Raw genomic sequence first — 113,990 nt, 5'->3', positions numbered from 1 at the left:
GATGATGTGGCGCCGCGCCGAGGCGCTGTTGCCGGAGCTGGGCATCGAGTCGTACACGCAGGGCTTGATGGACATGGGCGCGACCTTGTGTACGCGCAGCAGTCCTTCGTGCGAACGCTGCCCGATGCAGCCGCGTTGCGTGGCGTTTTCCACCGACCGCACCAAGGACCTGCCGGTGCGCAAGCCGAAGAAGGCCAGCCCGGAAAAGCATGCGGTGATGCTGGCGATTATCGACGGCGGCCAGGTGCTGCTGGAACAGCGTCCGCCAAGCGGGATATGGGGCGGTTTGCTATCACTGCCGGAGCTGGACGGCCATCTGCTGGCCGAGGACGATGAGGTGGAGGCGGCCGATGACGATGCGCTGATGCTGGCGGTGGGCAAGTTCGGCGAGATGGAATCGCACGAGCGGCTGTCGACGGTGACGCATGTATTCACGCACTACAAGCTGCACATCGCGCCCTATCGCGTGACCCTGGCGCGGCGGCTGGCGATGGCCGCCGAGTCCGGCCACGTCTGGTACGACGCCGCCAAGATCGCCGACGCCCCGCTGCCGGCGCCGATCAAGAAACTGCTGCTGGAATTGGTCGGCGACAGCAAGGCCGCGCAGCAAAGGATGTTCTAAGGCCAGAGTTTAATGGCCGCCACCACCACGCCGGAAATGGAAATAAACGCCGCGATGGCCCATAGGGTCATGCGCGTTTCCAACTTAGCCAAATACAACTTCAGATCGGCAATATCTTCCTTGGTCGCGTAATTGGACTGAATGATGGAGACCTTGGCCTCAAGTTTGGCAAAATCTTCCTTAGTAGCGTAGTGTGGGCGTATGGAAGCCGTGTCCGCAGCGAGCGCGGCCACCTCTTTCTCCACCGAGGTCAAACGCCTATCCAGTTGTGTGATTTGCTCGTCCATCCACCTATCATGCGCCGAACACCGTTGATGCTCAAGAGCGCACGATTGAGCCCACTCAAAGCTCGTCGAGCGAGAACAGCCGGCGGTGTTCGCGGATGGCGTAGCGGTCGGTCATGCCGGCGATGTAGTCGGCGATCTTGCGCGCCTGTTTGCCGACGTCGCCCGATTTGTCCTGGTAGTCCGGCGGCAGGAGCACCGGCTCGGCCATGAACGAGTGGTACAGCTCGCGCACGATGCGGCTGGCTTTCACCCGCATGCGGTTGACCTTGTAGTGACGGTAGAGATTCTCGCGCAGGAAGCGCTTGAGCTCGGTGGCGTCCTTGCGCATCGGATCGGAAAAACGGATCAGCGGCGGCGCGGCGCGCACCTCGTCCAGGCTCCTGGGCGCGGCATCGGCCAGCAAGGCGCTGGAGGTGGCGATCAGGTCGTCGGCCAGCGCGGTGATCAGGCGGCGCAGGGTTTCGTAGATCGCGCGCCGGCCCGACAGGCCGGGGAAGGTCACCTGCACATCGCGCCACAGCCGCGCAAAGAACTCCACCTGCTCCAGCTGCTCGATGGTGATCAGGCCGGAACGCAGGCCGTCGTCGATGTCGTGGCTGTTGTAGGCGATCTCGTCGGCAAGGTTGGTCAGCTGCGCCTCCAGCGACGGCTGGGTGCGGTCGATGAAGCGCTGCGCCACCGGCCCCAGCAAGCGCGCATTGTTCAGCGAGCAGTGCTTGAGGATGCCCTCGCGGGTCTCGAACATCAGGTTCAGGCCGTTGTAGGCGCCGTAGTGTTCTTCCAGCTCATCGACCACGCGCAGGCTCTGCAGGTTGTGCTCGAAGCCGCCATGGTCCTGCATGCATTCGTTGAGCACGTCCTGGCCGACGTGGCCGAACGGCGTGTGGCCCAGGTCGTGCGCCAGCGAGATCGCCTCCACCAGGTCCTCGTTCAGGCGCAGGTTGCGCGCCAGCGAGCGGCCGATCTGCGCCACCTCCAGGCTGTGCGTCAGCCGGGTGCGGAACAGGTCGCCTTCGTGGTTGAGGAACACCTGGGTCTTGTATTCCAGTCGGCGGAAGGCCGAGGAATGAATGATCCGGTCGCGGTCGCGCTGGAACTGGCTGCGCGAGGCGTGCGCCGTTTCGTCGAAGCGGCGCCCCGCTCCGCCCGCCGAATGGGCCGCGTAGGGGGCGAGGAATTCGTCGGGCAGCATGGCTTAGATGCTGGCGGCCAGCGTGGCCAACAGCAGCTCCTGCGGCGCGTTGGTGATGCTCGGCGCGCCCAGCGGTTTCAACAGGATGAACTTGATGGCGCCGCCCTCGTTCTTCTTGTCGACCTCCATCAGCTCCAGCCAGCGCTCGGTGCCCAGGTCGGGCGCCTTGACCGGCAGGCCGGCCGCCACCACCAGCGCGCGCATGCGCGCCACGGTGGCCGCGTCGACCAGGCCCATGCGGTGCGACAGATCGGCCGCCATCACCATGCCGCAGCCGACGGCCTCGCCGTGCAGCCACTCGCCGTAGCCCAGGCCGTTCTCGATCGCGTGGCCGAAGGTGTGGCCGAAATTCAGGATGGCGCGCAGGCCGCCTTCGCGTTCGTCCTGGCGCACCACCTCGGACTTGATCTCGCACGAGCGGGCGATGGCGTAGGCCAGCGCACCCTTGTCGCGCGCCATCAGCTTGACGATATTGGCTTCGATCCAGTCGAAGAAGGCGGCGTCGATGATGGCGCCGTGCTTGATCACCTCGGCAAGGCCGGCCGACAGCTCGCGCGCCGGCAGGGTTTCCAGGGTCGAGGTGTCGGCGATCACCGCGCGCGGCTGGTAGAACGCGCCGATCATGTTCTTGCCCAGCGGATGGTTGATGCCGGTCTTGCCGCCCACCGAGGAATCGACCTGCGACAGCAAGGTGGTCGGCACCTGGATGAAGTCGACGCCGCGCATATAGCTGGCGGCGGCGTAGCCGGTCAGGTCGCCGATGACGCCGCCGCCCAGGGCGATCAGCGTGGTCTTGCGGTCGGCCTTGGCGGCCAGCAGCGCATCGAAGATCTGCATCAGGCTGGACCAGTTTTTATACTCTTCGCCGTCCGGCAGCACGATGGCCGTGACCTGCTTGCCGGCCTGGCGCAGGCCGGCCTCGACGCGCTCCAGGTATAGCGGCGCGATGGTGGTGTTGGTGACGATGGCGACCTTGTCGCCGTGGACGTGGCGGGCCAGCAGCATGCTGTCTTGCAGCAGCCCGGGGCCGATCGAGATGGGGTAGCTGCGCTCGCCCAGCTCGACATTTAACAGGATGGTGGATTCTTCGTTCATCGATGGTTCGGCTTGTGTGACGCAGTTGGGCGAGGCTACGCAAGCCCGGGTTTCCAGCTGGGTCAGGATGGATTGAACCATCGATTGTACGTTAGGTCGGCCGGTATCGATGACGATATCGGCAATTTCCATGTACAAAGGATCACGGGTGGCCATCAATTCTTCGAGTTTTTTGCGCGGATCGGCCGTTTGCAGCAGCGGCCGGTTCTTGTCGTGCGCCGTGCGTTGCAGGATGCTGTTGACGGTGGCGCGCAGGTAGATCACGGTGCCGCGCTGCTTCAGGTAGGCGCGGTTGTCCGGGTTCAGGATGGCGCCGCCGCCGGTGGCCAGCACCAGGTCGGGTTGGGCGGTCAGCTCGCGGATCACGTCCGCCTCCCGCCGGCGGAAGCTCTGTTCGCCTTCAATTTCAAAAATCCAGGGGATCGAGGCGCCGGTGCGGGCCTCGATCTCGTGATCGGAATCGATGAAACGCAGACCCAGTTTGCGGGCCAGGATGCGGCCGATGGTGGTTTTCCCTGCCCCCATCAGGCCGACTAAAAACACATTTTGCATTGAACCCCGGTTTTAATTTGTATTGGTACAGGACGTCACATCGATGCCATACGGGCTGTACCGGCCCGGCGGCGCCACGCCCGCCGTCGTGAAGTCGGACGCCAAATACGGCAGCCTGATATTGGTAGTATACAGCGCCTCGGTGCCCGTCACCTGGCCGCGGATGGTCAGCGCCACATTGATCCAGTTGGCGTGGTCGCGCGCATACGTCAGCGACACCACGGCCTGGCCATTGACGTCAGTGGTCGCGGTCGGTGTCACGACGACGGTACCATTTCCTGGAGTCAATATTCCATCCTGGTTCACGTCTTCGCCTGGCTGCTTGATGTTATCACTGTTGACGTCCTCGTTGAGGCAGGCGAGCGGCAGCGGGTTGTTGCCGGACAGGTCGAGCACCCAAGGGCCGGTGGTGCCGACATAGTACAGCTGCCCCTTGTAGTAGTAGCGCGGGCGCACCGAACTGGTCAGCTTGATGCCGGCGGCCGGGTTGCCGGCGGCGTCGGTCACGGTCACGGCGTAGTCGACCTGGTAGCTGGTCGTGCTCGGAATGCCGATGGTATTGCCGGTACCGGCGCTGATCGAGGCCGCCCGCTTGGCCACGGTCAGCTGGACCTGGCCGGCGTTGTTCGACGCCCCCTGCAGCTGGGCCTGCACCACCACGCCGTTCGGCTTGGTGTCGTTGGGACCGGCGATGTAGCTGACCGAGGCGGTGCCGTCGGCGCCGGTGGTGACCACCGAAGGCTGGGTCAGCGTGCCGGCGCTCGGATCGCTGACGAAGGAGAACGCGACCACGGCGTTCTTGACCAGGTTGTTTTCCGCTGTGCCGTCCAGCACGGTGGCGCGCAAGGTCGATTGCTGCACCGTGCTGCCATTGGCGTTGACGCCGATAACCGCCGGGTCGGCCTGGACACTGACGATCGCCGACGAGGTGTACGGTGCGACGAACTCCAGCAAGCCCTGGGTCGACAGGTTGCTGGCGGTGGAGGTGGCGGTCAAGGTGGCCATGCCGGGATTGACCGCGCGCACATAGGCGGTGGCGTTGCCGTTGACCAGGGTCAGCGCGCTGGTCGGCGTGGCGCAGCCGACGTCGGAATAGATGGTGCCGCGCGAGGTGTTGAGCGTGACGCCGCCCGCCTGCGGCACGCCGCCGATGTCGCTGTGGACCGCGACCTTCTGGCAGGTGTTGATGTTGGTGACCGACTGCGGCGCGCCGGCGCCGTCGACGCCGCTGACGGTGAAGTTGGTGGCGCTGACCACGATCGAGGTGTTGGCGATCTCGCCGGCCGAACGCACCACGATGGCGTCGGTGCCGGCCGTCTGCGCCACATAGCTGAGCACCAGCTGGCCGGAGGAATCGGTGATGGCCGGGCCGCCGCCCTTGACGCTGAGGCTGTTGGCGCCGCCGGCGCTGAAGGTGACGGCCTGCCCCGACAGCGCGCTGCCGGCCGAATCGACCAGCTTGACGGAGACGTCGGTGGCGGCGCCGACCTTGACGGAGCTGCTGTTGTTGATGGTCAGCTTGTTGCCGGTCACCTTGATCGGCAGCGTCCGCGTCTGGGCGCCAGTGGCGGACGCGGTGACGGTGAGGGTGCGCGAGGTCGGATCGTTCCCCCGGTCCAGCTTGGCCGTGACGCGGCCGTTGGCGTCGCTGACGTGGTTGGCATAGACCAGGTTACCTAAGGAGTCGACCTGCAGCGCCACGGAGACGCCCGGCAACACATTATTGGACGAATCCTTGACCACCACCGACACCGTCACTTCGCTGCCGGCCGCGCCGGACGAGGCCAGCTCGCCGGGGTTGGAGGTCAGCGTCAGCGTCGGCATCGCCGTCACCACCTTGACCACGATCGGCGTCGAGTTCACCGTGCCGACGCTGGCGGTGAGGGTGATCTCGCCCGCCGCCGGGCTATCCTTGATGCTGAGTTTTTCCACCACCTCGCCGCTGGCGTTGGTGACGCGGTTGGTGTTGCTGATGATGCCGGCGCTGGACTTGAAGGCCACCGTCTCGCCCGCCAGCGCGTTGTTGTTGGCGTCCTTGACGATGGCCGTCAGCGTCACCTCGGTGCCGGCCAGGCCGGACGAATCGATGGTGGCCGGGTCGGCCTTGAGGGTCACGGTGGCCACCTTGCTGACGACCGGCGGCGGCGTGCCATTGCCGTTGCCGCCGGCCGAGCCGCCGCCGCCGCCACAGGCGGCCAGCGCAGCGGCGACGCCGAGCGCCGCCAGCCAGCGGCCGCTGCGGAGTATGGGTTGGGCCAGGCCCGTGGATAGCGCGTATGTCATGTCAGATCCTAGTTAAGCGAAGTACGTGTTCTTGGACAATTGATCAGCGGGTCGAGAGCCGCTCGGCGACGATCTTGGGCGTGATAAAGACCAGCAATTCCGTCTTGTCGCTGGTGCGGCTGTTGCTGCGGAACAGATAGCCGAGCACCGGCACGTCGCCCAGCAGCGGCACCTTGTCGGTGGTGTTGCGCTCGGTCTGCTGGTAGATCCCGCCCAGCACCACGGTGCCGCCGTTCTCGACCATGACCTGGGTCTTGACGTGCTTGGTGTCGATGGCGAAGCCGGCGCGGGTTTCCTGGCCGACGCTGTCCTTGTTGACGTCGACGTCGATGACGACGTTGCCGTCCGGCGTGATCTGCGGCGTCACTTCCAGCCGCAGGTTGGCCTTGCGGAACATGATCGAGGTGGCGCCGCTGCTGGTGGCCACCTGGTAGGGCAGCTCGATGCCCTGCTCGATCAGCGCGATCGCCTTGTCGGCCGTGATCACGCGCGGGCTGGAGATGATCTTGCCGGTGCCGTCCGCCTCGATCGCGGACAGTTCCAGGTTGAGGAAGCGGTTGGCGGCCGACGAGAACAGGCTGACCGCCAGGTTGCCGGCCTGGGCGCCGTTGATGGCGCCGGCCGGCAGGTTGATGAACTGGCTGTTGCTGTAGCTGGCGTCGGTGGCCTTGATCTGGCCGGTCGTCTCGCCCACGCCGTTGATGTTGCCGCCGATGGCGACCCGGGTGTTGCTGTTGCCGAGCTGGTAGCCGGAGTCGCCGCCGCGCTGGGTGCGCAGGTCGGCAAAGCCCAGCTTGGCGCCGAGGTTGCGGGTGAAGGTGTCGCTGGCCTCGACGATGCGGGCCTCGATCAGCACCTGCTTGGAGGCGACGTCGGTCTTGGCGATCAGCTTGCGGATGTCGTCGAGCTTGGAGGCGATGTCGGTGACGAACAGCTGGTTGGTGCGCGGCTCGATGATGGCGCTGCCGCGCTTGGACAGGATGCGGTTCTTGCCGTCGCCGCCGCCCTCCAGGCCGAACACGGTCTTGAAGGCGTCGGCCTTCTGGTAGTTCAGCTGGAAGATCTCGGACTTCAGCGGCTCCAGGTCGGCGATCTGGGCGCGCTGCTCGAGCTCCAGCTTTTCCTTGGTCAGCAGCTCTTCCTTGGGGGCGATCCACAGCACCGAGCCGTTCTTGCGCATGTCCAGGCCCTTGGCCTGCAGCACCACGTCGAGCGCCTGGTCCCACGGCACTTCCTTCAGGCGCAGGGTCAGGTTGCCGCTGACGCTGTCGCTGGTGATGATGTTCAGGCCGGAGATGTCGGCGATCGCCTGCAGCGCCGCGCGCACCTCGACGTTCTGGAAGTTGAACGACAGCTTCTCGCCGCGGTAGCCCTGGGTGCCCTGGGTCAGCTTGTTCGGGTCTTCCTTGAGCGGCTTGACGTCGATCACCAGCTGTGTGTCGCTCTGGTAGACGGTCTGTTCCCACAGGCCGCGCGCCTCGATCATCATGCGCGTGTTGTCGCCCTGCGGCACGGTGGTGACCAGCGCCACCGGCGTGCCGAAGTCGCTGACGTCGAGCCGGCGGCGCAGGCTTTCCGGCACGCCGGTCTTGAGGAAATCGACCACCACGCCGTTCGGGGTCTGGCGCACATCGACCGCCACCTGGCTGTTGGGCAGGTCGACCACCACCCGGCCTTCGCCGTTGGCGCCGCGGCGGAAGTCCATGTCCCTCAGCAGTTGCCGGCCGGGCGGCACGGCAGGTGCGGCCGCAGCCACCGGCAAGCCGCGGGCGTCGACCGCCTGGGCCAGGCCGCCGGAACCGTCGATGGTCAGAATCACGGCGTTGCCGTCGATGGCGGTGGCGTAGTTCAGGCTGCGCTTCAGGTTGAACACCAGGCGCGAGCGTTCGCCGGCCTGCACCACGTTGACGCCGCGCAGGTCGCCCAGGCTCAACTCCTGCACGGTCTTGCCGGTGGCGTTGGAGGTGGCGCCGAAGTCGAGCGCGATGCGCGGCGGATTGGTGATGGCGAAGCCGATCGGCAGCTTGCCGGGGGCGTTCTTCAGCGCGATCTTGACGATCACGTTCGAGCCCTGCTGGTTGGCGCTGATCGATTCGATGGCGTTCGACGGCGGCGCCTCCGGCGCGGCCTGGGCGCGCACGACGCCGGCCACTTGCATGGCGAAGGCAAAAGCGAGCACCGGCATCCAGCTGGCGACGGCCAGGGCGCGCCGGGGCGTGATGTGAGCGGTCATTTGGTGTTCTCCTTGCTTTCCTGCAGTTCCAACTTGGACATGCGTTCGACCCAATCGCCGCCCGCATCCTGTACGATTTCCTTGACGCTGACGCTGTTGTCGCTGATGGCGGTGATCAGGCCGAAGTTCTGGCCCACGTGCTGGCCGACCACCACATGGTGCAGGTTGCGGTCGACCTGCAGCAGGCCGTACAGCAAGCCCTTCTGCTGCACGGTGCCGACCATCTTGACGGTGTCGAGCGGGAAGCTCTCCAGCAATTCCTTGCGCCGCTCGGTGTCCGGCTTGATGCCGTTGGTCCCCTTGGCCGAGGCCTTGGCCAGCTCGGCCAGCAGCTTGTTGGGATTGAAGGGGTCGATCGCATCGGCCTGGGCGTAGGCGAAGGGGATGAAGGTCTTGGGTTCGGCCAGCGGCGGCACCGCCACCTTGGCCTGGGCGTCGACCTGCTTCATCCAGGCGCGCACTTCCTGCACGTCGCTGTCGCCGCAGCCGGCCAGCAGCGCCAGCACGGGGGCCAGCAGCATCGCGGGGATCAGGGTTCTCATGATTTTTTCGCCGCCTTCTTCTTGTCGGCGGCGGCCTTGCGCTGGGCGCTGACCTCCTCGGGATCGAGATAGCGGAAGGTCTTGACCACCGCTTCCAGGGTCAGCACGCCGTCCTTGCCGGTGTTCAGGCTCATGTTGTTGAGCGTGACGATGCGCGACAGGTTGGCCATATTGCCGGCGAAGGCGCCGATGTCGTGGTAGCTGCCGGTGACGCGGATGTCGATCGGCAGTTCGGCGTAGTAGTCCTTGACCACCACCTGGGCCGGCTTGAAGGACTCGAACTGCAGGCCGCTGCCGGTGCCGGCGCGGCCGATGTCCTTGAGCAGCGCGTCCATCTCGGCCTTGCTCGGCAGCTGTTTCTGCAGGCGGTCGACGTACTGGTCGACCTGCACTTTCTGCGCCCGCAGCGCTTCCAGGTTGACCGCCTGCGACGTCTTGAACTTGTATTCGTCGCGCAGCTTGAGTTCGGCCTGGGCGCCGGCTTCCTGCTCGTCGAACTGCGAGCTCCAGTAGCCGAAGTAGCCGGCCGCCACCACCGCCGCCGTCACGCCGATGCTGCACAGCACGCGCGGCGCCAGCGGCCATTGGCCCGGATGGCGGTCGCCGAGGTTGCGGAACTGGTCGGCCAGTTGCTCGCCCATCAGGTTGATATTCAGCTTGGCCATGGTTATCCGCGCTCCTGGCTCTTGGCCGGCGACGGCGCGTCGCTGCCGCCGGGCTTGCCCTTGGCGCCGCTGGCGGCCGCATCCTTGTCGCGCGGGCGCTTGATGTTGACCGACAGGTTGAACTCCACCACTTTCTTGGCGGTCTTGCCCTGGCCCAGGCCGGTGGACTTGACTTCGACCAGTTCCGGCCGCTCCAGCCATGGCGACACGCCGGCCAGGTTGCCCAGCAATTCGGAGACCCGCTCCTGCGACTGCGCATAGCCGCCGATCGCCACTTTCTGGCCTTCCTGCTTGAAACCCTTGAGGTAGACCCCGGACGGGATCTGCTTGACCAGCTCGTCGAGCAGATAGACCGGCTGGTTGCGGTCGCCCTGCAAGTCTTCCACCGCCTGCTGGCGCGCCTTCAGCGCTTCGATTTCCTGCTTCAGCGTGGCGATCTCGGCGATCTTCTTGTCGAGGCCGGAGATGGCGGTCTTGATCACGTGGTTGCGTTCGTTCTGGATAGAGATTTCGCGGGCGTTGTAGCCGCCCACCAGCAGCACCACGCCGACGCCGACGATGGCGCCCAGCGCCAGCAGCGCGTAGAAGGCCGCCTTTTTCTGTTTGCGCTTTTCCTCGCGGTGCGGCAACAGGTTAATTTTAATCATCAGCCAAACCTCCGCATCGCCAGGCCGCAGGCGACCAGGTAGGCCGGGGCGTCGCTGCGCAGCTGCGACTCGCGCACCGAGGCGGCCAGCTGCATGCCCTTGAACGGCGAGATCACGGCGCTGTTGATCTTGGTGCGGCTGGCCACCAGTTCCAGCAGGCCGGGCAGCAGCGCGCAGCCGCCGGCCAGGAATAGCTGGTCGACCCGCGTGTAGGGCGTGGAGGTGTAGAAGAACTGGATCGCCCGCGTCACTTCCAGCGCCGCGCTTTCCAGGAAGGGCGTGAGCAACTCGGCGTTGTAATTGTCGGGCAGGTCGCCGGATTTCTTGCGCGTCTCGGCCTCGTCAAAGCTCATGCCGTAGGAGCGCACGATGTCCTGGGTCAGCGCGTTGCCGCCGAAGGGTTGCTCGCGCTCGTAGACGGTGACGCCGTCCAGCATCACGGAAATATGGGTGACCTGGGCGCCGATCTGGAACAGTGCGATCACCTGGCCGGCGCCCGCCTCGGGCAGCTGGGTGGTCACGCGGTCGAGCGCGGCGCGCGCGGCGTAGGATTCGATGTCCATCACGGTGGCCTTGAGGCCGGACGCCTCGGCGATGGCGACGCGGTCCTCGACCTTTTCGCGGCGCGAGGCGGCCAGCATCACTTCAATGTCTTCCGGCGAATTGGCGGCCGGGCCGATGACGTCGAAGTCCAGGCTGACCTCGTCGAGCGCGAACGGGATGTACTGGCTGGCTTCGGATTCGACCTGCACTTCGAGCTGGTCTTCCGACATGCCGGCCGGCAGGATGATTTTCTTGGTGATGACGGAAGCGGGCGGCATGCCCAGCGCGACCAGCTTGGTGCGGGTGCCGCTTTTCTTCCAGACCCGGCGCACGGCGTCGACCACCTGGTCCATGTTTTCGATGTTGCCGTCGACCACGGCGCCGCGCGGCAGCGGCTCGGCGGCGTAGCGCTCGAGCCGGTATTCGCCCTTGCCGCCCTGCGCCAGCTCGACCAGGCGCACGCTGGAGGTGCTGATGTCGATGCCCACCAGCGGCGGATTGCCCTGCCCCAGCAACGCCTTGATATCCATCATACGAGCCTCCCGGCGCCATGGCTGGCGCCCGTACTTCTTTGCCGCCGAATCAATATTCGAACAGTTTGCATTGTGGAACTCGTTTGAAAACCAGCGTTTAGACAGCTTATATAAGACCGTACATTAAATCCTGCCTATATAAGTGTAAAGGTATTTCTATTGTGCACAATTGCCTTGGTGTGAGGGTTTCACCACACTTTTTTGACCGGCTGTAGCCTCAAAAACAACTCAGTTGTTTTGTTACTTACGAGCAAAAATCCCTGACGGCTGGCAGCGCGCGCCGTGGCACTTGCCGCTCGCTTATAATGGCTCGCATACATAACAGAAAGATCGAACTGCATGGCTTCTTCCAATTCGGCACCTCCACCATCGAATCCGCCCGACGCCTCCAGCAAAGGCAAACCCTTGGGCAAACCCGCCTCCCGCTTCTTCCTCCTGGCCGGCCTGTCCGTGGTCGGACTGGGGCTGGTCGGGCTGCTGCTGGTGGTGTTCGGCCTGGCGATGGCCTACCCCAACCTGCCCGAACTCGACACGCTGACCGACTACCGGCCGAAAATGCCGCTGCGCATCTTCTCGGCCGATAACGTGCTGATCGGCGAGTTCGGCGAGGAGCGCCGCAACCTGGTGCGCATCAAGGACATCCCCGACGTGATGAAGAAAGCCGTGCTGGCGATCGAAGACGACCGCTTCTACGAGCACGGCGGCGTCGACTACACCGGCATCCTGCGCGCGGCGGTGCACAACGCCACCGGCGGCGCCAAGCAGGGCGCCTCCACCATCACCCAGCAGGTGGCCCGCAACTTCTTCCTGTCGAGCGAACAGACGCTCAAGCGCAAGGCCTACGAGGTGCTGCTGGCCTGGAAGATCGAGAAGAACCTCAGCAAGGACCAGATCCTCGAGGTCTACATGAACCAGATCTACCTGGGCCAGCGCGCCTATGGTTTTTCGTCGGCCGCACAAATCTATTTCGGCAAGAACCTGAAAGACATTAGCGTGGCCGAGGCGGCCATGCTGGCCGGCCTGCCGAAAGCGCCGTCGGCCTACAACCCGGTGGTCAATCCGAAGCGCGCGCGCACCCGCCAGCAGTACATCCTGCAGCGCATGCACGACCTCGGCTACATCACCGACAAGCAGTACGAGACCGCCAAGGCCGAGGAACTGAAGGTCAAGACCGACAGCAGCGAGTTCGGCGTGCACGCCGAGTACGTGGCCGAGATGGCGCGCCAGCTGGTCTACGAGCAGTTCAAGGAAGACACCTACACCCGCGGCCTGAACGTCTTCACCACCATCACCAAGGCCGACCAGGACGCCGCCTACCTGGCGCTGCGCAAGGGCGTGATGGACTACGAGAAGCGCCACGCCTATCGCGGCCCGGAAGCCTATATCGACATCCCGCAGAACAAGGAAGAGGCGGACGACGCGGTCGAGACCGAACTGGCCGACCACCCGGACAGCGACGACATCGTGGCCGCCATGGTGCTGTCCGCCACGCCGCAGCTGATCACCGCCGTCACCGCCACCGGCGAGGAAATCAAGATCACCGGCGCCGGGCTGGAGATGGGCCGCTCATGGCTGTCCGACAAGGCCGCGCCGAACAAGCGCATCCGCCGCGGCGCGGTGATCCGCGTCATGCAGGAGGGTAAGGACTGGCAAGTGACGCAGCTGCCGGAAATCGAATCGGCGTTTGTCGCGGCCGACACCCACGACGGCGCCATCAAGGCCATGGTGGGCGGCTTCGACTACAACCGCAGCAAGTTCAACCACGTGACCCAGGCCTGGCGCCAGCCGGGCTCGTCGTTCAAGCCCTTCATCTACTCGGCCTCGCTGGAGCGCGGGCTGTCGCCGGCCACCATCATCAACGACGCGCCGATCTCGTTCGACGCCGGCCAGACCGGCGGCCAGGCCTGGGAGCCGAAGAACTACGACGGCAAGTATGAAGGCCCGATGACCATGCGGCGCGGCCTGACCAAGTCCAAGAACATGATCTCGATCCGCATCCTGCACAAGATCGGCGCCAAGTACGGCCAGGAATACACCACCCGCTTCGGCTTCGACGCCGACAAGAACCCGCCCTACCTGACCTTGGCGCTGGGAGCAGGCAACGTCACGCCGCTGCAGATGGCCGGCGCCTACGCGGTGTTCGCCAACGGCGGCTACAAGGTCAGCCCCTACCTGATCTCCAAGGTGACGGACGCGGACGGCAAGATCCTGTCGCAAGCCAATCCGGACAAGGCCGGCGACGAGAAGAACCGCGTCATCGACGAGCGCAACGCCTTCCTGATGGACAGCATGCTGAAGGACGTGGTGCGCTTCGGCACGGCGACCAAGGCGCTGGTGCTCAAGCGTCCCGACCTGTCGGGCAAGACCGGCACCACCAACGATTCGATCGACGCCTGGTTCGCCGGCTACCAGCCGCATCTGGTGGGCATCGCCTGGATCGGCTACGACCAGCCGAAAAACCTGGGCAACAAGGAAACCGGCGGCGGCCTGGCGCTGCCGATCTGGATCAGCTACATGCAGAAGGCGCTGAAGAACATCCCGATCGAGGAACGGGCGGTGCCGGAAGGCGTGATGCTGGTGGGCGACGAGTACTACTACGCGGAGAATCCGCCGGGCACCGGCGTGCACAACATCGACGGCGCCTCGCACGGCACGCCGGCCGAGGAGAAAGCCAAGGACGCCGTGAAAAACGAGTTGTTCTAGAAATCGAAGCAAACCAAGGGGCCGCAAGGCCCTTTGTTTATTGACCGTCTATTTCGGGAAGATGTATGAAGTTTTTGTTTTCTTTGATTGCTTTGTGCTCTGCCTGTTCCGCCTTCGCAGCGGATCAGAGTCAGTTTGCCACGGAGGCGGTAGCGTTTCTGGATGCCGAGCTTCCGCAGATGGATCAGGCTGTTGCTAACAAGGACCGCAGTTATTTTGGTCCTGCGCATGCCCGTGTGCAGGCATTTTTCGAGAGTTGGAACAGCTTGCACAGCGACGCGTTGGAGCGTTATCCAAGCTGCGCTCATGCAATGAGCGATTTTCTCATCGTGGGCCTGTGTAAGCTGTCACGTCCGGGCACGCTTTGCGAAATCGAGACTTTCTTCCCAAAAGTAGACAAAGATATCGAACAGTGCCGCCTCTCGGCCAAGCCGGCTGGGGACGCTCCGAGTAACTAAGCTTTGAATAGAGCGGACTTCCGTTTGGGGCGGCGTCAGTCTGCAGTGAGAATTCGTGAGTTTTGCAAATTAGCAAGCTGCTACCCTGAATGCCGTCGACCGAGTTCGGCCAGAAGCCGCCGGTCGACGGAAGTTACAAAATACGCATTTTCGCGATGCTTCGACCTAGTATAGTGTCCTGTCAACAACTACCTTCTTTTTTTACTATGACGTTCCAGTTCCGGCGTGCTCAATCGCTAGCAATCTTAAAAAATACAGGCATGTGGCGGTGCAGTTATGAACCTCCATATTTGCGCGCCCTTTGGCGCATGGGCGTTAAGATTCCACCGCCTCATTTTGTGCCGTTCTCTCGAATGGTTATCTTTGCGATGGCTTGGTTCAGCGTGGCTTGGGGGGCCATCATGTGGCCGTTAGTTTGGTCGAAGCAAGGGATAACAGGCATGTCTGCCGTGGGTATTTCTTGCGGAACCGGACTATTCTTTGGTTTTTCAATGGCGATCTACTTTGCCTATGGAAGGCGTAAATACCATTTACCCCAGTGGGCATCGCTGGATGAAGGTCAACCGCCACAATGATTCATGGTGCTTTCGGCACCAACCGGCCACCAGCAGACTTTCGATTTTTTGTTACCGTTTTAAAAAATATCTTGAGCTCACTAGAAGAAATTTGGTCCTATCGTGAGGAAACGGCGTACCCCAAGTCGTTCGGCAGCCTGAGCCGGGGAATTTTTTTAAACTTGAAGCAAAAATGTTTGAACAGATTTTCAATGTTCAAGACGTAGACCCGCGTTGGTTGCATTTGGGAGTAATGGAATTCAAACCAACGCCAACCAGAAACTCTTAGCTGTATGTTACATCCGGCGCATCCAATCCATGGGAGACGGAGCCGCTGGATTGCCGCCCAGATGAGTATTCTTGGCTCGGAGTCGAATTCGTGATAGAGATACCCAGCCAGGCAGATTGGCCAATCAATACACTTCGCAGATTGCTGGCCTACCACCTTTTGGTAATCTATGGTAATTTTCGCAATTATTATTTTATATAAATCAATTAATGAATATTTCTAAATTTAAGAAAATCTCTCTGTTTGCAATACTTTTTATGTTTGCGATATTGACTGTTGGTTGCGCCACTGTGCCATTTCCCAATTACAAAGGACCTGACGGAGCAACGCTTGCGTTCACAATGATAACAAGCGGTCCTTTGGCCCCAAAACTTATATTAAAGCGTGTGGATGAGGACAGTGTCATAGAAATATTATATACAAGCGATCACGATAAGATACTTATTTCATCTTCGCGAGAAGGGAATCTTAGGAAGGTTGGTATTAGTAGACAAGTTGCAGCTGGTAAGTACTTGTTGCTTGGGGCGGGACTCGGGGGCGATGACGACATTATTCGCACTTCTAAGGAGTTTGAAAGGCCTATCCCTATCACGATCTTCGCACATGAAGTAACCTATATTGGTTCATATGGCGTGGACTTCAAGATTCTTCCCAGTGCTGCAAGAAAGACAAATGGCAATGTAACGACGGTTGCTCTTTCTGGGTTTACTCTGGATATTTCCGTGGAGGATAAAATCAGGTCTGATTTAGAGTTTTTATCAATTACAAAACCAGAATCTGGTGCGGCAGGTATAAGAAATGCAACTCCGTCAATTGATAAGAATTGACTATGGGGTTTAGAATATTAGATAAACTCACATTTCCTAATAACGATATCGACCAGCTGGAGTTTAGGTCTGATACGAACTTCCGCAACGGGGCGGTAGCGGATGTGCCATTTCTTCGCTCATCCGCCATCCTGTTACAAGGAAAACCTGAATCGGCGAACTTTATTGTTCCAGCACCACCGGGCTGCCGCCCTGGGCCGTGACCATCTCCGACAGCGAGTAGAACAGCTCGGAACCGTCGCGGGTGTTGAGCCACTTGCCGTCCTTCTGCTTGTAGTGGTAGCCGCCCGAGCGGGAGGCCACCCACAGCTCCTGCATCGCGGCCTGGCTGTTGACGATGATCTTGGAACCATTGTCGATAAACTCGATTTCCAGCACGTTGCCGCTGCGGCTGCACTCGACGTCGAGCATGTCTTCGTCGTTCAGACGGTCCAGCGCGGCGGCGATGGCGGTAAGGGTGGCCTCGGCCTGCGCCAGGAATTCTGATTCGCCCATGCTACACTCCAGTATCTATAGTCAATCCATGATTTTATCGTGAAGTCCACATTCCGTTTGTTTATCGGCTCAGTGAGCGGCATAACCGCCCTGTGCCTGACCGTCTTGTTGAGCGGCTGCGGCCAACCCGGCCCGCTGTACCTGCCCAAGGCTCCACCGGCCAAGCCTGCCAAGAGCTCTGAAGCTGCCCCGGTTCCATCCACTCCAGCACCCCAACAATAATCCTTATGTCGCAATTTTCCTATGTAAATGGCGTGCTGCACGCCGAGGGCGCGTCGCTTGCCGCCATCGCCGAGCAGTTCGGTACCCCGACCTATGTTTACTCGAAGGCGGCGCTGCTGGCCAATTTCGCCTCCTACGCCGACGCCTGCGCCGGCCGCGACGCGCTGGTCTGCTACGCCATGAAGGCCAATTCCAACCTGGCCATCCTCGACCTGCTGGCGCGCCAGGGCGCCGGTTTCGACATCGTCTCCGGCGGCGAACTGCTGCGCGTGCTGGCGGCGGGCGGCGATCCGCGCAAGGTGATCTTCTCCGGCGTCGGCAAGAGCGTCGATGAAATGCGCCTGGCGCTGTCGCACGACATCCTGTGCTTCAACGTCGAATCGATTCCGGAATTGCACCGCTTGAACGAGGTGGCCGGCGCCATGGGCAAGACCGCGCGCGTATCGCTGCGCGTCAACCCCAACGTCGACGCCAAGACCCATCCCTACATCGCCACCGGCCTGAAGGCCAACAAGTTCGGCGTGGCCTTCGACGACGCGCTCGACACCTACCGCGCGGCCGCCAAGCTGGCTCACCTGGAAGTGGCCGGCATCGACTGCCACATCGGCTCGCAATTGCTGGACGACGCGCCGCTGCTGGAGGCGCTGGACCGTTTGATCGAACTGATCGACAAGCTCGGCGACGAGGGCATCGTGCTGCACCACCTGGACATCGGCGGCGGCATCGGCATCAACTACGGCGAAGCGGGCGAAGCGGCGCCGGTGCCGGTGGGAGACTACCTGGGCCGCCTGTTCGCCCGGATCGACGCTTGGCGCGCGGCGCGCTACGCCGGCAAGCCGATCAAGGTGATCTTCGAGCCGGGCCGCTCGATCGTCGGCGATACCGGCGTGCTGCTGACTAAGGTGGAGTTCATCAAGCACGGCGAAGAGAAGAATTTCTGCGTGGTCGATGCGGCGATGAACGACATGGCGCGTCCGGCGCTGTACCAGGCGTGGATGGACATGCAGCCTGTGGTGCAGGGCAAGGCCGGCGCGTTGACGTATGACGTGGTCGGTCCGATCTGCGAATCGGGCGACTGGCTGGCGCGCGACCGCGAGCTGGCGGTGGAAGCTGGCGACCTGCTGGTGATGCACAGCGCCGGCGCCTACGGCATGACGATGGCGTCCAACTACAACACGCGCGGGCGGGCGGCGGAAATCATCGTCGACGGCCACGTCTGCCACGTGGTGCGCCAGCGCGAGAACCCGGCCGATCTGTACGCGCTGGAAGCGTTGATCAAGTAAGCCGTCCAGCCAGCGAACAAGAGCCGCCCGCTTCACCGCCGGCGGTTTTTTTCATGCGGGCTGGTTTTCGACAAAAATCTCTTTGATATTTTTGGCGTCGAAAATTCGGTCGAACCAAAGATCCAGATCATCCATTTCCGCGTACTCGATACGGCCATTCAGTCTCGCCGGTATCTTTCCAAAGCGCTTCGCAAGCAATTTCCTCAAGCGCTCGCGATGTTCATACAGAGCAGCTTCATAACGCCATGCATCGGCGAAATTTTTGATGACGGGAACACTCATCGCATGGCCCTCCTCAGCCACATTAGCTATCTTGATCTTACGCTCACGAGTAAGCCGCTGCAATCGGCGCGCGCTCCAGCGGCTCAAACCAGACCATACCGGGGTACTAACAGCGAACTCCGGCAACTGGCACCACGCAGTTGACTCATCAACAATTTCCGTCTCCGTTTCCAGTCGCACCACACGAAACGCGGCGGCGGCAAAATTGTTGATCGATGCAATCGCTGAAAGTTCAAGTCTCGTTTGATCAATCAACAGATAGCGCTGCGATGCCTGCAACAGCAGCAAGTCATCGGGCACTGAAACGACCAGGTCAATCAACGTTCGGCTCGCTGTCCATGGCTTGTCGCCGTTATAAAGCACGACTGGAAATACGGGCGGCAATCTGCCGGGGCGAGGTAGTTCGTGGCGTTTGATCAGGTCCTGATACAGCAGGCCGATATAGACCTGCATACGCAACGCCATCCAGTGATCGGAGCGGGATTGGAATTCGAGCAGCAGGTAGATGTAGATCCACTCTCCAGCGAGGCGCGCGCGCCAGACCATATCGCTGTGGCGCTGAACCCCGCCGTCGCTGACGTAGCTGCCATTGACGCGTTCAAAGCTGGTTAAATCCAACTGGCGTACCCATTCGCCCGATACGAAACCCAGCAACAGGTCGCGCACCATTTCTGGATGCGCGAACAGTTGCTTGTATGCGGTGTCGTCCTCGCTGGCCATCAACCCAGTGTAGCGAGGAGAAGCGCGCCGCTGTTGGGGCCGCTCAAAGTAAGCCCCTCAAGCCGCAGTCCGCTTAATCCTTGCAGCGGAACTGCGCGCGCAGGCGCGCCAGCTCCTCGGGTTTGAGTTTCTGCTCCGTGGCTTGATCGATGGAATTCTGCTCCTCGCGTACCAGCACGAAGTATCCATCGTCCTGCCTCATCCAGACCAGATAGCCGCAATGGGTATTCATGTTGGCGAACTGGGCGGAAAAATCGACGGCGGCATAGGTTCCCGGCGCGGCTTGCGGCGGATCTTTGTACCAGCTTATCTTGGTGATGGTGCGCCGGCGCACCTCGCCCGCCCTGGTATTGAAATCCTCCGACAGCTTGCGCCAGCCTTCGAACGGCATCTGCTTTTTCAGCATCTCCGACTGCAGCTGGTAAGCCGCCTCGTACCGGCGGCCATCCACTGCGGCAAAATAAATCATGCTCTGGCGTTCCACGGCCTGCGCCTGCTCGGCAGTAGCCTGCGCCGGCGCCGGCTTGCTTTGCAGCGCCTGGGCCATGCCGGCGTTCAGTTCCTTGAATTCCTCGATCAGCTTGTCGCAGGCAACCTTGTCGGCCTGGCATAGAGCGGTCATCGCGACATGAATACCGCCGCCCTGCTCGACGATTCCGCGCCTGACTACCGCCGGATGGGCGGGATGCCCGGCCGGCGTAAACGACCAGATGGCGTTCGCCGGGCGGTCGTCCACGATGGTCCATCCGTCCCGCGTCGACACGCGAGCGCCCTGCTTGCTCTTGAGCGCCTCCAGCGCGGCGGCAACCGTCGGGTAGCCGATTCCTCCGCCAGCCTGGGCGGAGGCCGTCACCGGCATCAAGATTAACGTAGACAGCAACAGTGCTCGCATCGGCCGACCTCTTGGAAAATCACCATCGTACCCGCTGCCCCAGGTCCTGGGAACGACAATAATCAAGCCCGGGCAGCCACGCTGGCCTTGGTGAACTTCCAATAGACGCGGGCGCCGAGCAGCACGGCAAGAATACAAGCGAAGATGATCGGCTGCGTGAAGTTGTGCTTGCCCGCCTTCATCCACCAGAAGTGCAGGATGGCCAACGGTGCGATCACGTAGATCAGCCGATGCAGCCACTGCCAGCGCTTGCCACCCAGCCGCTTGACCATCGCGTTGGTGCTGGTCGCTGCCAGCGGTATCAACAGCACGAAGGCGATGAAGCCCACCGTGATGAACGGCCGCTTCAGCACATCCTTCCACATCTCCTGCAGGTCGAAGAAATGGTCGAACCACAGGAAGGTCATGAAGTGCAAAAAGCCGTAGAAGAACATGTACAGCCCCAGCATGCGGCGCAGCTTGATCAGCCAGTTCCATTTGCTCAGCTTGCGCAGCGGCGTCACCGCCAAGGTGAAGCACAGGAAGTACAAGGTCCAGTCGCCGGTGCCGCGCGTGATGAATTCCAGCGGTTCGACCAGTTGCCCGGTCAAGGTCAGATACACCATGCGCGCCAGGGGCACCAGCGCCAGCACGAAGATGGCGGCCTTGATCAGGCCGGCCTGACGCGGGGTAGGGTTGAACGCCATACGCTTAGAAGAACTTCTTCAGGTCCATGCCCGCATACAACGGCGCGACGTCGGCGTAGCCGTTGAACATCAAGGTCTTGCGCTTGCGGGCCAGGAAGCCGTCCTCGCCGATGCGGCGCTCGGACGCCTGCGACCAGCGCGGGTGGTCCACCTCGGGATTCACATTCGAATAGAAACCGTACTCGTTCGGCGCCGACAAATTCCACGAGGTGCGCGGCTGCTCCTTGACGAAGCGGATCTTGACGATGGACTTGGCCGACTTGAAGCCGTACTTCCACGGCAGCACCATGCGCACCGGCGCGCCGTTCTGGTTGGCCAGCGTTTCGCCGTACATGCCCAAGGTCAGCAAGGCCAGCGGATGATTGGCTTCGTCGATGCGCAAGCCTTCGGTGTACGGCCATTGCAGCACGCGGCTGCCCACGCCCGGCATCTGCTTCTTGTCGGCCAGCGTGACGAACTCCACGTATTTGGCGTTGCCGGTCGGCTCGACCTTCTTGATGATCTCGGAGAACGAATAACCGATCCACGGAATCACCATCGACCAGCCCTCGACGCAGCGCAGGCGGTAGACGCGCTCTTCCAGCGGCGCCAGCTTCAGCAGCGCGTCGATATCCAGGATCATCGGCTTCTTCACTTCGCCTTCGATGCTCACCGTCCATGGACGGGTCTTGAGCGTGTTGGCGTACATCGCCGGCTCGCTCTTGTCGGTGCCGAATTCGTAGTAGTTGTTGTAGCTGGTCGCGTCCTTGTAGGGCGTCTGCTTGTCGAGCGCCGAATAGGAGGGATTGAGTTTGGCGGCCAGCTTGGGGTTGACGCCCTGCGCGAACGCTTCGCGGTTGGCCATCTCCAGCAGCGCGGCGCTGCCGATGGCGCCGGCGGCGATCTGCTTGATGAAGCTGCGGCGCGACTCGTAGACTACACGCGAGGTGATTTCTGATGAAAACGGCAACTCGATGCCGTTGGGGCTACGCTTGATCAGCATGCTGACTCCAAAGAAGGTTGAGACTTGGTCGCCCCAATAGCCTGAACCTTACACCAATCTGGGCCAGCAAAAGTTCACATCGCGTTTACAACTTGCCGTAGGAGTGCAGACCGGACAGGAACATGTTCACGCCCAGGAAGGCGAACGTGGTCACCAGCAGGCCCACCAGCGCCCACCAGGCCGCCGGACGGCCGCGCAGGCCCGTCATCAGGCGCATGTGCAGCCAGGCCGCGTAGTTGAGCCAGACGATCAGCGCCCAGGTCTCCTTCGGGTCCCACGACCAGTAGCCGCCCCACGCCTCGGCCGCCCACAGCGCGCCGAGGATGGTGGCGATGGTGAAGAAGGCGAATCCGGCCGAGATGGCCTTGTACATGACGTCGTCCAGCACCTCTTCCGACGGCAGGCGGTCGACCAGGTGGCCCGAGGTCTTCAGCAGATAGGCCGCCGCCACCATTGCCGCCAGGGCAAAGTTGCCATAACCGATGAAGTTGGCCGGCACGTGGATCTTCATCCACCAGCTTTGCAGCGCCGGCAGCAGCGGCTGGATGTCGGCGGCGTCGCGCGAGGTGGTGTACCAGAACAGGAAGCCGATCGCGGCGGTGATCACCATGGTGACGAAGGCGCCCAGCTGGCGGGTGGCGTAGCGCTGCTCGAAGTACAGGTAGAACATCGCGGTGATCAGCGAGAACAGGATGAACACTTCATACAGATTCGACACCGGGATGTGGCCGACGTCGGCGCCGATCAGGTAGGACTCGTACCAGCGCACCATCATGCCGGTCAGGCCCAGCACCACGGCGGCCCAGCACAGCTTGGAGCCGATGCTGGAGGCCATCTCGGAGCGCGCGGCCAGGCCGATCACGTAGAACAAGGTCGACAGGCAGAACATCACGCTCATCCACAGGATCGCGGACTGGCTCGACAACATCATGCGCAGCCAGAACTTCTTGGTGCCGTTATCGAGCTCACCGGCGTACATGGCGATCGCGCCCAGCGCCAGCAGGGCCACCAGCGGCATCAGCCAGCGCGCCGGCTTCCAGTGCCAACCCAGCGCGGCGAACACCGGCGCGGCGGCCAGCAGGATGCCCTTCTCGTAGACGTCCATGTATTGGCCGTAGGTGTTCAGGCCGTACAGCGAGCCGGCCAGCAGCGCCAGCGCGAACAACCAGTCGAACGCGGTCAGGCGCTTGAAGTAGCCGGGCGCCTGGCTATAGGTTAGTGTCGATTGCGTCAGTTCCATCATTTATCTCCGTGGCTGCTACAGCTTACGCCGATTGCGGCAGCTTTTCTTTCAAAGTTTCAAACTCGCGTTCGAAGTCCAGCGTTTTGCGCTGGGTGCTCATGGCCATCAGCGCCTCCGTGCCGTCGCCGTCGTCCTTGATCCAGACCCACAGGCGGCGCTCGCGGATGTAAAACATCGAGAATACACCCAGCACCAGGAATACACAGCCCAGGTAGACCACCTTCTTGCCCGGCGAACGGGTGACCTGGAACACCGAGGCCTGGATCTGGGTGAAGTCGTCCAGCTGCAGGTAGACCGGCGCGCCGTAGAAGAAGGCGTCCGACAGGGCGTTGGTGGCCAGTTGCAGGAAGCGGGCGTGCTGTTCGTCGGCGCTGGCCGGCGCCAGGCCGTCCCTGGCGCGCGCGGCCTGCCACAGGTCCCACAGGCTGCCGTTGAGGATCTTCATGAACACGTCGGCGGCCTTTTCCTGCTCGGCGCCGGGGATCTTTTCCAGGAACTGCGAGATGGCGACGAAGCCGGCCGCCTTGTCGTTGCCGGCGAAGATGGTCAGGCTCTTCTCGGCCGAGGCTTGCAATTGTCCGCGCAGCGCGTCGCCGTTGGCCGACTGCGGCGTGGCGCGCTCGGCGTAGTGTTTGGCGGCGGCGGCGCGCAGGCCGGGGTCATTGAGGGCGGCGCGCAGGCGCATCCATTCGTTGACGCTGTGGGCGTCGTCGGCCGGAATGCGCAGGAAGCTGAATGGGTCCGACGGATTGATGCGCATGCCGGCCAGGAACACCGTGGCGCCGTCCACCGTCACCGGCTGCATGTAGTTCTGGTATTCGCGCGCCTGGCCGGTCTTGTCGCGCAGCTTGTAGGTCACGCTGGGGCCGACGTTCTTCAAGTCCTTGTTGTGGGCGTTGCGGCCGGCCGAGCCGGTGTGCTTGTCGAGGCCGTTGGCGAACTGCTCTTCCAGGCTCTTGCCCTTGGTGACGGCGCGCGCGTCCTGCGCGGCGGCCAGGTTCTCGACGTTGAACGGACGGAAGCCGGACCACTCGACGGTGTAGGTGTCGCCCATGGCGGTGCTGCTGCCCACTTCGCCGGCGATGTCGAACCTGGTGGTGGCCGCGCCGACCATCGGGAAACCGGTCAGCTTGAGCTTGCTGCCGCCGTCGTCAAAGCTGGACTGGTAGATCGCCAGGCCCTTGTACAGCAAGGGTTTGTTGACTTCGATGACGGCCTTGACCACTTCGCCGCTGGCGTGGTCGCGCACTTCCACCGCGCTGGCGAACAGCTTGGGCATGCCGGTGGTGTAGAAGTCGATGGTGAATTTTTTCAGGCTGATGGTGAACGGCAGGTCCTGGATCAGCACGCCGTCGGGACGGGTGATGATGGCGCTCTCGCTGGACTGGCCTTCCGGGATCATGGTGTTGCCGCGGAAGGTGGGATTGCCCAGGCCGAGGCGGCTCTGCGCCGGCACCGCCGAGATCAGGCCGCTGCCGTTGAACGGCACCTTGCCGAGGAACCATTCCTGCAGGCGGATCGGCACGTCTGAATCGAGCAGGCCGCCGATGCAGATGATGACGATGGCCGAGTGCGCGAAGATGTAGCCGAACTTGTTGGCCGCGCCCTGCTTGGCCGCCACCAGGGTGCCGTTGTCCTTGTCGACCAGCTTGACCTTGTAGCCGGCGTCGGCCAGGCGGGCGGCGGTCTGCTGCGTCAGCGCGGCGCGCGCCAGCGGCGAGCGCCATTGCATCTTGTGGTGGAAATTGCGCAGCGAATTCTCGCGCACGTGCTCGCGCCAGCTGCGCATGTCCTTGAGCATCTTGGGGGTGTTGCGGAGGATGCACAGCGAGGTCGACGTCACCAGCGCGGTCATCAACAGCAGGAACCACCAGGCCGAGTACACGCCGTACAGGCCCAGCTTGCCGAACACCTCGAACCAGAACGGCCCGAACTGGTTGATGTAGTTGTTGGTCGCCTCGCCCTGTTTCATCACGGTACCGACGATGGCGGCGATGGCGATCATCGCCAGCAGCGCGATGGCGAAGCGCATGGAGGAAATCAGTTCGACGAATTCACCGACGATGGGACGACGGGTCTTCAGTTCGATGCCGGTGGTGCTGGGGCTGCTGCTCATGCTGGAACTATCTCAAAAAAAGTATGCTGCCGGCAGCATATCAACAAAAAGGGCAGCCCGCTTACGCTGCCGCCCTCTATGCACTATCAACTACGCCGCAACCCAGGGCTGCGGCCAGCTGCTTATTTCAAGCCGGCGACGTAATCGGCCACGGCTTTCATTTCCTCGTCCGACATGCGCTTGGCGATGGTGGTCATCTGCGCGCTGTTCTTGCGGCCGCCGGCCTTGAACAGGCCCAGCTGGGCTACCGTGTAATCCTGGTGCTGGCCGCCGATGCGCGGATATTGCACCGGGATGCCGGCGCCGGCCGCGCCGTGGCAACTGGCGCAGGCTGGGACGTTCTTCTCGGCGATGCCGCCGCGATAAATCTTCTTGCCCAGTTCAACCGTGTCCTTGTTCTTCGCTGCGCCCGGCTTTTGCGCCTGGGTGGCCAGCCAGGCCGAGATGTTGTGCTTTTCCTCGTCCGTCAGCATCTTCGCGTAGGTCGTCATGATCGGTTGATTCCGGTCATCGCCCGAAAAGTTCACCAGCTGCTTGTACAGATAGCCTTCGTGCTGGCCGGCCAGTTTCGGATTGACGCTGATGGTGGAGTTGCCGCCGGCGCCGTGGCAGGAGACGCATGCCGGCAGGCCGCGCGCGTTGTCGCCGCTGTCGAACAGGGTGCCGCCTTTGGCCGCGTCGACTTTGGGCGCCGCCGCTTCGGCGTGGGCCGGTTTTTTTTCTTCTGCGGCGGTTGCGGTGCCCGCAATTGCCAGCAGGCCGACCAACAAGGAAGTTACAAACGGTGAAAACGCACGATTCATTCAAGCACCCTCAAAAAAGTTTGTCGAAAGTATGCCGCAGGCTAGGCACGAGATGCTATGGCAACACTTCGTAACCACTCATTGTACAATAGCTTTCCAGCATATTTGCTCCCTTTTGTTGCATTTCCCCCATCCCATGTCCAAACTCTGGCAAGCCCGCTTCTTTACGACCGTTAACCAATTGCGCGATCTGCCCGACACTCACGTGCCGGAAATCGCCTTTGCAGGTCGCTCCAACGCCGGCAAATCGACCGCCATCAACATCCTGTGCAACCAGAAAGGCCTGGCGTTCGCGTCCAAGACCCCTGGCCGTACCCAGCACATCAACTACTTCTCGATCGGCGGCGCGCACATTGCGCAGCACCGCAAAGACCCGACCATCGTCGAGGAAATCGAGTGCCTGCTGGTCGACTTGCCGGGCTACGGCTACGCGGAAGTGTCCGGCTCGGCCAAGCTGCACTGGCAACGCCTGCTAGGCGACTACGTCCAGCGCCGCGAACAGCTGGCCGCGCTGATCCTGATCATGGACTCGCGCCGCCCGTTCACCGACCTCGACATCCAGATGCTGGAATGGTTCGCCCCGACCGGCAAGCCGATCCATTGCATCCTGACCAAGGTTGACAAATTGAACCGCAACGAATCCGTCAACGTGCTGCGCCAGGCGAAAGCCAAGCTGGCCAGCTATGTCGACGAAGACGGCGAAGGTTTCCCGTTCACCGTACAACTGTTCTCCGCGCTCAAGCGGGTCGGCATCGAAGAAGCCAACGACAAGATCCTGGAACTGGCCGGCGTCACCGACGACGAAGCGGCCGCCCAGGTGCCATTGATCGAGATGGAAGACGACGCCGAGCCCGACGAGCAATAACCCCACTGTTTAGGAAAGTTTTAGCGATGCACAATCCACACGTTTCCGCCCAATTCCCCGCCATCCGCATGCGCCGCATGCGCCGCGACCCGTTTTCGCGCGCATTGATGCGTGAAAACAACGTCACGGCCTCGGACTTGATCTATCCGGTGTTTATCCTGGAAGGCACGCAGCAGCGCGAGCCGGTGTTGTCGATGCCGGGCGTGGAACGGGTGTCGGTGGATCTGCTGCTGAAAGTGGCGCAGGAATGCGTGGAACTGGGCATTCCGGTGCTGGCGCTGTTCCCGGTGATCGACGCCGCCAGGAAGACGCCGGACGGCATCGAAGCGACCAATCCGGACGGCCTGGTGCCGCGCGCGGTGCGCGCGCTGAAGCAGGCTTTCCCGCAGCTGGGCATTTTGACCGACGTCGCGCTGGACCCGTACACCAGCCACGGCCAGGACGGCCTGATCGACGACAACGGCTATGTGATCAACGACGTCACCACCGACATGCTGGTGCGCCAGGCCCTGTGCCAGGCCGACGCCGGGGTCGACGTGGTGGCGCCGTCGGACATGATGGACGGGCGCATCGGCGCGGTGCGCGCGGCGCTGGAAGCGCACGGCCACATCCACACCCGCATCATGGCGTACTCGGCCAAGTATGCGTCGGCCTTCTACGGCCCGTTCCGCGACGCGGTCGGCTCGGCCAAGAACCTGGGCAAGAGCGACAAGAACACCTACCAGATGGACCCGGCCAACAGCGACGAAGCCCTGCGGGAAGTGGGACTGGACCTGGCCGAAGGCGCCGACATGGTGATGGTCAAGCCGGGCATGCCCTACCTGGACATCGTGCGCCGCGTCAAGGACGAGTTCAAAGTGCCGACCTTTGCCTACCAGGTCAGCGGCGAGTACGCGATGATCAAGGCCGCCGCGCAAAACGGCTGGCTCGACCACGACAAAGTGATGATGGAGTCGATGCTGGCGTTCAAGCGCGCCGGCGCCGACGCCGTGCTGACCTACTTCGCGCTGGACGTCGCCCGCCTGCTCAAGGCTCAAAAATAACAAAACAACACCGGGGTCAAGTCTGACATTCGGACACGAGCTCTGCCGTAAGCAAGGTTACGGCAGAGCTCGTGTCCGAATGTCAGACTTGACCCCGGGTTGGTTTTAATCCAGCGTGACTTCCTTGCGGTTGTCGCGCGAGACGCGGTCGATCATCTTGTTGTAGGGATCGACGCCGACCTCGAACGGCTGCTCCTTGACCGTCACCGTCACCACCGGATCGCTGCCCTGCAGCACGCGCTTGTCGCTGAACAGCACGCGCTCGTCGCGTTCCTTGGCGCCCTTGGCGCGGGCGAACACGGCGATCTCCACCGGCTCGTCATAGACGCGCGGCGTCTCCTTGCCCTTGCCGTCCGCTTCCATCTTGGCCAGGTGCAGCGTCATCGTCACATCCCACTGCCCGTCTGCTCGCTTGTGCGCCTTGGCTTCGGTCACGCGGTTGTCGTAGAAGACGATCTTCTCGAACAGGTCGGTGATCAGCGCCTGCTTGTCCGGCGGCGCTTCGGCGCGGATGTAGGCCAGCAGCTCGCGGCTGGTGGTGTACGGCGCCTGCTGGTAAGCCTTGTCGGTCAGGAAGCGCTTGAGCGCGCGGTTCAGCGCCGCCTCGCCGATCTCGTCGCGCAGGCGGTAGAACACCAGGCTGCCCTTGCGGTAGTGGATGTACTGCTGGTTCTCCACGCGCATCAACGGCCGCTCTTCCACCAGTTCACCGCCGCGTTCGCGCAGGTACTGGTCCAGCTCGAAGCGCAGGAAGCGGCGCAGCTTGTCGCGGCCGTATTCCTTCTCCATCACCATCAGCGCCGAGTACTGCGCCAGCGATTCGATCAGCATGGTCGAACCCTGCATGTTGGCGCTGACCACCTGGTGGCCCCACCACTGGTGCGCCATCTCGTGCGCGGTGACGTAGTAGACGTAGTCGATGTCATCCTTGTCGCGCAGGTCGGCGATGAAGCCGATCGACTCCGAATACGGAATGGTGTTGGCGAACGATTGCGCGAAGCCCTGGTAGTTGGGGAACTCCAGCACCCTCACCTGCTTGTGCTGATACGGGGTGTAGTTGGCTTCGAAGTAGTCGAGCGATTTCTGCGCCGAGCTGATCATGCGGTCGACGTTGTAGGCGTGCTTGCTGTCGTAGTAGATCTCGATCGGCAAGCCGTGCCACTCGCCCTTGCGCACGTCCCAGCGGGCCGACAGGTAGGCGAAGAACGGCACCATCGGCCGGTCCATTTTGTAGTGGAAGTAGCGGCGGCCGTTCTGCTCCCAGCGCTTCTGCAGGTAGCCGGGGGCGATCGCGATCTGGTCGGCGCTGGTCGAGACGGTGGTCTCGAAGTTGATCCAATCCGCCTCGTTGCTGAAGATGGCGTTGGCGCGCGCCTTCTCGTCCTCCAGCTTGGCCATGCGCACCGGCTCGCCCAGGCCGCGCTTGCGGCGTTCGTTGCGGTCGGTCAGCTCGGCCTGCTGGTTGTAGCCGAAATGCGGGAAGAAGGCGAAGTTGTTGAAGAAGGTGCCGTTCAGGTTGACGCTGTCGGCCGCGCCGCCGTTGGTGAAGCCCTGGTTGTGCACGTCGACGGTGAACGACAGGTCCAGCCGCGCGGCCGGCGCCAAGGGCTGCGCCAGTTTGATGATGCTGAAGCCGGCGACCTTGTCGTCCAGCACCACTTCGTGCGGCGGCAGGTTGTCGAAGCGGGTGTCGAGGTCCGGATTGCGCTGGATGCGCAGGACGGCCAGCGGCGCGCCGGTCTTGTTTTCCATCAGGTAGCGGCCGCGGATCGCCACCCGGCGTTCGGCCGGGTAGATGTCGACATCGGCGCGCACGTCGGTGATGCGCGGCTGCGGCAAGTCCTTGTACTGGCGATACAGCTTTTCGTAGCGGGCCTGCTTGTCCATCGCCACGTCGGACGCTTCGTACTTGTTGAGCACGTTGGTGTTGTAGAAGATCCAGGCGCCGCTGCCGACGAAACCGGCCACCAGCATCGCCAGCGCGAAGCCGGAGCGACCCTTCAGGCGGCCGCCGGCCACGCGCACGCGCTCGCGCCACGGACGCGCCAGCCCGCGCACCCAGAACGCCTGCGCCAGCACCATCAAGGCCAGGCTGAACAGGCCCCAGTAGAGGCCGAACCACGACCAGCCCTTGAGGAAGTGGCCGTAGCCATTCATGTCCGAATAGCGCAGGCCCGGCATGGCGCCGAAGTTGTACAGATTGTGGTCGAAGTGCATGATGCTCAGCACGATCTGCGACACCATCAGCACGATCACCAGCAGGTAGCCGAGGAACTTGTTATTGGTCAGCACTTGCAGCGCCAAGGCCATCAGTCCCATCAGCACGAAGAAGGCCGATTCCAACAGCATGCCTTTGACATACAGGCCCGCTTCGATCGTCGTGCCGCCCTTGACCAGCTGGAAGCACGCGGCCGCCAGCACGCCGGCCAGCAGGAAGCCGAAGATCACGCCGACCAGCGCGATCGACTTGGCCAGCAGCGGCGCCCAGTCCGGCACCGGCATGGCGTCGCTGACGTCGGCGATCTTGACCTGGCGTTCCTTGAAGATCAGCTCGCCGGCGTAGAAAGTCAGCACGATGATCAGCATGAAGTTGAAGCTGCCGGCCAGGGTGCGCAGCATCAGCCCGGTGACCGGATAGACGGTGGTGCCGAAGTTGGCGCCGGCCTGGGTGGCGCCGCCAACGAAGTTCAGCACGCCGAACAGCAGCATCACCAGGAAGGGCACGCTCTTGAACACGCCCATGGCGTCGAAGCGCAGGATGTGCCAGCACTGTATCCAGCCGGTCGCCGCGCCGAAGCGCGCCACCGTGCGCGGCAGCGCCAGGCCGGACGGGGCCGGTGCCGCGCCGGCGGCGTCCGCCCTGGCCTTGCCGAACCAGCGGCGGCCGGTGCCGGCGCGCTGCGGTTTGAACAGCACCAGCGTGGCGCCGAAGAACAGCAGCGCCACCGCCAGCCACAGCGCGCGGTTGGCTAGCAGGAAGCCGCTCAACGGCGGCAGGCCGGCGTTCGATTCGGCGGTCGAGAAGTAGCGCACCGCGCGGCTGAAGGCGCGCACGCCGAACGGGTCGAGCAGCACGGCGGTCCATTCGTTGTTGATGTCGCGGGTGAACACGCCGGCCACGATCCACAACACGAAGAAGCCCAGCACGCCGACGTAGACCAGCATCATCGAGCGCGTGGTCGACGCCAGCAGCATCAACAAGGCGCCGATGAAGACCAGGTTGGGGATGACGAAGAAGCCGAAGGCCCACAGATAGGCGAACAGCGGCTGCGGGCCGACGCGGGCGGAGTCGACCCACGGCATCAACGGCCCCAGCAGTATGCCGGCGGCGATCAGCACGAAGATCGCCAGGCAGGCGACCAGGCCGGCGATGAAGCGCCCGGCCAGGTATTGGTACTTGCGCATCGGCGTGGCGAACAGCATGTCGGAGATGCCGACCTCGCTGTCGCGCAGCACGGTGCCGGCGATGAAAATGGTGACGATGAAGGTCGACACCACGGTGAACGAGCCCATCAGCTGAGCCACGACCACCGGCGCGTTGCGGTGCACATTGCCGATGGCGCCGCCGACCTGGATGGCGTCGCTGGTGGCGGCGCCGAAGGCCATCAGGCCCAGGATCATGCCGGTCACCCACAGCAGCGGCTGGCGCAACTGGTAGCGCAGATCGAATTTAAAGAATTCCATTAACATGGCGCGCCCCTCAGACCACGGCGGCCGCGCTGGCGGCGGCATTGCGCACGTGCAGGAAGTAGACGTCTTCCAAGTCCGCCTCCACCGCCACGAAGCCGTCGTCCGGCTGGCTGTCGGCAAACACATTGATCTGCGGCTTGCCGCCGACCAGGCGGGTGTGCAGCACGTTCATGCGCCGCTGGTATTCCGGCAAGGCCTCGGCGCTGACGCTGCGGCGCCAGACCTTGTTCTTCAAGGTGTCGATGGCGGCCTGCGGCTCGCCCTGCAGCAGCACCTCGCCCTTGACGATCATCGCCATGCGCGGGCACAGGTCGGTGACGTCGTCGACGATGTGGGTCGACAGGATCACCACCACCTGCTCGCCGATCTTGGCCAGCAGGTTGAGGAAGCGGTTGCGCTCATCGGGATCGAGGCCGGCGGTGGGCTCGTCGACGATCACCAGCTTCGGCGCGCCCAGCAGCGCCTGGGCGATGCCGAAGCGCTGGCGCATGCCGCCCGAATAAGTGCCCAGGCCGCGCTTGCGCGCTTCCCACAGATTGGTCTGCTGCAGCAGCGCCTCGACCGCTTCCTTGCGCTCGCCGCGCGCGGTCAGGCCCTTGAGCACGGCAAAGTGGTTGAGCAGCACTTCGGCCGTGACCTTGGGATAGACGCCGAAGTCCTGCGGCAGGTAGCCGAGCTGGCGGCGCAGCGCCTCCGGCTGGGCCAGCACGTCGAGGCCGTCGAAATGGATGCTGCCGCTATCGGGGTCTTGCAGCGTGGCGATGGTGCGCATCAGCGACGACTTGCCGGCGCCGTTGGGGCCCAGCAAGCCGAACATGCCGTTCGGGATGTCGAGGGTGACGTCGTTGATGGCCTTGACGCCGTTGGCGTAAGTCTTGTTCAGCTGTTTGATCGATAGCATGGAACACAATCTCCTGATAGGAAACGGACGCAGTCCGCGGCAACGCTACCTTAAGATAAAGTTGCCAAGCTATCAGGATTTTTGCGACCAACGGCTGATTTGGGGGATCGAACCGTAGTTTTTTGGCAAATCAGCGCCCGGGGCCGCGCGAGTACTCGGGGAACATTTCCTTCAGCAAGAAGGCGATCAACTCCTTTTCGTCTTCCTTGCGCGCGCTCATCGTCACCACCTTGCCCAGGCGGCGCGAATCCCATTCGAAGTCGCCCGGTTTTTCCTTGCGGATGATCTTGACCATTTCCTTGGCGACCGCCGTCTCGATATCCTGCTCGGCGCCCTGCTCGACGTGGATCTGCTGCAGCCAGCGGCGCTTGAAGTTGGTGTTCCAGCCGCGGAACTTCACGTCGGCGCTGTGGTAGCTCTTGTCGACCTGGAAGATGCCGCCGGTGTCGTCCTTGTCGGCGCCGCTGGTGCGGCCCTGGGCGCCGGCGATATTGCCCTTGGCGATGCGCAGCGAGCGTTCGGCGTCGCTCTCGGCCGGGGCGCTTGGCGCCGGTTGCGGGTTGTTGGCCTCGCGCGCGGCGCGGCGCTTGGCGATCATCTCGGACATGTCCTGCTCGGGCGGCGGCGTCATCGTCGCCTGCACCGGCGGCACATAGGTTTCCAGCTTGGGACGGATGGCGGCCGGCGCATCCTTGGTGGCGACCTGCTTGCGCGGCGGCGGCGGCTTGGTGGCCTTGGACACTTCAGGTTTCTTCTGCTGCGGCTTGTTCTGCGGCTTGTCCGGCAACGGCGCGATGTAGACCATCACCCCACCCTTGGGCGGCGCGGAATGGGTGTTCTTGGGCGTGGGCGAGAGGAAGTAGTACAGCACGCCCAGCAAGTGCAAGGCGATGGAAATGCCGACGCCGATGCGGTTGGACTTCGACTTACGATCCCATGCGGCGAACCGCTCCCCAGCCTCAGGCAAACGCTGGCCGCAAGTTTCGCAATATTCGGAATTTGCAGAGAGTAAATGGGAATCGTGATGCAAAATAGCAAACCTTGGTTGGAACGAAGTCGACAAAATGCGGCCATAGTGCCAGAGTCCCACCGTTTTGGGAACCGCTGTGCAAGGCCATGATAACGCGCCGGACAGCGGCGCGTGCGCTCCAGGGGATTTAACAGGAAGAGCTTACAAGTTCCGCGTCTTGACGGGTGTTACCGTATGTATCAACCAGCTTCACAAAGTGACGCGCGGCAACACTGCCGAGGTCGCCGGGGCGTCCGCGCGGCGGGCGTCGGGCTGGGGGATGGCGTCCATCAGGGCCACCATGGCGTGCACGCTGCGGTCGGCGTCCAGCACCTGGCGCGAGCGCATTTGCGGCCGTGGCAGGGCGTGCGTGTAGTAGTGCGCCCCCTCGACCAGGTAGCCCAGCGCCCAGATGTTGCGGGACGGCTGGCCGCAGTCGTCGCGCGGCCGGCCGGCGGCGTCGATGTCGATGCCACCGGGGTGGAAACTACCGTTGAAATACGGCCGCGCCAGGCCCCGCCTGAGCACATTACGGATAAGTAAGGAATCGTCGATCGTTGGAAAAAACCCATCCAGCCGGGCGATCAGCAGCACATCGACCGGGTGTTTGACCACCCCGCCGCCGAATTGGGTGCTCAGCACATAGCAGGCATTGCGCTCGTCGAGCTCGATGCTGCTGTGGGGACCGGACAGGATCTCGATGACGCCTGCGTCCAGCAGCGCCAGCAGTTCCTGGTTGCGCCGCAGCGGCGGCCCGAAGGCGCTGCGGTTGATGGCCGGGTGGTAGCGCTCCAGGAACTGGCGGTGCGAGGCCGGCGTCAGCCCGCCATGTTCGATCGCCGCCTGCAAGGTGGCGCGCACGTCGCGCAGCACGTCGGTGGCGGCCTTGGTCGCACTGTCAATATTGCCCAGTTTTGCTTCAGCCAGGTCCTCGCGCAGCCAGTCGTGGAAGAATGCGCGGAACTCGTCCAGCGTGGCGAACTGGCGCGCGCCCAGCGGGAACAGCAGCTGGTCGATCAGCGCGTCGTCGTCCGCCGTCGGCACGAAGCTGGCGGGATCGAGGACCGCCTTGGCCAGCGTGCTGTGGTAGACCCAGGCCATTTCGCGCTTGAGCAGCGGCAGCAGTTCGCGCTCGAAATCGAGCTGGCGGCTGCCGCGCGAGGCCAGCGCCAGGCGGCGCAGCGCGGCCACCGCGTCCGGCGTGAAATAGTGCGGCTGGTGGCGACCGTCCAGCCCCTTCTGGTTGACGCCGCGCGCGGCGGCCGGCAGGCAGTTGCGCGAGCACAGGGTCAGCTGCGGCTCGCCGCCGGAGCGCTGGTAGCGCAAGCCGTGCTCGCCGCGCACAAAAGCGCCGCCCCGCCCCACCGTCAGCTCGGCGATGATGTCGTGCGCGCTCAGCCCCAGGCCCTGGATGGCGACGCGGGCGCCGGCGCCGATGCCGTTGAGCTGCGCCAGCGGATAGGCGTGGCGCACGAAGGCCAGCCGGCTGTTGTGGCGCGCGTGCTCGCGCGCGAAGGCGGCCAGCTTTTCGTCGAGCTCGCTGGGCTGGTTGCGGCCGTGGCCGGTGGTCAGGAAGACGAAGTCGCTGGGCACCAGGAAGCCCGTGTCGAGCTCGACGGTGCAAGCGCCGTCTGGCTGGCGCCACAGGTCGCGCGCGCGCAGGCGGTGGTGGGTCAGGCGCACGCTGGACGGCAGCGCGGCGGCGATCTGGCCGTAGGCCCAGGCCAGGTATTCGCCCAGCAGGCTGCGCGGCAGGTAGTCAGCTTCGGTGATGTCGGCGCCGCCGTGTTCGCCCAGCTGGTAGTAGCGCTCGCCCACGCGGCGGTAACCGGCCTGGCGCGCCCACGCCGTCAGCGAGGGCGTGGCGCACACCGGCGGATACTGCACCGCGCCGGGGGCGGGAAACAGCGTGACCTGGCTGGCGATGGTGTTGATCAGCAGGTGCTGCGGCTGGCGCGTGCCGTGCACGCCAGGGCCGCAGTCGCCCGGCTCGATCAGGTTGATGTCCAGCGGCAGCTGGCGGCCGGCGGCGATGGCGGCGATGCGCTCAAACGCGCTGAGTCCGCGCGGGCCCATGCCGATGATGGTGACACTGTAGCGTTTCATCTGCAACCGTCCTTTATCGTGGTCAACTTGCCCATGATAAAGAAACGGTCTTTAAAGCAACTTGCTACCGCTCAATGCTTGACCGTGTTCACGGCCTTCAGTGGCACGGCGTGCACACCTCCGACGGCCGGGACGTCGCCGGCGACCAGCTCGGCGTCGCTCATCGGGCCCGTGCCGCTGTACTTGTCGAGGAACAGGTAGATGACCGGCGTGATGTACAGCGTGATCACTTGCGAGAAGATCAGGCCGCCCACCACCGCCAGGCCGAGCGGCTGGCGCAGCTCGGCGCCGGCGCCCAGGCCCAGCGCGATCGGCAAGGCGCCCATCAGCGCCGCCATGGTGGTCATCATGATCGGGCGGAAGCGCAGCACGCAGGCTTCGCGGATCGCCTCGGCCGGCGTGCGGCCTTCGTTGCGCTGCACGTGCAGCGCGAAGTCGATCATCATGATGGCGTTCTTCTTGACGATGCCGATCAACATCAGGATGCCGATGATGGCGATCATCGTCAGGTCCAGGTTGAACAGGCGCAAGGTCAGCAAGGCGCCGACCGCGGCCGACGGCAGGCCGGCCAGGATGGTCAGCGGGTGGATGTAGCTCTCGTACAGCACGCCCAGCAGCACGTAGATCACACCCAGCGCGGCGATGATCAGGATCAGCTGGCTGCTTTGCGAACTCTGGAACACCGCCGCGTCGCCACCGTAGTTGGTGATGATCGATGGCGGCAAATGCATGTCCATGCCCATCTGGTCGATCTTGGCGGTGGCCTTGCCCAGCGGGACGTCCGGCGCCAGGTTGAACGACAAGGTGATCGCCTGCAGCTGGCCCTGGTGGTTGACGGCGGTCGGGCCGATGGTGCGCTGGACCGTGGCAAAGCTGGACAGCTGCACCAGGTTGCCGCTCTTGTTGCGCACCGAGATGCGGGTCAGCGCGTCGTCGAACTGGCGGTCGGCGGTGGCCGCCTCCAGGATCACGTAGTAGCTGGCGGCGGGCGAGTAGATGGTCGACACCTGGCGCTCGCCGAAGGCCAGGTAGAGCGCGGTGCGGACGTCGCCGATGGCCACGCCGAGGTTGTTGGCCTTGTCGCGGTCGATCTTGAGCGATGCCTGCAGGCCCTTGTTCTGCGAATCGCTGGTGACGTCGCGGAACTCGGGATCGGCGCGCAGCTGGTCGAGGTATTTCTGCGCCCAGTCGTTGAGCGCCCCGGGGCTGACCGATTGCAGCGTGTACTGGTAGCGGCTCTTGGACTGGCGTCCGCCCAGCTGCAGGTTCTGCACCGGGCTCAGGTAGACCGAAATGCCGGCCACCGTCCTGGTGGCCTTGCGCAGGCTGTCCAGCACTTGCGGCATCTTCTGGCGCTGGTCGCGCGGCTTAAGCACCAGGAACATGCGGCCGCTGTTGCCGCCGCCGACAAACGAGGTCACGTCCTGCACATTGGGATCGGCCTTGATGACGGCCGCCACGCGTTCCTGCAAGTCCATCAGCGAGGCCGACGAGATGTCTTCCGACGCCTCGGTATTGACGCGGATCTGGCCCAGGTCTTCCTCGGGGAAAAAGCCTTTCGGGATGGTGATGTAGAGCACCGCCGTCAATGCGAAGGTGCCGATCGCCGCCGCCAGCACGAGGTAGCGGTGGTGCAGCGCGACGTCCAGCGTGCGCACATAGCCGTTGCGCAGCGCGGTGAAGCCGGCCTCGAACCAGCGGCCGATGAAGCCGCCCTTGTCGTGCTCGGGATCGATGGCGTCGGCCGGCAGCAGGCGGCTGGCCAGCATCGGCACCAGCATCAGCGACACCGCCGCCGACACCAGCACCGACAGCGCCACCACCACGGCGAATTCATGGAACATCAGGCCAATCACGCCCGGCATGAAGAAGATCGGAATGAACACGGCCACCAGCGAGACCGAGATCGAGATGATGGTGAAGCCCATTTCCTTGGCGCCCACCAGCGAGGCTTGCAGCGGCTTCTTGCCCAGCTCGATGTGGCGCACGATGTTCTCCAGCACCACGATGGCGTCGTCGACCACCAGGCCGACCGCCAGGGTGATGCCGAGCAGGGAGACGTTGTCCAGACTGTAGCCGAAGGCGTACAGCAAGGCCAGCGCACCGAGCAGCGAGATCGGCATCGTGATCGCCGGGATGAAGGTGGCGGCCGCGCGGCGCAGGAACAGGAAGATCACCAACACCACCAGGAAGATGGTCAGCAGCAGCGTCAGGTTGACGTCGTGGATGGCTTCGCGGATCGACACCGAGCGGTCGTTGACCAGGTTGATGTTGATCGACGCCGGCAGCTGGTTCTTGAAGCGCGGCAGCAGGCGGCGCACGCCGTCGACCACTTGCACGGTGTTGGCGTCCGGCTGGCGCTGCACCAGCAGCACGATGGAGCGCTCGCCGTTGTAGCTGCCGGCGGTCTTGACCGACTGGAAGCTGTCCTCGACGGTCGCCACGTCCTTCAGGCGCACCGGCTGGCCGTTGCGCTGGGCCACGATCAGCTCGGCGAATTCGGAAGCCTTCATCAGCTGGGCGTTGCCCTGGATGGTCAAGGTCTGGCTCGGGCCATCGAGGATGCCCAGCGGCGTGTTGGCGTTGGCCGACTTGATCGCCTGCTGCAATTCATCCAGGGTCAGGTTGCGGGCGTTCATCAGCTCGGACTTGGCGCGCACCCGCACGGCGAAACGCTTCTGGCCGTTGACGCTGACCTGGGCCACGCCCGGCAGGGTCGACAGGCTGGGCGCGATCAGGTTTTCGGCGTAGTCGTTCAGTTCGGCCAGCGTCAGCGACGGCGAGTTCATGGTCATGAACAGCACCGGCGCGTCGGCCGGGTTGACCTTGCGGTAGGACGGCAGGTCGGTCATCTCGATCGGCAACTGGCGCTGGGCGCGCAGCAGCGCCGCCTGCACATCGACCGCCGCTTCGTTGACGTTGACGCTGGGGTCGAACTCCAGGGTTAGCGAGGAATTGCCCAGCGTGTTGGTGGAGGTGATCAGCGCCAGGCCGGCGATGGTGGAGAACTGTTTCTCCAGCGGCAGCGCGACGGACGAGGCCATCGTATCCGGCGCGGCGCCCGGCAGGTCGGCCGAGACATTGATGACCGGGGTGTTGTAGCTCGGCAGCGCCGCGACCGGGATGTAGAAGTACGACAGCACGCCGGCCAGTATCAAGGTCAGCGACAGCAGCACCACCATCACCGGCCGGCGGATGCATAACTCGGAAAGGTTCATGCTCAGCCTTTCTGCTTGCTCGTGTCCGCAGGCTTGTCGGCCCCGGCGATACGCACTTTGCCGCCCGGCCGCAGGTTCTGCTTGCCGTCGACGATGACTTTCTCGGCGCCGCTCAGACCGGACACGGCGGCGCTGTCGCCGAAGGAATACACCCGCTTGATGTTCACCACCTTGGCGGACTGGTCGGCGTCGACCGCATAGACGAAGGTGCCGCGGGTGTTGCTGATGATGGCGTTTTGCGGGATCACCATGGCGTCCTTCAACACCTGCGAGACGAGCTTGGTGTTGACGTACTGGCCCGGCCACAGGTTCGTGTCCTTGTTGTCGAACTGGGCCTTCACGCGGATCACGCCGGCGATCGGATCGACGCTGTTGTCGATGAAGCTCAGGGCGCCGCTGATTTCCTTGTCGGAGTTGCCCAGCACGACCTTGACCGCCACCGCGCCCTCGTGCTGCGCCTGCAGCAGGCCGGCCAGCGCCGACTCCGGCAAGGTGAAGGAGACGTTGATCGGATCGAGCTGGGTGATGGTGGTCAGCGAGGTGGCCAGTTGCACCAGGCTGCCCGGATAGACGTTGATGGCGCCGACGCGGCCGTTCATCGGCGCGCGGATCGCGGTGTAGCTGGCGTCGACCCCGACCGAGCGGGCGGCGGCCACATCGGACTGCAACAGCGCGCGCGCGGAATCGACCTGGCTCTTGAGCGTGTCGACCGCGCCCTGGGCGATGAAACCCTTGGCCAGCAGCTCCGTCGAGCGCTTGTACTGGCGCTCGTAGTCGGCCAGCGCGGCCTGGTCGCGCGCGACCTGGGCCTGGGCCTTGTCGACGTTGGCGCGCTCGCTGCGGTCGTCCAGCGTGAACATCAGCTCGCCCGATTTGACGAACTGGCCTTCCTTGATATGCACCTTGGCGATGGTGCTGGTGGTTTGCGGATGCAGGTCCACCGTGCTGATCGGTGTGACGGTGCCGTTCGCTTGCAGCACCACCGGCACATCCTGGCGCACCGGCGCGATGACGCTGACGGTGGTCGGGCCTTGTGTGCCCGCGCCGTTGGCGGTTTTCGGCTGTTCGGCCGTTGTATGCGTCATGCTCCAGACGCCGCCGCCTGCCACCACGATGGCGCCGACCAGATATGCTAAGGATGATTTTTTCATTATTTTTTGAACCAGGTTTACTGTCGAAAAACATTGCCGCCCTGCATCAGGCGGAATATTGTCGCACAGTATTTGCCGGGAAAACCGCGCCGTGGCCATCGCCGCGCGCATTTTTCCGGGCTGGAGTTGGTGGGCGCGGGGTTTAGGCGCCGGCGTAGTATTCGGGCACGATCAAGGTGACTTCCAGGCCGCCGTCCGCATGGTTGGACAGCATGACGTTGGCGCCGTGCTGTTCGGCGATGTTGCGGGCGATGGTCAGCCCCAGACCGGTGCCGCCCGATTCGCGCGAGCGCGAGGTTTCAATCCGGTAGAACGGTTCGAACACGCGCGCCATCTGGTCCTGGTCGATGCCGGGACCGCCGTCGCGGATGCGGATGCGGGCCGCGCCCACCATGCGCTCGACGGTGACGTTGGCGTAGTGGCCATACTTGACGGCGTTGTCGATCAGGTTGACCAGGCAGCGGCGTATCGCCAGCGGCCGGCCCATCAGCGCCATCGCCGCGCGGCCGCGCAGTTCGACCTGCTGGCCGCCGTCGGTGGCGTCGCTGCACACGCTGTCGAGCAGCGAGTCGAGGTCGAGCGCCTGCATGGTTTCGGTGGTGTCCATGCTGCGCGCCAGGTCCAGTCCCTCCTTGACCATTTGCTGCATCGCCGACAGGTCGTCGACCAGGCGCTGCTGCAATTCCGGGTCGCCGACTTTTTCCAGCCGCAGGCGCAAACGGGTCAGTGGGGTTTGCAGGTCGTGGGTGATGGCGGCCAGCATCTGCGTGCGCTGCATGATGTGCTGGCGGATGCGCGCCTGCATGGCGTTGAAGGCGGCGCTGGCCTGGCGGATTTCGGCCGCGCCGCTCAACACCAGCGGCGCGTGGTTGATGTCGTTGCCCAGGTCCTTGGCGGCCTGCGCCAGCTGCTTGAGCGGACGCACCGTCATGCGCGTGACCAGGTAGGCCAGCGCGGCGATGCTGAACAGGAAGGGCAGTATCGCCAGCAGCTCGCTGTGGCCGGACGGCGGCGGCGCGCGCGGCGGCAGCACGGACAACTTGAGCACCTGGCCGTCGTGCAGCTGCACGTTCATGGTTTCGCAGGTGCCGCGCCATTGGCTCGGCGCGAAGATATTACTGCTCTTGCGCGGCAGGTCGCATACGGCCGGATGTTCGTCCAGCGGACCCAGCTTGTAGCCCGCGCCCAGGCGCTGCTGCAAGCTGGTGGAAAACTCGGTCGGCGGCAGCGCGGTGGCCAGCGGCAGGTCGGTCGCCTCCAGCCGGACGGTGCCGCGGTGGGCCATGCGCAGGTAGGTGGGGCGCGAGGCCTCGGGCAGCACGTCGGCCGTGGTGATCAATTGTTCGGCCCGCTCCAGCGCGTGGAAGTCGCGGTAGCGCTCCAGCGCGCGCGTGCGTTCGCCCACCGCCAGCCACTGGGTCAGCGCCGCCGAGGCGACGATGCCGAGCAGCAGGATCAGGAACACGCGCCCGGTCATGGAGCCGAAAAAGGCTTTCACGCTTGCGGCTCCACGGTCACGGTGCCGGCCAGCACGTAGCCACCGTTGCGCACGGTCTTGATGATTTGCGGCAGGCGCGCGTCCTCGCCCAGCTTCTGACGCAGGCGGCTGATCTGGATGTCGATCGAACGGTCGAAGGGGTCGGCGTCGCGGCCCTGGGTCAGGTTGAGCAGCTGGTCGCGGTTGAGCACGCGGTTCGGATGTTCGAGGAAGACCTTGAGCAGGCGGAACTCGGCGCCCGACAGCATGATGACGATGCCGTCCGGGTTGAGCAGGTGGCGCGCGGTCAGGTCCAGCGTCCAGCCGGAAAAGCGCAGCTGTTGCGCCTTCTCGGCGCCGCTGCCGACCGGCATCGCGTTACTACGGCGCAGCACGCTGCGGATGCGCGCCAGCAGCTCGCGCGGCTCGAACGGTTTCGGCAGGTAATCGTCGGCGCCCATTTCCAGGCCGAGAATGCGGTCCAGCGGTTCGTTGCGGGCGGTCAGCATGATGACCGGCAGCGTGGAGTGGGCGCGCAGCTTGCGGCACAGGGTCAGGCCGTCGTCGCCGGGCAGGTTGAGGTCGAGCACCACCAGGTCCGGGCGGCCTTCGTCGAGCAGCTTCCACATGGCGGTGCCGTCGGCGGCGCACAGGGCGCGGTAGCCATTCGATTCGAGGTAGTCGGCCAGCAGGGTGCGGATGTCGCGATCGTCGTCTACGATCAAGATTGTTGATGTGGGTTCCATGTGCTAATTATCCCCAGTTAGACGGCGCGTGACCAATCACCAATTGTATCGTCTTGTATATCCCCCTAGGGGCGAAACATCTGGATACAAAATCCGGGCCCTGGGAAACTTGGCGGCAACCTTGCGCTGCCACTATGCATCAAGCGCGGCGCCGAATGCATCGCGATACCTAACTTTCAATGATAGAGGAACGACCATGAACGTCTTACGCAAAAGCATATTGATCGGTTTTACCGTGCTGGGCATGGCGGCGGCGCAGGCGCAGGATACTGCCCCGCCGGCAGGCCGCCACGGCGCCGCTGTCAACAAGGAACAGATGCAGGCCAAGATGGCGGAGATGTTCGCCAAGCGCCAGGCCAGGATGCACGAACTGCTGAAGCTGACGACGCAGCAGGAGTCGGCGTGGGCCACTTACCAGGCGGCCATCGCGCCGGCCGCGACGGGCGGCACGCTGCCGGACCGCGCGGCAATCGCCAAGATGTCGGCGCCGGACCGCATGGCCAAGATGCTCGACCTCAGCAAGCAGCACCAGGCCAGGATGGAAGCGCACCTGGCGGCGCTGACGACGTTCTACGGCCAGTTGACGGCCGAGCAGAAAGCTATCTTCGACGACCACAGCATGGGTGGCGCGCATGGCGGCCATGCCGGTCCGCGCGGCGGCTGGCACGGCCACCGCGACTGAGCTAGTTCAGCCGCGCCAGCGATGCGGTGAACTTGGCCGCATCCTGGAAGCCGATGACGCGGGTGCCATCGATTTCCTTGCCTTGCTTGTCGAACAGGATGATGCCCGGCGGGCCGAACAGGCCGAAGCGCTTCAACATGGCTTTGTCGTCGGCGTCGTTGGCGGTCACGTCCACTTGCAGCAGCACGCTGCTGGCCAGCCGGGCGCGCACTTGCGGATCGACGAAGGTCAGTTTTTCCATCTCCTTGCAGGACACGCACCAGTCGGCGTAGAAGTCCAGCATGGCGGTCTTGCCGCCAGTCTGCATCAGCACTGCGTCGAGCTGCTGTACGGTCTTGATGCGCTGGAAGGCCAGTGGCGCCTCATGCTTGCCGCCGCTCAGATGCGCCAGCGGCGCCAGCGGATCGCGGCCGCCGCTGATCACGCCCACCAGCTGCATCAGGCCCAGCACGGCGACGATGACGCCGACCGACTTGGCGAACCACTTGCCCCGGTTCATCAGCAGGTACATGCCGTAGCCGATGAGCAGCGCGGCCCAGCCCATCATCTGCACCGCGGCCGGCAGCACCGGCGACACCAGCCACCAGCCCATCGCCAGCATCAGCAGGCCGAAGAAACGTTTGACCGCGTCCATCCACATGCCCGCGCGCGGCAGCAAGGCGCCGGCCGAGACGCCGACCAGCATCAGCGGCACGCTCATGCCGACCGCCATCGCGAACAAGGCGCTGCCGCCGACGACGATGTCGCGGCTCTGGCTGATGTAGACCAGCGCGGCGGCCAGCGGCGCGGCCACGCAAGGACCGACGATCAGCGCCGAGATCGCACCCATCACGAACACGCCGGCCAGCTTGCCGGACGATTGGCGGTTCGACACCGTGCTCAGTTTCGATTGCAGCGCGGCCGGAACCTGCAGCTCGTAGAAGCCGAACATCGACAGCGACAGCGCCGCCATCAGCAGGCCGAATGCACCCAGCACCCACGGGTTTTGCAGCGCGGCGGCCAGCCCCTCGCCCGCCAGGCCGGCGGCGACGCCCAGTGCGGTGTAGACAATGGCCATGCCGAGCGAATACGTGACCGACAACAGCAGGCCACGGCCACGGCTGCTGTTGGCGCCCTCGCCGACGATGATCGACGACAGAATAGGCACCATCGGCAGCACGCACGGCGTGAACGACAGGCCCAGCCCCAGCAGGGCGAACAGCGGCAGGATGACCAGCAGCTTGCCCGACTTGAGCGCAGCTTCCAGATGGCCGGCATCGCCGACCGGCGCGGCGGCCACCGGCGGGTTCAGCGGCGGCAGGATAGTCGCGGTCGGCATCGGGATGGCGCGGATGGTGACGCCCGGCGTCAGCGCCGCAGGCTTGCCTTCGCCAACGGTGGCGCTGGCGCTGGCGGCAGGCGCGCTGGCAGCCGGCAGCACGGTCAGTGGCGCCGCCGTGACGTTGATTGACGTTGCAGGGATGGTGGCGGCGGGCTTGGCGCCGGCGGGCGCGGCGGGCAGCGGCACCGAGCCGCTGGCGACCAGCGAGGCCTTGTAATCCTGCGGCGCATAGCACAGGCCCTTGTCCGAGCAGCCCTGCCCCACGACCATCAGCGTGAACGGGCCGTCGGCCTCCACCGGCAAAGTCATGGTGACGGTCTTGCGGTAGGTCTCGACGTTTTTCTGGAAAGTCTCGTCGAAGTGGACGGTGCCGGCCGGGATGGACAGCGCGCCCAGCTTGGCGCCGTTGGCGCTGAACTTGTAACGTTCGCGGTACATGTAATAGCCGTCGGCTATCTGGAAGCTGACCGACACGGTGTGGCCGTCGACCATGCGGGCCGAGAACTTGAACGCCACGTCGGGTTCCAGGAAGCCGTCGTCGGCCAGCGCGGGACGCGCCATCAGCAGGGCGGTCAGCGACAGCAGCAACATGAACAGGCGGGCAAGACGAAGCATGTGTTTTCTTTCGGCGAAATGAGCACGAGCATAGTACACCTAGGCTACTTTTTGCGCCTGAGGCCAGCCTTAAAGCCTGCTAAACTCGGCTTTTCCCCGTGATGGAGCAACCGATGACGACACTACGCCCCCTGCTGTTTTCCGTCCTGGCCCTGGCCGCAGGGGCCGCATGCGCCCAGACGCCCGCCAAGGCGCTGGCCACGGTGTCGCCGCAGGATTTGCTGGCCCACATCAAGACACTGGCGTCGGACGATTTCGAGGGCCGCGCGCCGGGTACGCCGGGCGAGGCCAAGACGGTGGCCTACCTGGAGCAGCAGTTCAAGAAACTGGGCCTGAAACCGGGCAACCCCTATGGCGGCTGGACCCAGGCGGTGCCGATGCGCGGCTTGCAACCGACGCCCAGCTTCAGCTACACGATAGGCGGCCAGACGGTGGCGCTGAACTTCCCCGAAGACTATGTGGCCCATTCGACCAGCCAGCCCAGCAGCGTCAACGTCAGCAATTCCGAAATCGTGTTTGTCGGCTACGGCGTGCAGGCGCCCGAGTACGGCTGGGACGACTACAAGGGTGTCGACGTGCGCGGCAAGACTATCCTGATGTTGATCAACGATCCGGCCGTGCCCGATCCGAAAGACCCGTCCCGGCTGGACCTGACCATGTTCAAGGGCAGCGCCATGACCTACTACGGCCGCTGGACCTACAAATACGAGATCGCCGCCAGGCTGGGCGCGGCGGCGGCCATCATCATCCACGAGACCAAGCCGGCGGCCTATCCGTGGGACGTGGTGCGCAGCGGCGGCAACGGCGAGCAGTTCAGCCTGCTGCACGACGGCGCCGATCCCGACGCGCCGCCAGTGCCGGGCTGGCTCCAGCTGGACAAGGCCAAGCAGATGATGGCGGCGGCAGGCTACGATTTCGACACGCTCAAGCAGCAGGCGCTGAGCAGGGATTTCCGCCCCGTCAGTCTGAAGGGCACGGCCGACTTCAAGGTGGAGAACACGGCGCGCACGGTGGACTCGAACAATGTGCTGGGCCTGATCGAGGGCAGCGATCCCAAGCTCAAGCATGAGTATGTGATCTACAGCGCGCACTGGGACCACCTGGGCATCGACCCGCGCCTGCCGGGCACGCGCACGCAGCAGATCTACCACGGCGCGCTGGACAACGCTTCCGGCACCGCCGCGCTGCTGGCGCTGGCCAAGGCCTACAAGGCGCTGCCGAAGCCGCCCAAGCGCTCGATCCTGTTCCTGGCGACCACGGCCGAGGAACGCGGCCTGCTGGGCGCGAAATACTATGCGGCCCATCCGCTGTATCCGCTCAAGCGGACGGTGGCCAACATCAATATCGATGGCATCAACGCCTGGGGCAAGACGGCGCAGATCGAGAACGTGACCTCGGGCCATTCCAGCATCGACGAGCTGCTGACCAAGTACGCGCTGCTGCAGGGGCGGCAGATGGAGAAGGACTCGCGGCCGGAGTTGGGCAGCTTCTACCGCGCCGACCAGCTGGAGTTCGCGCGGGTGGGCGTGCCGGTGCTGTACACCAAGGCCCGCAGCCGCTTCCTGGACCAGCCGGACAGCTATGCGCACGACGTGGTCGACCGCTACGTCGCGCATGACTACCATCAGGTGACGGACGATGTCCGCGGCGACTGGGACTTGCGCGGCGGCGTGCAGGACATCCAGCTGCTGTTCCAGGTAGGGTTGGACATCGCCCAGGGGACGACGCCTACATGGAACGCCGGTTCGGAATTCAAGGCGGCCGGTGAGCGGCGCCTCAAATAAAAAAAGCCAGGCAGAGCCTGGCTTTCTTCATAACACGGTGACAACGGCGAAGATTACTCTTCTGCGGTTGGCGCTGCGTCGATGTCGGTGACTTCTGGACGGTCCATCAGCTCAACGTAAGCCATAGGAGCGTTGTCGCCAACACGGAAACCCATTTTCAGGATGCGCAGGTAGCCGCCGTTGCGGTTTGCGTAGCGTGGGCCCAGTTCTGCGAACAGCTTCAGAACCATTTCACGATCGCGCAGACGGGAGAATGCCAGACGCTTGTTAGCCAGGGTGTCGGTCTTGCCCATGGTCAGGATAGGCTCAACTACGCGGCGCAGCTCTTTAGCTTTTGGCAGCGTGGTTTTGATGGCTTCATGACGCAGCAGGGAAACGGTCATGTTGCGCAGCATTGCCAGACGGTGGGACGAGGTACGATTCAGTTTACGGAGGCCGTGACGGTGACGCATGGTACTTCCTTTCAGGTGTTTAAATCCGAGTTCTTCGATCGCTCACGTTAGCCGTGAGCGCGGACCGGTTCTAGGGATAACACCCGGCACAACATGTGCCGGGCGGGTACGACAAATCAGTTGGCAACAGGGCAGAACATCGCTGCGCGATGTCCAGCACTGTCACCCAATCTGTTATTTTTCCAAGCCAGCAGGCGGCCAGTTTTCCAGCTTCATGCCCAAGGTCAGGCCGCGCGATGCCAGCACTTCCTTGATTTCGTTCAGGGACTTGCGGCCCAGGTTCGGCGTCTTCAGCAGTTCGTTTTCCGAACGCTGGATCAGGTCGCCGATGTAGTAGATGTTTTCGGCTTTCAGGCAGTTGGCCGAACGCACGGTCAGTTCCAGGTCGTCCACTGGACGCAGCAGGATAGGATCGACCAGCGGTGCGCGCGAAGGAGCTTCAGCAGCGGCTTCGGTGCCTTCCAGGGCGGCGAACACGTTCAGTTGATCGACCAGCACGCGGGCCGATTGACGGATCGCTTCTTCCGGCGAGATGACGCCGTTGGTTTCGATGTTGATGATCAGCTTGTCCAGGTCGGTACGCTGTTCCACGCGAGCGGACTCGACGAAGTAGGAAACGCGGCGCACTGGCGAGAACGACGCATCCAGAATGATGCGGCCGATGGTCTTGTTGGTGTCTTCGGACAGGCGGCGAACGTTACCTGGCACATAGCCACGGCCTTTTTCGACTTTGATCTGCATGTCCAGTTTGCCGCCGGCGGTCAGGTGAGCGATCACGTGGTCCGGATTGATCAGTTCCACGTCGTGTGGCAGATCGATGTCCGAAGCCAGGATGGCGCCTTCGCCTTCCTTTTTCAGGGTCAGGGTGACGGAGTCACGGTTGTGGACTTTAAAGACCACGCCCTTCAGGTTCAGCAGCAGGTCAACAACGTCTTCCTGCACGCCGTCGAGCGACGAGTATTCGTGTACAACGCCCGCGATCGTCACTTCGGTCGGCGCGTAGCCCACCATCGACGACAGCAGTACGCGACGCAGCGCATTACCCAATGTATGGCCATAGCCGCGTTCGAACGGCTCCATCACTACTTTAGCGTGGCCGGCGCCGAGCGCCTCTACATCGATAATACGTGGCTTCAACAGACTGTTTTGCATGTGGTGTCCTCTTCAATACCCTCGGCGCGTTAGGCCGATAAGGCTGATGGCATCAGTGAAAACGCCCGCTGGTCACAGCGGGCGGGTTTTTTTACAACTAGACTACGGATTAACGCGAGTACAGTTCGACGATCAGCGATTCGTTGACGTCGTTGGCGATCTCATTGCGCTCTGGCAGGGACTTGAAGGTGCCTTCCATTTTCTTGGCATCGACCGACACCCAAGCTGGCATGCCAACTTGTTCAGCCAGCGACAGCGCTTCAACGATACGCACTTGCTTCTTCGATTTTTCACGAACAGCGATGACGTCGCCGACTTTAACCACGTACGAAGCGATGTTAACCACTTGGCCGTTCACGGTGAACGCCTTGTGCGATACCAGCTGACGCGCTTCAGCGCGGGTCGAGCCGAAGCCCATGCGGTATGCAACGTTGTCCAGGCGGGTTTCCAGCAGCTTCAGCAGGGTTTCGCCGGTGTTGCCTTTACGACGGTCGGCTTCTGCGAAGTAGCGACGGAACTGACGTTCCAGAACGCCGTACATACGCTTGACTTTTTGCTTTTCGCGCAGTTGGTTGCCGTAGTCCGAGGTGCGGGCACCCGATTTCACGCCGTGCTGGCCTGGTTTGACGTCCAGTTTGCACTTGCTGTCCAGCGAGCGACGTGCGCTCTTCAGGAACAGGTCAGTACCTTCACGACGGGAGAGTTTTGCTTTAGGTCCGATATAACGTGCCACGATGCTTCCTTTTTTTAAATAATAACGCCCCAGCCATCCTGCGATGGTTAGGCGCTAGTCTGATCCTCAGGGTGGGCCAGACGGTGGCTCAAAATGCGAATAACCCGCCGAACGTTGTTCGACAGGCGACAACAGCCGGGCAGTATAACCGTTTCCGGTCTCCTGCTCCAGCGATTTCTGCAAGTCGGAAGGAGGCGAAGCGAGCTTCGCCGCCGACCGGACTATTAGATACGACGACGTTTTGGAGGACGGCAGCCGTTGTGCGGTACTGGGGTAACGTCCTGGATCTCGGTGATCTTGATGCCCAGGTTGTTCAGTGCGCGCACTGCGGATTCACGACCAGGACCAGGGCCCTTGATACGCACTTCCAGGTTCTTCACGCCGCATTCCACTGCGACTTTACCAGCTGCTTCGGCCGCAACCTGCGCTGCGAACGGGGTCGATTTACGCGAACCCTTGAAGCCAGCACCACCGGAGGTCGCCCACGACAGAGCATTGCCCTGACGGTCGGTGATGGTAATGATGGTGTTGTTGAAGGAAGCGTGAACGTGCGCGATACCTTCGGCAACGTTCTTCTTGACCTTCTTGCGGACGCGCGCTGCTGCTGCGCTGCTTTGTTGCTTAGCCATGTGATTTCCCTAGATTATTTCTTGAGCGATTGAGCGGCTTTGCGCGGGCCCTTGCGGGTACGTGCATTGGTGCGGGTGCGCTGGCCGCGGACCGGCAGGCCCTTACGGTGACGCATACCGCGGTAGCAACCCAGATCCATCAAACGCTTGATGTTCATGGACAGCTCACGACGCAGGTCGCCTTCGACGATGAATTTTGCTACTTCATCGCGCAGCTTTTCCAGTTCGCTGTCGTCCAGATCCTTGACCTTTTTAGTGGTCGCGATACCCGTTGCGGCGCAGATGAACTTTGCGCGTGGACGGCCTACACCGTAGATGGCCGTCAGGCCGATTACGGTGTGCTGATGATTGGGGATATTAACCCCTGCAATACGTGCCATTCGTTATTCCTCGATAAATAACGGTTATTAACCTTGACGCTGCTTGTGACGTGGTTCGACGCAGATTACGCGAACAACGCCCTTGCGCTTGATGATCTTGCAGTTGCGGCAGATCCGCTTGACTGAGGCGTTAACTTTCATTTTGCTCTCTCTTCTTGGTTCGATTTACAGTTACTTGGTCCGGAACACGATACGTGCACGGCTCAGGTCGTAAGGTGTCAGCTCTACCGTCACCTTGTCGCCAGGAAGAATGCGGATATAGTTCATCCGCATTTTACCCGAAATATGCCCGAGCACCACGTGTCCGTTTTCCAGCTTTACTCGAAATGTTGCATTCGGGAGATTCTCAAGAATCTCGCCCTGCATCTGTATGACGTCGTCTTTTGCCATTCGGTATGTTTACCGCGCTTATCGCGTCGGAATTCCGCCCTTGAAATTTGCTTTGCGCAGCAGCGATTCATATTGCTGCGACATCACGTAGTTTTGTACCTGGGCCATGAAATCCATGGTCACAACTACAATAATCAACAGAGAGGTACCGCCAAAATAGAATGGTACCTTCCACTCGGCTTGCATGAATTGCGGCAACAAACAGACCAACGTAATGTAGACGGCGCCGGCCAGTGTCAAACGTGTCAGGATCTTGTCGATGTAACGGGCTGTCTGCTCACCGGGACGTATCCCTGGCACGAAGGCCCCGCTCTTCTTCAAGTTGTCCGCTGTTTCCCTGCTGTTGAAGACCAGCGCTGTATAGAAGAAACAGAAAAACACGATCGCAATGGCGTACAACAGTTCGTAGATGGGCTCGCCTGGCCCCATCGAAGCTGCCAAATCTTTCAGGAACCGGACGACCGGGCTGGCCGTATCGGCACCCGTCGTGAACCAGCCCACGATCGTTGCCGGGAACAAGATAATCGACGAAGCGAAGATCGGTGGGATCACGCCGGCCATATTCAACTTCAATGGCAGGTGCGACGTCTGTCCACCGTAAATCTTGTTGCCCACCTGGCGTTTCGCGTAGTTCACCAGAATCTTGCGTTGGCCACGTTCGACAAATACCACGAAGAACGTCACCGCCACAACCAGGATCATGATGATGATCGCGGAGAACGCGCCGATCGCACCGTTGCTCACCGACGAGGCCAGGCCTCCCAGTGCGCCCGGCAGACCGGCTGCGATACCCGCGAAGATGATGATCGAGATACCATTACCGAGACCGCGCTCGGTAATTTGCTCGCCCAACCACATCACGAACATGGTTCCGGTCAACAGCGTAACGACCGTAACGAAACGGAATGCATAGCCTGGATCCAGCACCAGACCAGCTTGCGACTCCAGTGCGACTGCAATGCCCAACGCTTGGAACGTCGCCAGCACCACCGTGAAATACCGGGTGTACTGGGTGATCTTGCGACGGCCTGCTTCGCCTTCTTTTTTGAGCGCCTCCATCTGCGGGGACACGATCGACACCAGTTGCATGATGATCGAGGCCGAGATGTAAGGCGTGATACCCAGCGCAAAGACTGTGAAGCGCGCGAGAGCGCCACCACTGAACATGTTCAACATGCCCAGGATGCCACCCTCTTGCGACTTGAACAGCGCGGCCAATTGTACCGGATCGATCCCGGGAACCGGGATGTGAGCGCCGATACGATAAACCACCAATGCGCCAAGCAAGAACCAGAGCCGGTTCCAAGGGAAACCAGCCGCTGCACTTTTAGCAAGTTGTGGATTAGTCGCCAATTTTCGCTCCGATCAAGCTGTTAGCGGTCAACTCAGGCTACCGAGCCGCCGGCTGCTTCGATGGCGGCTTTCGCGCCAGCGGTCACTTTCAGGCCTTTGAGGTTCACCGCTTTGGTGATCTCGCCGGACAGAATGACGCGCACGTCGCGTGCCAGCACGCCCAGTACGCCAGCTTGCTTCAGGACCAGGATGTCGATGTCGCCAACGGCCAGGTTGTTCAGGTCGGACAGACGCACTTCAGCTTTGAAGGTGGCGTTGAGCGACTTGAAACCGCGCTTAGGCAGACGGCGTTGCAGAGGCATCTGACCGCCTTCGAAACCGACTTTGTGGAAGCCGCCCGAACGCGATTTTTGACCCTTGTGACCACGGCCCGAGGTTTTACCCAGACCGGAGCCGATACCGCGGCCGACGCGACGCTTGTAGTGCTTAGCGCCATCGGCTGGTTGTATGGTATTCAGTTCCATGATTTCTCCGTGTGTAAGCCCGAGGGCTTACGCAACTACTTTAACGAGGTACGAGACTTTGTTGATCATGCCGCGCACGGATGGGGTGTCCTGCAACTCGGCAACCGAGTTAACACGACGCAGACCCAGACCGCGAACGGTGGCACGGTGGTCTTCACGCGTGCCGATCAAGCCCTTGACCAATTGTACTTTGACGGTTTTAGTTGTCATAATGTCCACCTTAGCCCAGGATCTCTTCTACCGACTTGCCGCGTTTCGCAGCAATCTCAGCAGGAGTACTCATTTTTGCCAGACCATCCAGCGTGGCGCGCACCAGGTTGTAAGGGTTGCTCGAGCCGGTGGATTTCGCCACGACGTCGGTCACGCCCATTACTTCGAAGATTGCGCGCATTGCGCCGCCAGCGATGACGCCGGTACCTGGTTTAGCAGGCGACATCATTACTTTCGACGCGCCGTGACGACCGGTAACGGTGTGCTGCAGGGTGCCGTTCTTCAGGTTGACCTTGATCAGGTTGCGACGGGCTTCTTCCATTGCCTTCTGCACACCAACCGGGACTTCCTTCGACTTGCCCTTGCCCATGCCGATGCGGCCATCGCCGTCACCAACCACGGTCAGCGCGGCGAAACCCATGATACGACCACCCTTGACCACTTTGGTCACGCGGTTGATCGCGATCATTTTTTCGCGCATGCCGTCATCCGGCTTGTCGCTTGCCATTTTTGCTTGCATTTTTGCCATGATCGTTCCTTAGAACTTCAGACCGGCTTCGCGCGCGGCTTCTGCCAGCGCCTTCACACGGCCGTGGTAACGGAAACCGGAGCGGTCAAACGCGACTTCGGTAATCCCTGCTTTCAGTGCTTTCTCTGCGACGCGCTTGCCGACGATCGCGGCAGCAGCAGCGTTGCCGCCCTTGCCCGATTTGCCAGCCAGTTCGTTGCGCACTTCGACTTCTGCCGTGGACGCCGATACCAATACTTTGGCATCCGGCGAGATCAGGTTCGCGTAGATATGCAGGTTAGTGCGGTGTACCGACAGGCGGTTCACTTTCTGTTGCGCGATCTTGATCCGGGTTTGGCGTCCGCGGCGCAGACGTGATTCTTTCTTGTCCATCGTCAGCCCCTAGTTACTTCTTCTTGGTTTCTTTAATCTTAACCACTTCGTCCGAATAACGGACGCCCTTGCCCTTATAAGGCTCAGGGGAGCGGTAAGCGCGAACTTCAGCAGCCACTTGGCCCACTTGCTGACGGTCGATCCCTTTGATGATGATCTCCGTCGGCGTTGCGGTTGCGCAGGTGACGCCTACTGGCATCGAGTGAACGACAGGGTGCGAGAAGCCCAGCGACAGATTCAGCTTGTCGCCTTGCGCTTGCGCCTTGTAACCCACACCAACCAGGTTCAGCTTTTTCTCGAAACCCTTGGTCACGCCAGTGACCATGTTGTTGACCAGTGCGCGCAGCGTACCGGACATGGCATTGGCTTCGCGGCTGTCATTAGCGGCGGCAAAGCTCAGGGTTCCTGCATTGTTTTCCACCGTTACCTGGCCGTTCAGGGCCTGGGTCAAGACGCCCAGCGGGCCCTTGACGGTGATCGCTGCTGCGGAGATGGCGACTTCAGCGCCAGCTGGCACAGCGATTGGCATTTTAGCTACACGAGACATGTCTAACTCCTTATGCGACGTAGCAAATAACTTCGCCGCCGACACCGGTAGCGCGTGCTTTGCGGTCAGTCATGACGCCTTGCGGAGTCGACACGATCGCCACACCCAAGCCATTCATCACAGTAGGGATCTCGTCTTTGCCCTTGTAGACGCGCAGGCCCGGACGGGACACGCGCTCAAGGCGCTCAATGACGGGACGGCCAACATAATACTTCAAACCGATTTTCAGTTCCGCTTTGCCACCAGCTTCGGCTACGGCGAAATCTTCAATGTAACCCTCGTCCTTGAGGACGTTGGCAATCGCAATTTTAACTTTCGACGATGGCATGGCCACGGTCGTCTTTTGCACGCCTTGGGCGTTACGAATGCGGGTCAGCATATCGGCGATAGGATCGCTCATACTCATTGCATATTCTCCTATTACCAGCTTGCTTTAGTCATACCCGGGATCTCACCACGCATGGCGAATTCACGGAGCTTGATACGGCCCAGACCGAATTTACGGAAGGTGCCGCGTGGACGACCGGTGACGGCGCAGCGGTTACGCTGGCGGGTCGGAGCCGAGTTACGTGGCAGCGCTTGCAGTTTCAGGCGCGCTTCGTAACGTTCTTCTTCCGACTTCGACTGGTCATCAATGATGGCCTTCAGCGAAGCGCGCTTGGCAGCAAACTTGTTTGCCAGGTCGACGCGTTTCTGCTCACGGTTAATCAGTGCGAGTTTTGCCATGATCTTCTTAGTTCCTGAACGGGAATTTAAAGGCGGCGAGCAGAGCTTTCGCTTCGTCGTCGGTCTTGGCGGTGGTGGTGATCGAAATATTCATACCACGCAGCGCATCGATCTTGTCGTACTCGATTTCCGGGAAGATGATCTGCTCTTTGACACCGATGTTGTAGTTACCACGACCATCGAACGAGCGGCCATTGACACCACGGAAATCGCGCACGCGCGGCAGAGCCACGGTGATGAAGCGATCCAGGAACTCGTACATGCGAGCGCCGCGCAGGGTGACCATGGTACCGATCGGGTAGCCTTCACGGATTTTGAAACCCGCGATAGCTTTGCGCGACTTGGTGGTCACTGGCTTCTGGCCAGCAATCTTAGTCAGGTCGCCGACAGCGTGTTCGAGGACTTTCTTGTCCGCGATAGCCTCACCAACACCCATGTTCAGGGTGATCTTGGTCAGACGTGGAACTTCCATCACCGACTTGTAACCGAATTTCGCGGTCAGGTCGGCGACGACTTTTTCTTTATAGAATTCTTGGAGACGTGCCATGATTTCTTAAGCCTTCACTACTTCGCCGGACGATTTGAAGACGCGGACTTTTTTGCCATCCACCTCTTTGAAACCGACACGGTCTGCCTTGCCAGTCGCTGCATTGAACAATGCAACGTTGGACACGTGAATCGGCATAGTCTTATCGACGATACCACCTTGTACGCCAGTCATTGGGTTAGGCTTGGTCGCTTTTTTAGCGACGTTGACGCCTTCAACCACGACATGCTCAGCATCGATACGCTGCTGAACGACGCCACGTTTGCCCTTGTCTTTCCCGGTCAGAACGATGACTTCGTCGTTTTTACGAATCTTATCCATTACGACTCCTTACAGGACTTCCGGTGCCAGGGACACGATCTTCATGAACTTTTCAGTACGCAGCTCGCGCGTCACTGGTCCAAAAATACGGGTACCGATCGGTTCCAGCTTGGCGTTGAGCAGAACGGCAGCGTTGCCGTCGAACTTCACCAGGGAACCGTCTTGGCGGCGAACACCTTTAGCGGTGCGCACTACCACGGCGTTATAAATTTCACCTTTTTTGACACGGCCACGTGGCGCAGCAACCTTAACGGTTACCTTGATCACGTCGCCAATGCCAGCATAACGGCGCTTGGAGCCGCCCAATACCTTGATGCACATTACTTCCTTGGCACCGGTATTGTCAGCCACTTCGAGCCGGCTTTCAGTTTGAATCATAGTATTCTCTTTCCCAACTTAAGCCGAAGAATCCACACAATGCGGACCTGCGGTCAGTCTTGGTCCCGCCAGAGCGCTCATGAAGAGCCCACTGTTTGGGTGCTTGACCTTCGTCTTGCTACTGACCGCACGGTTCAGCGTCTGTGGCCAGACACTTTGCGGCGTTACATGAACGAAGCCCGCAAGTATTACATACAACTCGCGGGCTTGCAAGAACTAATTGAAAATCGCCCCCGGACCGAAGACCGGAGGCGACGACTTCAATTAAACGATTTGCGCGGCTTGCACCACGCGCGTCACGGTCCATGCCTTCGTTTTGGAGATCGGACGACCTTCCACGATTTCCACCGTGTCACCGGCTTTCACCTGGTTGGTCTCGTCGTGCGCGTGATACTTGTTCGAGCGCACGATGATCTTGCCGTACAAAGGATGCTTGACGTGACGTTCGATCAGAACGGTGACGGTTTTGTCCATCTTGTCGGACACCACTTTACCGATCAGGGTGCGCTTGAGCGACTTTACTGGTTCGGTCATTTGGCTTCCTTCGTGTTCATTACCGTTTTTACACGTGCGATATCGCGACGTACCTTCTTGAGCTGCGAAGTGTTGCTCAGCTGCTGCGTAGCGGTTTGCATACGCAGGCCGAACTGGGCCTTCAACAGGTCATTCAGCTCTTTTTGCAGAGCTGCCTGGTCTTTGCCGCGGAGTTCAGATGCTTTCATATTTCACTCCTGTTATTGGCCGACTTGACGGACCACGAAAGTGGTCGCCAGTGGCAGTTTGGCAGCGGCCAGGCGGAATGCTTCGCGCGCCAGTACTTCATCTACGCCGTCCATTTCGTACAGGACTTTGCCCGGACGGATTTCAGCGACGTAGTATTCCGGATTACCCTTACCGTTACCCATACGGACTTCGGCAGGCTTGTTCGAAATTGGCTTGTCCGGGAAGATACGAATCCAGATACGGCCACCACGTTTGATGTGACGGGTCATGGCGCGACGTGCGGCTTCGATCTGGCGTGCCGTGATACGACCACGGGCAACGGCTTTCAGACCGAACTCACCGAACGACACCGAAGTGCCGGTGCCATGCGAAATGCCGGTGTTACGGCCTTTCTGCTCTTTACGATACTTCCTGCGTGCTGGTTGCAGCATGATTATTCTCCTGCTTTCTCGGCCGGCTTGGCGGCAGTGCGAACACGAGCGCCTGGAGCCGCTGGCTTGGCGCCGGCGCCTGCTGGACGCGGACGGCCAGCTGGTTTGCCGTCGTCACGACGTGGGCCACGTGGCTTCTTCTCGTCCGGCGGGGTATCGATGACTGGTGCATCGCCGTTCGGCGCGCGGTCACCCTTGTATACCCACACCTTGACACCGATGATGCCGTAGGTGGTCGAAGCTTCGCTGGTACCGTAGTCGATATCGGCGCGCAGGGTGTGCAGTGGCACACGGCCTTCGCGATACCACTCTTTACGAGCGATTTCGATACCGTTCAGACGGCCCGACGACATGATCTTGATGCCCAGGGCACCCAGACGCATGGCGTTTTGCATGGCGCGCTTCATGGCGCGGCGGAACATGATGCGCTTTTCCAGCTGCTGGGCGATCGAATCGGCGATCAGTTGCGAGTCGATTTCTGGCTTGCGGATTTCTTCGATATTGACGTGCACTGGCACGCCCATGATCTTGGTCAGCGCGGCCTTCAGCACTTCGATGTCTTCGCCTTTTTTACCAATGACCACGCCCGGACGCGAGCTGTAGATCGTGAAGCGCGCGTTCTTGGCTGGACGCTCGATGACGATGCGGCCGACCGAAGCGTTCTTCAGCTTGGTTTTCAGGTAGGCGCGTGCCTTCAGATCTTCGTTCAGCATCGAAGCGAAGTTGCTGTTGCCCGCGTACCAACGCGATGCCCAGTTACGGGTAACCGACAGGCGGAAGCCGGTTGGGTGAATTTTTTGACCCATTTTTAGCTCCTTAGTTGCCGACGGTCACGTAAATGTGACACGATTGTTTCGAGATGCGATCGCCCCGGCCCTTAGCGCGTGCAGTGAAGCGCTTCAGGATCGGGCCCTTTTCGACGTAAATGACTTTTACGAACAGTTCGTCGATGTCGGCGCCATCATTGTGCTCGGCGTTCGCGATGGCGGACTCCAGCACTTTCTTGATGATGGTCGCGCCCTTTTTTGGGCTGAATTGCAGAATGTTGAGTGCAGCGTCAACTTTCTTGCCGCGGATCTGGTCAGCCACGAGGCGACCTTTCTGATCCGACAAGCGCACACCCTTGAGGATAGCTTTGGTTTCCATTATTTCTTCGCCTTCTTGTCAGCGGCATGGCCCTTGAACGTGCGGGTCAGCGCGAATTCACCGAGCTTGTGACCAACCATGTTCTCGGAAACGTACACTGGCACGTGCAGCTTGCCATTGTGGACGGCGATCGTCAGGCCGATGAAGTCAGGCATGATGGTCGAACGACGGGACCAGGTTTTGATTGGCTTTTTGTCTTTGGCAGCTTGCGCGGCTTCGACTTTTTTCACCAGGTGGGCGTCACAGAACGGCCCTTTTTTCAATGAACGAGTCATGTGCTACCCCTTATTTCTTGCCGCGGCGCGAGACGATCATGGAAGAAGTACGCTTGTTGCTGCGGGTCTTCTTACCCTTAGTCTGTTGGCCCCAAGGCGACACTGGATGACGACCAGCTGCAGTTTTACCTTCACCACCACCGTGCGGGTGATCGACCGGGTTCATGACCACACCGCGAACGGTAGGACGAACACCGCGCCAGCGCATCGCGCCGGCTTTACCGATTTTACGCAGGCTGTGTTCGGCATTGCCGACTTCACCCACGGTTGCACGGCACTCGATGTGCACGCGACGTACTTCACCCGAGCGCAGGCGAACCTGGGCGTAGGTGCCGTCACGGGCCATCAGGACCACGCCGGCGCCGGCGGAACGGGCCATTTGGGCACCCTTACCTGGCAGCATTTCGACGCAGTGCATGACGGTACCGACCGGAATGTTGCGGATCGGCAGGCAGTTGCCCGACTTGATCGGCGCTTCCGAACCATTCATCACTGCATCGCCAACGGACATGCCCTTGGTTGCGATGATGTACTGGCGTTCGCCGTCGGCGTAGCACAGCAGGGCGATATTCGCGGTGCGGTTTGGATCGTATTCGATCCGTTCCACTTTCGCTGGAATGCCATCCTTCTGACGCTTGAAGTCGATCAGGCGATAGTGCTGCTTGTGACCACCGCCGATGTGGCGGGTGGTGATGTGGCCGTTGTTGTTACGACCAGCAGTTTTCGATTTTTTCTCAACCAGGGCTGCGAACGGACGACCTTTGTACAGGTCCGGGTTCACAACTTTCACCATGCCGCGACGGCCTGGGGAGGTTGGCTTCATCTTAACGAGTGCCATTATTTAGCCTCCTCGGAGAAATTGATTTCCTGGCCAGGTTTCAGGCACACGAAAGCACGCTTGGTATGGTTGCGGCGGCCGGTGTGAGCACCGGAACGCTTCTGCTTACCTTCGCGGTTGACGGTCTGCACCGATTCCACTTCCACTTTGAACAGCAGTTCAACAGCGGCTTTGATTTCTGGCTTGGTCGCGTCGGTGGTTACACGGAACACGATCTGTTCGTTCTTTTCCGCGACCATGGTGGCCTTCTCGGAAATGACCGGAGCCAGCAGCACCTTCATCAGGCGCTCTTCGCTAAATTTCAATGCGCTCATGCCAGCATCTCCTCAATCTTGGCCAGTGCAGCTTTCGTGACCAGGATCTTCTTGTAGAACACCAGGGACATTGGATCTGCGTGACGTGGTTCAACAACCAGTACGTTAGGCAGGTTACGCGATGCCAGTTCCAGGTTTTCGTTGGCGACGTCGGTGATGATCAGAACCGAGTCAAAGCCCATGCCGGTCAGCTTTTGCGACAGCAGCTTGGTCTTTGGCGCTTCGATCGTCAGGTCTTCGATGATCGTCAGGCGATCTTCGCGGGCCAGCTGGGACAGGATCGAGCAGATACCTGCGCGATACATCTTCTTGTTCACTTTGTGGGTGAAGTTCTCGTCAGGCGAGTTCGGGAAGATGCGACCACCGCCGCGCCACAGTGGCGACGACGACATACCAGCACGAGCACGGCCGGTACCTTTTTGGCGCCATGGCTTCTTGGTCGTGTGGTGGACTTCTTCACGGTCTTTTTGTTTACGGTTGCCGCTGCGAGCATTGGCTTGGTAAGCAACGACGACTTGGTGGATCAGGGCTTCGTTGTAGTCACGGCCGAAAATGGTGTCGGCGGCAGCTACGTTAGAGGCGGCTTGACCTTGAGCGTTCAAGAGCTTGAGTTCCATCGTTTAAGCTCCCTTCTTTGCTTTAACTTTGACAGCAGGCGATACAACAACCTGGCCATTTTTCGCGCCTGGGATCGCGCCTTTGACCAGCAGCAGCTGACGGTCGGCATCGATACGGGCGATTTCGAGGTTCTGCACAGTGCGGGTGACGTCACCGAGGTGACCGGTCATGCGCTTACCAGGGAACACGCGGCCTGGATCTTGCGCCATACCGATGGAACCTGGAACATTGTGCGAACGGGAGTTACCGTGGGTAGCACGGCCCGAAGCAAAGTGGTGACGCTTGATGGTACCGGCGTAGCCTTTACCGATCGTGACACCTTGAACGTCGATCTTCTGACCGACTTCGAACAGGGAAGCGGCAACAACATCGCCAGCTTTCAGTTCGGCAGCTTTGGCTGCGTCAACGCGGAACTCTTTCAACAGAGTACCAGCTTCGACACCGGCTTTAGCGTGGTGACCAGCAACAGCCTTCGTTACGCGGGAAGCGCGACGTTGACCGAATGCGACCTGAACCGCGGTATAACCGTCGGTTTCAGGAGTTTTGATTTGCGCAACACGGTTGTTCGATACGTCCAACACGGTGACTGGGATCGAATCCCCGTCATCGGTGAAGATGCGCATCATACCAACCTTGCGACCGAGAAGGCCAAGGCTCATTTTTTCTCCAATTCCCACCTACGATTGGGCGGGGATATGTTGAACTACTAAAATTAGTACGGACCAATAAAAAGACGTATCCATACCGAAGCCGGCTAGTGTAGCGCGAAAAGACCCTTGACGCAACAACTTAATACGGGGTATGTCGGGTTTCCGCGGCGTTGTCCGCGCACTCCCACGATGCACCCGCAGAACAAGGCGCCATGCCGATCGCGGCTGAGTCGGCCAAGACGAAGATGCGCGTAAATATTGTCATTACGCAAGGCACATATGGACGTTTCGGACGAAGCTTCACAGCAACTCCAGCCCGTTTGAACGGACGTCATCATGCACGGACTCAAGCCTGAATTTTCACCTCCGTTAATCGCCAGCCTAGGATTTCTCCTTCTCGCCCTAATCATCGGACGAGACCACTCATGTCATGGCGGACTGGAACTCTATGTTATCGCCGGCTTGATAGGCTTGGCATTCTTGCTGAGCGCGCCTTTCTTCAAATCACGACAGCGCGCCTTCGTTGCTCAATTCGGGTTGAGCATTGCATACGCGGCAATCGGTGCGTTCGCCTGGGCCGGATCTTTCCTTATCGGCAACATGAATTTCATGTGCAGGCTTTTTTGATTTGGCCGGCGCGCGCTTCAGCGTTCGGGCACGTGGATGCGGGCCTTGATGTGCTTCAGATGGGCGACGATGGTGAAAGTCATCACCACCAGCAGCGACCATGAGCTCCACTTGCTGACATGCACCGCCGACCAGGCGCCCAGCTGGTTCGGATAGCGCCACACGCCCCAGAAGGTGCTGATGTTCTCGGCCAGATGAAAAACCCGATCAGCACGAAGGCCAGCAGCATCGGCATGCGGCGGTCGCAGTCCAGCGGCCGGAACACCACCGTGGTGCGCGCATACAGGCCGAGCGCGCAGGCCGCCAGATACCAGCGATAGTCGCCGATGTAATGGTGGGTGAAGAAGTTCACGTAGATCAGCACGGCGATCAGCACCGCCATCCAGTACGGCGGATGATGTCGGATGCGCAAGTCGAACAGGCGCCAGGCCTGGATGATGTAGCTACCCACCGCCGCGTACATAAAGCCCGAGAACAGCGGCACGCCCCACAGCTTGGTATAGGCGAAGTCGGGATAGCTCCACGACTGGATCGCCCCGGACACCTTGAACACTTCCAGCGCGAAGCCGACCACATGGAACAGGCTGACCGCCTTCAGCTCGTCCCACGTCTCCAGTCCCGCCCACACCATGCCCAACTGGATCGCCAACGCGACGAGCAGCAGCACATCGTAGCGCGGCAGGCCCAGCACGCCGGCGTGCGGCACCAGCAGCACGGCGCCGAAGAACAGCGCGACGAACAGGCAGGCCCTCGCCTCCTTCAGGCCGAAGTACAGGAATTCGGCCGCGAAGCGCGCCCAGCCGCGCAGACCGGGGCGGACGGAGTAGTCGAGCAGGTGGTGGTCCAGCGCAGCAAGCATGGTCGTTCCGGTTGAGTATTAGGCAAGCGACTCTAGCGCCACGGCGCGGCGCTGTCCAGCCGCGACAGGCGAAAAAAACCGGGCAACGAGTGCCCGGTTTTTCAGACTGCCCGTTCCAAGCGATTAGAACGTGTAGCTAGCGCTCGCTGCGAAGGTGCGGAACTGCGGCGTGGTGAACGTAGCACGGTAGTTCACTTGTGCGTCCTTGTTCAACAGGTTGTTGATGTACAAGGCCAGTTTCACGTTCTTGATGCCGGAGTATGCCAGGTTGTAGTCCACCGTGGTGAGGCTGCGCACGCGTTCGCATGCAGGCATGTTGGCGGCGCTGACACCGCTGGTGGCGCAGTAGTTCAGGCTGTCGTCGCTGTTCAGACCGTAGCCACCGGAGTAGTTGACGGTCGTGCCGTGGTCGAACGCGCCAACTTTCAACGAAGCACGCAGCTTGGTGTTCAGGCGCGCCTTGGCGTCGTAGTTACCCGCCGAGTTGATGCCGTAGGCGTTGTCAGCCACCGCGAAGACCTGGTAGTTCAGCGCGTAGTTACCTTCCAGTTTCAGACGCAGATCGCCCACGTTCGGGATCTTGACGCGGCCAGCGATGTCGAAGTCGACGCCCGATGCCTTGGTCTTGCCGCTGTTGACGTATGGGTTGTAGATCAGACCCAGCTGGCCGATGCCCTGGAAGTTGACGGTGTTGCTTGGCGCGTATTTCTTGACCAGGGTCAGGAACTCGTTGTCAGTCGCGGTGCTGTCCACACGCACCAACTGGCCGGCCGGCAGCGTCGCCTCGCCTTTCAGCACGTCGCCAATGTCACGGGTGCCGATTTCGTTCTTGCGCTCGATATTGTAGTAGTCGAGTGCCAGGGTCCAGTTCTTGACCGGCTCAAACACCAGGCCCAGCGTATACGAACGCGAGGTTTCCGGCTTCAGGTCGGGATTCGACTTGGTAAAGCTCGGCACCGAACCCTTGCATTCGTTGCTCAGGAAGGTGTTGGCCTGAGCCTTGTCGGTGGTGGTTGCGTTCGCCCCATTCTGGACCAGCTTGTTCAACTCAGTGGCGATCGGGCAGCGACGCAGGTCATTGATCGGGCTGCTGACCGCACTGCGGCCCAGGCCGTTACCGGCTTCGACGATGTTCGGCGCGCGGAAACCGCCCGATGCCGTACCGCGCAGCAGCAGCGTTTCGGTGGCGTTGAATTTCAGGCCGACCTTAGGCGAAACGTGCGCTTCGGTGCCGCTGGTTTTGTCGGCGCGCAGGGCTGCGCTCAGCTCCAGCTTCTTGACGACTGGAACGGTCGCTTCGGTGAAGACCGCGTAGTGGCTGACGGTGTCTTTGACTTGCAGGCCGAAGATGCCAACCAGGTCGCCGCGCAGGACGTTGTCCGAGCTCGACATTTCATACGATTCGCGACGCAGGTCGGTACCCACGGCAACGCTCAGCGGACCTGCCGGCAGCTGGGCAACCGCGCCGGACACGGTAGCGTCGAAGAACGCAATCTTCGATTTACCTTTAGTGGTACGGACCGGGAACATCGATTCCAGCAGGGCTGTATCGTTTTTCTGGCCGAACTTGTAGGTGTTGTTGACGATAGCGTCGTTGTAGCCCTTCATGCTGGTCGCGCGGGTAGCCTTGCTGGCCGACGAGGTCATGTAGCCGGCCGCCGATTTCCAGTCATAGTCGCCGACGGTGCCGCTCAGGTCCAGCATGGCGCGGCTCTGGTCGGACTCGGTGCGGTTGAAGTTGAAGCCGTTGCCGGTGTCCAGCAGACGCGCGCGCAGTTCAATGGCCTGCGACGTGCTATTGCCGTTGTTGCCAACTGGCAGTTTCGGATAGAAGAACGGGCCGATCATCTTGCCGTCGATCGCGTTGTACCAGATGTTAGGCGAGGTGGTCGAGAAGGTGGCCAGTGGTGGGACGATGTATTCGTTGGTCGCACCAGCGGTGGTGAATTCAAAATTGGCATCGATGTTGGCGCCGATCTTGAAGTGGGTGTTGCTCATCGCCGCATAACGCTTGTTGTTGGTCGTCAGGCCGGTGTATGGCAGCAGGTCAAATTTGCACAGCTTGTCGGCCGGGTCGATCTGGTCGGCAGGGCAGCCAGGCAACGCTACGATCTTGGCGCTGTTGTAGAAGTAGTTTCCGGTCGGCGAATAGGTGTTCTTGGCATCCCAGGTCGAGTGGCCAGGGGTCTTGCGGTACCAGTCAGGGTACTTGCCGCGCATGTCGCCGATGCTGTAGCCATCGCGCTTGTAGCCTTCGAAGGTGATGTAGGTGTTGAAGCCTTGCTTGTCGATATCGCCGTAGCCGTAGATCGCCGAGACGCTGCGGTTGCGGTTGTCCTGGAAGCCGTCGGCGGTCTCGTAGTTGACCGTGACCTTGCCGCCCTCGTAGTCCTTGCGCAGGATGATGTTGATCACGCCGGCGATCGCGTCGGAACCGTAGATGGCCGAAGCGCCATCCTTCAGGATCTCGATGCGCTCGACCGCGTCGGTCGGGATCGCGTCCAGGTTGGTGAAGTTTTCCTGGGCGCCGTCAGCCAGGCCGTAAGGTGCGATGCGGCGGCCGTTGACCAGGATCAGGGTGGAAACCTTGCCCAGGTTGCGCATTTCGATGCCGGACGCGCCGGTGGCGAAGCTGCCCGAGCTGGCCGTTGCCGAGCTGACGTTGGTGGAGGTGGCGCTCGACGAACGCAGCAGATCCAGAATGGTGTGCTTGCCGGTGCGCTCGATGTCGTCGCGGGTCAGGACCTGGACCGATGCGGCGGCTTCGTTGTCGGTGCGCTTGATGCTGGAACCGGTAATTTCGACGCGTTGCAGTTTAGGTTCGGTGTCAGCGGCTTGCTGAGCGTAGGCGTGCTGCGAGAAAGCGACGGTCAATGCGATAGCGATCGCACTTTTTTTAAAAAGTGGTTTTTTCAAGAACTGCTCCCAGATGTGATGTATTTAATCTGCGCGTTCGCTATCGTCCATCGGGGTACGATGAACCTAGCTTTTCACGTCTATCGCAAATTTTGCACACACATGGTGCAGGTGACAAGGAATACAGAACGCTACATTACAATTTGGTTAGTTTATTAGTGTGTTTGTTGTTTTCTGGAACAATTGCTTGCAAAAACAGTGGCGCAAACGACAATGGGGCCGGGCGCGCTCGCGTTCGCGAACAGGCCCGGCCCCATCATCAGCTGGCGGCGGAAAAAACTGCTCCGCCGGCCGGCTTGAAAGCGATTATTGCAGTTTGATTTCGACGTCAACACCAGCTGGCAGGTCCAGCTTCATCAGTGCGTCAACGGTCTTGTCGGTTGGGTCGACGATGTCCATCAGGCGCTGGTGGGTGCGGATCTCGAACTGGTCGCGCGAGGTCTTGTTGACGTGTGGCGAACGCAGAACGTCGAAACGCTGGATGCGGGTTGGCAGTGGGACTGGGCCCTTGACAACGGCGCCGGTGCGCTTAGCGGTGTCAACGATTTCCAGTGCGGACTGGTCGATCAGCTTGTAGTCGAAAGCTTTCAGGCGGATACGGATTTTCTGGTTTGGTGCGGACATGATATTTCCTCAAAAGAGCGAACTGACAACTATGTAGCGTCAGCAATGTTTAAAAGAACGAGTATTACTGTAACAGGGTCGACATGGTATCACACCATGCCGACCCTGTTTCATCTCAGCGCTTAAAAATTAAGCGATGATTTTAGCAACAACGCCGGCGCCGACGGTACGGCCGCCTTCGCGGATAGCGAAGCGCAGACCTTCTTCCATCGCGATCGGGTTGATCAGCTTGACGGTGATCGACACGTTATCGCCTGGCATAACCATTTCTTTGTCCGCTGGCAGTTCGATCGAACCGGTCACGTCGGTGGTACGGAAGTAGAACTGTGGACGATAGTTGTTGAAGAACGGCGTATGACGGCCGCCTTCGTCTTTCGACAGAACATAGATCTCGCCGGTGAAGTGGTTGTGCGGCTTGATCGAGCCTGGCTTGGCCAGAACCTGACCACGCTGTACGTCTTCACGCTTGGTGCCGCGCAGCAGCAGACCGACGTTGTCGCCAGCCATACCCTGGTCCAGCAGCTTGCGGAACATTTCCACGCCGGTGCAGATGGTCTTGACGGTGTCGGTGATACCAACGATTTCGATCTCTTCGCCGACCTTGATGATACCGCGCTCGATACGACCGGTCACAACGGTACCGCGACCCGAGATCGAGAACACGTCTTCCACTGGCATCAGGAAGGCGCCGTCCACTGCGCGCTCTGGCGTAGGGATGTAGCTGTCCAGTGCGTCGGCCAGAGCCATGATGGCTACTTCGCCCAGAGGACCGGTGTCGCCGTCCAGCGCTTTACGTGCCGAACCTTTGATGATAGGCAGGTCATCGCCTGGGAATTCGTACTTCGACAACAACTCGCGAACTTCCATTTCAACCAGTTCCAGCAGCTCTTCGTCGTCGACCAGATCGCACTTGTTCAGGAACACGACGATGTATGGAACGCCAACTTGACGGGCCAGCAGGATGTGCTCGCGGGTCTGTGGCATTGGGCCGTCGGCTGCGGAGCAAACCAGGATCGCGCCGTCCATCTGCGCAGCACCGGTAATCATGTTTTTGATGTAATCGGCGTGGCCTGGGCAGTCAACGTGAGCGTAGTGACGGGTAGCGGTTTCGTACTCGACGTGCGCGGTGTTGATGGTGATGCCGCGTGCTTTTTCTTCTGGTGCTGCATCGATCTGGTCGTAGGCTTTAGCTTCGCCGCCGAATTTCTTCGACAGAACGGTAGCGATTGCTGCGGTCAGGGTGGTCTTGCCGTGGTCGACGTGGCCGATGGTGCCGACGTTGACGTGCGGCTTGGTCCGTTCGAATTTCTCTTTTGCCATTTTATTCTTCCTTAGAACAATGTTTTAAATATGCGCCCGGAGGATCTCCCCGGGCGCAAAACAATACAAATTACTTAGCTTTAGCGGTAACGATCGCGTCGATAACGTGCTTAGGCGCTTCCGAGTAGTGCTTGAATTCCATCGTGTAGGTAGCGCGACCTTGCGTTGCGGAACGCAGCGTGGTCGAGTAACCGAACATTTCCGACAGAGGCACTTCAGCTTTGATGATCTTGCCACCGCCGCCTGGGATCTCGTCCATGCCCTGCACCATACCGCGGCGGGACGACAGATCGCCCATCACGGTACCGGCGTAGTCTTCCGGCGTTTCCACTTCCACAGCCATCATTGGCTCCAGAATGACTGGCGACGCTTTGCGGCAGCCTTCTTTGAACGCCATCGAAGCGGCCATCTGGAACGCGTTTTCGTTCGAGTCCACATCGTGGTACGAACCGAAGAACAGCGTGACCTTGACGTCGACCACTGGGTAGCCAGCCAGAACACCGGTGTTCAGGGTGCCGCGCACGCCTTTTTCCACCGCAGGGATGTATTCGCGAGGAACGGTACCGCCCTTGATCGCGTCAACGAATTCGAAGCCCTTGCCTGGTTCTTGCGGTTCGATCTTCAGAACCACGTGACCGTATTGACCACGACCACCCGATTGCTTGACGAACTTGCCTTCGGACTCTTCGCAGACCTTGCGGATCGTTTCGCGGTAGGCAACCTGTGGCTTGCCGACGGTCGCTTCCACGCCGAATTCGCGCTTCATACGGTCGACGATAATTTCCAGGTGCAGCTCGCCCATACCACCGATGATGGTCTGGCCCGACTCTTCGTCGGTCTTGACGCGGAACGAAGGATCTTCCTGAGCCAGACGGTTCAGTGCCAGACCCATTTTTTCCTGGTCAGCCTTGGTCTTTGGTTCCACAGCCTGTTGAATCACCGGCTCAGGGAAGACCATGCGCTCCAGCACGATGATCGCGGTCGGATCGCACAGGGTTTCGCCGGTGGTCACGTCTTTCAGACCAACCGCGGCGGCGATGTCGCCGGCGCGCACTTCTTTGATCTCTTCGCGCTGGTTGGCGTGCATCTGCAGAATACGACCCAGACGCTCTTTACGGCCTTTGACCGAGTTGTACACGGTGTCGCCCGAATTGATGGCGCCCGAGTACACGCGGAAGAAGGCCAGCTGGCCGACGAACGGGTCGGTCATGATCTTGAATGCCAGCGCCGAGAACTTCTCTTCGTCCGAAGCTTTGCGGGTGGTTGGCTGTTCGTCCTCGTCGGTACCGCCGACGTCGTCGATGTCCAGTGGCGACGGCAGGTATTCGATGACCGCGTCCAGCATGGCCTGTACGCCCTTGTTCTTGAAGGCGGTACCGCACATCATAGGAACGATCTCGGAAGCGATGGTGCGTTCGCGCAGCGCTTTCTTGATCTCGGCTTCCGACAGGTCGCCTTCTTCCAGGTACTTGTTCATCAGTTCTTCGGACGCTTCAGCAGCGACTTCCACCATCTTCTCGCGCCACTCGGCGGCCGACTCGGCCAGCTCTGCAGGGATCTCGACGTAGTCGAACTTCATGCCCTGGGACGCTTCGTCCCACAGGATGGCTTTCATCTTGACCAGATCGATCACGCCCTTGAAGTTTTCTTCAGCGCCGATAGGGATCTGGATCAGGACCGGGTTCGCCTTCAGGCGAGCGCGCATCTGCTCGTAGACCTTGAAGAAGTTGGCGCCGGTACGGTCCATCTTGTTGACGAAGGCCAGACGTGGCACTTTGTACTTGTTAGCCTGACGCCATACGGTTTCCGACTGTGGCTGAACACCGCCCACTGCGCAGTAAACCATGCAAGCACCATCCAGCACGCGCATCGAACGTTCAACTTCAATGGTGAAGTCAACGTGGCCTGGCGTGTCGATGATGTTGATGTGGTGCTCAGGGAAGTTGTTAGCCATACCCTTCCAGAAGCAGGTCGTCGCTGCCGAGGTAATGGTAATGCCGCGCTCTTGTTCCTGTTCCATCCAGTCCATGGTGGCGGCGCCATCGTGAACTTCACCGATCTTGTGGTTCACGCCCGTGTAGAACAGGACGCGTTCGGTGGTGGTGGTCTTACCTGCATCGATGTGAGCGGAGATACCGATATTGCGGTAGCGCTCGATGGGGGTCTTGCGGGCCATAATTATTCCTAAATCTTTGAATGGACAAAACCGAGCGCCATTTTTGCTGACAAAAATGAGCCCGGCCTCGAACAACAGATAACAGCCAGACCACGCAGGGTCCGGCCGATTTGATTAGAAGCGGAAGTGCGAGAACGCCTTGTTCGCTTCAGCCATGCGGTGAACTTCGTCACGCTTCTTCATTGCACCGCCGCGGCCTTCAGCCGCTTCCATCAGCTCACCGCCGAGGCGTTGTGGCATGGATTTTTCGCTGCGCTTGTTCGCAGCTTCACGCAGCCAGCGCATGGACAGAGCCATACGACGCACTGGGCGCACTTCAACCGGCACCTGGTAGTTTGCACCACCGACGCGACGGGATTTCACTTCAACCAGTGGCTTGGCGTTGTTGATCGCGGTAGCGAACACTTCCAACGGATCTTTGCCCGACTTGGCTGCGATGTGCTCGAAGGCACCGTAGATGATGTTTTCTGCGACCGATTTTTTACCGGACAGCATCAGAACGTTCACGAACTTGGCGACATCCGTGTTGCCGAATTTTGGATCCGGCAGAATCTCGCGCTTGGGTACTTCACGACGACGTGGCATATCAATTCCTTTCAATCTTCAGTTGAGGTGCGCAGATATGGGATTCGCACTCTCGCGGAGGGCCATCATAGCCGACCACTTACTCGACCACTACGGTCGATTACATTCACTTAGTTAGCTGCCACTGAGCGAAAACTTTTAAAGCAGATTACTTCTTGGCTTGCTTGGCACGCTTGGTACCGTATTTCGAGCGAGCTTGCTTACGGTCTTTAACGCCCTGGGTATCCAGTGCACCGCGAACCATGTGGTAACGCACACCTGGCAAATCCTTTACACGACCGCCGCGCAGCAGGACAACGCTGTGCTCTTGCAGGTTGTGGCCTTCACCGCCGATGTACGAAATAACTTCGAAACCGTTGGTCAGGCGAACTTTGGCTACTTTACGCAGCGCCGAGTTAGGCTTTTTAGGAGTGGTGGTGTACACACGGGTGCAAACACCGCGCTTTTGCGGGCTGTTTTCCAGCGCCGGCGATTTGCTTTTCACGGTCAGAGCGACGCGTGGATTGCGAATCAGTTGATTGATGGTTGGCATCGTTATAAACCCAACAAAATTACAACATTAATAACCCGGACGACTGTCCGGCGACTAAAACCTCGTCTCGATCTACAGGAACAACGGAGGCGCGAATAGCCACTCGCAAGGAGCGGCCTGAAACAGCGTATACGATGTGCAGAATAAATTGAGAACTCGCGAGTATAGACGTGGTTGGAATACCAGTCAATCTATTTCGCGGCGGAATGCGGCCTCGGCGGGTACGCAAACACTAGCTGAAAGGTCAGGAAACACTTGATAATAGCAGACAATCTCCAACCTTCCCTGTCTATGCGATCTTTGTTGCGCCCCGCTCCCCTGTTCGTGCTGTCTAGCTACCTGCTGCTGTCGCTGGTGCCCTGCGTGCCCATCCTGCTGGGGCGGCAAGTGCCGGAGCTGACGCACATCCTGCTGGTCGAGCTGCTGGCCTGGGTCGCGGTGTGGAGCGTGCTGCAGCGCCCGGCCTGGTTCCACTGGCTGCTGCTGCCGGCCTTCCTGGCGCTGCCGACCGAGCTGTACCTGTTCATCTACTATGGCCAGGGCATCTCCACCCACCACCTGGGCATCATCGCCGAGACCAGCCCCAGGGAGGCGCTGGAATTCCTCGGCCGCAAAGTGTGGCTGATGGGCGCGGTGATGCTGGCGGCGATCGCCTGGTGGATCGCGGTGCAGCTGGCCGCCCGCCGCAGCCCGATGCTGGCCTGGCGCGGCAAGTCGCGTTGGAGCGCGCTGCTTTTATTAGCGGCGCTGTCCGCGCTGTGGGTCTACGGCTGGGAATTCGGCGTCCGCGCCAAGCCGGCGCAGAAGGCCTCGGCCCCTGCATCGGCGGCGGCCAGCATCAAGCCGGCCAGCGCCAGGCCGGCCGGGTCGGCGCTGGGTTCGGCCATCGGCTCGGCGCTCGGTTCCGCGCACAGCCATGTCGGCATCACCGCCTCGGCCGATGCCAGCGACGCCGCCTCCGAGGAGGAAGAGGAGGAAGACGCCGAAGAGGACAGCTCGCCCGAGCACGCCGCCATCGCCGGCGCCGGCCGCAGCGGCTGGCAACTGGCGCAGCTGCCGTGGTGGATGCGCTCGCCGCTGGGCTTCGACAACTTCGCCTCGTCGTGGCCGTTCGGCCTGACCGCGCGCGGCGTCGACTTCGTCAAGGAGCGCGAATACCTGGCCGACCTGGGCCGGCGCAGCAGCAGCTTCAGCTTCAAGGCGCACCAGCCGGAGAAGAACGACACGCCGGAAATCGTCATCATGGTGATCGGCGAATCGTCGCGCTACGACCGCTGGGGCATCAACGGCTACCAACGCGACACCACCCCACTGCTCAAGCAGGAAGCCAACCTGGTCACGCTGCCGGACGTCATCACGGCGGTATCGGCGACGCGGCTGTCGGTGCCGGTGATCATCTCGCGCAAGCCGGCGATGCAGAGCCTGAAGGACGGCTTCTCGGAAAAATCCTTCCTGACCGCATATAAGGAAGCGGGCTTCAAGACTTGGTGGCTGTCCAACCAGATCTCGTTCGGCCAGTTCGACACGCCGGTGTCGGTGTTCGCCAAGGAGGCGAACGTGATCCAGTTCATGAACCTGGGCGGCTTCACCAACAACTCCAACTTCGACCAGATCCTGCTGGAGCCCTTGCAGCACGCCATCGCCGACCCGGCGCCGAAAAAGCTGATCGTGCTGCACACGCTGGGCAACCACTGGAATTACAGCCAGCGCTATCCGAAGGAATTCGACAAATGGCAGCCGTCGCTGTTCGGCGTCGACAAGCCGGTCTACACCGACACCAAGATCAAGCCGCAGCTCAACAACAGCTACGACAATTCCATCTTGTACACCGACTGGTTCCTGTCGCAGGTGATCCACCAGCTGAAGGACACGCAGCAGCTGGGCTCGATGGTCTACGTGGCCGACCACGGCCAGACGCTGTACGACAATAGCTGCAACCTGGCCTTCCATGGCCACAACACGCAGTTTGAATTCCACGTACCGGCGCTGGTGTGGTACTCGGACGAATACAAGGCGCGCTATCCGGAAAAGGTGAAGCAGCTGGTCCGCCACCGCAAGGCGCGGCTGGCGACGGAAAACATCTTCCACACGCTGCTGGACCTGGGCGATATCGAGTACGACGACGAGCGGCTGGAGTGGAGCTTCGTCAACAAACAGTTCAAGCAGCACAAGCGCTACGTCGACAGCTACGGCTGGAGCAACTATGACAACGCCAGCTTCAAGGGCGACTGCCGCGAAGTGATCGACAAGGGCAAGCCGCTGAAACAGGAGAAGTAATGGGCATCTGCATCGCCGCCGCGCAATCGCCGTCCATCGCCGGCGACATCGACGCCAACCTCGCCATCCATTTGCGTTTCATCGAGGCGGCCCATGCCGAGGGAGTGGAGCTGCTGCTGTTTCCCGAACTGTCGCTGTGCGGCTATGAGCTGCCGCTGCTGCGCGACTGCCTGCTGACGCCGGACGATGCGCGCCTGGCGCCGTTGCGCGACGCCGCAGTGGCGACCGGCATGCGCATCATCGCCGGCGCCCCGCTCGGCGACGGCGCCCTGCCCCACATCGCCGCGATCACCTTCCTGCCCGACGGCACGACCACCGTCTACCGAAAGCAGTACCTGCATCCGGGCGAAGAGCTGTACGCGCGACCGGGGCCGATGGGCGCGCACTGCCAAGAGATGAACGGGCAGCGTTACGCCCAGGCGATCTGCGCCGACGCCACGCAATACCGGCACGCTGCGGATGCGGCGGCGGACGGAGCTTCGATCTATCTGGCGGGAGTGCTGATTTCCGAAACGGGCTACGCAAACGACGCAGCCAAACTGCAGCGCTACGCCAGCGACTTCGGCATGGGCGTGCTGATGGCGAATCACGCCGCGCCGTCGGGCGGTTATGCGGCGGTGGGCCGCAGCGCCTGGTGGAAGCCGGGCGGCGTGCTAGCGGCAGAGGTGGCCGGGCCAGGCAGCGCCCTGCTGGTCGTCGATGGGCAGGGCGGCGCATACGTTGTTAAGCCAACTGGGACAGGATGCCCTTAACGCGAACCCTCATAAACCGACGTCTCGCCAAAATGTGAAGCCTGTACTTCCCCCCCCACCAATGCGGCCCGCGCCAGCGCCGGCGTAATTTCCGCCGACTTCGCGCGCATGAACAGCAGCGCGCCTACGGATGTTCCGACAGTTTAATCCAGACCACGTACAGACCTATCGGCATTTCCCCATGCGGCGACCAGGAACATCAGCGCAGAAATCATTCTCACGGGTTTCAGTCTCATCTGTTTTCTGTCCTTAGCGATCTTCGTACATACCTGCTCCATCCCCGCCACTCGCACCGAAATTCCGGTGCCGAGCAAAGAGATACCGGCGTTACATACGGTAGCGACAGCATCAAGACTTGCTCCTGCAAATGCTCTCCCAGCGACCAACAGTTCGCTCACCGAACCGCACGGGCAACTTGAGTTGTCAGTATCAACAAGACCGTACCGATATATTTCTCTCGCTGCGTCACGGCCCCTGCTCTAACACGATTTGCAGAGAGGCGCTCTCACCGTCTTCGCGAGACAGATTGACTACAGGATTTCCATTCTGATTTAAGAACTTGTCGCGGGAATACCGCCATTCCAAATGATCACTTCCGCTTTTTTTGGGACGGCCCAGATTCTTCACCACTAATGCCTGAATAGCCGGAAAACGGTCTGCCGGGAAGTCCACGACTATCGACATCATGTAGTTCGGAAGCGGCTCGCCGAGCCCTTCCCGCGAGTCCATGCTGATTCCAGTAATACCGGATTCCGGCGAACACGTATATTCCCAAAGTATCATCGGCTTTTGGGCTTTATCACGGACCCTGGTGCAATATGGCGCGATTATCGCGTGGAACTGGGCGCTCTTGAGACGGAAGGTCTTATAGTCCGCCAATGCACCGATCACCACACCCAGCGGCGCTTGCTGCGCCACTGCCGGCGCGGCCGCAGGCGACTCCTGACGCGCGCAAGCAACCTGCACTGCCCCCACGGCCAACACCAAAAGCGCACCGGCGCGCAGCGATTTGACAAAGTTTAAATTCATTATTACTCCAATACTGCCTGGTCGATGCTTTCCGTCGGGTTGATCAGATCATCCCGGCGTTGAAATGGCTGCCGCGTCTTTTGCGTCAGGGCTTTACCTTTTTCTTTGGGGTTCTCCGTCGTACCATATAGTTCCAGATGCAACATGGATATGTCCAGGTTATTCAGCTTTCCAACGGTACCCAGTTTTTGTCCGCGCTTCACCTCGTCGAGCGCCTTCACCTCAATGCCTTTGTGGGCAACCTCGCCATAGCGAGCGATAAACGTGCCGTGATTTACTTCAATGACCCAGGTACCTTCATAAAACGCATAGACTTGCAGAACCACCCCATCCGCCATCGCACGTACCGGGGTACCCACTGGCGCGTAAAGGTCAATACCGGCGTGCTTGCGTGTTCCGCCGCTGCGGTTCGAACCAAAGCGCCGCGCGCCATCATGGTAAGACTCCGCGGGCCGCTCCTCAAGAGGGAAAAGTAACCCGGGAATCGTCTTTTGCATCTTGGTCGCTGGTGGTGGTGGCGGCGGCGGTGGAGGTGCTTTCTTTGCGACCGCTTTCGGATGCCCTTTTACGCTACGGGTTTTTTCAGCCTCGACCGAAGCTGCCGCTGCAGCCGGCTTTTGGGCCGCCGGCGGCGCCGCAGGCGATGGGGCGGCAGCGGCTGACGCGACGGCAGGCGACGACGGCGATGGCGATGGCGACGGGATGGCAGCAGGTAACGGCGACGCCGCAGCGGCAGGCGTCGAATCCGCCGATGGCGTGGCCTCCGCTGCTGCGACCTTTGCTTGCTCAACCGATGTCTGCGGCGCAGTCTCCGCAGCAGGCTGTGGCGCCTCCTCGGACTCAGCCGCCGTGACCGGAATTGGCGGCTCCGCCGACGACGTTTCTGACGAGGCGGCGAATGGTTCCACTGCCACGGCTGGCAGCGCCTGCAGCCTGTCCCATATCGCCGAATTTTTATCGAGTAGATCGGGTTCGATCGGCTTGATGCTGGTGAACTCCGGGCGATCCTTCGGTCGCTCCACCTTAGGTGCCGGTTTCGGCGGAGCGGGCGCGGGAGGCGCTTTTTTTTCAGCAGGAGGGCCTTTATGCTGATCCGTCGAGGTGGTGGTCTTTGCCTTCGGGCTCAAGAATGCCAAACTGGCGTCCACATCTCTCATCACGCCGGCCTTCAACAACTTGTAACCGCCCGACAGCTTCGCAACGAATATCCGATACTGGTCACCTGCACTGAACCCATGCACGGGTGGCAGCACGCCATTGCCGTCGGTCTTGGCGGATGCATGAGGTTTGCCGTTCTTCTCCACTAGGACATCGAGCCCCGAAATTGGCGCGCCCGTTTTCTTTTCAGCGAACGCCACGGTCAGTTTATTGCAGCACCCCAGATCATAGTCGGCCAGCAGCTCGACATAATGAGACACGCTGGTCTTCAAGCCATCCGTCGCGTCAATCGCACCGTTTGACCGCAGGAACTGCGCAACCCCTGGATGCTTGTCGTTGCCGAACCCTTTCAAATGCGCGCCCGCGATGATGCCCGACTCGGTGATCTTGATGCCTTTGATCGTCTTGCCGATATAGGCATCGAGCTTCATTTTCTTCATCCGTTTGCACAGCAGCTCCACCCACTCCTTCGCCGCCACATCCTGAGCCTGTTCGCTGCCGAGGAAATCACTGCGCTGCTTGATGCCATGCTTGCCGGTCCACTTGCCGTCCCAATCGTTCTCCTTGGTGCCGTCCGCGGTGTAATAACCCAGGTCCACCAGCGCGCTCTCGCCAAATTGATATTTGCCGATATAACCAGCGTAGTTGATCACCTGGGTGTTTTTTCCCGCTTCACGCTGAAACAACGCTTTAAGGAATGCGTCGATATCTCCCTTGCTCATATTAGACCGTCTTTAAGGTGCATTTTTGGGATGGTCCAGCAGCGTCTTTTCTGCCGGCGAGGGATCGCCCAGATACTCGTCCTTGCCGTCGAGGTGCAAGCGGGCCAACATGGTTTTCGAGACCGGCGCATACAACAACGCCAGATTGGTCTCATCGCAGGCGTGCGCCTGGCAGGCTTCGTAATAGACATATTGACGGCCGCTGTGCTTGTCCTGCACGACTGCCGGCTCAGGTTGTGGGCCGCTCAGCAAGCGCTTCTTCAAAGGGACCGCAAGTTTCGTAGATTTCGCCAGCGCCGACTTGGCCAGCAGGGAATCAAACGCAAGATCAAATTCTTTTTGATAGTGATTCTTCCCATCCACCAGACTTTTCTTGTTCATCAACAGGCTAAATAATTGCGTATTGTATGAAGCGATCACCGCTTGATCCGCAGCCGTATCACCATTGCCGGATTCTGCCGCGGTACACGCGGTCAATGCCGACAGGGCAAGGCTGGCGCTCAATACCGCGGCCAGCACAAACTTGTTCTTAGTCATATTCGGAATCCTCTAAAATTTCCCATTCACCATCGCCGACCAGCACCGTCACCTGTTCCGACGCCGGGGTGAACAGGCGTGCCGTACGGCCGTACTGATCCAAATTACCTTTCAGCAGCGTGCCGTCCTGTCGCTGAATGACATATGCGGCGCCTGCAGCAGCCGCCGCGTCCTCAAATAATCCCGCCGCATCAACCCGGGTGCTGAAGACCTTTTCGCCAGGGGCCAGGGTAACCGGCGCGAGACTAGGCAGATGCGGCAACTCTGGAGCGCCCTTGGCCGGCCCCGTCAACTCCTTCATCGACGCCTTGAACGTCATCGTCCCCGGCCCGTGGATCATGATGTTGCCGCCCTCCAGCTTGAGGAACGCCCCCTGCGCCGTCAGCATCACATGCTCCTTGGCCGCCACGGTCACGCTCTTGCCCACGCTGGCCACGGTGATCAGCTTGTCGGCGGTAACCTTGGTAACGTCCGACTGGCTCTGCACGCTGACCTTGCCGCTGGCCGCGTGCAATTTAATGCCGGTTTCCTGGTTCGGCTTGTCGGCGCTGCTGGCTTTGCCGTAGGTGAACAGGCTGATGCCGTCCTTCACCAAATGCATGCTGCTGCCCTGCGCCGCGAAGTTCACGTCCTGCCCGGCGCTGAGGCTCGACGTCGCGCCCGCGCGCACGATCGCGCTGGCCGGCGTGGTGGCCGCGATACCGCCCGGACCGGACAATTGCAGATGCGGCTCGCTGTACGCCGTCACCTGCCCGGCGCCGCCCGCCTCGCCGCCGCCGCCGGCCTGCATACCGGCCACGACCTTGGCCGCAGCGGCCATGGCCGCGATCGCCGGCAGCCGCTCCGCTGCGGGCTCGTCGCCGCCCTTGCCGTCCTTCAGCCTGGCGTTATGCTTCTGCGCCGTTTCGGCCAGGCTTTGCTGCAACTGCCGGGCGGCGTCGATCTGCGCCCGCGCTTCGCTGCTGTCCAACTGCTGGCCGTTGCCGCCGTTGCGGGCGTCGGTCGACAGCAGCATGCCCTGACCGGCGCGCAACGCGGCGCTGTGTTCTGTCTTCAGTTCGGCGCCGAAGCCCGCCGTCTGCAAGCGCTGGTTGTCAGTCTGATGGCGCAGATGGCCGAGATTCAATTCATCGGTGCCCAGATACGCCGCCGCATGCCGCTGCAAGGCCACGCGCGACTCGCCCGGCGTATCGTCGAACACCATCTGGCTGTAGGCGCCGCTGCCGCCCTGGCTGCTGGCCATGGCCTGCGACTTGATGCCCGACAGCACCGCCGGATGCGCGTGCGCGCCGCCGTCGCCGGGGAACCAGGCCGGCGCATTGCCGGTCGCCGCGCCGGCGCCCTGGCTGACCTGGTTGTGCTGGGCGTCGCCCTGCCCCCTGCCGTTGTAGACGCTGCCGATCACCACCGGCCGGTCGATATTGCCGTCGATGAAGTCGACCAGCACTTCGCTGCCGATGCGCGGCACCGCCACCGCGCCCCAGTTGGCGCCGGCCACCGACGCCAGCGACGTGGCGATCCGCACCCAGGTGCCGGCCTGGTCGTCGCCGGGCGCGCCGCTGTGGCCGTCCGGCGCCGGATGATTCAGGCGGCTGTGGCTCTGGCCGCCGCGCTGCCAGTGGAACTGCACCTTGATGCGGTGGTCGCGGTCGGTGTGGATGACCGCGCCGGCCGGCCCCACCACCACGGCGGTCTGCTGGCCGCGCACGGTCGGCTTGGGATGCAGCACGCGGCCATGGCCGTCGACGTCGCTGCTGCGGTAAGGCACGCTGCTGCGGATGGCGTCGACGCGGTTGCGGTACAGCGGGCGCTCGCCCTTGTCCTGGCCCACCGCGTGCAGGCTGCCGGATTGCTCCCTGGCGATGGTCTGCGCCAGCGCGTTCAGCCCCAGCAGGCCGCTGACCTGGTGCTTGATGTCCGTGCTCAGGTTGTTGTGCGCCAGATGCAGCACGCGCAGGGCGACAAAGGTGCGCTCGCTGTCGCCGGCCGCCAGGTCGAGCTGGGCCTGGCCGGTCAGCGTGAAGGTCGTGCCGGGCGCCAGCGTGCGCACCGTGCCCGCGCCCACATGGGTTTCGCGCGTCACTTCCAGCGCCTGCAACTGCTGGTCGGCGATGCGCTGGCCGTGCTCGCGCGACTGGTAGGCGTAGGCGCCCGGCGTGTCGCGGCTGCTGTGCGACTGCGCGCCGATCACCGCGCCGGCCGCGGCGACCGGCCGCGTGTCGTTGCTGCGGTAGTCCCAGCTGGACAGTTCCAGCGTGTCCGGCGTCCAGCGCGCCTCGGTGCGCCAGCGGTCCATGCTGTCCTCGCGCATCACGGCGCCGGGCTGGCTGAAGCGCACCACCGGCTGCGCATTCGGCTGGAAGCTGCCGTTGTGGTCGGCGATCACCATGACGTGGCTGCCGAAGGTGTCGCTGTCGGGCGCGCCGCTGTGTTCGAAGTAGTAGAACAGACCCTCCTCGCGCATCAGCCGTTCAGCGAAGTCGAGGTTGGATTCCTGGTACTGGCAGGTCAGCGAGCGCACCGGATAGGCGCCCGGGTCCTGCACGTCGAAGCGCCAGTCCGGCACCAGCTTGCCCACGCTCTCCCAGCTTTGAAACAGCGCCGACAGGATGTCGAGCACGTTCTTGTCCTGGAACACGCGGCTGTCGCGGCCATGGCGCAGGAAGCTGTACCACGGGCCGAGAGTGAGCGCATAGCGCGCCAGGCCGCCATCGGCGCCCAGCAGGGCGACGTCGGTGACGTGGCCGTGGAAATAGCGCGGCCCGCCGCCGAGCGCGGTATCGAGTTCCAGCAGCGCCGGCTGGCCCAGCAACGATTTCAGCGGAATGTCGGCATTGCTCGACAGCGCCGTCACATGCAGCGCATAGCACTGGCTGACGCCTTCTTCGCCGCGCAGGCATTCGACGACGAGGGCGTCCGCCCCCAGCGGCGTTGTCAGGCGCAGCAGGCGGGTTTCTTGAGTGAAACTGGTCAGGAGATCTAGCATTGGGGGCGGGGTTATTTATTTGCTATGCTTTGGCCCCGCATTACACCTCAGAAGTTCATTTCGAGCAAGAGTGATTCAATTGAATCGGGGGTCTCCCGCTGGGGCATCCGCTATGCAAGGCTGCGCAGCGCGCCTTCCAGCTGCGGATAGCGGAACGCATAGCCGCTCTCGAGCAGCCGCGCGGGAGCGACCCGCTGGCCTTCCAGCAGCAAGTCCGCCTGCTCGCCCAGCATCAGCCGCATCGGCCAGCCCGGCGTGGGGAAGCCGAAGGGACGCCGCAGCACGCCCGCCGCCACACGGCTGAACTGTGCCTGCGTCAGGCTTTCCGGCGCCGTGAAGTTGTAGACGCCCGCCTCGCCCGAACGGCACAGGTGCGCAATACCGCCGATGACGTCGGCCATATGGATCCACGACAGCCATTGCGCGCCGCCGCCCAACGGCCCGCCCAAGCCCAACTTGATGGGCAACAACATCATGGGCAGCGCGCCTTGCGTGCCCAGCACCAGTCCGAAGCGCGTGCACGCCACGCGCACCCCGTGGGCCGCCGCGCCTTGCGCCGCCTGCTCCCATTCGCGGCACAGGTCGGACATGAACATCGCCTGCGGACCGTCGTTCTCGGTCAGCACGGCATCGTCGCCCCGGCGCTGTATGCCGTAGTAGCCGATCGCCGAAGCCGACACCAGCATGGCCGGCTTGTACTCGGCCGTGGCGATCCACGCCACCAATTTGTTGGTCAGCTCGACGCGACTGGCGCGCAGCGCCGCCTGCCGCGCCGCCGTCCAGCGCCAGCCCAAGATGCGCGCGCCCGCCAGATTGATCACGACATCGATGCGGCGCGACGTTGGCAATTGCGTCATGCTGTCCACGCAATCGACGCGGCCGTCGAACAGCCACGCGGCCTGGCGCACCTGCCGCGTCAGCACCGTCACGCGCTGCCCGTCGCGCAGCAGCGCGCGCACCAGACGCTGGCCGATAAAGCCAGTGGCGCCGGTCACCAGGAAGCTGCGCCCCGGCGGGCCGAAACGCAACTCGGTGGCGGCGCCGTCGCGCAGCGCCAGCTTGCCGATCTCCCTGGAGGCCAACGCATCCCGCACGCCGGACAGGCCGACGCCGACGCCGCACAGCGCCAGGAATACGCTCAGCGCGCCTTGCGGTTGCCAGGCCAGCGCGGTCGGCATGGCCAGCCACTGCGGCGTGTTCAGCGCCAGCAGCGCAATGAAGGCGCCGCCGTTCATCGCCAGCACGGTGTGGGTCACGCGCTCGGTCGCCGGCAGCAGACGGGTACGGTCCTCGACCACGAAGTCCCACAGCGTCAGCACGATCTCAACCGAGAACACCACCAGCAGCACCCAGGCCCACGCGCCGTGGAACGCCCAGCCGGCCAGGCCGATGAACAAGGCGCTGTAGATCATCGCCCGCAGCGCGTGGATCGCCAGTTCGCGCCGCGCGCTGGCGCGGCCGGGCAGCGCTTCGGTCAGCTCGTGGTGGTACAGCGTGTCGAACGCCCCCAGGCAGCCCTGGAAGGCCATCAACTGCAAGGCCAGAAAATGGGTATTCATGACGTTGCCTTTCTATGTTTGGATGCCAGGTCGAGCTTGCACAGCCACAGCAGCGGCGGCAGCATGACCGCCAGCGCCAGCGTATCGATCCACAGGTTGATCCAGCAATGCGCGCGCGCCGAGATCAGCATGTCCTGCGGCGCCCACACCAACAGGCCGAGGATCAGCACTGCCCAGGCGAAGCCATTGCGTTGCTGGTCGCCGATGACGGCCAGGCCGGCCATCCAGATCGCCGCCGCCTGCACCGTCGGGCCGAACAGCGAGAGCCACCACACGTGCAGCGCCTGGCCAGCGGCGGGCGCATCCGTGCCGAAGAAGAAGGCCTCGATGCCGCGACGATAGCCCTCCGTGATGGCAGCCCCCGCGCACAACGGCAACAGCACGCCGACCACCAGGTGCGCCGCCACCGTCAAGTAAATCCACCGCACCAGCCAGGGTCTCGCCGCCATGATTTTGTCCGTTATTTCTGTAAAAACAGAAATATAAAGTGAAATGTTTAGCGCAAGGGATGCTTATGTCAGTCCCCGCCCAGCAGGCGCGCCACCTTGCCGCCCATCTTCAGGAAGCGCTGCATGGTGGCGGGCGGCAGGTGTTTGTAGTCGCCGTAGGTGGTGGTCAGCATTTCCAGGAAATCCAGCACCTGGTCCATCTTGACCTTGGTGGCCGCCTCCAGCGCCGGATCATTCTCGGCCTCCAGCGCGCATTCGCGCAACACCGTCAGCGTGGGGTCGATCTCGCGCTTCTTGCGTTCCTCGACGATGACGCGGAAGATTTCCCACACATCCTGCAGGGCGACGAAGTGGTCGCGGCGATCGCCGGCGATATGGCTGATGCGCACCAGCCCCCAGCCCTGCAATTCCTTCAGGCTGTTGCTGACGTTGGAACGCGCCACGCCCAGCGTGTCGGCGATTTCCTCGGCCGGCAGCGGCCGGTTGACGAGGAACAGCAGCGCATGGATCTGCGCCACCGTGCGGTTGACACCCCAGCGCGTGCCCATCTCCCCCCAGTGCAGGATGTATTTTTGGATGGTCGGTGCGAGGGTCATGGCATTTCTCTCATTTCTGTCGTTACAGAAATAATAGGCCAAATTTTTTAAGAAATCAACTCCGCGACCGGGTGAGCGGGACCCGGCCGCGGATGCCAGCCTGTTTAGGCGATGGCTGCGTGTACCGCTTCGTGCGTTTGCACGCCGACCAGTTGAACCGGCACGGCGTCGGTGACTTTTTGCATCAGGTGCTGCAGATCGGCGCCGACGGCGGCATCGCCGATCTGCATGATCACGTCGGAGGTCGGCGTGTGCTCGACCAGGGCGCCGTACAATTTCACGCCCCAGGTCGACAGTTCGGCCATGCTGGCATGGCGGTCAAACATGTTCATGAAGGCATGGTCGACGCTGGACGCCACACCGTCGTTCCAGCTCTGCGTAAAGGCCGCGTGGTACTCGACCGAGTTTTCCATGGCATGAGCGATCTGGGTAATGGTGGCGCCGTTGTTGGCCGCGTTGCTCCAGTATTGCAGGCCGCCTGCGTCTGCAGGACGATTAAAGAATTCAATGTACAGTTTTTCGATTTCGAAAGTCGTCGACGACATTTGTATGGTCCCCAAAAAGAATGGTTAAGTTCACAGGCATTGCATACATCGGCATGTTCCTATTTGCCAATTTTTACATATATGCAATTCAAATATACTAACCTTATTTATTTGTTAACTCAACAGAAAGTCATCACAGAACGCCGGCGGCGGCTTGTTGCCGCTGCGGACTTTGCGCTTGCGCACTCAGCCAGTCGAACACGCGGCCAGCCTTCAGCGAGATGGCTTGGTCGAAACCGCGCGCCGCCAGCAAGGCAATACCGTTCGTATCGGCCAGCACGCCCGGCGCCACCCGCAGTCCATCACCGACGCGGCTGACGCACCACGGCGTCAAGCGCTCCTGCAGCAGCGGCGCCAGCACCAGGTTGTGCGAGGAGACGATCACCGTGCCCTGCTGCGACAGCGTGTGCAACACCGCCGCCGCCGCCGAGATCGATTCCAGGTGGTTGGTGCCGCGGAAAATCTCGTCGATGATGAACACCGCCGGCGCCCGCTCGGCCAGCGCCAGCAGCTCGCGCGCCCGGCGCAGCTCGGCGATGTAGAGGCTCTCGCCGCCGTCCAGCGCATCCTCGCTCTGCATGCTGGAATACACCGGCAGCAGCGGCGTGACCGCCCGCTCCGCATAGCAGAAGCCAAACGCGCGGGCGATGATCAGGTTCAGCCCCACCGTGCGCAGCAGGGTGCTCTTGCCGATGCCGTTCTGCCCGGAGATGAAGGCGCCCTGCCCCGCCAGCGCGAACGACAGCGGCTCGGCCTGCGCCAGCAGCGGATGCACCACCTGCTCCAGCGTGACGGCGCCGCCCTGCTCGGCCCAGCAATAGCGCGGCGCCAGCGCCAGGTCGGCCTCCAGCGCCGCCACCCGCTGGAAGCTGCCGCGCAGGAATTCAAGGTCGCCGCGCACCGCTTCGCGGCTGTCGAAGTAGTGGCGCACATTCATCTGCCACAGCCAGTCGCGGTACTCGCGCACGCCGGGCAGGTTGCCGGCCGCCGACTGGGCGATCTTGCGATTGAGCTTGCCCGCCTGCGCCGCGTCCGCGCGCAGGCCCGCCGTCAGCGGATCGTCCAGCGCGGCCAGCAGGCTGTGGGCGCGCAGCATTTGCTGCAGCGTGGCCAGGCTGCGGCCCCATTCCTCGACCGCTTCGTGATGGCGCATCTGCACCGCCATCAGCGCCAGCCACAGCAGCACCACCACGCCCCACAAGGCCACCACGCCGGTGACCAGCGCCAGCGCCACCGACAGCAGCAAGCCCAGCGGCAGCCACGGCAGCAGCGCCAGCCAGCGCGGCGCCGGCGGCAAGACGGCGCCGAACAGGGTGTCGCTAATCTCGCGGTCGGCGCGGCGCAAGCCCGAGCAGGCGGCGTGCAGCCGTTGCCGCAGTCCGGCGTCCTGCGCCAGTGTCCGCACGCGGACGGCGGACGCGGCCACCGTGCCACCGTCCGCGTGCAGGCGCCGGTGCAGCTCCTGCTGGCCGAAGATGCTGGTCTGGCGCGCCAGCTGCGCGCTGTACTGCGGCAGCAGCAGGTCGTCCCAGGTTTGCGCGTCCAGCGCGCTGGCGTCGGCGTGGGCGGTGCGCTGGTACCGCGCGACGTCGCTGGCGACGAAGGGGTAGTCGGCTATCGGCGTTTCGGCGGGCAGCAGCAAGCGGGTCAAACGGTCAAGCAAGCTCATACGGTACTCGGGTGGGGGCGACAGCGCTGCACATGGTCACGCTTGCCGTTTTATCAAGCGCGGCCGGACAGGGCGGACGACCGGACAAGGGCGCGGACAACGGACAGCGGCAGCCAACATCAATCAAATCAAACACTTAAGTGCTGGCACGGTTTCTGCATAACGTTGTACATCTACACACACTTACACGATCATGATACGCGACACCTCCAATCAAGACGCCGTCATCGCCGCCCCCAAGGGCCAGGCCGCCAAGCGCCGCCTGGTCATCGCCGCCGGCGCCATCGTCCTGCTGGCGGGGGCCTACTCGCTGCTGCACTCCTGGCGCGGCAGCGACCATTCGGTCAACCTGTCGCGCCTGCGCATCGCCGAAGTGGGCCGCGGCACGCTGATCCGCGACGCCGCCGTCAACGGCCGCATCGTCGCCGCCATCAGCCCGACGCTGTACTCGGCCTCGCCGGCCACGGTGACACTGAAGGCGGCCGCCGGCGACACCGTCAAGCGCGGCGACGTGCTGGCGGTGCTGGAATCGCCCGACCTGACCGACGCCCTCAAGCGCGAGCAATCGAGCTTCCTGCAGCTGGAGGCCGAGGTCGAGCGCCAGAAGATCCTGGCTCGCAAGCAGAAGCTGCTGGCCCGGCGCGACGCCGACACCGCCGAGATCGACCGCCTGTCGGCGCTGCGCACGCTGGAGCGCTACAACGCCGTCTCCAACGAAGGCATCATCGCCAAGATCGAATACCAGAAGGCCAAGGACGCGCTGAACTCGGCCGAGATCCGCGCCAGGCACGCCGGCCAGGCGGCCGAGCTGGAAAGCGACAACGTGGCGCTGGAACTGAAGACCAAGATCAACGAGCTGGACCGTCAACGGCTGTCGCTGGCCAACGCCCAGCGCCGGGTCGACGAGCTGACCGTGCGGGCGCCGGTGGACGGCTTCATCGGCACCTTGTCGGTGGCCAACCGCAGCGTGGTGCCGGCCAATGCGCCTTTGATGACGCTGGTCGACCTGTCGCGCCTGGAAGTCGAGCTGGAGGTGCCGGAGACCTATGTGTCCGACATCGGCCTGGGCATGAACGCCGACGTCAACTACGGCACCGGTAACGCCAACGCCCGGCTGTCGGCGCTGTCGCCGGAAGTGGTCAAGAACCAGGTGCTGGCGCGGGTGCGCTTCACCGCGGCCCAGCCGGCCGGCCTGCGCCAGAACCAGCGCGTCACCGCCCGCCTGCTGATCGATGAAAAACCCAACACGCTGATGCTGCAGCGCGGCCCGTTCGTGGAGTCCGAAGGCGGCCGCTTCGCTTATGTGGTGCGCGACGGCATCGCCATCCGCACCCCGATCAAGATGGGCGCCACCAGCGTCTCCGCGGTGGAGATCCTCGGCGGTTTGAAACAGGGCGACAAGGTCGTCATCTCCGGCACCGAAACGTTCGAGAACGCCGCGCGCGTCTCGATCAACCAATAACTTTTTTTTCCAAGAGGCCCTCCATGCTGCGCATGCAAAACCTGAGCAAAGTCTACCGTACCCACATGATCGAAACCCACGCGCTGCGCGGCTTCGAGATCAACGTCAAGCAGGGTGAGTTCGTCACCGTGACCGGCCCTTCCGGCTCCGGCAAGACCAGCTTCCTCAACATCGCCGGCCTGCTCGAAGAGTTCACCGACGGCGAGTACATCCTCGACGGCGTCAACGTCAAGGGCATGGACGACAACGCCCGCTCGCGCCTGCGCAACGAAAAGCTGGGCTTCATCTTCCAGGGCTTCAACCTGATCCCCGACCTGTCACTGTTCGACAACGTCGACGTGCCGCTGCGCTACCGCGGCTTCAACGCCGCCGAGCGCAAGGAGCGCATCGAGGACGCGCTGTCCAAGGTCGGGCTGGCTTCGCGCATGAAGCACTTCCCGGCCGAACTGTCGGGCGGCCAGCAGCAGCGCGTGGCGATCGCGCGCGCGCTGGCCGGCTCGCCCAAGCTGCTGCTGGCCGACGAGCCGACCGGCAACCTGGACACCCAGATGGCGCGCGGCGTAATGGAGCTGCTGGAGGAAATCAACGCCCAGGGCACCACCATCCTGATGGTGACCCACGACCCGGAACTGGCGGTGCGCTCGCAGCGCAACGTCCACATCATCGACGGCCAGGTGTCGGACCTGGTGCGCAAGGCGCCGACCTTGTTCGACGCGAATTCCCATGTCGCATAAGGAGCGCCACATGTTCCAATACTATTTCCTGCTGGGGCTGCGCAGCCTGCGCCGCAACCCGGCCCTGACCGCGCTGATGGTGCTGACGCTGGCCGTCGGCGTGGCCGCCAGCGTGGCCACCCTGACCATCCTGCACGTGATGTCGGGCGACCCGATCCCGTCCAAGAGCGAGCGCCTGTTCGTGCCGCTGGTCGACAACGGCCCGGTCAAGGGCTACAAGCCCGGCGACGAGCCCAACGACAACCAGCTGAGCTACCGCGACACGCTCAACCTCCTCAACAGCAAAGCGGCCGAGCGCGCCACCGCGATCTTCGGCACCGGCCTGGCGGTCGAGCCGGCGCGCAAGGACATCGGCGTGTTCACCGCGCGCGGCTTGGCCGTGGCCGGCGACTACTTCAATATGTTCGACGCCCCCTTCCTGCACGGCCAGCCATGGAGCCCGGCCGACGACAAGGGCGGCGCCAACGTCGTGGTGCTGGGCCGCAAGCTGTCGGAAAAGCTGTACGGCGACACCGACCCGGTCGGCCAGCGCCTGACCATGGCCGGCCAGCAGTACCAGATCGTCGGCGTGCTCGACAACTGGAAGGTGGTGCCGCGCTTCCACCGCATCATCGGCAGCAGCGACGGCGCCTTCAGCGACGAGGATGACATGTTCGTGCCCTTCGCCACGGCGATCCGCAATGAGATGCCGCGCAACGGCAGCACCAGCTGCTCCGACGACATCGCCCCCGGCTACCAGGCTTTCCTCGATTCCGAGTGCACCTGGATCCAGTTCTGGTTCGAGACCCGCAGCGCCGGCGAGCGCGCCAACCTGCAGAGCTACCTCGACAGCTACGCCGCCGAACAGCGCAAGCTGGGCCGCCTGCCGCGCAACGCCCCCAACAAGCTGTACGACGTGCGCGAATGGCTGGACTTCATGAAGGTGGTCGGCAACGACAGCAAGCTGTCGGCCTGGCTGGCGTTCGGCTTCCTGGTGCTGTGCCTGGTGAACACGATAGGCCTGCTGCTGGCCAAGTTCTCGGTGCGCGCCGCCGAAGTGGGCATCCGCCGCGCTCTGGGCGCCTCGCGCCGCGAAATCTTCCACCAGTTCCTGATCGAGACCACCGTGGTCGGCCTGGTCGGCGGCGCGCTCGGCCTGCTGCTGGCCTTCGGCGCGCTGGCGCTGATCGCCATGCAGTCGAAGGCGCTGACGGTGGTGGCCCATATGGACTGGATCATGCTGCTGACCACGTTCGCGATGGCGGTGCTGTCGGCCGTGCTGGCCGGCCTGCTGCCGACCTGGCGCGCCTGCCAGGTCACGCCCGCCCTGCAACTCAAATCCCAATAAGGAGCTGTCATGGAAATCCGCCCCATCCTGTCGGCACTGCTGCGCAACAAGACCGGCCCCATCCTGGTGGCCGTGCAGGTCGCCCTGAGCCTGGCCATCCTGGCCAACGCCCTGCATATCGTGCAAGTGCGCCAGGCGGTGTCGGCGCGCGCCAGCGGCGTCGCCAACGAAGCCGACGTCTTCAACCTGCAGGTGCGCCGCCTGCAGAACGCCGGCCACCAGCCGGAGCTGGCGGCCCAGCAGCGCGAAACGGCGACGCTGCGCGCCGTGCCGGGCGTGGCGTCGGTGGCCATCACCACCCAGATGCCGCTGTCGCGCTCGGGCAACTACACCGGCGTGGCGTCCGACCGCCGGCAGGTCAAGTCGACCGCCACCACCAGCACCTACGTCACCCCCGATTCGCTGGTGAAGACCTGGGGCCTGCAACTGGTCGAGGGGCGCGACTTCCTGCCCAACGAGATCCTGGAGATCGACGAGAACACCAGCGACGACTACCCCAAGGTCGCCATCATCACCCGCCAGCAGGGCGAAAAACTGTGGCCGGGCGCGGCCGGCGTGGTCGGCAAGACCTTTTATTTCGGCACCGGCGAAAAGGCCAGGGAGGCGCGCGTGGTGGGCGTGATCGAGCGGCTGCAAACGCCGAACGCCCAGATCGGCGAGCGCGGCGAATTCTCCACCATCGTGCCGACCCGCCTGACCGGCGACAACGCCACCAGCTACACGCTGCGCGCCGAGCCGGGCCAGATGGACCGCGTGATCAAGGAGGCCGAGGCGGCGCTGCGCGCCTCGTCGCCGACGCCGGTGATCGTCCGGGCCAAGACCATGGCCGAATTCCGCACCGACCGCTACCGCGCCGACAACGCGCTGGCCTGGATGCTGGTGACGGTGAGCGTGTTGCTGCTCTTGATCACCGCCAGCGGCATCGTCGGCATGGCCAGCCTGTGGGTCACGCAGCGCCGCAAGCAGATCGGCGTGCGGCGCGCGCTGGGGGCGCGCCGGGTCGACATCCTGCGCTACTTCGTCACCGAGAACGTGATGATCACCAGCGTCGGCGTGGCGGCCGGCGTGCTGCTGGCGCTGGGCCTGAACCAGCTGCTGGTGAGCCAGCTGGAAATGGCGCGCCTGCCGGCCGCCTACCTGATCGCCGGCGCCGCCGTGTTCTGGGCGCTGGGCGTGGCCGCCGTGTACGGTCCGGCCTGGCGCGCGGCGTCGATCTCGCCGGCCACCGCCACCCGCAGCGCCTAGTGGCGGCCGACCCCATGTTTGCTGCACCGGGCATGCCGCGACAATGTTATGCTTACGGCATGCCTACCGTATTGATCATCGACGACAACGCCGCCGTCGCCATCGCGCTTGAAGTGCTGTTCTCGCTGCACGACATCGACGCGCTGCGCGCCGCCTCCCCCGAAGCCGGCCTGGCGCTGCTGGAGCGCCACAGCGTCGACCTGGTGCTGCAGGACATGAACTTCTCCGCCGACACCACCTCGGGCCAGGAAGGCACGGCGCTGTTCCGCGCCATCCGCGAGCGCCACCCCGAGCTGCCGGTGATCCTGCTGACCGCCTGGACCCATCTGGACGCGGCGGTCGACCTGGTCAAGGCCGGCGCCGCCGACTACCTGGCCAAGCCGTGGGACGACAACCGCCTGATCGCCACGGTGCACAATCTGATCGAACTGGGCCAGGCCAAGCGGGCCCTGCAGCAACGCCTGCAGACCGAGCTGCGCCAGCGGCGCGAGCTCGAACGCGGCTACGACCTGCGCGGCATGGTGTGGCAAGACCCGGCCACCGAGCGCGTGGTGCACCTGGCCTGCCAGGTGGCGCGCGCCGACGTCCCGGTGCTGATCAGCGGCCCGAACGGCACCGGCAAGGAACGCATCGCCGAGATCATACAGGCCAACTCCGCCGTGCGCGACGGCCCCTTCGTGGTGCTCAATTGCGGCGCGCTGCCGGCCGAGCTGATCGAGGCCGAACTGTTCGGCGCCGACGCCGGCGCCTACACCGGCGCCTCCAAGGCGCGCGAAGGCAAGTTCGAGGCGGCCGACGGCGGCACCCTGTTCCTCGACGAGATCGGCAACCTGCCGCTGGCCGGGCAGATGAAGCTGCTGCGGGTGCTCGAGACCGGCCGCTTCGAGCGGCTCGGCTCGAACCGCGAGCGCCAGGTCAAGGTGCGCGTGGTCAGCGCCACCAACGCCGACCTGCAGGCCATGATACGGGCCGGCAGCTTCCGCGAAGACTTGTTCTACCGCCTCAACGTGATCGAGCTGCGGCTGCCGCCGCTGGCCGGCCGGCCGGCCGACATCCTGCCGCTGGCCCAGCACTTCCTCGGCGCCGGCAAGCAGCTGCACCCGTCGGCGCAGCAGGCGCTGCTGGCCCATCCGTGGCCGGGCAATGTGCGCGAACTGAAAAACGTCATGGCGCGCGCCGGCCTGCTGGCCGCCGGCGACGTCATCAAGGCGGCCGACCTCGGCCTGCCGGCCAGCGCCAGCGCCGTCGCCGACGACGGCGCGCGCGAGCCGGACCGCGACAGCATCGGCCTGGCGCTGAGCCGCGCCGGCGGCGTGGTGGCCCAGGCCGCCGCCGAGCTGGGCCTGTCGCGCCAGGCGCTGTACCGCCGCATGGAACGGCTGGGCATCGCCCGTCCCTGATGGACGACGCCGGCCGCCGGGGCACACGCCAGAAAGGCTCGCGCCTTTCGCTGCTGACGCGCTGGACCGCGATGGTCGGCACCCTGCTGACGCTCGGCATCCTGATCGCGTTGACGCTGACCCATTTCTTCCCCGACCATCCCGGCCTGGTGCTGGCGGTGTGCCTGCTGTGCGTGCTGCCGATCTCCATCATCACCATCCGCGCCCAGCTGGAGTACATGCTGTCGCTGTTCCGCGCGCTGACCGGCACCGTCACCAGCTACCAGGATGGCGACTTCTCGTTCAGCCTGCACTGGCCGCAGAACGACGAGCTGAGCGACCTGGTGGCGGCCCACAACGCGCTGGGCGACGTGCTGCGCCAGCAGCGGCTGGACCTGGTGCAGCGCGAGCTGCTGCTCGACACCATGGTGCAGAACACGCCGGTGGCGATGCTGCTGGTGAGCGAGGCCGGCCCCATCGTCTACGCCAACCTGGCGGCGCGCCAGCTGCTCAACCAGGGACGCAAGCTGGAGGGCCACCGGCTCGACGACATCCTGGCGCACGCCTCGGCGGCGCTGCTGGAGGCGCTGGCGCGCGGCGGCGACGGCCTGTTCACCAGCAAGGAGGCGGGAACCAAAGGGGACCAGGAAACCCTCGACGAGGAAGAGGTCTACCACCTGGCGCGCCGCAGCTTCAACCTCAACGGCCGCAAGCACGAACTGCTGCTGCTGCGCCAGCTGACCATGGAGCTGCGCCGGCAGGAAGTGCAGACCTGGAAAAAGGTGATCCGCGTCATCAGCCACGAGCTGAACAACTCGCTTGCGCCGCTGACCTCGCTGGCCCATTCCGGCGCCGAGCTGGTGCGGCGCGGCCAGACCGAGCGCCTGCCGCAAATCCTCGCCACCATCGAGGAGCGCACCCGCCACCTGGAAAGTTTCATCCTCGGCTACGCGCGCTTCGCCAAGCTGCCGACGCCGCGCCTGGAGCTGCAGGCGTGGCCGGCCTTCCTGGCCCAGCTGGCGGCCCAGGTCGAGTTCAGCGTCGCCGGCGCGCCGCCCGACGAGCCCTGCGCCTTCGATCCCTCGCAGCTGGAGCAAGCGCTGCTGAACCTGCTCAAGAACGCCCACGAATCGGGCTCGCCGGCCGGCGAGGTCAGCCTGGAGGTGCGGCGCCTGCACGGCGCGGTGCGGATTGACGTGCACGATCGCGGCCCCGGCATGAGCGACACCGTGCTGACCAACGCGCTGGTGCCGTTCTACTCGACCAAGCGCAGCGGCACCGGCCTGGGCCTGGCGCTGGCGCGTGAAATCGCCGAAGCCCACGGCGGCCGCATCACCCTGGCCAACCGCGACGGCGGCGGCCTGACCGTGACCCTGATCCTGCCAGTGTCGGCTGCAAACAACTAAATCGTCATTACAAAATTGAAATTAAGTTGATGATTTGCACAACGGAAATTGAATAATAGAAATTCCTTATTGTCCAGCCCGTGTATTAGTTGCGCCCTATCGGCCGTTCTTCCGCGATAAAAAAATAGCCAATTGACACCGAAAATCCCAAGGCGTACTTTGCTCAGGTAGTACCGGGGTTTCGTGTTTTGTCTTACATTTCGCGGGGATAATATGAAATTAAAATCACTACTGGCGGCAGGTTTGATGGCTGCGGCGGCAGGTGGCGCGTGGGCGAACGACTATACGTCGCCGGTCCTGGCCATGACAGGAGGTCCGATCGACTGGACCATTTCCTTCGGCACGTCGCACACCGACGGCCTGGCCTTCACCGATACCTATACTTTCTCGTATTCCGGCTTGCCGGGCACGGCGCAGGGCTTCTTTGCCAATGTGGCGTCCACCGCCGGCGACCTGAACTTCAATTGGGCCGACATCAACGGCGCGCCGCTGCCGGTGATGAACATCGGCGCATTTTCCGGCAGCCTGTACTTCGCCACGCCGGTGGTCGGCCTGCTGACGCTGACCATCAAGGGCACCGATCACGGTGTGGGCAGCTACGCCGGCACGCTGGACGTCACTTCGCCGGTACCGGAGCCCGCCACCTATGGCATGCTGCTGGGCGGCCTGGCGCTGATGGGCGCGCTCGCGCGACGCCGCAAATCCTGAGCATCTCCCCCAAAAGACGCCGCGGCGTCTTTTTTTACGCCACAGCGGCTGGTAGACTGCCGCCATGTCCAAGATTCCCGCCTCCCCCTCCCGCTACGACGCGCCCGGCCACCCGCCGGCCACCACCACCGAATTCGAGGGCGTGCGCAGCCTGCACCTGGGCACCTCCTGGGTGCAGGGTGCGATGCGCCTGTCCAAACCGGACAATATCGAACTCGAATACGTGCAGATGATGATGATGTGGCTGCTGTTCAACGACCAGCCGCGCCACATCGTGCAGCTGGGCCTGGGCAGCGCCGCGCTGACCAAGTTCTGCTACCGCCGCCTGCCGAACGCGCGCGTGACCGCGGTCGAACTCAACCCGAACGTGATCGCCATCTGCAACGCGCTGTTCGGCCTGCCGTCCAACGACGAGCGCCTCAAGGTGCTGGAAATGAACGCCATGGATTTCGTGCTCGACCCGGCCAACCATGGCAGCGTCGACATCCTGCAGGTGGACCTGTACGACGAGGAGGCGCGCGGCCCGGTGCTGGACACGCCCGAGTTCTACCAGGCCTGCTTCGACTGCCTGCGCGACGGCGGCATGATGACCACCAATGTGTTCGGCGACTTCGCCAACTACGACAAGAACCTGCACGCGATGGAACAGGTGTTCGACGCCGTGGTCTGGCTGCCGGAGGTACACGACGCCAACATCGTGGTGATCGCCTTCAAGCAGTCGCCGGTGCTGGACTTCAGCGTGCTGTACGAGCGCGCCGGCGCCATCAAGAAGAGCCTGAACCTGCCGGCCAAGTCTTGGGTCAACGGTTTGAAGGGCTGGATGCTGGATCAGCAATAAACAGTTTACTGATGCGTCCGCACCACAGTTTTGCACCATTTTGCGGCAGCCCGTCGGCCAGATTACGCCAAGTCATCGTATAAGGCACGAAATATTATCAAATGTGCATATTCTGCAACAATTTGGTGCGTGCCGCGTTGCCGCCCGGTGAGCGGCCACGATAGTATTTTTCTCGACCGTGCTATCCGCGCGCGCGTCCACAACAACGAGAGAGATACATGACAAGAGCACCGCACTTCAAACGCACGCTGGTCGCCAGCGCGATCCTGCTGTTGGCCGCCGGCCAGGGCAGCGCACAAACCGCCACCGCCGCCGCGGACACAGCGCCGGCCCAGGAACAAACCGTGGTGGTGCTGGGCTCGCGCTCGGTGGCCAAGACCGCGCTGGACACCTCGTCCCCGGTCGGCCTGATCAGCCTGAAGGACATGCAGACCGCCGGCCCGCTGGAACTGGGCAAGCTGCTGCAGACGCTGGACCCGTCGTTCAACTTCTCCAGCACCTTCATCAGCGACGGCACCGATTCGATCCGTCCGGCCACCCTGCGTTCGCTGGGGCCTGACCAGGTCCTGGTGCTGGTCAACGGCAAGCGCCGCCACCAGCAGGCGCTGGTGAACGTGCAGCAGACCATCGGTCGCGGCTCGGCCGGCACCGACATCAACGCCATCCCGCTGGGCGCCATCCACCACATCGAGGTGCTGCGCGACGGCGCCGCCGCCCAGTACGGCTCCGACGCGATCGCCGGCGTGATCAACATCGTGCTCAAGTCGCAGGTCAACGAGACCCAGTTGAGCGGCAGCTACGGCACCACCTCCGAAGGCGACGGCGACCTCTACTCGGGCACCGCCAACACCGGCTTCGCGCTGGGCCAGGACGGCGGCTTCCTCAACCTGACCGCCGAGGCGCGCAAGCGCGGCGAGACCAACCGCGCCGGCCCCGATTCGCTGCGCGTCAACCCGCCGCGCGTGACCCAGCACATCGGCGACAGCAACACCAAGGACGGCTACCTGTGGTGGAACGCCGCGCTGCCGATCGACAAGGCCAGCGAGTTCTACGCCTTCGGCGGCGTCTCCAAGCGCAAGAGCGATTCCTACGGCTTCTTCCGCTCGGCCGGCGACGACCGCACCATTCCGGCCATCGCCCCGAACGGCTACCTGCCGGCCATCAAGACCGACATCAAGGACGCCTCGTTCGCCTTCGGCTACCGGCGCGACCTGGCCAACGACTGGAAGGCCGACGTCAGCATCAACTACGGCGCCAGCGAGCTCGGCTTCCATGAGTCGGACAGCGTCAACGTCAGCTACTGGTACGAGAAAAAGGCCAACGGCGCCATCTACGGCGAATCGCCGCGCGACGCCAACACCGGCACCCTGAAGTTCAACCAGCTGACCTTCAACGCCGACGTCAAGGGCCCGGTCAAGCTCGGCGGCAACAATGTGTTCCTGGCCACCGGCTTCGAATACCGCGCCGACAACTACCAGATCGTCGCCGGCGACCCGGTCTCCTACCAGTACGGCCGCAGCAACAACCCGGCCATCGCCATCACCACGCCGAGCGGCGCCACCGCCGCCTCCGGCATCCAGGGCTTCCCCGGCTACACGCCGGCCACCGCCGTCGATTCGGGCCGCCACAACATCGCCCTGTTCCTCGACGCCGAAACCAAGCCGGTCGACAACCTGACCCTGGCCGGCGCGGTGCGCTACGAAAAATACTCGGACTTCGGCAGCACCGTCACCGGCAAGCTGAGCGCCCGTTTCGACCCGACCAAGGAAGTCGGCTTCCGCGGCAGCCTGTCGACCGGCTTCCGCGCACCGAGCGTGCAGCAGGAGTTCTACAGCTCCGTGTCGACCAACCTGAACAACGGCGTGCTGACCGAAACCCTGACCGCGCGCCAGGGCAGCGCCGTCACCCAGGCCTTCGGCATCGCGCCGCTGAAAGAGGAAACCTCGACCAGCGGCAGCGTCGGCATGGTGCTGCGTCCGGCGAAGAATATGTCGCTGACCGCCGACCTGTACCAGATCAAGATCAAGGACCGCATCGTGTTCTCGAGCGAGATCGCACCGGAAGCCGGCGGCGGCCCGATCGCCAACATCCTCAAGCCTTTGGGCGTGGGCCAGGCGCAGTTCTTCACCAACGCGGTCGACACCCGCACGCGCGGCCTGGACATCGTGGCCGAGCATACCTCGAAGTTCGCGGCCTCGACGCTGGTGCTGTCGGGCCAGCTGGGCTTCAACAAGACCGAGGTCACCAAGCGTCATTCGACGTCGTCGGTGCTGACCGGCGAGCAGCTGTTCGACAAGTCGCAAGTGACCCTGATCGAACACGGCCAGCCGCGCAAGCACCACGTGGTGGCGGCCGACTACACGGCCGGCCAGTGGAACCTGAACACCCGCGCCAACTACTACGGCGAAGTGGAAGCGGAAAACTTCAGCCCGCTGCAGAAGTGGGATGCCAAGTGGCTGGTCGACGCCTCGGTACGCTATGCCTACACCAAGCGCACCTTCTTCAGCGTCGGCGTGAACAACCTGTTCAACCAGCTGCCGTCGGAGTGGACCAACGGCGGCGCGTTCCCGAAACTGGGCTTCACCCGCTGCTGGGAAACCTGCCCGATCGGCGTCAACGGCCGCTCGATGTACATCCGCGCCGACACCGCGTTTTAATCTCGTCTTGAACGGTTGGCGGCGAACGCCGCCAGGTGCAGTATGGCCGCCAACTGTTTGACCAGTCCCTCCATCTGTTCGGCCGGCACTTGTGCGTAGCCGAGCATCAGTCCCCTCCAGCCCGACGTCCCCTGCGTGTCCTTGCCGCTCAGCGCCTCGGCCACGATGCCGTGCTCCAGCGCCTGCGCGCTGATCGCGTGGTCGTCCAGCTCCGCTTGCGTGAAGCGCAGCGCCAGGTGCATGCCGGCCGAGCCGCCGTACACCGTCGCCACCGATCCCAGATGTGTTTCCAGCGCCGCCACCAGCGCATCGCGCCGCTGCCGGTACAGCCGCCGCATGCGCCGCAGGTGCAGCGCGAACTGGCCGCTGCGCAGGAACTCGGCCAGCGCCAGCTGCTCGGCCACGCGCCCGCGCGCGGACGACTGCGCGCGCATCTGCGCGAAGGACTCGGCCAACCACGGCGGCACCACCACGAAGCCGATCCGCAGCGACGGGAACATGGTCTTGCTGAAGGTGCCCAGGTAGACCACCGGCGCGTCCGGCGCCAGGCCCTGCATGGCCGACAGCGGCGCGCCGTCGTGGCGGAACTCGCTGTCGTAGTCGTCCTCGATGATCAAGGCGCCGGCGTCGCGCGCGGCGGCGATCAGCGCCAGCCGGCGGCGCAGACTGAGCACGCTGCCCACCGGATACTGGTGCGATGGCGTGGTGTACACCAGGCGCGGCGGCCGCAACAGCCAGTCGTCGTCGGTGGGCGCGATGCCGTCGTCGTCGATGTCGATGCCGGCCACGTTCAGGCTGGCCGCGCGCGCCGCCGCCAGCGCGCCGCCGTAGCCGGGGTTCTCGATCCAGATGGTGTCGCCAACGTCGGCCAGCGCGCGCACGCACAGATCCAGGCTGCTTTGGGTGCCGTCGGTGATGAACACCTGCGCCGCCTCGCACACCACGCCGCGCGCGGCGCGCAGGTGGTCGGCGATGGCTTCGCGCAGCTGCGGTTCGCCGGCCGGGTCGCCGTAGTTCAGCTGCGCCACCGTCATGGCGCGCCAGGCGCGTTCCAGCATGCGGCGCCACAGCGTCAGCGGAAAATGGTCGAGCGCCGGCACGCCGGGCACGAAGGCGCCCATCATGTCGGCCGGTCCCTGCGGCGGGCGCAAGGCGCGCGCCCGCTGCGACAGCCCGGCCTGCGGCACGGCGGCCGCCTGCAGCGCGGCCGGCTTGCGGTCCGGCGCCACGGCCGCCACCACGGTGCCGCGCCGGTCGGTGGTGACGAAGCCTTCGCTGGCCAGCTGCTCGTAGGCGTACAGCACGGTGTTGCGGGCCAGGCCCAATTCCTCGGCCAGCGCGCGCGAGGCGGCCAGCCGCGTACCCGCCGCCAGCGTGCCGTTGCGGATGGCGGCGCGCAGGCATTCATGCAGCAAACGCTGGCGCGGCCAGCCGCGATGGCGGTTGTGCGCGGCGTAGCCGTCGATCAGCAAGGCAAAATCCATTCGTGGCTCCATTGAAATGAATGTTTCTGGACCTGTTGCAGGAGCCAGCCAGCCATTATATTGCGGCTTCAACCTTTTGGGATGGAGATCATGACCGAACCAGCAACCCACGCCGCACCGAGCGAACGCACCCGCGTGCGCCGCATTCCGACCAACGCGCACTACGACACGGCCACGCTGCACGCCATCATCGACGACGCCTACCTGTGCCACATCGCCTTCGCCGACGACAAAGGATCGCACTGCATTCCCACCGCCTGCTGGCGCGAAGGGGATCACCTGTACATCCACGGCTCCAACGGCAGCCGCATGCTCAAGCGTTTGACGGAGAGCGAGATCTGCGTGACCATCACGCACCTCGACGGGCTGGTGATGGCGCGTTCGGCGTTCAACCATTCGATGAACTACCGCTCGGCGATGATCTACGGACGCTTCGAAGTGGTGGCGGACGAAGGCGAACGGCGCCGCACGATGGAAGCGTTCATGGAGAAGCTGGTGCCGGGCCGCCAGGCCGACATCCGTCCGGGCTCGGACAAGGAATACGCGGCCACCACCATCATGCGCATCGCGCTGGACGAGGCGGCCTGCAAGGTGCGCGCCGGCGGTCCGGAGGACGACGAGGACGACATGAGCTGGCCGGTGTGGGCGGGCGTGCTGCCGTTCGCGCGCATGCAGATGAAGCCGATCACCGATCCGGTCTGCACCCATGCCGCGCCGGCCTACGTGATCGGCTGGCAGAAGTGGTAAGCGCCTGATGTTTCATACGCTCCGGTTTGACTTTCAATTTACAGCATTGTTATACTAAATTGCATTTTTTATACTTTCGTAAAATTGACAAAGGAGCGCACTTGAAAAACCGGAAATGTTTGCCGACCGCGGCGGCCGCACTCATCGCCTTGTCCCTCGCTGGTCCGGCGTTCGGCCAGGCCAAGGCCGGCGACATCGTCGGACTCAAGCTGGGCATGTCTCCGGATGAGGTGCGCGCTGCGCTGAAGGCGCATGACGCCACGATGAAGATCGTCGACCTGGCGAGCTGGAACGCGCGGCCCGGCGTCCCCGCCTCGCTGGCTAAAATCCGTGGTTGCAGTTCGGCGATACCGAACGGCCCATGCAAAGACGAAATCGTCGTCACCTTCGGCCATCTGTCGAAGAAGGCGCTGTTCCTTACGCGTGTGCTGAAACTGGGCAATGGCGTGCTGCAGCAGGCCGCCGTCGACAGCCTCGTCGAAAAATATGGCCAGCCGACTTTCCGCAGCAGCCCGGCCAGCCTGCTCTGGACCTATACGCCAACCGGCGCGCCTATCACCACTACGGACTGTGCTGTCAGCGCGCAATCTCCGATCGAAAGTATCACGCCGCAACCACAGTGCGGCGCCTCCACCTCGGCCAACATCATCCCCGGTCCCGGCGCGCTCGCCGCGGAAATCCATGTGGCGACCTATGAAGGCAAGCGTCTGGTTGATGAGCGGGCCTTGCTGGTTGCTGCGGTGAAAGCCCATCAGGAAGAGGCCGAGCGCGCGGCCAAGGGCAACAAGGTCAAGTTATAGAGAGCGGTACAGCGGTAACAAAATCTGTTTGACATTCACGTGGCGTGATACTTCAGTCTTGGTGCTTTACCAGGAAAGGAAGACCATCATGCGTATGTTCCAACAGATAGCCATGGCCGCCGTCGGCGCGCTCACCCTGTCCATCGTCGCGCCGGCCGGCAGCGCCGGCGCCTCTCCCTTGCGCGAGCAGGACGACACCGTCACCGTCGCCGGCGTGGAGATCGCCTGCCGCCTCACCTTCCCCGCCGGCACACCGCAGGGCGCGGTGCTGCTGCTGCCAGGCTCGCTCTTCAGCGACGTCGACGGCAACTACCCGACCATGAACCTCAAGCCGCATCTGTATGCGGACCTGGCGGCGCAGTTGGGCGAGCGCGGATACGCCGTGCTGCGGATGGCAAAGATCGGTCCGGGCACCGGCTCGCGCACGCTGGACCCGCAGGCCGCCGCCCGCCATGCGCAATTCGCGACGCGGGCCGACGTCGCCGCGGCCGGCCTGGCATTGCTGCGCAAGTCCGCGCCGGCGCATCCGCTCATCGTGGCCGGCCACAGCGAGGGCGCGTTGGTGGCGTCCATGCTGGCCAGCGGGGCCGATGCGCAGGCCATCGACGGCGTGGTGATGCTGTCCGGTCCCGCCACGCGCATCTTCAGACTGATGCGCGACCAGCTGGTGGCGATGTCGCCCAGCGGCACCGGCGCCGACATGACGACGTACGACCAGACCATCGCGGCCATCCGCGCCGGCGAGCCGCTGCCGGCCGCCGCCGGCGCGAATCCGCAAACGGCGATGCTGGCAGCCATGCCGGCCTTCAGCGTGGATTATCTGCGCAGCACCGACCGCGTCGATCCCGTGGCCGAACTGGCGCGCGTGCGCCAGCCGGTGCTGATCATCCAGGGTGGAGAGGATGCGTCGGTGCCGCCGGCGCACGCCGATAGCCTCTACCAGGGACGCGGCAAGCTGCCGACCGAACTGGCCCGCTTCCCCGGCCTGACCCACTTTTACAAGGTCGCGCCGCCCGGCATTTCGCCGATGCAGTCGATGGCGCTCGACACCGTCAGCGAGCCGGCGGTCGCGGAGCGCATCGCATCGTGGGCGCGCCGATTTTCAATGTAGTTTACCTACACAAAAATACAACATGGAAGCGCTTCCGCAGGGTGTTTATGGCTAAACCGGCACATTGTTGATGTCACGGCACCAATATTCGTTTGACTTGGCTTCTAGTTTTAATACAAGATCGTTTCCAAGCGGCCTCAGAACGCCGTTCAGAAACGACCTTTACAAATACCAGGAGACCTCCAAATGAAGTTGAACACGCATCCGTCCGGCGTCCGCGCCGCCCTCCCGCTCACCCCGGTGGCCGCCGCTTGCGCGGTCCTGATCTCGGCACTGGCCGCGCCGCTGCACGCGGAAACCAACGGCGCACCGCAGGCGTCCGAAGCGCCGATGTCGACCGTGGTGGTGTCAGGCATCCGGCGCGGCATCGAGGACGCGATTTCGGTCAAGCGCGACTCGACCTCCATCGTCGAATCGATCTCCGCCGAAGACATCGGCAAACTGCCCGACGTCAGCATCGCCGAATCGATCGCCCGCCTGCCGGGCCTGGCGGCGCAGCGCGTGGCCGGCCGCGCCCAGGTCATCAGCATCCGCGGCCTGTCGCCGGACTTCGCCACCACCCTGCTCAACGGCCGTGAACAGGTCAGCACCGGCGACAACCGCAGCGTGGAGTTCGACCAGTACCCGTCCGAACTGCTGAGCGGCGTGACCGTCTACAAGACCCCGGACGCCGGCCTGGTCGGCCAGGGCCTGTCGGGCACCATCGACATGCAGACCGTGCGTCCGCTGGCCTTCCCGGGCCGCACCATGTCGGTCAACCTGCGCGGCGAGAACAACTCGATGGGCAAGATCGCCAACGCCAAGGACACCGGCCACCGCTTCAGCGCCAGCTACATCGACCAGTTCGCCAACCGCACGGTCGGCGTCGCGCTCGGCATCGCCAACATGGAATCGCCCATCCTCGACAACGAGACCGGCACCTACGAGCCTTTCGACCAGAGCAAGGTCTCCGGCGTCCCGGCCGGCACCTACGTCACCGCCGGCGTCAAGTCGCTGGCCAAGAGCGGCACCCTCAAGCGCACCGGCCTAATCGGCGTGCTGGAATACCGCCCGAACAAGATGTGGACCAGCACGCTGGACATCTTCGCCTCCGAATTCAAGCAGGTCGACACCAACAACCAGTTCGAGGTCAACCTGGGCGGCTACAACGGCAGCAACAACCCGGTCGGCTTCAACTACAACAGCACCAACATCGTCAACGGCACGCTGCTGGGCGGCACCGCCACCGGCGCCTACCCGCTGGTGCGCGGCCAGTACAACAACCGCAAGGATGAAATCCGCACCGCCGGCTGGGCCAACAAGTTCAACTTCGGCGGCTGGTCGCTGCTGGCCGACGCCAACTACTCGGAAGCCAAGCGCGACGAGACCTACCTCGAAAACAACCTGCAGCTGCAAAGCGCCACCGGCGGCGCCTTCAACGACCCGCTGATGACGGTGGGCTGGGCGACAGGCCAGTTCGCCACCATCGCGGGCAAGCTCAGCTACAGCGACCCGACCAAGCTCTACACCGGCAACTCGATCTACGGCTACGGCAGCACCTACTCGCCGCACCTGAAGGACACGCTGAAGAGCTTCAAGCTGGCCGCCACGCTGCCGGCGCCGGAGATGCTGGACAAATACCTGTCCGGCTTCGACATCGGCATGAACTACAGCGACCGCACCAAGACCAAGCGCCAGCCGTCCGGCCAGCTGTTCGCCAAGGGCAATCCGACCATCTCCAGCGACCTGCTGTACGCGCCGGTCGACCTGGGCTTCGCCGGCTCCGGCATCGTCCCTTCGTGGAACGTGCCGGGCGTGATCGCCAAGTACTTCAACCCGATCGACTACAGCCTGGCCAACAACGCCGGCACCATCAGCCGCGCCTGGGACGTGACCGAAAAGATCAGCACCGGCTACGCCCGCGCCAACATCGACAGCGACTGGGGCGGCGTGACCGTGCGCGGCAACTTCGGCGCGCAACTGGTGCACACCGACCAGTCCTCGCTGTCGCTGTACGCCGACAACGGCGGCGCGGCCCATCCTATCGCCGACGGCAAGACCTACAACGACGTCCTGCCGAGCATGAACCTGGCCTTCGGCCTGCCAAACGAGCAGACGCTGCGCCTGTCGGTGGCCAAGCAGATCGCCCGCGCCCGCGTCGACCAGCTCAACGCCGGCTTCAACTTCACCGTCGATGCGGGCACCCGCCTGCCGAGCGGCAGCGGCGGCAACGCGCGCCTCGATCCATGGCGCGCCAAGGCCTTCGACATCTCGTGGGAAAAGTACTTCGCCAAGAAGGGCTACGTGGCGCTGGCGGGCTTCTACAAAAAACTCGACACCTACATCTACACCTTCTCGGAAACCCGCGACTTCTCGCAGTACACGCCGGGCACCAACGCCATCAGCAACATGGGCCAGTACACCACGTCCTACAACGGCGGCGGCGGCATGTTGAAAGGCGCCGAAGTGTCGGTGTCGATCCCGCTGGAACTGCTGACGCCCGCGCTGAACGGCTTCGGCGTGCTGGCCAGCAGCTCGTACACCGAGAGCGGCATCGACATCAAGCAGGTCAACGCCACCATCGGCAAGATCCAGTTGCCCGGCCTGTCGCGCAACGTCACCAACCTGACGATGTACTACGAAAAGAACGGCTTCTCGACCCGCGTGAGCACGCGTCGCCGTTCGGACTATGTGGGTGAGATCGGCAACTTCGCCGGCGACCGCCAGCTGCGTTACGTGGTGGGCGACAGCCCGGTCGATTTCCAGATCGGCTACACCTTCAACGACGGCGCCTACAAGGGCCTGGGCGTGCTGCTGCAGGTGAACAACCTGACCAACGAGGCGTATGAAACCTACGCCAACAGCAAGGACCGTCAGCTGGAGTATGCGAAGTATGGCCGCACGGTTCTGTTTGGTGTGAACTACAAGTTCTGACGTCAGGTCCAAGGATGCCGGCCGAAATACCAGGCCGGTTTTGATCCTGCAACCACGGTTGCAGGATCTTTTTTACCGGCGTTGCGCCGACTCGCGATACCACAAGCCCAGCATGCACAGGGCGAACAACAGCGCAAAAGGCACAGCCGGCAGTGGACGCTCCACTGCCGCGCCGTTGCCCTTGCCATCCGCACCCGCAGCCCGCGCCGCATACAGCGCCGTCGCGTCGCGCCGCAAGGCCCGCTGCCAGCCTGGCCAATCCTTCACGTCATACACATACTCGAACGCCGGCGCATCCATGCCCGCCGCGGTGAACTTCGCCCAGCCGGCGCGCTTCGGCCACCAGGCGCCGCAGCGCGCGTCGGCCTTGTCGGCGCGTGCCTGCAATGGGAGCGCGGGTCCGCCGTCGGCCGGTTGAACGCTCGCCACGGCGCCGCCTTCGACGCACACTTCGCTGCGCAAGCCAGGGACGGGCATAGTGTCCGGCAGCCGCCAGCTGGTTTTCTGCACGCTGGCCAGCGCGATCTTGTCCATCGCGCCCTGCCACCACAAGGCCAGCGCTTGCGGCGCGCTGATCGCGTAGCGGTGCCAGTCCGATACGCCTATCCACACCACGCGGCCTTGTTGCATATCGCGCTGCCAGAGCCACGGCAGCTTCTTGCCGTCGCGCGCCACGACGGACCACGGTGCGGCCACGTTGTCGTCGGGGTTCAAGCCGGCAGGCGGCATTGCCAGCGCTGCGCCGGCGACCGTGAACTGGCGCGTGTCCTCCTTCTCCGTGGTCGGCGATTGCGGATGCAGGCGCAGGCCGAACTCGCGCTGCCACATGGAGGCGTCGGCCGCGTTCGCGCCCAGCACCACCAGCGGCACGCCTTGCCGCGTCTGCGCCAGCAGCGCGCTGCGCGCCGAGGGATTCATGTGCTCCACATACGCCGCATCGACAAACACCGCGTTCGGCGCCGTCAGCGGGGCGCGGGCGGTTTCGCTGCGCGCCACCGCCTTGCCCAGCGCGACGTTCCAGTCGAGTATCGCGCTGCCGTCGGCCAGCAGCTGATTCAGCGCGCGGGCGTCGAACGACGGCGCATCGAAGCGACCCTGTATCTGCAAGGGCAGCGCATCGCTCACCTGCAACGGCACCGGGCCTTGCGCGATCACTTTTCCGGCGGCGTCCAGCAGGCGCGCCTGTAATACCATCGCCTCCGCCACCGGCGGCAGCCATTGCACGCTCAGCTGCGGCGTGGCGGCGCTGGAGAGATTCGAATCCGCCAGTACCTGCTTGTTCTCGGCCAGCAGCTGCAAGCGCCAACCCGCCTGCGCCTGCGCGCGCCGCACCGTCAGGGTGAAGATGCGGCCCAGCGACATCGAACGCGGGAAGTCCAGCCATAGCATGTCGGCGGCGGCGGGCTTCCACTGCACGCGGCGCGCGGGCAGGTCGCTCCACTCGGCTGCGCGCAGGCCGTCGCCGCTCAAGCTGATGGCCTGTGCACGCGGTATCGCCAGCAACGATGCTTCGCTGATGTCGCCGTTTGCGCCAGTCGCTACCGCCACAATATTCTCGCCGGCTTGCGGCAAACGTATATCGGCCAGCGAGACCGCCAGCGCTGTCGACGCCACAACGATCAGCGACGCGCTGATCCAATTACGCTTGCGGCCATACAGCATGGCGCTGACTGCGCCGACGCCCAGCACCGCCGCCGGCACGGCAATTGCGGCGAGTTCCATGTTGATCATTTCGGCTGCTCCTTGCCGTTCCAGGCCTGACGGAACGGCGTATCCGTCGAAGGCCGCGCCTGCAGCAGCACCGGTGCATCCACAAGCGTGCCGCGCAGCCATGCGCGCAGCTCGCCGCGACAGGGGACGCAGCCATCCTGCACATCCTGCACCGCGCGTTGGGCGCTCAGTTTCTGTTCCTGGTCGGTGATGCGGGCGGCGATGGTGTCGCGCGCGGCCTTGCTCCACAGGGCCGGCAACGCGCCGTCCTGCGACAGGGCTTGCACCAGTTCGCGCACTTCGGCCGGCACGGTGTCGCCGGCGGAGCCCTGCGCGCGCTTGTAACTCAACACGCCGACGATGTCACCGCTCATGCGTTTTTCTTCCTTCAGCGCAGGCGGCACAAAGGCGGTGCGGTGCAGGTAGATGCGCTCCGCCGCCTGCAATTCCTTGATCGCATCCAGCGCCTTGTACTCGGGCGGCAGCGCGGGCTTGGGCGAGATGGCGCGCAGCGATTTTTCCGCGTCCCACATGGCCGACAATGCGCGCTTCAATACCGCCTTGGTCTTGGGGTCGAAGATGGTGGCGTTGTCTTCCTGGTCGTGCGCGTGGCCGAACTCCTTCAGCACCGACATGTCGTTGCCGAAGCCTGGCTTGCTGCCGTGGCGGTCTTCGCCTTCGCCTTCGTGCTGGTGCTCGTCGCCGAACAGGCTCGATTCCTCGCCGAGGAACTGGCCGTAGCGCAGCCGCAGCTTGGCCTGGTCGGAGGCGATGGATTCGCTGCGCTCGCGCAGCGTGGCCGCCGGCATGTTGGGGTGGGCCTGCATGTCGGCCACCAGCTGTTCAGTGTCGATGATGATCTGGCGCTGGCTGCGCAGGTTTTCAGGCTTGGCGATCGACGGCAGCGCAGTCGAGTCCAGGCTCTCCGCTTCCGGCGCCGGCAGGCGCAGCGTGTAGGTCGGCGACTGGGTGGTGTGCGGATTGTCCGGCGAGTTGTCAGTGGCGCGGACGAAGAAGTATAACTCGTCGCCCGCTTCCATGCCCAGCTCCGCCAAGGTCCACTGCTTCTTCCAGTTGCGCACTTTAGGGTCGGATGATTGCGGCAGCGGCACTTCGCGGTCGCTGAAGCGGATGTTTTCGCCGCTGCCGCGCGCCAACGTCATGTGCAGGCTGGCGCGGACGATGGCGTAGTCATCGCGGGCCGCGACGGAGATCTGCACGGTCTTCGCATCCTTGGCGAGGATGTGTATCAATTCCGTGGGTTCGATGATGGTCACTTGCGGCGCCTGGTCCGGCGTGACGCGGATGTTGTAGCGCGTGCCGTTCTTGCCGCGGGCGCGCCAGAACAGCGATTCCTCCACGCGCTTCATCGCGCAGGCTTCGGTGACGGGCAGGCTGAGTCCATCGCCCAGTTCCACAGCAGGCTGCGGGCCGCTGGGGTTGCGCACGCACCAGCGCACTTCGGAAAATTGCGGCACCAGGATGTCGCGGGCGGCGGTCTCGAATGGCTGGACGCCGGTGTAGGCTGGCGGCGTGACGCGCAGGTAAATCTCGCCATCGACGATGGGCTTGACCGGCTGGCTGGCGGCGATGGTTGCGACGGCGGCGGTCTGCTTGCCGTGGTAGCCCCAGGCGGCGCCCGCCGCCGCAAGGCTGAGCAGGACCGGCACGATGCTGATGCGCACGCGGCTGCGGGCGATGCCGCGGTAGACGCTCTCGCCCAGCACAGAGGCCAGGCGGGCTTGCAGGCGTTGCTGCTGGAGTTTGGCGATGGGCGTGGTGGCGTCGGCCGCCAGCAGCGTGCTGCTGTCTTCCAGCGCGGGGATGGCGGCGTTCAGCCACGAGGTCCATTCGCGCTTGATGCGCAGGCGCCAGCGGTAGATATCAACGGCCAGCCAGATGGCCCACGGCAGTATCGCCGCGATCACCAGCGGACGGGCTGCGTGCAGCAGGACCAGCGCGACGGCCAGCGGCGCCAAAGCGGCCAGCCATTGCGGCACGCGGCGGCGCAGGACGGCGGCCCACAGGTGGCGGCGCAGGGTGTCAGTTTCGCCGTGCATGGGTCAGTATCCGTTCGAGTAGAAACAGTGCCAGCAGGGCGAGCGCGAGCCAGGCGGCGGACTTGGCGTCGGTGATGGCGGGGAGCGCGCTGCGCGCCGCGGACAGCGCTTGCGATGGCATCGGGTAGGCCGGCGCGGGGGCTGGGCTGAGCTGCTGCCAGGCTTCATGGAGGGCGCGCGCGGTGTCGGCGTCGCGCGGCGGCATGGCGTCGGAGGTCCACAGGCGGCCGCGCGGGCTGTCGGCGTACTTCAGCACGATGCCATTGATGCTCAGCGTTGAGGCGTTTGCCAGTTCGGGGAAACCGGTCGGTGCGGCGATCCACCAATGCGGAGCGTGCCAACTGGCCGGCGGCGCGGCGGCGGATTCCCAGACGATCAATTCGGTATTTGCGTTTGGTTCGGCGGCGAGCGTGTAGCGGTTGGCGCCATCGCCGGCGCGATTGAAGGCGGCGAACAGCGAGCGCCAGGCGGCGCCCAGCTCCTGCGCGCCGGCCAGCACGATGTGATGCTCGACCGGCGTCGGCGCTGCGGCGACGGCCGGCGGCTTGGTGCGCAGCTCCACCTGGTGACTGAATTGCGGCACGCGGGCCGGCATCGCCAGTTGGTCGGCGCGGGCAACGATCAGCAGACGCGCGCTCGGACGCCAGTCGCGTTCATGTTGGCGCAGCCATTGCAGACCGTTAGTCGGCAGCTCGATGCGCTGCGCCGCGCCCATGCCGGCGGCGGCGATTTGCTGCTCCGTCCACGCCTTGTCGGCGCCGGCGTCCAGCAGCACGGTGTCGCCGCGCCACGGGAAGATAGACGCGGCCAGCCAGGCGATCAGCGCCACCAACATCAGGCAGCGCACCAGCAACAGCAGGCGGTCGCGCCACTGCCAGACGCGCAGCTGCTCCGGCGCGGCCGACGGCAGGAAGCGCGCCGTCGCCAGCGGCTCGGCCTTCAGGCGCTGGCGTTTCTGGCGATGCCACCACACCGGCAGCAACAGCACCGGCAGCGCAAGCCACCACAAGGGATAAGAACTCAGCATCGACAACCCATCTTCATTTTGCGCGCGCTCCGGCCAGCTGCAACCAGCTGCGCAGCACGCCGCTCAGAGGCTGCTCGATACGCGCCTCGTAGTGGACGATATTGTTTTGACGGCAGCTGGTCGCCACCGCATCGAAATGCGCGCGGCTCTGCTGCCTGTAGCTTTCGCGGTCGGCGTTGCTCATGCGGTGCAAGCCATCGCTTTGCTCCGGATCGCGATAGGCCGCGCCGGCCTTGAAGCTGGCGTCCACTTCCGCCTGCGTGCGCAGGGTCAGCAGGCGCACGTCGTGCCGCAGGCTGCGCAGGCGCAGCAAGGCCTCGCTCAATGGCGACGGCCAGTCGAGGAAATCGCTGGCGGCGAAAATCAAACTCGGCGAACGGGCGAAATACAGATTGGCCTTCAGCACCTCGGCGCTGGGCAGGCGGCCTTCCGGCTTGGCCTTGGCCAGCTGCGCCAGCACGCGCTGCAACTGGCGCGGCCCGCGCGAGGCCTGCGTGAATTCGACCTTGCCACCGCCGCACACCACCAGTCCGAACGCGTCGCCCTGACGCTGCGCGATGGCCGCCACGCAGGCCAGCACGGTGCGCGCGAACCACAGCTTGTCGACGCCGTTGATCTCGCGGCTGGGCTCCGCCATCGAGGCGCTGGCGTCCAGCCATAGCCAGGTGGCGACGTGGCTGTCGCGCTCCGCCTCGCGGACGAAGTAGCGGTCCGCGCGCGCCAGCAACTTCCAGTCGACGCGGCGCCACTCGTCGCCCGGCGCGTAGGCCCGGTACTCGGAGAACTCGACGCCGGCGCCGCGTTCGCGGCCCGCGTGCAGGCCGTGGCCCAGCCCCGCCAGCACGTGGCGGATCACCAGCTCCAGGTCCTTGGTCTGCGCCATCATCGCAGTCATGGCGGCGGCGGGCGTGGAAGTGCCCGGCGCGGACGGTTTAAAGGTCGATTGCATCGCGACTTAATCTGGGCGGATATGCTCGCGCAGCGCCAGCAGGATGTCGGCGATCGCCACGCCGTCGGCCTCCGCCTCGAAGTTGCGGATCACGCGATGCGCCAGCACCGGCAGCAGCATCTCGCCGATGTCCTCGCGGGTCACTGCCAGGCGGTTGTGCATCAGCGCGCGCGCCTTGGAGGCCAGCACCAGCGCCTGTCCAGCGCGCGGACCGGCGCCCCAGCCCACATGCTTCTTCACCGCCGGCACCGTCGTCAACGCCGGACGGGTGGCGCGCACCAGCCGCGTCGCATACGCCAGCAGGTGGTCGCCGATTTCGATGTCACGCACCAGCTGCTGCAGGCGCAGCAAGGTCGCCACGTCCATCACCGGGTCGGCGTCTTTCAGGCCGGCGTGGGTGGTGGCGGAGACCATCGCGATTTCCTCTTCCTCGGTCGGATACACGACGTCGATGCGCAACAGGAAACGGTCCAGCTGCGCTTCCGGCAGTGGATAGGTGCCGGCCTGCTCGATCGGGTTCTGCGTCGCCAGCACAAAGAACGGCTTGGGCAGCATGTGCGTCTGGCCGGCGAAGGTGACACTGCGTTCCTGCATCGCCTCCAGCAGCGCCGATTGCGTCTTCGGCGGCGCGCGGTTGATCTCGTCGGCCAGCAGCACCTGCGTGAACACCGGGCCTCGCTGGAAGCGGAACTCGCGCTTGCGGGTCGCATGGTCTTCTTCCAGGATCTCGGTGCCGACGATATCGGACGGCATCAGGTCGGGCGTGAACTGCACGCGGTGGAAGTCCATGTCGGTCGCCTGCGACAGCGATTTCACCAGCAGCGTCTTGCCCAGTCCCGGCACGCCTTCCACCAATGCGTGGCCGCCGGCCAGCAGGCAGATGATCAGCGAATCGATCACGTTTTCCTGGCCGATGATCACGCGGGACATGCTCGCCTTCAGCGCCGCCACCTTGGCGCTCAGCGCGCCGATTTCATTTTCGCTCCAGGCGATTGCACTATCCAAGATCAAGCTCCCAACGCATATTGAATGATATTGACCGCGAAGCGGGTGTTGTCGACCACCAGCCAGCGCTTGTTGCGGAAGTCGTAGTCCCACTCGCAGCCGTAGTCCTTGTTGCTGTACAAAAGCCGCACGCGGCCGCCGACTTCCACCGCCTTCAGGTAGTCGTGCACCAGATCGTCGCCCCAGCCGTTGAGCTCCACGCTGGTGTTGGGCGGGCCGTCGAAATGGAAGAAGCTCGAATACACCGGATGCGTGTTCGGGATCTTGTGCAGCGCCTTGGGCCCGAAGATACGGGCGATTTCGGCTTCGAACGATTTGGAGAACAGGCCGTCGATATCGTGGTTGCAGTCGTCCACGAACAGGAAGCCGCCGCCCTTGATGTAGCGCTCCAGGTTCTTGCGCTCGGCCGGCGTGAACTGCACCAGCTTGTGGCCGGCGAAATAGCAGAACGGCGCCTCCAGCATCTTCGGATCGGACAGCGCGACGATGCGTTCAACGGGATCAACCCGCAAGGTCGTGTATTCGACCAGCGAGTTGAGCACGTTGCTCGGCATGCGGATATCGACATCCCAGTCGCCCGACTCGTAAGTCAGGCGGGTGAAGTAAAAATCGTAGTTGGCCACAACCCGACCTTTATACCGCGTCCGACAAGGAGGTGAAGTTAAAGTCGCGCACCTTCATCGGAGGGATCAGCATCTGGAACCGCACCTCGTCGCCGCCGATCACCACCGGCTTGCCTAGTTCATCGATATTGTTCAGCATCGACACCGGGCTTTCGTTGAAGCGGAAGTTCTTGATCGGATGCTTGATCTTGCCGTTCTCGATGTAGAAGGTGCCGTCGCGCGTCAAGCCGGTCAGCAGCAGCGACTGCGGATCGACCATGCGGATGTACCAGGTGCGCGTGACCAGCACGCCCTTCTTGGTCGACGCGATCAGCTCCTCGGTCGACTTGCCGCCGCCCGCCATGATCATGTTGCCGTGACGGCCCGCGGCGCGCTGGCCCTGCTTCTCGGCCCAGTAGCGGGTGTAGTCCAGCGAGGCCACCTTGCCGCCCTTGATCACGTCCGTGCGCTCGCGCGCCAGCATCGACGCGTCGTCCCAGCCCAGCACCGGCACATCCTTGTTCCACGGATCGGCCCAGACGTTGACCTGCTCGTCGAACAGTTTCTCGCCCAGGCGGTTGCCGCCGCCCTTCTTCGACAGGAAGCTGCGCCCCTCGTCGGCGCGGCGCGCGTCGAAGGCGCCGAACATGCGGCCGATGATTTCCGACGTCGCCGCCGGTTCCAGGATCACCGTGTAGCGGCCCGGCTCCAGCGCCTTGGCCTCCACCGATTTCAACGCTTTTTCAATCGCGATCTCGGACGCTTCACGGGCGTCGAACTTCTTCGCATCGGTGGCCGAGCGCGTGGCCCAGCCGGAACCGCGGCCGTCTTCGGTACGGGTGGTGATGGTGAAGCCCAGGTTGCTCAGGGTCTGGTAGCCGAACACGCCGTTCGAGTTGGCCACCGTTTCAAAGCCGGTGGTGTCGCTGAAGAAGCCCGCCGCGATCAAGCCCTGCTTGCGGCAGGCGTTGATGCTGACGGCAGCCACTTCGGCGCGGTACTCGGGATCGATGGCGGCGGTGGCTTCGTTGTAGGTCGCGGAAGATTTGTACTCCTGCTTCTTGATCGCCGGCTGGAACTCGGGATTCTCCGGCGCCAGGCGCGCCACGTCTTCAGCGCGGCGCACGGCGCGTTCCAGCGCCTTGTCGTCGAACTCATTGATCGACGCCGTGCCCTGGCGCTTGCCGAAGGCGACGCTGACGGTCAGCTGGGTATTCTCCGTCAGGCCGGCGGTCGACACGGCGTTGCGCGCGTAACGGATATTGCCGTTGCGGCTACCGCTGATCTGCACGCGGCACTCGTCGGCCTTGGACAGCGACATCACCTTGTCGCTAATGCGTTTTGCTTCTTCCTGATTCAGCATCTTCATTGATTATCCTATCTTGCGAGCGGTGTTGATGACGTTGATGCCGTTGAAGCGCGTGGTCGACGACCCGTGCGATACGGCGCTGACCTGCGAAGGCTGCCCCTTGCCGTCGAAGAAGGAGCCGCCCATGCGCCAGTCGCGTTCATCGCACAGGGCCGAGCAGGCGTTCCAGAACTCCTGGGTGTTGGACTGGTAGGCCACGTCTTCCAGCTGGTTGGCGATCTTGCCGTTCTTGATCTCGAAGTACAGCTGGCCGCCGAACTGGAAGTTGTAGCGCTGCTGGTCGATCGAGTACGAGCCCCGGCCCAGGATGTAGATGCCCTTCTTGACATCCTTGACCATGTCGTCCGGCGTCAGCGGCTTCTTGCCCGCCTCCAGCGAGACGTTGGGCATGCGCTGGAACTGCACGCTGCTCCAGCTGTCCGCATACGAGCAGCCGTGCGATTCCTTCTCGCCGATGATGGCCGCCTGGTCGCGCGTGGCCTGGTAGTTGACCAGGATGCCGTTGCGGATCAGGTCCCAGCGCTTGGAGGCGACGCCTTCATCGTCGTAACCCACGCAGCCCAGCGAGCCTGGCGTGGTCTTGTCGGCGACGATGTTGACCAGGTCCGAACCGTATTTGAAGTTCTTGCTCTTCCACTTGTCCAGCGTGGCGAAGCTGGTGCCGGCGTAGTTGGCCTCGTAGCCCAGCACGCGATCGAGCTCGGTGGCGTGGCCGACCGACTCGTGGATGGTCAGGAACAGGTGTTCCGGCGACAGCACCAGGTCGTACTTGCCCGGTTCGACGGTTTTCGCGGTCAGCTTCTCGCGGGCCTGGCGGCCGGCGGCGCGCGCATCTTCCACCAGATCGTAGGCGCCCTTGTACAGCGTGGTCACGCCGCCGGCGGCCTTGATCTTGTTGGCTTCCTTCGCATCGAAGAATTCATAGCCCATGCTGGCCGGCGAGGACAAGCCGTCGCGCGTGCGGAAGCGGTTGGTGGCCTTGTCGACGGCGGTGGCGGTCAGCGGCGACCACAGACGGTGGATGTCCTGGTCGATGTAGGAGCCGTCGGTGGAGGCGAAGTACTTCTGCTGGTTCACCTGGAACAGGTTGGACGACATGAAGCTGGCGCCCGCGTCCAGGCCGGCCTTGTTGGCGGCGATCAGCATCTCGGCCTTTTCCTTGATCGCCACGGTGCGCCAGTCCTTCTTGAACGGCGTGGCCCACGCCACTTCGCCCACGCCCTTGACGGGGGCCAGCACCATAGGCTCGGTTTGCAGCTTGGCGTTGGCGCGCGCGATGGCGACCGCCTGGCGCGCTGCGGCGGCCACCGAGTCCGGCGTCATGACGTTGGTCGAGCAGAAGCCGTAGGCGCCGTTGGCGATCACGCGCACGCCGACGCCGGAGGATTCGGTGTTGACGATGTTTTCCACGTTCAGGTCGCGCGTGGTGAGGAACTGGTTCAGGTAGCGGCCAATGCGCACGTCGCAGTAGCTGGCGCCGGCCTTGGTGGCGGCGTTCATCGCGGCGTCGGCCAGCGATTTCTTGAACTGCACGGCCATGGGGTTGAGCAGCTCTTCGGCCGCGATGGCGTTGCCGAAGACCGGTATCAGCAGGCTGCCACCGGCGGCCGCGCCAACTTTTAGAAATGAACGTCGTTCCACTGTTTGCTCCTCTTGGATGCTTGAAGTCTTGCACCCCGCACGGCACCCATCCAGGGGTCTGACCCCGCGGGGTCAGACCCCGGCTTGCGGGGTGCGGGGGTTTACACCGCGTCCGACAACGAGGTGAAGTTGAAGTCGCGCACCCGCATCGCAGGGATCAGCAACTGGAACTGCGACTCGTCACCCGCCAGGATCTCCGGCCGGCCCAGTTCCTCGATGTTGTTCAACATCGCCACCGGGCTTTCGTTGAAGCGGAAGTTCTTGATCGGATGCTTGATCTTGCCGTTCTCGATGTAGAAGGTGCCGTCGCGCGTCAAGCCGGTCAGCAGCACCGACTGCGGATCGACCATGCGGATGTACCAG

Annotated in this window: 107 protein-coding genes and 1 pseudogene (2 of these 108 running past the window's edge); 27 read left to right on the top strand and 81 right to left on the bottom strand. The window is 63.1% G+C overall.

Features of this window, described 5'->3' with window-relative positions; genetic code table 11:
- Window positions 1–622: the 3' portion of an A/G-specific adenine glycosylase gene (gene mutY, locus KVP70_RS18625; protein WP_217943660.1), read on the top strand. The gene continues 509 nt to the left of window position 1, outside the view; 622 of the gene's 1,131 nt are visible here — the last part of the coding sequence; the start codon falls outside the window, past its left edge; the stop codon is at window positions 620–622.
- Here mutY and KVP70_RS18620 read toward each other — a convergent pair.
- The 10 genes from KVP70_RS18620 to KVP70_RS18575 all read right to left on the bottom strand — a co-directional run bounded on the left by KVP70_RS18620 (window position 619) and on the right by KVP70_RS18575 (window position 11,607).
- Window positions 619–909 carry a hypothetical protein gene (locus KVP70_RS18620; RefSeq protein ID WP_217943659.1) on the bottom strand — a complete coding sequence of 97 codons (291 nt, stop codon included), beginning with the start codon at window positions 907–909 and terminating at the stop codon, window positions 619–621. The genes mutY and KVP70_RS18620 overlap by 4 nt on opposite strands.
- 55 nt (window positions 910–964) lie before the next feature.
- On the bottom strand, window positions 965–2,101 hold the full coding sequence (locus tag KVP70_RS18615) for a deoxyguanosinetriphosphate triphosphohydrolase (protein ID WP_217943658.1): 1,137 nt from the start codon (window positions 2,099–2,101) through the stop codon (window positions 965–967).
- Window positions 2,102–2,104: 3 nt separating this feature from the next.
- Window positions 2,105–3,748, bottom strand: a complete 1,644-nt coding sequence (aroKB, locus tag KVP70_RS18610; protein WP_217943657.1) for a bifunctional shikimate kinase/3-dehydroquinate synthase AroKB — start codon at window positions 3,746–3,748, stop codon at window positions 2,105–2,107.
- Between the two features lie 12 nt (window positions 3,749–3,760).
- Entirely contained in the window at window positions 3,761–6,031 is a 2,271-nt protein-coding gene (locus tag KVP70_RS18605) for an Ig-like domain-containing protein (protein ID WP_217943656.1), read from the bottom strand.
- Between the two features lie 43 nt (window positions 6,032–6,074).
- Entirely contained in the window at window positions 6,075–8,264 is a 2,190-nt protein-coding gene (locus KVP70_RS18600; RefSeq protein ID WP_217943655.1) for a type IV pilus secretin PilQ, read from the bottom strand.
- Window positions 8,261–8,806, bottom strand: coding sequence for a pilus assembly protein PilP (locus KVP70_RS18595; RefSeq protein WP_217943654.1), 546 nt, complete (start codon window positions 8,804–8,806; stop codon window positions 8,261–8,263). Before KVP70_RS18595 ends, KVP70_RS18600 begins: the two co-directional genes overlap by 4 nt.
- Window positions 8,803–9,471: a type IV pilus inner membrane component PilO gene (locus tag KVP70_RS18590; RefSeq protein ID WP_217943653.1), complete on the bottom strand. Its 669-nt coding sequence runs from the start codon at window positions 9,469–9,471 to the stop codon at window positions 8,803–8,805. Before KVP70_RS18590 ends, KVP70_RS18595 begins: the two co-directional genes overlap by 4 nt.
- 2 nt (window positions 9,472–9,473) lie before the next feature.
- Window positions 9,474–10,118 (bottom strand): PilN domain-containing protein, encoded by a 645-nt coding sequence (locus tag KVP70_RS18585; protein ID WP_217943652.1) that lies wholly within the window; start codon window positions 10,116–10,118, stop codon window positions 9,474–9,476.
- Window positions 10,118–11,194, bottom strand: a complete 1,077-nt coding sequence (locus KVP70_RS18580; RefSeq protein WP_217943651.1) for a pilus assembly protein PilM — start codon at window positions 11,192–11,194, stop codon at window positions 10,118–10,120. Before KVP70_RS18580 ends, KVP70_RS18585 begins: the two co-directional genes overlap by 1 nt.
- Window positions 11,195–11,382: 188 nt before the next feature.
- The gene (locus KVP70_RS18575; RefSeq protein ID WP_217943708.1) at window positions 11,383–11,607 is read right to left on the bottom strand and encodes a hypothetical protein; all 225 of its coding nucleotides are present in this window, start codon (window positions 11,605–11,607) and stop codon (window positions 11,383–11,385) included.
- On the opposite strand from KVP70_RS18575, the gene KVP70_RS18570 reads away from it, so the two are divergent.
- The 4 genes from KVP70_RS18570 to KVP70_RS18555 all read left to right on the top strand — a co-directional run bounded on the left by KVP70_RS18570 (window position 11,534) and on the right by KVP70_RS18555 (window position 16,025).
- Entirely contained in the window at window positions 11,534–13,897 is a 2,364-nt protein-coding gene (locus KVP70_RS18570) for a penicillin-binding protein 1A (RefSeq protein ID WP_217943650.1), read from the top strand. The genes KVP70_RS18575 and KVP70_RS18570 overlap by 74 nt on opposite strands.
- A gap of 65 nt (window positions 13,898–13,962) precedes the next feature.
- The gene (locus KVP70_RS18565) at window positions 13,963–14,355 is read left to right on the top strand and encodes a hypothetical protein (protein WP_217943649.1); all 393 of its coding nucleotides are present in this window, start codon (window positions 13,963–13,965) and stop codon (window positions 14,353–14,355) included.
- Window positions 14,356–14,444: 89 nt separating this feature from the next.
- Window positions 14,445–14,930, top strand: a complete 486-nt coding sequence (locus KVP70_RS35410) for a DUF6404 family protein (RefSeq protein WP_369698893.1) — start codon at window positions 14,445–14,447, stop codon at window positions 14,928–14,930.
- Between the two features lie 477 nt (window positions 14,931–15,407).
- Complete coding sequence (locus KVP70_RS18555; protein WP_217943648.1) at window positions 15,408–16,025, top strand: hypothetical protein; 618 nt, start codon at window positions 15,408–15,410, stop codon at window positions 16,023–16,025.
- 162 nt (window positions 16,026–16,187) lie between these two features.
- Here the strand turns inward: KVP70_RS18555 and cyaY are convergent, their stop codons facing one another.
- Window positions 16,188–16,520, bottom strand: a complete 333-nt coding sequence (gene cyaY / locus KVP70_RS18550; protein ID WP_217943647.1) for an iron donor protein CyaY — start codon at window positions 16,518–16,520, stop codon at window positions 16,188–16,190.
- Window positions 16,521–16,559: 39 nt separating this feature from the next.
- On the opposite strand from cyaY, the gene lptM reads away from it, so the two are divergent.
- Both lptM and lysA read left to right on the top strand, forming a co-directional pair.
- Window positions 16,560–16,742 carry an LPS translocon maturation chaperone LptM gene (lptM, locus tag KVP70_RS34360; RefSeq protein ID WP_332844087.1) on the top strand — a complete coding sequence of 61 codons (183 nt, stop codon included), beginning with the start codon at window positions 16,560–16,562 and terminating at the stop codon, window positions 16,740–16,742.
- A gap of 5 nt (window positions 16,743–16,747) precedes the next feature.
- Window positions 16,748–18,025: a diaminopimelate decarboxylase gene (gene lysA, locus KVP70_RS18545; RefSeq protein WP_217943646.1), complete on the top strand. Its 1,278-nt coding sequence runs from the start codon at window positions 16,748–16,750 to the stop codon at window positions 18,023–18,025.
- 51 nt (window positions 18,026–18,076) lie between these two features.
- Here lysA and KVP70_RS18540 read toward each other — a convergent pair whose 3' ends face one another.
- The 7 genes from KVP70_RS18540 to KVP70_RS18510 form a co-directional block, all read right to left on the bottom strand.
- Window positions 18,077–19,027, bottom strand: a complete 951-nt coding sequence (locus tag KVP70_RS18540) for an Rpn family recombination-promoting nuclease/putative transposase (RefSeq protein ID WP_217943645.1) — start codon at window positions 19,025–19,027, stop codon at window positions 18,077–18,079.
- Between the two features lie 73 nt (window positions 19,028–19,100).
- Window positions 19,101–19,919 (bottom strand): DUF4019 domain-containing protein, encoded by an 819-nt coding sequence (locus tag KVP70_RS18535; protein ID WP_217943644.1) that lies wholly within the window; start codon window positions 19,917–19,919, stop codon window positions 19,101–19,103.
- Window positions 19,920–19,981: 62 nt separating this feature from the next.
- A complete protein-coding gene (gene msrQ / locus KVP70_RS18530; RefSeq protein ID WP_217943643.1) occupies window positions 19,982–20,605 on the bottom strand; it encodes a protein-methionine-sulfoxide reductase heme-binding subunit MsrQ in 624 nt (207 codons plus the stop codon).
- A gap of 4 nt (window positions 20,606–20,609) precedes the next feature.
- A complete protein-coding gene (msrP, locus tag KVP70_RS18525) occupies window positions 20,610–21,587 on the bottom strand; it encodes a protein-methionine-sulfoxide reductase catalytic subunit MsrP (protein ID WP_217943642.1) in 978 nt (325 codons plus the stop codon).
- Between the two features lie 85 nt (window positions 21,588–21,672).
- The gene (gene ccsB / locus KVP70_RS18520) at window positions 21,673–22,827 is read right to left on the bottom strand and encodes a c-type cytochrome biogenesis protein CcsB (protein ID WP_217943702.1); all 1,155 of its coding nucleotides are present in this window, start codon (window positions 22,825–22,827) and stop codon (window positions 21,673–21,675) included.
- Between the two features lie 25 nt (window positions 22,828–22,852).
- The gene (locus KVP70_RS18515; protein ID WP_217943641.1) at window positions 22,853–24,946 is read right to left on the bottom strand and encodes a cytochrome c biogenesis protein ResB; all 2,094 of its coding nucleotides are present in this window, start codon (window positions 24,944–24,946) and stop codon (window positions 22,853–22,855) included.
- A gap of 122 nt (window positions 24,947–25,068) precedes the next feature.
- Window positions 25,069–25,749: a c-type cytochrome gene (locus KVP70_RS18510; protein WP_217943640.1), complete on the bottom strand. Its 681-nt coding sequence runs from the start codon at window positions 25,747–25,749 to the stop codon at window positions 25,069–25,071.
- 136 nt (window positions 25,750–25,885) lie between these two features.
- Between KVP70_RS18510 and yihA the strand changes: the two genes are divergently transcribed.
- Both yihA and hemB read left to right on the top strand, forming a co-directional pair.
- The gene (yihA, locus tag KVP70_RS18505; RefSeq protein WP_217943639.1) at window positions 25,886–26,614 is read left to right on the top strand and encodes a ribosome biogenesis GTP-binding protein YihA/YsxC; all 729 of its coding nucleotides are present in this window, start codon (window positions 25,886–25,888) and stop codon (window positions 26,612–26,614) included.
- A 26-nt stretch (window positions 26,615–26,640) separates the two neighbouring features.
- The gene (gene hemB, locus KVP70_RS18500; protein ID WP_217943638.1) at window positions 26,641–27,657 is read left to right on the top strand and encodes a porphobilinogen synthase; all 1,017 of its coding nucleotides are present in this window, start codon (window positions 26,641–26,643) and stop codon (window positions 27,655–27,657) included.
- 105 nt (window positions 27,658–27,762) lie between these two features.
- Here the strand turns inward: hemB and KVP70_RS18495 are convergent, their stop codons facing one another.
- The 8 genes from KVP70_RS18495 to KVP70_RS18460 form a co-directional block, all read right to left on the bottom strand.
- The gene (locus KVP70_RS18495) at window positions 27,763–31,347 is read right to left on the bottom strand and encodes a M1 family aminopeptidase (RefSeq protein ID WP_217943637.1); all 3,585 of its coding nucleotides are present in this window, start codon (window positions 31,345–31,347) and stop codon (window positions 27,763–27,765) included.
- A gap of 10 nt (window positions 31,348–31,357) precedes the next feature.
- Complete coding sequence (locus KVP70_RS18490) at window positions 31,358–32,248, bottom strand: ABC transporter ATP-binding protein (RefSeq protein WP_217943636.1); 891 nt, start codon at window positions 32,246–32,248, stop codon at window positions 31,358–31,360.
- A gap of 130 nt (window positions 32,249–32,378) precedes the next feature.
- Window positions 32,379–33,215, bottom strand: coding sequence for a hypothetical protein (locus tag KVP70_RS18485; protein ID WP_229224910.1), 837 nt, complete (start codon window positions 33,213–33,215; stop codon window positions 32,379–32,381).
- 252 nt (window positions 33,216–33,467) lie between these two features.
- Complete coding sequence (locus tag KVP70_RS18480; RefSeq protein ID WP_217943634.1) at window positions 33,468–35,363, bottom strand: FAD/NAD(P)-binding protein; 1,896 nt, start codon at window positions 35,361–35,363, stop codon at window positions 33,468–33,470.
- A gap of 71 nt (window positions 35,364–35,434) precedes the next feature.
- Window positions 35,435–38,581 (bottom strand): efflux RND transporter permease subunit, encoded by a 3,147-nt coding sequence (locus KVP70_RS18475; protein WP_217943633.1) that lies wholly within the window; start codon window positions 38,579–38,581, stop codon window positions 35,435–35,437.
- 2 nt (window positions 38,582–38,583) lie between these two features.
- The gene (locus KVP70_RS18470) at window positions 38,584–39,732 is read right to left on the bottom strand and encodes an efflux RND transporter periplasmic adaptor subunit (RefSeq protein WP_217943632.1); all 1,149 of its coding nucleotides are present in this window, start codon (window positions 39,730–39,732) and stop codon (window positions 38,584–38,586) included.
- Window positions 39,733–39,874: 142 nt separating this feature from the next.
- Window positions 39,875–41,230, bottom strand: a complete 1,356-nt coding sequence (locus KVP70_RS18465) for an ATP-binding protein (RefSeq protein WP_217943631.1) — start codon at window positions 41,228–41,230, stop codon at window positions 39,875–39,877.
- Window positions 41,227–41,955 carry a response regulator gene (locus KVP70_RS18460; protein ID WP_116992802.1) on the bottom strand — a complete coding sequence of 243 codons (729 nt, stop codon included), beginning with the start codon at window positions 41,953–41,955 and terminating at the stop codon, window positions 41,227–41,229. The genes KVP70_RS18465 and KVP70_RS18460 overlap by 4 nt, the downstream gene beginning before the upstream one ends.
- 196 nt (window positions 41,956–42,151) lie before the next feature.
- On the opposite strand from KVP70_RS18460, the gene KVP70_RS18455 reads away from it, so the two are divergent.
- A complete protein-coding gene (locus KVP70_RS18455; RefSeq protein WP_217943630.1) occupies window positions 42,152–42,637 on the top strand; it encodes a Spy/CpxP family protein refolding chaperone in 486 nt (161 codons plus the stop codon).
- 1 nt (window position 42,638) lies between these two features.
- Here KVP70_RS18455 and dsbD read toward each other — a convergent pair whose 3' ends face one another.
- A complete protein-coding gene (gene dsbD / locus KVP70_RS18450) occupies window positions 42,639–44,573 on the bottom strand; it encodes a protein-disulfide reductase DsbD (protein ID WP_217943629.1) in 1,935 nt (644 codons plus the stop codon).
- A gap of 113 nt (window positions 44,574–44,686) precedes the next feature.
- Between dsbD and KVP70_RS18445 the strand changes: the two genes are divergently transcribed.
- Complete coding sequence (locus KVP70_RS18445) at window positions 44,687–46,357, top strand: M28 family peptidase (RefSeq protein WP_217943628.1); 1,671 nt, start codon at window positions 44,687–44,689, stop codon at window positions 46,355–46,357.
- A 53-nt stretch (window positions 46,358–46,410) separates the two neighbouring features.
- On the opposite strand, the gene rplQ is transcribed toward KVP70_RS18445, so the two are convergent.
- From rplQ to rplC, 28 genes are all read right to left on the bottom strand, one after another.
- Window positions 46,411–46,809, bottom strand: coding sequence for a 50S ribosomal protein L17 (rplQ, locus tag KVP70_RS18440; RefSeq protein WP_217943627.1), 399 nt, complete (start codon window positions 46,807–46,809; stop codon window positions 46,411–46,413).
- A 174-nt stretch (window positions 46,810–46,983) separates the two neighbouring features.
- A complete protein-coding gene (locus KVP70_RS18435) occupies window positions 46,984–47,961 on the bottom strand; it encodes a DNA-directed RNA polymerase subunit alpha (RefSeq protein WP_008444343.1) in 978 nt (325 codons plus the stop codon).
- Between the two features lie 109 nt (window positions 47,962–48,070).
- On the bottom strand, window positions 48,071–48,694 hold the full coding sequence (gene rpsD, locus KVP70_RS18430; RefSeq protein ID WP_008444341.1) for a 30S ribosomal protein S4: 624 nt from the start codon (window positions 48,692–48,694) through the stop codon (window positions 48,071–48,073).
- Window positions 48,695–48,918: 224 nt separating this feature from the next.
- Window positions 48,919–49,323 (bottom strand): 30S ribosomal protein S11, encoded by a 405-nt coding sequence (gene rpsK, locus KVP70_RS18425; protein ID WP_008444339.1) that lies wholly within the window; start codon window positions 49,321–49,323, stop codon window positions 48,919–48,921.
- 14 nt (window positions 49,324–49,337) lie between these two features.
- A complete protein-coding gene (gene rpsM / locus KVP70_RS18420; RefSeq protein ID WP_020704383.1) occupies window positions 49,338–49,703 on the bottom strand; it encodes a 30S ribosomal protein S13 in 366 nt (121 codons plus the stop codon).
- Between the two features lie 27 nt (window positions 49,704–49,730).
- Entirely contained in the window at window positions 49,731–49,844 is a 114-nt protein-coding gene (rpmJ, locus tag KVP70_RS18415) for a 50S ribosomal protein L36 (RefSeq protein WP_005663407.1), read from the bottom strand.
- 30 nt (window positions 49,845–49,874) lie between these two features.
- Window positions 49,875–50,093 carry a translation initiation factor IF-1 gene (gene infA / locus KVP70_RS18410; protein ID WP_005663428.1) on the bottom strand — a complete coding sequence of 73 codons (219 nt, stop codon included), beginning with the start codon at window positions 50,091–50,093 and terminating at the stop codon, window positions 49,875–49,877.
- Window positions 50,094–50,111: 18 nt separating this feature from the next.
- Entirely contained in the window at window positions 50,112–51,446 is a 1,335-nt protein-coding gene (gene secY, locus KVP70_RS18405; RefSeq protein ID WP_217943626.1) for a preprotein translocase subunit SecY, read from the bottom strand.
- A gap of 32 nt (window positions 51,447–51,478) precedes the next feature.
- Complete coding sequence (gene rplO, locus KVP70_RS18400) at window positions 51,479–51,910, bottom strand: 50S ribosomal protein L15 (RefSeq protein WP_116992806.1); 432 nt, start codon at window positions 51,908–51,910, stop codon at window positions 51,479–51,481.
- A gap of 27 nt (window positions 51,911–51,937) precedes the next feature.
- Window positions 51,938–52,120 carry a 50S ribosomal protein L30 gene (gene rpmD, locus KVP70_RS18395; RefSeq protein ID WP_036623375.1) on the bottom strand — a complete coding sequence of 61 codons (183 nt, stop codon included), beginning with the start codon at window positions 52,118–52,120 and terminating at the stop codon, window positions 51,938–51,940.
- A gap of 10 nt (window positions 52,121–52,130) precedes the next feature.
- Window positions 52,131–52,649 (bottom strand): 30S ribosomal protein S5, encoded by a 519-nt coding sequence (rpsE, locus tag KVP70_RS18390; RefSeq protein ID WP_026334874.1) that lies wholly within the window; start codon window positions 52,647–52,649, stop codon window positions 52,131–52,133.
- Window positions 52,650–52,658: 9 nt separating this feature from the next.
- Window positions 52,659–53,021 carry a 50S ribosomal protein L18 gene (gene rplR / locus KVP70_RS18385; RefSeq protein WP_090325886.1) on the bottom strand — a complete coding sequence of 121 codons (363 nt, stop codon included), beginning with the start codon at window positions 53,019–53,021 and terminating at the stop codon, window positions 52,659–52,661.
- Window positions 53,022–53,034: 13 nt separating this feature from the next.
- Window positions 53,035–53,568 (bottom strand): 50S ribosomal protein L6, encoded by a 534-nt coding sequence (gene rplF, locus KVP70_RS18380; protein ID WP_217943625.1) that lies wholly within the window; start codon window positions 53,566–53,568, stop codon window positions 53,035–53,037.
- A gap of 10 nt (window positions 53,569–53,578) precedes the next feature.
- Window positions 53,579–53,974: a 30S ribosomal protein S8 gene (gene rpsH / locus KVP70_RS18375; RefSeq protein ID WP_008444325.1), complete on the bottom strand. Its 396-nt coding sequence runs from the start codon at window positions 53,972–53,974 to the stop codon at window positions 53,579–53,581.
- Window positions 53,975–53,988: 14 nt separating this feature from the next.
- Window positions 53,989–54,294, bottom strand: a complete 306-nt coding sequence (gene rpsN, locus KVP70_RS18370; protein WP_008444324.1) for a 30S ribosomal protein S14 — start codon at window positions 54,292–54,294, stop codon at window positions 53,989–53,991.
- 7 nt (window positions 54,295–54,301) lie between these two features.
- Window positions 54,302–54,841 (bottom strand): 50S ribosomal protein L5, encoded by a 540-nt coding sequence (rplE, locus tag KVP70_RS18365; RefSeq protein ID WP_008444321.1) that lies wholly within the window; start codon window positions 54,839–54,841, stop codon window positions 54,302–54,304.
- 6 nt (window positions 54,842–54,847) lie between these two features.
- Window positions 54,848–55,162, bottom strand: a complete 315-nt coding sequence (gene rplX, locus KVP70_RS18360; RefSeq protein ID WP_008444319.1) for a 50S ribosomal protein L24 — start codon at window positions 55,160–55,162, stop codon at window positions 54,848–54,850.
- Between the two features lie 9 nt (window positions 55,163–55,171).
- Window positions 55,172–55,540 (bottom strand): 50S ribosomal protein L14, encoded by a 369-nt coding sequence (rplN, locus tag KVP70_RS18355; RefSeq protein WP_008444317.1) that lies wholly within the window; start codon window positions 55,538–55,540, stop codon window positions 55,172–55,174.
- A gap of 264 nt (window positions 55,541–55,804) precedes the next feature.
- Window positions 55,805–56,074 (bottom strand): 30S ribosomal protein S17, encoded by a 270-nt coding sequence (gene rpsQ, locus KVP70_RS18350; protein ID WP_008444314.1) that lies wholly within the window; start codon window positions 56,072–56,074, stop codon window positions 55,805–55,807.
- Window positions 56,071–56,262 carry a 50S ribosomal protein L29 gene (rpmC, locus tag KVP70_RS18345; protein WP_020704377.1) on the bottom strand — a complete coding sequence of 64 codons (192 nt, stop codon included), beginning with the start codon at window positions 56,260–56,262 and terminating at the stop codon, window positions 56,071–56,073. Before rpmC ends, rpsQ begins: the two co-directional genes overlap by 4 nt.
- 12 nt (window positions 56,263–56,274) lie before the next feature.
- Window positions 56,275–56,694 (bottom strand): 50S ribosomal protein L16, encoded by a 420-nt coding sequence (rplP, locus tag KVP70_RS18340; RefSeq protein WP_020704376.1) that lies wholly within the window; start codon window positions 56,692–56,694, stop codon window positions 56,275–56,277.
- Between the two features lie 2 nt (window positions 56,695–56,696).
- Complete coding sequence (rpsC, locus tag KVP70_RS18335; protein ID WP_217943624.1) at window positions 56,697–57,500, bottom strand: 30S ribosomal protein S3; 804 nt, start codon at window positions 57,498–57,500, stop codon at window positions 56,697–56,699.
- A gap of 10 nt (window positions 57,501–57,510) precedes the next feature.
- Window positions 57,511–57,843 carry a 50S ribosomal protein L22 gene (rplV, locus tag KVP70_RS18330; protein WP_173595008.1) on the bottom strand — a complete coding sequence of 111 codons (333 nt, stop codon included), beginning with the start codon at window positions 57,841–57,843 and terminating at the stop codon, window positions 57,511–57,513.
- A complete protein-coding gene (rpsS, locus tag KVP70_RS18325) occupies window positions 57,840–58,115 on the bottom strand; it encodes a 30S ribosomal protein S19 (protein ID WP_008444295.1) in 276 nt (91 codons plus the stop codon). The genes rplV and rpsS overlap by 4 nt, the downstream gene beginning before the upstream one ends.
- A 10-nt stretch (window positions 58,116–58,125) precedes the next feature.
- Window positions 58,126–58,953, bottom strand: coding sequence for a 50S ribosomal protein L2 (gene rplB, locus KVP70_RS18320; RefSeq protein WP_020704372.1), 828 nt, complete (start codon window positions 58,951–58,953; stop codon window positions 58,126–58,128).
- A complete protein-coding gene (gene rplW, locus KVP70_RS18315) occupies window positions 58,953–59,267 on the bottom strand; it encodes a 50S ribosomal protein L23 (RefSeq protein WP_008444291.1) in 315 nt (104 codons plus the stop codon). Before rplW ends, rplB begins: the two co-directional genes overlap by 1 nt.
- Window positions 59,264–59,884, bottom strand: coding sequence for a 50S ribosomal protein L4 (gene rplD / locus KVP70_RS18310; RefSeq protein ID WP_026334873.1), 621 nt, complete (start codon window positions 59,882–59,884; stop codon window positions 59,264–59,266). Before rplD ends, rplW begins: the two co-directional genes overlap by 4 nt.
- A 3-nt stretch (window positions 59,885–59,887) precedes the next feature.
- Window positions 59,888–60,544 carry a 50S ribosomal protein L3 gene (gene rplC, locus KVP70_RS18305; protein WP_020704370.1) on the bottom strand — a complete coding sequence of 219 codons (657 nt, stop codon included), beginning with the start codon at window positions 60,542–60,544 and terminating at the stop codon, window positions 59,888–59,890.
- Between the two features lie 327 nt (window positions 60,545–60,871).
- On the opposite strand from rplC, the gene KVP70_RS18300 reads away from it, so the two are divergent.
- Window positions 60,872–61,162 (top strand): hypothetical protein, encoded by a 291-nt coding sequence (locus KVP70_RS18300; protein WP_217943623.1) that lies wholly within the window; start codon window positions 60,872–60,874, stop codon window positions 61,160–61,162.
- 17 nt (window positions 61,163–61,179) lie between these two features.
- On the opposite strand, the pseudogene KVP70_RS18295 reads toward KVP70_RS18300, so the two are convergent.
- The 7 genes and pseudogenes from KVP70_RS18295 to rpsL all read right to left on the bottom strand — a co-directional run bounded on the left by KVP70_RS18295 (window position 61,180) and on the right by rpsL (window position 70,174).
- Window positions 61,180–62,021, bottom strand: a pseudogene (locus KVP70_RS18295) (DUF817 domain-containing protein).
- Window positions 62,022–62,144: 123 nt separating this feature from the next.
- Window positions 62,145–64,937 (bottom strand): TonB-dependent receptor plug domain-containing protein, encoded by a 2,793-nt coding sequence (locus KVP70_RS18290; protein WP_217943622.1) that lies wholly within the window; start codon window positions 64,935–64,937, stop codon window positions 62,145–62,147.
- Window positions 64,938–65,243: 306 nt separating this feature from the next.
- The gene (gene rpsJ / locus KVP70_RS18285; RefSeq protein WP_005663509.1) at window positions 65,244–65,561 is read right to left on the bottom strand and encodes a 30S ribosomal protein S10; all 318 of its coding nucleotides are present in this window, start codon (window positions 65,559–65,561) and stop codon (window positions 65,244–65,246) included.
- Between the two features lie 129 nt (window positions 65,562–65,690).
- Entirely contained in the window at window positions 65,691–66,881 is a 1,191-nt protein-coding gene (gene tuf / locus KVP70_RS18280; RefSeq protein ID WP_020704295.1) for an elongation factor Tu, read from the bottom strand.
- A gap of 70 nt (window positions 66,882–66,951) precedes the next feature.
- Entirely contained in the window at window positions 66,952–69,057 is a 2,106-nt protein-coding gene (gene fusA, locus KVP70_RS18275) for an elongation factor G (RefSeq protein ID WP_217943621.1), read from the bottom strand.
- Between the two features lie 114 nt (window positions 69,058–69,171).
- Window positions 69,172–69,642 carry a 30S ribosomal protein S7 gene (rpsG, locus tag KVP70_RS18270; RefSeq protein WP_008444271.1) on the bottom strand — a complete coding sequence of 157 codons (471 nt, stop codon included), beginning with the start codon at window positions 69,640–69,642 and terminating at the stop codon, window positions 69,172–69,174.
- A gap of 148 nt (window positions 69,643–69,790) precedes the next feature.
- Window positions 69,791–70,174, bottom strand: coding sequence for a 30S ribosomal protein S12 (rpsL, locus tag KVP70_RS18265; RefSeq protein ID WP_008444270.1), 384 nt, complete (start codon window positions 70,172–70,174; stop codon window positions 69,791–69,793).
- Window positions 70,175–70,477: 303 nt separating this feature from the next.
- Here rpsL and KVP70_RS18260 point away from each other — a divergent pair, with 303 nt between their 5' ends.
- Both KVP70_RS18260 and KVP70_RS18255 read left to right on the top strand, forming a co-directional pair.
- Window positions 70,478–72,451, top strand: a complete 1,974-nt coding sequence (locus tag KVP70_RS18260; protein ID WP_501039838.1) for a phosphoethanolamine transferase — start codon at window positions 70,478–70,480, stop codon at window positions 72,449–72,451.
- Complete coding sequence (locus KVP70_RS18255; protein WP_217943619.1) at window positions 72,451–73,203, top strand: carbon-nitrogen hydrolase family protein; 753 nt, start codon at window positions 72,451–72,453, stop codon at window positions 73,201–73,203. The genes KVP70_RS18260 and KVP70_RS18255 overlap by 1 nt, the downstream gene beginning before the upstream one ends.
- A gap of 465 nt (window positions 73,204–73,668) precedes the next feature.
- On the opposite strand, the gene KVP70_RS18250 is transcribed toward KVP70_RS18255, so the two are convergent.
- The 9 genes from KVP70_RS18250 to KVP70_RS18210 all read right to left on the bottom strand — a co-directional run bounded on the left by KVP70_RS18250 (window position 73,669) and on the right by KVP70_RS18210 (window position 84,453).
- The gene (locus tag KVP70_RS18250; RefSeq protein ID WP_217943618.1) at window positions 73,669–74,232 is read right to left on the bottom strand and encodes a hypothetical protein; all 564 of its coding nucleotides are present in this window, start codon (window positions 74,230–74,232) and stop codon (window positions 73,669–73,671) included.
- 2 nt (window positions 74,233–74,234) lie between these two features.
- Complete coding sequence (locus tag KVP70_RS18245) at window positions 74,235–76,112, bottom strand: M23 family metallopeptidase (protein ID WP_217943617.1); 1,878 nt, start codon at window positions 76,110–76,112, stop codon at window positions 74,235–74,237.
- Between the two features lie 12 nt (window positions 76,113–76,124).
- Entirely contained in the window at window positions 76,125–76,649 is a 525-nt protein-coding gene (locus KVP70_RS18240; RefSeq protein WP_217943616.1) for an Ivy family c-type lysozyme inhibitor, read from the bottom strand.
- Window positions 76,642–79,635: a type VI secretion system Vgr family protein gene (locus KVP70_RS18235; protein WP_229224909.1), complete on the bottom strand. Its 2,994-nt coding sequence runs from the start codon at window positions 79,633–79,635 to the stop codon at window positions 76,642–76,644. Before KVP70_RS18235 ends, KVP70_RS18240 begins: the two co-directional genes overlap by 8 nt.
- Before the next feature lie 110 nt (window positions 79,636–79,745).
- Window positions 79,746–81,194, bottom strand: a complete 1,449-nt coding sequence (locus KVP70_RS18230) for a TIGR01777 family oxidoreductase (RefSeq protein WP_217943615.1) — start codon at window positions 81,192–81,194, stop codon at window positions 79,746–79,748.
- Window positions 81,191–81,643, bottom strand: coding sequence for a cell division protein (locus tag KVP70_RS18225; RefSeq protein ID WP_217943614.1), 453 nt, complete (start codon window positions 81,641–81,643; stop codon window positions 81,191–81,193). Before KVP70_RS18225 ends, KVP70_RS18230 begins: the two co-directional genes overlap by 4 nt.
- 68 nt (window positions 81,644–81,711) lie before the next feature.
- Window positions 81,712–82,239, bottom strand: coding sequence for a GbsR/MarR family transcriptional regulator (locus KVP70_RS18220; protein ID WP_217943613.1), 528 nt, complete (start codon window positions 82,237–82,239; stop codon window positions 81,712–81,714).
- Window positions 82,240–82,343: 104 nt separating this feature from the next.
- Window positions 82,344–82,784 carry a DUF4214 domain-containing protein gene (locus KVP70_RS18215; protein ID WP_217943612.1) on the bottom strand — a complete coding sequence of 147 codons (441 nt, stop codon included), beginning with the start codon at window positions 82,782–82,784 and terminating at the stop codon, window positions 82,344–82,346.
- A 133-nt stretch (window positions 82,785–82,917) separates the two neighbouring features.
- Complete coding sequence (locus KVP70_RS18210; RefSeq protein ID WP_217943611.1) at window positions 82,918–84,453, bottom strand: MutS-related protein; 1,536 nt, start codon at window positions 84,451–84,453, stop codon at window positions 82,918–82,920.
- Window positions 84,454–84,646: 193 nt separating this feature from the next.
- On the opposite strand from KVP70_RS18210, the gene KVP70_RS18205 reads away from it, so the two are divergent.
- The 9 genes from KVP70_RS18205 to KVP70_RS18165 all read left to right on the top strand — a co-directional run bounded on the left by KVP70_RS18205 (window position 84,647) and on the right by KVP70_RS18165 (window position 96,209).
- The gene (locus KVP70_RS18205) at window positions 84,647–85,915 is read left to right on the top strand and encodes an efflux RND transporter periplasmic adaptor subunit (RefSeq protein WP_217943610.1); all 1,269 of its coding nucleotides are present in this window, start codon (window positions 84,647–84,649) and stop codon (window positions 85,913–85,915) included.
- Window positions 85,916–85,938: 23 nt separating this feature from the next.
- Window positions 85,939–86,649, top strand: a complete 711-nt coding sequence (locus tag KVP70_RS18200; RefSeq protein ID WP_217943609.1) for an ABC transporter ATP-binding protein — start codon at window positions 85,939–85,941, stop codon at window positions 86,647–86,649.
- Between the two features lie 10 nt (window positions 86,650–86,659).
- Entirely contained in the window at window positions 86,660–87,976 is a 1,317-nt protein-coding gene (locus KVP70_RS18195; protein WP_217943608.1) for an ABC transporter permease, read from the top strand.
- Window positions 87,977–87,985: 9 nt separating this feature from the next.
- The gene (locus tag KVP70_RS18190; RefSeq protein ID WP_217943607.1) at window positions 87,986–89,221 is read left to right on the top strand and encodes an ABC transporter permease; all 1,236 of its coding nucleotides are present in this window, start codon (window positions 87,986–87,988) and stop codon (window positions 89,219–89,221) included.
- Window positions 89,222–89,280: 59 nt separating this feature from the next.
- A complete protein-coding gene (locus tag KVP70_RS18185; protein ID WP_217943606.1) occupies window positions 89,281–90,621 on the top strand; it encodes a sigma-54-dependent transcriptional regulator in 1,341 nt (446 codons plus the stop codon).
- Complete coding sequence (locus KVP70_RS18180) at window positions 90,621–92,006, top strand: sensor histidine kinase (protein ID WP_217943605.1); 1,386 nt, start codon at window positions 90,621–90,623, stop codon at window positions 92,004–92,006. Before KVP70_RS18185 ends, KVP70_RS18180 begins: the two co-directional genes overlap by 1 nt.
- Before the next feature lie 213 nt (window positions 92,007–92,219).
- Window positions 92,220–92,714 carry an FxDxF family PEP-CTERM protein gene (locus KVP70_RS18175; protein WP_229224908.1) on the top strand — a complete coding sequence of 165 codons (495 nt, stop codon included), beginning with the start codon at window positions 92,220–92,222 and terminating at the stop codon, window positions 92,712–92,714.
- Window positions 92,715–92,778: 64 nt separating this feature from the next.
- The gene (locus KVP70_RS18170) at window positions 92,779–93,552 is read left to right on the top strand and encodes a spermine/spermidine synthase domain-containing protein (protein WP_217943604.1); all 774 of its coding nucleotides are present in this window, start codon (window positions 92,779–92,781) and stop codon (window positions 93,550–93,552) included.
- Between the two features lie 218 nt (window positions 93,553–93,770).
- Complete coding sequence (locus tag KVP70_RS18165) at window positions 93,771–96,209, top strand: TonB-dependent receptor plug domain-containing protein (protein WP_217943603.1); 2,439 nt, start codon at window positions 93,771–93,773, stop codon at window positions 96,207–96,209.
- On the opposite strand, the gene pdxR is transcribed toward KVP70_RS18165, so the two are convergent.
- Window positions 96,206–97,693 (bottom strand): MocR-like pyridoxine biosynthesis transcription factor PdxR, encoded by a 1,488-nt coding sequence (pdxR, locus tag KVP70_RS18160; RefSeq protein ID WP_217943602.1) that lies wholly within the window; start codon window positions 97,691–97,693, stop codon window positions 96,206–96,208. The genes KVP70_RS18165 and pdxR overlap by 4 nt on opposite strands.
- Window positions 97,694–97,774: 81 nt before the next feature.
- Between pdxR and KVP70_RS18155 the strand changes: the two genes are divergently transcribed.
- From KVP70_RS18155 to KVP70_RS18140, 4 genes are all read left to right on the top strand, one after another.
- Window positions 97,775–98,440, top strand: a complete 666-nt coding sequence (locus KVP70_RS18155; protein WP_217943601.1) for a pyridoxamine 5'-phosphate oxidase family protein — start codon at window positions 97,775–97,777, stop codon at window positions 98,438–98,440.
- 101 nt (window positions 98,441–98,541) lie between these two features.
- Window positions 98,542–99,240, top strand: coding sequence for a hypothetical protein (locus tag KVP70_RS18150; RefSeq protein WP_217943600.1), 699 nt, complete (start codon window positions 98,542–98,544; stop codon window positions 99,238–99,240).
- 88 nt (window positions 99,241–99,328) lie between these two features.
- A complete protein-coding gene (locus tag KVP70_RS18145) occupies window positions 99,329–100,351 on the top strand; it encodes an alpha/beta hydrolase (RefSeq protein WP_229224907.1) in 1,023 nt (340 codons plus the stop codon).
- Between the two features lie 186 nt (window positions 100,352–100,537).
- On the top strand, window positions 100,538–103,264 hold the full coding sequence (locus tag KVP70_RS18140; protein WP_217943599.1) for a TonB-dependent receptor: 2,727 nt from the start codon (window positions 100,538–100,540) through the stop codon (window positions 103,262–103,264).
- Between the two features lie 72 nt (window positions 103,265–103,336).
- On the opposite strand, the gene KVP70_RS18135 is transcribed toward KVP70_RS18140, so the two are convergent.
- From KVP70_RS18135 to KVP70_RS18095, 9 genes are all read right to left on the bottom strand, one after another.
- Window positions 103,337–104,995 (bottom strand): hypothetical protein, encoded by a 1,659-nt coding sequence (locus KVP70_RS18135; RefSeq protein WP_217943598.1) that lies wholly within the window; start codon window positions 104,993–104,995, stop codon window positions 103,337–103,339.
- Window positions 104,992–107,034: a DUF4175 family protein gene (locus tag KVP70_RS18130; protein ID WP_217943597.1), complete on the bottom strand. Its 2,043-nt coding sequence runs from the start codon at window positions 107,032–107,034 to the stop codon at window positions 104,992–104,994. The genes KVP70_RS18135 and KVP70_RS18130 overlap by 4 nt, the downstream gene beginning before the upstream one ends.
- Complete coding sequence (locus KVP70_RS18125) at window positions 107,018–108,061, bottom strand: BatA domain-containing protein (RefSeq protein WP_217943596.1); 1,044 nt, start codon at window positions 108,059–108,061, stop codon at window positions 107,018–107,020. Before KVP70_RS18125 ends, KVP70_RS18130 begins: the two co-directional genes overlap by 17 nt.
- A 13-nt stretch (window positions 108,062–108,074) precedes the next feature.
- Window positions 108,075–109,010: a DUF58 domain-containing protein gene (locus KVP70_RS18120; RefSeq protein WP_217943595.1), complete on the bottom strand. Its 936-nt coding sequence runs from the start codon at window positions 109,008–109,010 to the stop codon at window positions 108,075–108,077.
- A gap of 6 nt (window positions 109,011–109,016) precedes the next feature.
- Window positions 109,017–110,015 (bottom strand): AAA family ATPase, encoded by a 999-nt coding sequence (locus KVP70_RS18115; protein ID WP_229224906.1) that lies wholly within the window; start codon window positions 110,013–110,015, stop codon window positions 109,017–109,019.
- A gap of 2 nt (window positions 110,016–110,017) precedes the next feature.
- Window positions 110,018–110,638, bottom strand: coding sequence for a DUF4159 domain-containing protein (locus tag KVP70_RS18110; RefSeq protein WP_217943593.1), 621 nt, complete (start codon window positions 110,636–110,638; stop codon window positions 110,018–110,020).
- Between the two features lie 10 nt (window positions 110,639–110,648).
- On the bottom strand, window positions 110,649–111,986 hold the full coding sequence (locus KVP70_RS18105; protein WP_217943592.1) for a TldD/PmbA family protein: 1,338 nt from the start codon (window positions 111,984–111,986) through the stop codon (window positions 110,649–110,651).
- A 3-nt stretch (window positions 111,987–111,989) separates the two neighbouring features.
- A complete protein-coding gene (locus KVP70_RS18100; RefSeq protein WP_217943591.1) occupies window positions 111,990–113,627 on the bottom strand; it encodes a TldD/PmbA family protein in 1,638 nt (545 codons plus the stop codon).
- A 101-nt stretch (window positions 113,628–113,728) separates the two neighbouring features.
- Window positions 113,729–113,990, bottom strand: the 3' end of a protein-coding gene (locus KVP70_RS18095) for a TldD/PmbA family protein (RefSeq protein ID WP_217943590.1). Its footprint extends 1,076 nt past the window's final position; 262 of the gene's 1,338 nt are visible here — the last part of the coding sequence; its start codon lies beyond the right edge, outside the window — the gene reads right to left on this strand; its stop codon occupies window positions 113,729–113,731.

This window comes from Duganella violaceipulchra (assembly GCF_019166075.1).
GTDB classification, from domain to species: Bacteria; Pseudomonadota; Gammaproteobacteria; order Burkholderiales; family Burkholderiaceae_D; genus Rugamonas; species Rugamonas violaceipulchra.
This window is presented reverse-complemented; position numbering and strand designations above follow the sequence as displayed.

What these genes read in the sequence shown, in the direction of transcription:
- rplC (WP_020704370.1), bottom strand. Translation starts at nt 60,544, where the DNA reads ATGAGCCTTGGCCTTCTCGGTCGCAAGGTTGGTATGATGCGCATCTTC.
- rplX (WP_008444319.1), bottom strand. Translation starts at nt 55,162, where the DNA reads ATGGATAAGATTCGTAAAAACGACGAAGTCATCGTTCTGACCGGGAAA.
- KVP70_RS18595 (WP_217943654.1), bottom strand. Translation starts at nt 8,806, where the DNA reads ATGAGAACCCTGATCCCCGCGATGCTGCTGGCCCCCGTGCTGGCGCTG.
- rpsE (WP_026334874.1), bottom strand. Translation starts at nt 52,649, where the DNA reads ATGGCAAAAATGCAAGCAAAAATGGCAAGCGACAAGCCGGATGACGGC.
- KVP70_RS18195 (WP_217943608.1), top strand. Translation starts at nt 86,660, where the DNA reads ATGTTCCAATACTATTTCCTGCTGGGGCTGCGCAGCCTGCGCCGCAAC.
- rpsL (WP_008444270.1), bottom strand. Translation starts at nt 70,174, where the DNA reads ATGCCAACCATCAATCAACTGATTCGCAATCCACGCGTCGCTCTGACC.
- KVP70_RS18600 (WP_217943655.1), bottom strand. Translation starts at nt 8,264, where the DNA reads ATGACCGCTCACATCACGCCCCGGCGCGCCCTGGCCGTCGCCAGCTGG.
- rpsH (WP_008444325.1), bottom strand. Translation starts at nt 53,974, where the DNA reads ATGAGTATGAGCGATCCTATCGCCGATATGCTGACCCGCATTCGTAAC.
- KVP70_RS18245 (WP_217943617.1), bottom strand. Translation starts at nt 76,112, where the DNA reads ATGAGCAAGGGAGATATCGACGCATTCCTTAAAGCGTTGTTTCAGCGT.
- rplW (WP_008444291.1), bottom strand. Translation starts at nt 59,267, where the DNA reads ATGAGCGCATTGAAATTTAGCGAAGAGCGCCTGATGAAGGTGCTGCTG.
- KVP70_RS18185 (WP_217943606.1), top strand. Translation starts at nt 89,281, where the DNA reads ATGCCTACCGTATTGATCATCGACGACAACGCCGCCGTCGCCATCGCG.
- pdxR (WP_217943602.1), bottom strand. Translation starts at nt 97,693, where the DNA reads ATGGATTTTGCCTTGCTGATCGACGGCTACGCCGCGCACAACCGCCAT.
- KVP70_RS18165 (WP_217943603.1), top strand. Translation starts at nt 93,771, where the DNA reads ATGACAAGAGCACCGCACTTCAAACGCACGCTGGTCGCCAGCGCGATC.
- KVP70_RS18135 (WP_217943598.1), bottom strand. Translation starts at nt 104,995, where the DNA reads ATGATCAACATGGAACTCGCCGCAATTGCCGTGCCGGCGGCGGTGCTG.
- KVP70_RS18145 (WP_229224907.1), top strand. Translation starts at nt 99,329, where the DNA reads ATGCGTATGTTCCAACAGATAGCCATGGCCGCCGTCGGCGCGCTCACC.
- KVP70_RS18475 (WP_217943633.1), bottom strand. Translation starts at nt 38,581, where the DNA reads ATGAACCTTTCCGAGTTATGCATCCGCCGGCCGGTGATGGTGGTGCTG.
- yihA (WP_217943639.1), top strand. Translation starts at nt 25,886, where the DNA reads ATGTCCAAACTCTGGCAAGCCCGCTTCTTTACGACCGTTAACCAATTG.
- lysA (WP_217943646.1), top strand. Translation starts at nt 16,748, where the DNA reads ATGTCGCAATTTTCCTATGTAAATGGCGTGCTGCACGCCGAGGGCGCG.
- KVP70_RS18615 (WP_217943658.1), bottom strand. Translation starts at nt 2,101, where the DNA reads ATGCTGCCCGACGAATTCCTCGCCCCCTACGCGGCCCATTCGGCGGGC.
- rpsK (WP_008444339.1), bottom strand. Translation starts at nt 49,323, where the DNA reads ATGGCTAAGCAACAAAGCAGCGCAGCAGCAGCGCGCGTCCGCAAGAAG.
- KVP70_RS18175 (WP_229224908.1), top strand. Translation starts at nt 92,220, where the DNA reads ATGAAATTAAAATCACTACTGGCGGCAGGTTTGATGGCTGCGGCGGCA.
- KVP70_RS18125 (WP_217943596.1), bottom strand. Translation starts at nt 108,061, where the DNA reads ATGCTGAGTTCTTATCCCTTGTGGTGGCTTGCGCTGCCGGTGCTGTTG.
- rpsJ (WP_005663509.1), bottom strand. Translation starts at nt 65,561, where the DNA reads ATGTCCGCACCAAACCAGAAAATCCGTATCCGCCTGAAAGCTTTCGAC.
- rpsQ (WP_008444314.1), bottom strand. Translation starts at nt 56,074, where the DNA reads ATGACCGAACCAGTAAAGTCGCTCAAGCGCACCCTGATCGGTAAAGTG.
- KVP70_RS18220 (WP_217943613.1), bottom strand. Translation starts at nt 82,239, where the DNA reads ATGACCCTCGCACCGACCATCCAAAAATACATCCTGCACTGGGGGGAG.
- dsbD (WP_217943629.1), bottom strand. Translation starts at nt 44,573, where the DNA reads ATGCTTCGTCTTGCCCGCCTGTTCATGTTGCTGCTGTCGCTGACCGCC.
- msrQ (WP_217943643.1), bottom strand. Translation starts at nt 20,605, where the DNA reads ATGGCGTTCAACCCTACCCCGCGTCAGGCCGGCCTGATCAAGGCCGCC.
- tuf (WP_020704295.1), bottom strand. Translation starts at nt 66,881, where the DNA reads ATGGCAAAAGAGAAATTCGAACGGACCAAGCCGCACGTCAACGTCGGC.
- KVP70_RS18170 (WP_217943604.1), top strand. Translation starts at nt 92,779, where the DNA reads ATGTCCAAGATTCCCGCCTCCCCCTCCCGCTACGACGCGCCCGGCCAC.
- KVP70_RS18540 (WP_217943645.1), bottom strand. Translation starts at nt 19,027, where the DNA reads ATGGCCAGCGAGGACGACACCGCATACAAGCAACTGTTCGCGCATCCA.
- rpmJ (WP_005663407.1), bottom strand. Translation starts at nt 49,844, where the DNA reads ATGAAAGTTAACGCCTCAGTCAAGCGGATCTGCCGCAACTGCAAGATC.
- msrP (WP_217943642.1), bottom strand. Translation starts at nt 21,587, where the DNA reads ATGCTGATCAAGCGTAGCCCCAACGGCATCGAGTTGCCGTTTTCATCA.
- rpsG (WP_008444271.1), bottom strand. Translation starts at nt 69,642, where the DNA reads ATGCCACGTCGTCGTGAAGTACCCAAGCGCGAGATTCTGCCGGATCCA.
- KVP70_RS18620 (WP_217943659.1), bottom strand. Translation starts at nt 909, where the DNA reads ATGGACGAGCAAATCACACAACTGGATAGGCGTTTGACCTCGGTGGAG.
- KVP70_RS18495 (WP_217943637.1), bottom strand. Translation starts at nt 31,347, where the DNA reads ATGTTAATGGAATTCTTTAAATTCGATCTGCGCTACCAGTTGCGCCAG.
- KVP70_RS35410 (WP_369698893.1), top strand. Translation starts at nt 14,445, where the DNA reads ATGCCGTCGACCGAGTTCGGCCAGAAGCCGCCGGTCGACGGAAGTTAC.
- KVP70_RS18510 (WP_217943640.1), bottom strand. Translation starts at nt 25,749, where the DNA reads ATGAATCGTGCGTTTTCACCGTTTGTAACTTCCTTGTTGGTCGGCCTG.
- KVP70_RS18555 (WP_217943648.1), top strand. Translation starts at nt 15,408, where the DNA reads ATGAATATTTCTAAATTTAAGAAAATCTCTCTGTTTGCAATACTTTTT.
- rplB (WP_020704372.1), bottom strand. Translation starts at nt 58,953, where the DNA reads ATGGCACTCGTTAAGATGAAGCCAACCTCCCCAGGCCGTCGCGGCATG.
- rplO (WP_116992806.1), bottom strand. Translation starts at nt 51,910, where the DNA reads ATGGAACTGAATACCATACAACCAGCCGATGGCGCTAAGCACTACAAG.
- hemB (WP_217943638.1), top strand. Translation starts at nt 26,641, where the DNA reads ATGCACAATCCACACGTTTCCGCCCAATTCCCCGCCATCCGCATGCGC.
- KVP70_RS18590 (WP_217943653.1), bottom strand. Translation starts at nt 9,471, where the DNA reads ATGGCCAAGCTGAATATCAACCTGATGGGCGAGCAACTGGCCGACCAG.
- cyaY (WP_217943647.1), bottom strand. Translation starts at nt 16,520, where the DNA reads ATGGGCGAATCAGAATTCCTGGCGCAGGCCGAGGCCACCCTTACCGCC.
- KVP70_RS18155 (WP_217943601.1), top strand. Translation starts at nt 97,775, where the DNA reads ATGGAGATCATGACCGAACCAGCAACCCACGCCGCACCGAGCGAACGC.
- KVP70_RS18180 (WP_217943605.1), top strand. Translation starts at nt 90,621, where the DNA reads ATGGACGACGCCGGCCGCCGGGGCACACGCCAGAAAGGCTCGCGCCTT.
- KVP70_RS18515 (WP_217943641.1), bottom strand. Translation starts at nt 24,946, where the DNA reads ATGAGCAGCAGCCCCAGCACCACCGGCATCGAACTGAAGACCCGTCGT.
- KVP70_RS18455 (WP_217943630.1), top strand. Translation starts at nt 42,152, where the DNA reads ATGAACGTCTTACGCAAAAGCATATTGATCGGTTTTACCGTGCTGGGC.
- KVP70_RS18230 (WP_217943615.1), bottom strand. Translation starts at nt 81,194, where the DNA reads ATGAATACCCATTTTCTGGCCTTGCAGTTGATGGCCTTCCAGGGCTGC.
- fusA (WP_217943621.1), bottom strand. Translation starts at nt 69,057, where the DNA reads ATGGCCCGCAAGACCCCCATCGAGCGCTACCGCAATATCGGTATCTCC.
- rpsC (WP_217943624.1), bottom strand. Translation starts at nt 57,500, where the DNA reads ATGGGTCAAAAAATTCACCCAACCGGCTTCCGCCTGTCGGTTACCCGT.
- rplD (WP_026334873.1), bottom strand. Translation starts at nt 59,884, where the DNA reads ATGGAACTCAAGCTCTTGAACGCTCAAGGTCAAGCCGCCTCTAACGTA.
- KVP70_RS18585 (WP_217943652.1), bottom strand. Translation starts at nt 10,118, where the DNA reads ATGATTAAAATTAACCTGTTGCCGCACCGCGAGGAAAAGCGCAAACAG.
- rpsN (WP_008444324.1), bottom strand. Translation starts at nt 54,294, where the DNA reads ATGGCAAAACTCGCACTGATTAACCGTGAGCAGAAACGCGTCGACCTG.
- KVP70_RS18250 (WP_217943618.1), bottom strand. Translation starts at nt 74,232, where the DNA reads ATGAATTTAAACTTTGTCAAATCGCTGCGCGCCGGTGCGCTTTTGGTG.
- KVP70_RS18480 (WP_217943634.1), bottom strand. Translation starts at nt 35,363, where the DNA reads ATGAAACGCTACAGTGTCACCATCATCGGCATGGGCCCGCGCGGACTC.
- KVP70_RS18570 (WP_217943650.1), top strand. Translation starts at nt 11,534, where the DNA reads ATGGCTTCTTCCAATTCGGCACCTCCACCATCGAATCCGCCCGACGCC.
- KVP70_RS18445 (WP_217943628.1), top strand. Translation starts at nt 44,687, where the DNA reads ATGACGACACTACGCCCCCTGCTGTTTTCCGTCCTGGCCCTGGCCGCA.
- KVP70_RS18460 (WP_116992802.1), bottom strand. Translation starts at nt 41,955, where the DNA reads ATGGAACCCACATCAACAATCTTGATCGTAGACGACGATCGCGACATC.
- rpsS (WP_008444295.1), bottom strand. Translation starts at nt 58,115, where the DNA reads ATGACTCGTTCATTGAAAAAAGGGCCGTTCTGTGACGCCCACCTGGTG.
- rplP (WP_020704376.1), bottom strand. Translation starts at nt 56,694, where the DNA reads ATGCTGCAACCAGCACGCAGGAAGTATCGTAAAGAGCAGAAAGGCCGT.
- KVP70_RS18210 (WP_217943611.1), bottom strand. Translation starts at nt 84,453, where the DNA reads ATGAGCTTGCTTGACCGTTTGACCCGCTTGCTGCTGCCCGCCGAAACG.
- KVP70_RS18120 (WP_217943595.1), bottom strand. Translation starts at nt 109,010, where the DNA reads ATGCAATCGACCTTTAAACCGTCCGCGCCGGGCACTTCCACGCCCGCC.
- KVP70_RS18255 (WP_217943619.1), top strand. Translation starts at nt 72,451, where the DNA reads ATGGGCATCTGCATCGCCGCCGCGCAATCGCCGTCCATCGCCGGCGAC.
- KVP70_RS18240 (WP_217943616.1), bottom strand. Translation starts at nt 76,649, where the DNA reads ATGACTAAGAACAAGTTTGTGCTGGCCGCGGTATTGAGCGCCAGCCTT.
- KVP70_RS18235 (WP_229224909.1), bottom strand. Translation starts at nt 79,635, where the DNA reads ATGCTAGATCTCCTGACCAGTTTCACTCAAGAAACCCGCCTGCTGCGC.
- KVP70_RS18225 (WP_217943614.1), bottom strand. Translation starts at nt 81,643, where the DNA reads ATGGCGGCGAGACCCTGGCTGGTGCGGTGGATTTACTTGACGGTGGCG.
- KVP70_RS18535 (WP_217943644.1), bottom strand. Translation starts at nt 19,919, where the DNA reads ATGCGAGCACTGTTGCTGTCTACGTTAATCTTGATGCCGGTGACGGCC.
- KVP70_RS18300 (WP_217943623.1), top strand. Translation starts at nt 60,872, where the DNA reads ATGCACGGACTCAAGCCTGAATTTTCACCTCCGTTAATCGCCAGCCTA.
- aroKB (WP_217943657.1), bottom strand. Translation starts at nt 3,748, where the DNA reads ATGCAAAATGTGTTTTTAGTCGGCCTGATGGGGGCAGGGAAAACCACC.
- rplE (WP_008444321.1), bottom strand. Translation starts at nt 54,841, where the DNA reads ATGGCACGTCTCCAAGAATTCTATAAAGAAAAAGTCGTCGCCGACCTG.
- ccsB (WP_217943702.1), bottom strand. Translation starts at nt 22,827, where the DNA reads ATGGAACTGACGCAATCGACACTAACCTATAGCCAGGCGCCCGGCTAC.
- KVP70_RS18470 (WP_217943632.1), bottom strand. Translation starts at nt 39,732, where the DNA reads ATGAAAAAATCATCCTTAGCATATCTGGTCGGCGCCATCGTGGTGGCA.
- KVP70_RS18580 (WP_217943651.1), bottom strand. Translation starts at nt 11,194, where the DNA reads ATGATGGATATCAAGGCGTTGCTGGGGCAGGGCAATCCGCCGCTGGTG.
- rplF (WP_217943625.1), bottom strand. Translation starts at nt 53,568, where the DNA reads ATGTCTCGTGTAGCTAAAATGCCAATCGCTGTGCCAGCTGGCGCTGAA.
- KVP70_RS18105 (WP_217943592.1), bottom strand. Translation starts at nt 111,986, where the DNA reads ATGAAGATGCTGAATCAGGAAGAAGCAAAACGCATTAGCGACAAGGTG.
- KVP70_RS18490 (WP_217943636.1), bottom strand. Translation starts at nt 32,248, where the DNA reads ATGCTATCGATCAAACAGCTGAACAAGACTTACGCCAACGGCGTCAAG.
- KVP70_RS18130 (WP_217943597.1), bottom strand. Translation starts at nt 107,034, where the DNA reads ATGCACGGCGAAACTGACACCCTGCGCCGCCACCTGTGGGCCGCCGTC.
- KVP70_RS18200 (WP_217943609.1), top strand. Translation starts at nt 85,939, where the DNA reads ATGCTGCGCATGCAAAACCTGAGCAAAGTCTACCGTACCCACATGATC.
- KVP70_RS18605 (WP_217943656.1), bottom strand. Translation starts at nt 6,031, where the DNA reads ATGACATACGCGCTATCCACGGGCCTGGCCCAACCCATACTCCGCAGC.
- rpmD (WP_036623375.1), bottom strand. Translation starts at nt 52,120, where the DNA reads ATGACAACTAAAACCGTCAAAGTACAATTGGTCAAGGGCTTGATCGGC.
- KVP70_RS18140 (WP_217943599.1), top strand. Translation starts at nt 100,538, where the DNA reads ATGAAGTTGAACACGCATCCGTCCGGCGTCCGCGCCGCCCTCCCGCTC.
- rpsM (WP_020704383.1), bottom strand. Translation starts at nt 49,703, where the DNA reads ATGGCACGTATTGCAGGGGTTAATATCCCCAATCATCAGCACACCGTA.
- infA (WP_005663428.1), bottom strand. Translation starts at nt 50,093, where the DNA reads ATGGCAAAAGACGACGTCATACAGATGCAGGGCGAGATTCTTGAGAAT.
- KVP70_RS18215 (WP_217943612.1), bottom strand. Translation starts at nt 82,784, where the DNA reads ATGTCGTCGACGACTTTCGAAATCGAAAAACTGTACATTGAATTCTTT.
- KVP70_RS18435 (WP_008444343.1), bottom strand. Translation starts at nt 47,961, where the DNA reads ATGCAAAACAGTCTGTTGAAGCCACGTATTATCGATGTAGAGGCGCTC.
- rpmC (WP_020704377.1), bottom strand. Translation starts at nt 56,262, where the DNA reads ATGAAAGCATCTGAACTCCGCGGCAAAGACCAGGCAGCTCTGCAAAAA.
- KVP70_RS18565 (WP_217943649.1), top strand. Translation starts at nt 13,963, where the DNA reads ATGAAGTTTTTGTTTTCTTTGATTGCTTTGTGCTCTGCCTGTTCCGCC.
- rplR (WP_090325886.1), bottom strand. Translation starts at nt 53,021, where the DNA reads ATGGACAAGAAAGAATCACGTCTGCGCCGCGGACGCCAAACCCGGATC.
- KVP70_RS18205 (WP_217943610.1), top strand. Translation starts at nt 84,647, where the DNA reads ATGATACGCGACACCTCCAATCAAGACGCCGTCATCGCCGCCCCCAAG.
- KVP70_RS18190 (WP_217943607.1), top strand. Translation starts at nt 87,986, where the DNA reads ATGGAAATCCGCCCCATCCTGTCGGCACTGCTGCGCAACAAGACCGGC.
- rplN (WP_008444317.1), bottom strand. Translation starts at nt 55,540, where the DNA reads ATGATTCAAACTGAAAGCCGGCTCGAAGTGGCTGACAATACCGGTGCC.
- rplQ (WP_217943627.1), bottom strand. Translation starts at nt 46,809, where the DNA reads ATGCGTCACCGTCACGGCCTCCGTAAACTGAATCGTACCTCGTCCCAC.